The sequence below is a fragment of the Streptomyces sp. NPDC060064 genome, assembly GCF_042736455.1.
Taxonomy (GTDB): Bacteria; Actinomycetota; Actinomycetes; order Streptomycetales; family Streptomycetaceae; genus Streptomyces.
On the sequence record NZ_JBHWWF010000002.1, the window covers coordinates 49,722 to 165,064 of the forward strand.

Annotated in this window: 89 protein-coding genes, 4 pseudogenes and 1 riboswitch (1 of these 94 only partly in view); of the genes and pseudogenes, 53 read left to right on the forward strand and 40 right to left on the reverse strand. The window is 70.5% G+C overall.

Annotation, left to right across the window (positions count from 1 at the left end; translation table 11 throughout):
• Positions 1-136: 136 nt before the first annotated feature.
• The 5 genes from ACFWDI_RS02570 (at position 137) to ACFWDI_RS02590 (ending at position 8,380) form a co-directional block, all read left to right on the forward strand.
• Positions 137-1,006 carry a carbohydrate ABC transporter permease gene (locus tag ACFWDI_RS02570; protein WP_385301220.1) on the forward strand — a complete coding sequence of 290 codons (870 nt, stop codon included), beginning with the start codon at positions 137-139 and terminating at the stop codon, positions 1,004-1,006.
• Complete coding sequence (locus tag ACFWDI_RS02575) at positions 1,003-1,863, forward strand: carbohydrate ABC transporter permease (RefSeq protein WP_385300885.1); 861 nt, start codon at positions 1,003-1,005, stop codon at positions 1,861-1,863. Before ACFWDI_RS02570 ends, ACFWDI_RS02575 begins: the two co-directional genes overlap by 4 nt.
• Positions 1,864-1,917: 54 nt before the next feature.
• Positions 1,918-3,174: a glycosyl hydrolase gene (locus ACFWDI_RS02580; RefSeq protein ID WP_385300886.1), complete on the forward strand. Its 1,257-nt coding sequence runs from the start codon at positions 1,918-1,920 to the stop codon at positions 3,172-3,174.
• A 124-nt stretch (positions 3,175-3,298) separates the two neighbouring features.
• The gene (locus ACFWDI_RS02585; RefSeq protein ID WP_385300887.1) at positions 3,299-5,320 is read left to right on the forward strand and encodes an endo-beta-N-acetylglucosaminidase; all 2,022 of its coding nucleotides are present in this window, start codon (positions 3,299-3,301) and stop codon (positions 5,318-5,320) included.
• 30 nt (positions 5,321-5,350) lie between these two features.
• On the forward strand, positions 5,351-8,380 hold the full coding sequence (locus tag ACFWDI_RS02590) for an alpha-mannosidase (RefSeq protein ID WP_385300888.1): 3,030 nt from the start codon (positions 5,351-5,353) through the stop codon (positions 8,378-8,380).
• Positions 8,381-8,458: 78 nt separating this feature from the next.
• Here ACFWDI_RS02590 and ACFWDI_RS02595 read toward each other — a convergent pair.
• Positions 8,459-8,605 (reverse strand): annotated as a pseudogene (locus ACFWDI_RS02595) (transposase); the annotation flags it as partial.
• A gap of 633 nt (positions 8,606-9,238) precedes the next feature.
• Here ACFWDI_RS02595 and ACFWDI_RS02600 point away from each other — a divergent pair.
• Positions 9,239-9,463: a hypothetical protein gene (locus ACFWDI_RS02600; protein WP_385300889.1), complete on the forward strand. Its 225-nt coding sequence runs from the start codon at positions 9,239-9,241 to the stop codon at positions 9,461-9,463.
• 294 nt (positions 9,464-9,757) lie between these two features.
• Here the strand turns inward: ACFWDI_RS02600 and ACFWDI_RS02605 are convergent, their stop codons facing one another.
• From ACFWDI_RS02605 to ACFWDI_RS02625, 5 genes are all read right to left on the reverse strand, one after another.
• Positions 9,758-13,060 (reverse strand): GH92 family glycosyl hydrolase, encoded by a 3,303-nt coding sequence (locus ACFWDI_RS02605; RefSeq protein ID WP_385300890.1) that lies wholly within the window; start codon positions 13,058-13,060, stop codon positions 9,758-9,760.
• A 199-nt stretch (positions 13,061-13,259) separates the two neighbouring features.
• Positions 13,260-14,450 (reverse strand): beta-N-acetylglucosaminidase domain-containing protein, encoded by a 1,191-nt coding sequence (locus ACFWDI_RS02610; protein WP_385300891.1) that lies wholly within the window; start codon positions 14,448-14,450, stop codon positions 13,260-13,262.
• 393 nt (positions 14,451-14,843) lie between these two features.
• The gene (locus tag ACFWDI_RS02615) at positions 14,844-15,581 is read right to left on the reverse strand and encodes an FAD:protein FMN transferase (RefSeq protein WP_385300892.1); all 738 of its coding nucleotides are present in this window, start codon (positions 15,579-15,581) and stop codon (positions 14,844-14,846) included.
• A gap of 31 nt (positions 15,582-15,612) precedes the next feature.
• The gene (locus tag ACFWDI_RS02620) at positions 15,613-16,059 is read right to left on the reverse strand and encodes an FMN-binding protein (RefSeq protein WP_385300894.1); all 447 of its coding nucleotides are present in this window, start codon (positions 16,057-16,059) and stop codon (positions 15,613-15,615) included.
• Between the two features lie 24 nt (positions 16,060-16,083).
• Positions 16,084-17,448: a ferric reductase-like transmembrane domain-containing protein gene (locus tag ACFWDI_RS02625; protein WP_385300895.1), complete on the reverse strand. Its 1,365-nt coding sequence runs from the start codon at positions 17,446-17,448 to the stop codon at positions 16,084-16,086.
• Positions 17,449-17,638: 190 nt separating this feature from the next.
• On the opposite strand from ACFWDI_RS02625, the gene ACFWDI_RS02630 reads away from it, so the two are divergent.
• Together ACFWDI_RS02630 and ACFWDI_RS02635 are read left to right on the forward strand one after the other, a co-directional pair.
• Positions 17,639-18,454: a response regulator transcription factor gene (locus ACFWDI_RS02630; protein ID WP_385300896.1), complete on the forward strand. Its 816-nt coding sequence runs from the start codon at positions 17,639-17,641 to the stop codon at positions 18,452-18,454.
• Positions 18,451-19,899, forward strand: a complete 1,449-nt coding sequence (locus ACFWDI_RS02635; protein WP_385300897.1) for a sensor histidine kinase — start codon at positions 18,451-18,453, stop codon at positions 19,897-19,899. Before ACFWDI_RS02630 ends, ACFWDI_RS02635 begins: the two co-directional genes overlap by 4 nt.
• Before the next feature lie 103 nt (positions 19,900-20,002).
• On the opposite strand, the gene ACFWDI_RS02640 is transcribed toward ACFWDI_RS02635, so the two are convergent.
• Positions 20,003-21,628 (reverse strand): aminotransferase class I/II-fold pyridoxal phosphate-dependent enzyme, encoded by a 1,626-nt coding sequence (locus tag ACFWDI_RS02640; RefSeq protein ID WP_385300898.1) that lies wholly within the window; start codon positions 21,626-21,628, stop codon positions 20,003-20,005.
• A gap of 73 nt (positions 21,629-21,701) precedes the next feature.
• Here ACFWDI_RS02640 and ACFWDI_RS02645 point away from each other — a divergent pair, with 73 nt between their 5' ends.
• The gene (locus tag ACFWDI_RS02645) at positions 21,702-22,634 is read left to right on the forward strand and encodes a LysR family transcriptional regulator (RefSeq protein ID WP_385300899.1); all 933 of its coding nucleotides are present in this window, start codon (positions 21,702-21,704) and stop codon (positions 22,632-22,634) included.
• A gap of 26 nt (positions 22,635-22,660) precedes the next feature.
• Here ACFWDI_RS02645 and ACFWDI_RS02650 read toward each other — a convergent pair whose 3' ends face one another.
• On the reverse strand, positions 22,661-23,389 hold the full coding sequence (locus tag ACFWDI_RS02650) for a class I SAM-dependent methyltransferase (protein ID WP_385300901.1): 729 nt from the start codon (positions 23,387-23,389) through the stop codon (positions 22,661-22,663).
• Between the two features lie 222 nt (positions 23,390-23,611).
• Here ACFWDI_RS02650 and ACFWDI_RS02655 point away from each other — a divergent pair, with 222 nt between their 5' ends.
• The gene (locus ACFWDI_RS02655) at positions 23,612-24,406 is read left to right on the forward strand and encodes a putative protein N(5)-glutamine methyltransferase (RefSeq protein WP_385300902.1); all 795 of its coding nucleotides are present in this window, start codon (positions 23,612-23,614) and stop codon (positions 24,404-24,406) included.
• A gap of 111 nt (positions 24,407-24,517) precedes the next feature.
• On the opposite strand, the gene ACFWDI_RS02660 is transcribed toward ACFWDI_RS02655, so the two are convergent.
• Positions 24,518-25,087, reverse strand: coding sequence for a PadR family transcriptional regulator (locus ACFWDI_RS02660; RefSeq protein ID WP_385300903.1), 570 nt, complete (start codon positions 25,085-25,087; stop codon positions 24,518-24,520).
• 101 nt (positions 25,088-25,188) lie between these two features.
• On the opposite strand from ACFWDI_RS02660, the gene ACFWDI_RS02665 reads away from it, so the two are divergent.
• Positions 25,189-25,620, forward strand: coding sequence for a nuclear transport factor 2 family protein (locus ACFWDI_RS02665; RefSeq protein WP_362685163.1), 432 nt, complete (start codon positions 25,189-25,191; stop codon positions 25,618-25,620).
• Positions 25,621-25,728: 108 nt separating this feature from the next.
• Here ACFWDI_RS02665 and ACFWDI_RS02670 read toward each other — a convergent pair whose 3' ends face one another.
• On the reverse strand, positions 25,729-25,923 hold the full coding sequence (locus ACFWDI_RS02670; protein WP_327321739.1) for an antitoxin: 195 nt from the start codon (positions 25,921-25,923) through the stop codon (positions 25,729-25,731).
• Positions 25,923-26,174 carry a hypothetical protein gene (locus ACFWDI_RS02675; protein WP_385300904.1) on the reverse strand — a complete coding sequence of 84 codons (252 nt, stop codon included), beginning with the start codon at positions 26,172-26,174 and terminating at the stop codon, positions 25,923-25,925. The genes ACFWDI_RS02670 and ACFWDI_RS02675 overlap by 1 nt, the downstream gene beginning before the upstream one ends.
• A gap of 170 nt (positions 26,175-26,344) precedes the next feature.
• Here ACFWDI_RS02675 and ACFWDI_RS02680 point away from each other — a divergent pair, with 170 nt between their 5' ends.
• From ACFWDI_RS02680 to ACFWDI_RS02695, 4 genes are all read left to right on the forward strand, one after another.
• Positions 26,345-27,301: a hypothetical protein gene (locus ACFWDI_RS02680; RefSeq protein WP_385300905.1), complete on the forward strand. Its 957-nt coding sequence runs from the start codon at positions 26,345-26,347 to the stop codon at positions 27,299-27,301.
• Positions 27,302-27,484: 183 nt separating this feature from the next.
• Positions 27,485-28,936: an amino acid permease gene (locus ACFWDI_RS02685; protein ID WP_385301221.1), complete on the forward strand. Its 1,452-nt coding sequence runs from the start codon at positions 27,485-27,487 to the stop codon at positions 28,934-28,936.
• Positions 28,937-29,015: 79 nt separating this feature from the next.
• On the forward strand, positions 29,016-29,930 hold the full coding sequence (locus ACFWDI_RS02690; RefSeq protein WP_385300906.1) for a GNAT family N-acetyltransferase: 915 nt from the start codon (positions 29,016-29,018) through the stop codon (positions 29,928-29,930).
• Positions 29,931-30,209: 279 nt separating this feature from the next.
• Positions 30,210-30,413 carry a cold-shock protein gene (locus ACFWDI_RS02695; RefSeq protein WP_326647991.1) on the forward strand — a complete coding sequence of 68 codons (204 nt, stop codon included), beginning with the start codon at positions 30,210-30,212 and terminating at the stop codon, positions 30,411-30,413.
• A gap of 140 nt (positions 30,414-30,553) precedes the next feature.
• Here ACFWDI_RS02695 and ACFWDI_RS02700 read toward each other — a convergent pair whose 3' ends face one another.
• Complete coding sequence (locus ACFWDI_RS02700; protein WP_362685153.1) at positions 30,554-31,447, reverse strand: LysR family transcriptional regulator; 894 nt, start codon at positions 31,445-31,447, stop codon at positions 30,554-30,556.
• Between the two features lie 416 nt (positions 31,448-31,863).
• On the opposite strand from ACFWDI_RS02700, the gene ACFWDI_RS02705 reads away from it, so the two are divergent.
• From ACFWDI_RS02705 to ACFWDI_RS02750, 10 genes are read left to right on the forward strand one after another with little or no spacing between them, the layout of a single operon-like run.
• On the forward strand, positions 31,864-38,832 hold the full coding sequence (locus ACFWDI_RS02705) for an SDR family NAD(P)-dependent oxidoreductase (protein ID WP_385301222.1): 6,969 nt from the start codon (positions 31,864-31,866) through the stop codon (positions 38,830-38,832).
• Complete coding sequence (locus tag ACFWDI_RS02710; protein WP_385300907.1) at positions 38,825-43,708, forward strand: beta-ketoacyl synthase N-terminal-like domain-containing protein; 4,884 nt, start codon at positions 38,825-38,827, stop codon at positions 43,706-43,708. Before ACFWDI_RS02705 ends, ACFWDI_RS02710 begins: the two co-directional genes overlap by 8 nt.
• Entirely contained in the window at positions 43,698-44,084 is a 387-nt protein-coding gene (locus tag ACFWDI_RS02715; protein WP_385300908.1) for a phosphopantetheine-binding protein, read from the forward strand. Before ACFWDI_RS02710 ends, ACFWDI_RS02715 begins: the two co-directional genes overlap by 11 nt.
• A 7-nt stretch (positions 44,085-44,091) precedes the next feature.
• Positions 44,092-44,952: an alpha/beta fold hydrolase gene (locus ACFWDI_RS02720; RefSeq protein WP_385300909.1), complete on the forward strand. Its 861-nt coding sequence runs from the start codon at positions 44,092-44,094 to the stop codon at positions 44,950-44,952.
• On the forward strand, positions 44,949-46,115 hold the full coding sequence (locus tag ACFWDI_RS02725) for a glycosyltransferase (protein WP_385300911.1): 1,167 nt from the start codon (positions 44,949-44,951) through the stop codon (positions 46,113-46,115). Before ACFWDI_RS02720 ends, ACFWDI_RS02725 begins: the two co-directional genes overlap by 4 nt.
• Positions 46,112-47,989 carry a class I SAM-dependent methyltransferase gene (locus ACFWDI_RS02730; RefSeq protein WP_385300912.1) on the forward strand — a complete coding sequence of 626 codons (1,878 nt, stop codon included), beginning with the start codon at positions 46,112-46,114 and terminating at the stop codon, positions 47,987-47,989. The genes ACFWDI_RS02725 and ACFWDI_RS02730 overlap by 4 nt, the downstream gene beginning before the upstream one ends.
• A gap of 21 nt (positions 47,990-48,010) precedes the next feature.
• Entirely contained in the window at positions 48,011-48,940 is a 930-nt protein-coding gene (locus tag ACFWDI_RS02735) for a galactokinase (protein WP_385300913.1), read from the forward strand.
• A gap of 23 nt (positions 48,941-48,963) precedes the next feature.
• Positions 48,964-50,157 carry an alkaline phosphatase family protein gene (locus ACFWDI_RS02740; protein ID WP_385300914.1) on the forward strand — a complete coding sequence of 398 codons (1,194 nt, stop codon included), beginning with the start codon at positions 48,964-48,966 and terminating at the stop codon, positions 50,155-50,157.
• A gap of 46 nt (positions 50,158-50,203) precedes the next feature.
• Complete coding sequence (locus tag ACFWDI_RS02745; RefSeq protein ID WP_385300915.1) at positions 50,204-51,475, forward strand: MFS transporter; 1,272 nt, start codon at positions 50,204-50,206, stop codon at positions 51,473-51,475.
• Positions 51,472-52,488, forward strand: a complete 1,017-nt coding sequence (locus ACFWDI_RS02750) for a TolB family protein (protein WP_385300916.1) — start codon at positions 51,472-51,474, stop codon at positions 52,486-52,488. The genes ACFWDI_RS02745 and ACFWDI_RS02750 overlap by 4 nt, the downstream gene beginning before the upstream one ends.
• 25 nt (positions 52,489-52,513) lie before the next feature.
• On the opposite strand, the gene ACFWDI_RS02755 is transcribed toward ACFWDI_RS02750, so the two are convergent.
• The gene (locus ACFWDI_RS02755; RefSeq protein ID WP_385300917.1) at positions 52,514-53,887 is read right to left on the reverse strand and encodes a DUF6777 domain-containing protein; all 1,374 of its coding nucleotides are present in this window, start codon (positions 53,885-53,887) and stop codon (positions 52,514-52,516) included.
• Positions 53,888-54,087: 200 nt separating this feature from the next.
• Between ACFWDI_RS02755 and ACFWDI_RS02760 the strand changes: the two genes are divergently transcribed.
• Positions 54,088-55,371, forward strand: coding sequence for a streptophobe family protein (locus tag ACFWDI_RS02760; protein ID WP_385300918.1), 1,284 nt, complete (start codon positions 54,088-54,090; stop codon positions 55,369-55,371).
• Between the two features lie 13 nt (positions 55,372-55,384).
• On the opposite strand, the gene ACFWDI_RS02765 is transcribed toward ACFWDI_RS02760, so the two are convergent.
• Genes ACFWDI_RS02765 through ACFWDI_RS02775 form a run of 3 tightly spaced genes read right to left on the reverse strand, consistent with a single transcriptional unit; the run spans position 55,385 to position 59,420 of the window.
• The gene (locus tag ACFWDI_RS02765) at positions 55,385-56,389 is read right to left on the reverse strand and encodes a serine/threonine-protein kinase (RefSeq protein ID WP_385300919.1); all 1,005 of its coding nucleotides are present in this window, start codon (positions 56,387-56,389) and stop codon (positions 55,385-55,387) included.
• Positions 56,389-57,051: a hypothetical protein gene (locus ACFWDI_RS02770; protein ID WP_385300920.1), complete on the reverse strand. Its 663-nt coding sequence runs from the start codon at positions 57,049-57,051 to the stop codon at positions 56,389-56,391. The genes ACFWDI_RS02765 and ACFWDI_RS02770 overlap by 1 nt, the downstream gene beginning before the upstream one ends.
• A gap of 11 nt (positions 57,052-57,062) precedes the next feature.
• A complete protein-coding gene (locus tag ACFWDI_RS02775; RefSeq protein WP_385300921.1) occupies positions 57,063-59,420 on the reverse strand; it encodes an FHA domain-containing protein in 2,358 nt (785 codons plus the stop codon).
• Positions 59,421-59,599: 179 nt separating this feature from the next.
• Between ACFWDI_RS02775 and ACFWDI_RS02780 the strand changes: the two genes are divergently transcribed.
• From ACFWDI_RS02780 to ACFWDI_RS02795, 4 genes are all read left to right on the forward strand, one after another.
• Entirely contained in the window at positions 59,600-59,860 is a 261-nt protein-coding gene (locus ACFWDI_RS02780) for a type B 50S ribosomal protein L31 (RefSeq protein ID WP_327321721.1), read from the forward strand.
• Positions 59,861-59,950: 90 nt separating this feature from the next.
• Positions 59,951-60,853, forward strand: coding sequence for an NAD(P)-dependent oxidoreductase (locus ACFWDI_RS02785; RefSeq protein WP_385300922.1), 903 nt, complete (start codon positions 59,951-59,953; stop codon positions 60,851-60,853).
• Positions 60,854-61,019: 166 nt separating this feature from the next.
• Entirely contained in the window at positions 61,020-62,291 is a 1,272-nt protein-coding gene (locus ACFWDI_RS02790; RefSeq protein WP_385300923.1) for a VWA domain-containing protein, read from the forward strand.
• A complete protein-coding gene (locus tag ACFWDI_RS02795; RefSeq protein ID WP_385300924.1) occupies positions 62,291-63,106 on the forward strand; it encodes a hypothetical protein in 816 nt (271 codons plus the stop codon). Before ACFWDI_RS02790 ends, ACFWDI_RS02795 begins: the two co-directional genes overlap by 1 nt.
• 77 nt (positions 63,107-63,183) lie before the next feature.
• Here ACFWDI_RS02795 and ACFWDI_RS02800 read toward each other — a convergent pair whose 3' ends face one another.
• From ACFWDI_RS02800 to ACFWDI_RS02820, 5 genes are all read right to left on the reverse strand, one after another.
• Positions 63,184-64,374: a permease gene (locus tag ACFWDI_RS02800; RefSeq protein WP_385301223.1), complete on the reverse strand. Its 1,191-nt coding sequence runs from the start codon at positions 64,372-64,374 to the stop codon at positions 63,184-63,186.
• 122 nt (positions 64,375-64,496) lie between these two features.
• Entirely contained in the window at positions 64,497-65,396 is a 900-nt protein-coding gene (locus ACFWDI_RS02805) for a hypothetical protein (protein ID WP_385300925.1), read from the reverse strand.
• Positions 65,397-65,522: 126 nt separating this feature from the next.
• On the reverse strand, positions 65,523-65,954 hold the full coding sequence (locus ACFWDI_RS02810) for a hypothetical protein (protein WP_385300926.1): 432 nt from the start codon (positions 65,952-65,954) through the stop codon (positions 65,523-65,525).
• 153 nt (positions 65,955-66,107) lie between these two features.
• Positions 66,108-66,935, reverse strand: coding sequence for a hypothetical protein (locus ACFWDI_RS02815; protein ID WP_385300927.1), 828 nt, complete (start codon positions 66,933-66,935; stop codon positions 66,108-66,110).
• A gap of 160 nt (positions 66,936-67,095) precedes the next feature.
• The gene (locus ACFWDI_RS02820; RefSeq protein ID WP_385300928.1) at positions 67,096-67,896 is read right to left on the reverse strand and encodes a maleylpyruvate isomerase family mycothiol-dependent enzyme; all 801 of its coding nucleotides are present in this window, start codon (positions 67,894-67,896) and stop codon (positions 67,096-67,098) included.
• A gap of 228 nt (positions 67,897-68,124) precedes the next feature.
• Here ACFWDI_RS02820 and ACFWDI_RS02825 point away from each other — a divergent pair, with 228 nt between their 5' ends.
• Both ACFWDI_RS02825 and ACFWDI_RS02830 read left to right on the forward strand, forming a co-directional pair.
• Positions 68,125-68,499 carry a DUF488 domain-containing protein gene (locus ACFWDI_RS02825; RefSeq protein ID WP_385300929.1) on the forward strand — a complete coding sequence of 125 codons (375 nt, stop codon included), beginning with the start codon at positions 68,125-68,127 and terminating at the stop codon, positions 68,497-68,499.
• Positions 68,500-68,764: 265 nt separating this feature from the next.
• A complete protein-coding gene (locus ACFWDI_RS02830; protein ID WP_385300930.1) occupies positions 68,765-69,211 on the forward strand; it encodes an SRPBCC family protein in 447 nt (148 codons plus the stop codon).
• 102 nt (positions 69,212-69,313) lie between these two features.
• Here the strand turns inward: ACFWDI_RS02830 and ACFWDI_RS02835 are convergent.
• The 5 genes and pseudogenes from ACFWDI_RS02835 to ACFWDI_RS02855 all read right to left on the reverse strand — a co-directional run.
• Positions 69,314-69,619: pseudogene (locus ACFWDI_RS02835) on the reverse strand (glycosyl hydrolase-related protein); the annotation flags it as partial.
• Positions 69,620-69,694: 75 nt separating this feature from the next.
• The gene (locus ACFWDI_RS02840) at positions 69,695-71,035 is read right to left on the reverse strand and encodes a 6-phospho-beta-glucosidase (RefSeq protein ID WP_385300931.1); all 1,341 of its coding nucleotides are present in this window, start codon (positions 71,033-71,035) and stop codon (positions 69,695-69,697) included.
• A gap of 36 nt (positions 71,036-71,071) precedes the next feature.
• On the reverse strand, positions 71,072-71,659 hold the full coding sequence (locus ACFWDI_RS02845) for a putative glycolipid-binding domain-containing protein (RefSeq protein WP_385300932.1): 588 nt from the start codon (positions 71,657-71,659) through the stop codon (positions 71,072-71,074).
• A 195-nt stretch (positions 71,660-71,854) separates the two neighbouring features.
• Positions 71,855-72,772, reverse strand: a complete 918-nt coding sequence (locus tag ACFWDI_RS02850; protein ID WP_385300933.1) for a S1 family peptidase — start codon at positions 72,770-72,772, stop codon at positions 71,855-71,857.
• A gap of 775 nt (positions 72,773-73,547) precedes the next feature.
• Positions 73,548-74,504: a LysR family transcriptional regulator gene (locus ACFWDI_RS02855; protein ID WP_385300934.1), complete on the reverse strand. Its 957-nt coding sequence runs from the start codon at positions 74,502-74,504 to the stop codon at positions 73,548-73,550.
• Between the two features lie 109 nt (positions 74,505-74,613).
• Here ACFWDI_RS02855 and ACFWDI_RS02860 point away from each other — a divergent pair, with 109 nt between their 5' ends.
• Both ACFWDI_RS02860 and ACFWDI_RS02865 read left to right on the forward strand, forming a co-directional pair.
• Positions 74,614-75,309 (forward strand): type 1 glutamine amidotransferase domain-containing protein, encoded by a 696-nt coding sequence (locus ACFWDI_RS02860; RefSeq protein WP_385300935.1) that lies wholly within the window; start codon positions 74,614-74,616, stop codon positions 75,307-75,309.
• A 189-nt stretch (positions 75,310-75,498) separates the two neighbouring features.
• Positions 75,499-76,716, forward strand: a complete 1,218-nt coding sequence (locus tag ACFWDI_RS02865; RefSeq protein WP_385300936.1) for a DUF2993 domain-containing protein — start codon at positions 75,499-75,501, stop codon at positions 76,714-76,716.
• A gap of 117 nt (positions 76,717-76,833) precedes the next feature.
• Positions 76,834-76,937, forward strand: a riboswitch (cobalamin riboswitch).
• A 24-nt stretch (positions 76,938-76,961) separates the two neighbouring features.
• Here ACFWDI_RS02865 and meaB read toward each other — a convergent pair.
• The 4 genes from meaB to ACFWDI_RS02885 form a co-directional block, all read right to left on the reverse strand.
• Positions 76,962-78,011: a methylmalonyl Co-A mutase-associated GTPase MeaB gene (gene meaB, locus ACFWDI_RS02870; RefSeq protein ID WP_385300938.1), complete on the reverse strand. Its 1,050-nt coding sequence runs from the start codon at positions 78,009-78,011 to the stop codon at positions 76,962-76,964.
• Positions 78,012-78,024: 13 nt separating this feature from the next.
• Complete coding sequence (scpA, locus tag ACFWDI_RS02875) at positions 78,025-80,232, reverse strand: methylmalonyl-CoA mutase (RefSeq protein ID WP_385300939.1); 2,208 nt, start codon at positions 80,230-80,232, stop codon at positions 78,025-78,027.
• Positions 80,232-82,115, reverse strand: a complete 1,884-nt coding sequence (locus tag ACFWDI_RS02880; protein ID WP_385300940.1) for a methylmalonyl-CoA mutase family protein — start codon at positions 82,113-82,115, stop codon at positions 80,232-80,234. The genes scpA and ACFWDI_RS02880 overlap by 1 nt, the downstream gene beginning before the upstream one ends.
• A gap of 127 nt (positions 82,116-82,242) precedes the next feature.
• Positions 82,243-82,884: a hypothetical protein gene (locus ACFWDI_RS02885; RefSeq protein ID WP_385300941.1), complete on the reverse strand. Its 642-nt coding sequence runs from the start codon at positions 82,882-82,884 to the stop codon at positions 82,243-82,245.
• A 48-nt stretch (positions 82,885-82,932) separates the two neighbouring features.
• Between ACFWDI_RS02885 and ACFWDI_RS02890 the strand changes: the two genes are divergently transcribed.
• The 12 genes and pseudogenes from ACFWDI_RS02890 (at position 82,933) to ACFWDI_RS02945 (ending at position 89,648) form a co-directional block, all read left to right on the forward strand.
• Positions 82,933-83,334: a MerR family transcriptional regulator gene (locus ACFWDI_RS02890; RefSeq protein WP_385300942.1), complete on the forward strand. Its 402-nt coding sequence runs from the start codon at positions 82,933-82,935 to the stop codon at positions 83,332-83,334.
• Positions 83,335-83,409: 75 nt separating this feature from the next.
• Positions 83,410-83,775, forward strand: a complete 366-nt coding sequence (locus ACFWDI_RS02895) for a VOC family protein (protein WP_327321699.1) — start codon at positions 83,410-83,412, stop codon at positions 83,773-83,775.
• 132 nt (positions 83,776-83,907) lie between these two features.
• Positions 83,908-84,542, forward strand: a pseudogene (locus ACFWDI_RS02900) (DUF6629 family protein).
• 138 nt (positions 84,543-84,680) lie between these two features.
• Positions 84,681-84,941, forward strand: coding sequence for a hypothetical protein (locus ACFWDI_RS02905; protein ID WP_327321695.1), 261 nt, complete (start codon positions 84,681-84,683; stop codon positions 84,939-84,941).
• A gap of 9 nt (positions 84,942-84,950) precedes the next feature.
• Positions 84,951-85,091: pseudogene (locus ACFWDI_RS02910) on the forward strand (polysulfide reductase); the annotation flags it as partial.
• 120 nt (positions 85,092-85,211) lie between these two features.
• On the forward strand, positions 85,212-85,388 hold the full coding sequence (locus ACFWDI_RS02915; protein WP_327321694.1) for a hypothetical protein: 177 nt from the start codon (positions 85,212-85,214) through the stop codon (positions 85,386-85,388).
• 2 nt (positions 85,389-85,390) lie between these two features.
• Entirely contained in the window at positions 85,391-85,840 is a 450-nt protein-coding gene (locus ACFWDI_RS02920) for a monovalent cation/H+ antiporter complex subunit F (protein ID WP_327321693.1), read from the forward strand.
• Positions 85,833-86,111 (forward strand): Na(+)/H(+) antiporter subunit B, encoded by a 279-nt coding sequence (locus tag ACFWDI_RS02925; protein ID WP_385300943.1) that lies wholly within the window; start codon positions 85,833-85,835, stop codon positions 86,109-86,111. The genes ACFWDI_RS02920 and ACFWDI_RS02925 overlap by 8 nt, the downstream gene beginning before the upstream one ends.
• Positions 86,108-86,848: an MnhB domain-containing protein gene (locus ACFWDI_RS02930; RefSeq protein ID WP_385300945.1), complete on the forward strand. Its 741-nt coding sequence runs from the start codon at positions 86,108-86,110 to the stop codon at positions 86,846-86,848. Before ACFWDI_RS02925 ends, ACFWDI_RS02930 begins: the two co-directional genes overlap by 4 nt.
• 10 nt (positions 86,849-86,858) lie before the next feature.
• Positions 86,859-87,206, forward strand: coding sequence for a sodium:proton antiporter (locus ACFWDI_RS02935; RefSeq protein ID WP_327321690.1), 348 nt, complete (start codon positions 86,859-86,861; stop codon positions 87,204-87,206).
• Positions 87,203-88,963 carry a complex I subunit 5 family protein gene (locus ACFWDI_RS02940; protein WP_385300946.1) on the forward strand — a complete coding sequence of 587 codons (1,761 nt, stop codon included), beginning with the start codon at positions 87,203-87,205 and terminating at the stop codon, positions 88,961-88,963. The genes ACFWDI_RS02935 and ACFWDI_RS02940 overlap by 4 nt, the downstream gene beginning before the upstream one ends.
• Positions 88,964-89,315: 352 nt before the next feature.
• Complete coding sequence (locus tag ACFWDI_RS02945; RefSeq protein WP_385300947.1) at positions 89,316-89,648, forward strand: hypothetical protein; 333 nt, start codon at positions 89,316-89,318, stop codon at positions 89,646-89,648.
• Here the strand turns inward: ACFWDI_RS02945 and ACFWDI_RS02950 are convergent.
• The 4 genes from ACFWDI_RS02950 to ACFWDI_RS02965 all read right to left on the reverse strand — a co-directional run bounded on the left by ACFWDI_RS02950 (position 89,643) and on the right by ACFWDI_RS02965 (position 96,361).
• The gene (locus ACFWDI_RS02950) at positions 89,643-90,854 is read right to left on the reverse strand and encodes an SGNH/GDSL hydrolase family protein (protein WP_385300948.1); all 1,212 of its coding nucleotides are present in this window, start codon (positions 90,852-90,854) and stop codon (positions 89,643-89,645) included. The genes ACFWDI_RS02945 and ACFWDI_RS02950 overlap by 6 nt on opposite strands.
• Before the next feature lie 11 nt (positions 90,855-90,865).
• Positions 90,866-93,253, reverse strand: coding sequence for a glycoside hydrolase N-terminal domain-containing protein (locus tag ACFWDI_RS02955; RefSeq protein ID WP_385301224.1), 2,388 nt, complete (start codon positions 93,251-93,253; stop codon positions 90,866-90,868).
• Between the two features lie 102 nt (positions 93,254-93,355).
• The gene (locus ACFWDI_RS02960) at positions 93,356-95,167 is read right to left on the reverse strand and encodes an alpha-galactosidase D (protein WP_385300949.1); all 1,812 of its coding nucleotides are present in this window, start codon (positions 95,165-95,167) and stop codon (positions 93,356-93,358) included.
• A 9-nt stretch (positions 95,168-95,176) separates the two neighbouring features.
• Positions 95,177-96,361, reverse strand: a complete 1,185-nt coding sequence (locus ACFWDI_RS02965) for an ROK family protein (RefSeq protein WP_385300950.1) — start codon at positions 96,359-96,361, stop codon at positions 95,177-95,179.
• 339 nt (positions 96,362-96,700) lie between these two features.
• On the opposite strand from ACFWDI_RS02965, the gene ACFWDI_RS02970 reads away from it, so the two are divergent.
• The 7 genes from ACFWDI_RS02970 to ACFWDI_RS03000 all read left to right on the forward strand — a co-directional run bounded on the left by ACFWDI_RS02970 (position 96,701) and on the right by ACFWDI_RS03000 (position 103,593).
• On the forward strand, positions 96,701-98,689 hold the full coding sequence (locus ACFWDI_RS02970; protein WP_385300951.1) for a hypothetical protein: 1,989 nt from the start codon (positions 96,701-96,703) through the stop codon (positions 98,687-98,689).
• Entirely contained in the window at positions 98,686-99,207 is a 522-nt protein-coding gene (locus ACFWDI_RS02975; RefSeq protein WP_385300952.1) for a hypothetical protein, read from the forward strand. The genes ACFWDI_RS02970 and ACFWDI_RS02975 overlap by 4 nt, the downstream gene beginning before the upstream one ends.
• A gap of 216 nt (positions 99,208-99,423) precedes the next feature.
• A complete protein-coding gene (locus tag ACFWDI_RS02980) occupies positions 99,424-100,239 on the forward strand; it encodes a hypothetical protein (RefSeq protein ID WP_385300953.1) in 816 nt (271 codons plus the stop codon).
• A 272-nt stretch (positions 100,240-100,511) separates the two neighbouring features.
• A complete protein-coding gene (locus tag ACFWDI_RS02985) occupies positions 100,512-100,727 on the forward strand; it encodes a DEAD/DEAH box helicase family protein (RefSeq protein ID WP_385300954.1) in 216 nt (71 codons plus the stop codon).
• 435 nt (positions 100,728-101,162) lie between these two features.
• On the forward strand, positions 101,163-101,633 hold the full coding sequence (locus ACFWDI_RS02990; RefSeq protein ID WP_385300955.1) for a tyrosinase family oxidase copper chaperone: 471 nt from the start codon (positions 101,163-101,165) through the stop codon (positions 101,631-101,633).
• A gap of 35 nt (positions 101,634-101,668) precedes the next feature.
• On the forward strand, positions 101,669-102,487 hold the full coding sequence (locus tag ACFWDI_RS02995; protein WP_385300956.1) for a tyrosinase family protein: 819 nt from the start codon (positions 101,669-101,671) through the stop codon (positions 102,485-102,487).
• A gap of 398 nt (positions 102,488-102,885) precedes the next feature.
• Positions 102,886-103,593 carry a transposase gene (locus ACFWDI_RS03000; RefSeq protein ID WP_385300957.1) on the forward strand — a complete coding sequence of 236 codons (708 nt, stop codon included), beginning with the start codon at positions 102,886-102,888 and terminating at the stop codon, positions 103,591-103,593.
• A gap of 38 nt (positions 103,594-103,631) precedes the next feature.
• Here the strand turns inward: ACFWDI_RS03000 and ACFWDI_RS03005 are convergent, their stop codons facing one another.
• From ACFWDI_RS03005 to ACFWDI_RS03030, 6 genes are all read right to left on the reverse strand, one after another.
• A complete protein-coding gene (locus tag ACFWDI_RS03005) occupies positions 103,632-104,564 on the reverse strand; it encodes an ornithine cyclodeaminase family protein (protein WP_385300958.1) in 933 nt (310 codons plus the stop codon).
• 112 nt (positions 104,565-104,676) lie between these two features.
• Positions 104,677-105,561, reverse strand: a complete 885-nt coding sequence (locus ACFWDI_RS03010) for a peptidoglycan-binding protein (RefSeq protein ID WP_385300959.1) — start codon at positions 105,559-105,561, stop codon at positions 104,677-104,679.
• A 26-nt stretch (positions 105,562-105,587) separates the two neighbouring features.
• Positions 105,588-107,171, reverse strand: a complete 1,584-nt coding sequence (locus ACFWDI_RS03015; protein WP_385300960.1) for a DUF6519 domain-containing protein — start codon at positions 107,169-107,171, stop codon at positions 105,588-105,590.
• Positions 107,172-107,231: 60 nt separating this feature from the next.
• Positions 107,232-109,427, reverse strand: coding sequence for a hypothetical protein (locus ACFWDI_RS03020; protein WP_385300961.1), 2,196 nt, complete (start codon positions 109,425-109,427; stop codon positions 107,232-107,234).
• Complete coding sequence (locus ACFWDI_RS03025; RefSeq protein WP_385300962.1) at positions 109,424-113,215, reverse strand: putative baseplate assembly protein; 3,792 nt, start codon at positions 113,213-113,215, stop codon at positions 109,424-109,426. Before ACFWDI_RS03025 ends, ACFWDI_RS03020 begins: the two co-directional genes overlap by 4 nt.
• Positions 113,212-115,343 carry the 3' portion of a putative baseplate assembly protein gene (locus tag ACFWDI_RS03030; protein ID WP_385300963.1) on the reverse strand. It continues 1,036 nt past the right edge of the window, so 2,132 of the gene's 3,168 nt are visible here — the last part of the coding sequence; its start codon lies beyond the right edge, outside the window; the stop codon is at positions 113,212-113,214. Before ACFWDI_RS03030 ends, ACFWDI_RS03025 begins: the two co-directional genes overlap by 4 nt.

Here is a 115,343-nt window from a genome sequence, read left to right on the forward strand (position 1 = left end):
CGGGGGGGGGGGTCTGGGCTGCGCGGCGCCGCCTAACACCCCCCCCCCCCCCCCGGCGCCCACCCCCCCCCCCCCCCCCGGGGGGGGCCCGCCCGGCCGCCCCCCCGGCCCCCCCGCCCCCCGGCCCGCCCGTGGGATCAGGCGCCAACTACCCTCCAGCCCCTGGCTGTTCGCGGCGCCAGGTCTCCTGGTCGTCGGTACCTTCAGCCTGTATCCGTTCCTCAGCACCCTGGTCAACGCTTTCACCGACCGCCGCACCCTGGTCCCCGGTCAGTACGTGGGCCTCGCCAACTTCCGGGAACTGCTCGACGACGAGATGTTCTGGATCGGTCTGCGCAACAGCACCCTGTACGTCCTCGGTGTCGTCCCCGCCCTGGTGGTCCTGCCGCTGCTGCTGGCGATGCTCGTACAGCGGCACATCCCCGGCATCACCTTCTTCCGCTCGGCCTTCTACACCCCGGTCGTCGCCTCCATCGTCGTGGTCGGCCTGATCTGGGTGTGGATGCTCGACGACCGAGGACTGATCAACTCGGTGCTCGAGGCGGTCGGCGTCGGCAAGGTCGGCTTCCTCAGCGACCAGTGGCTGCTGCTCGGCAGTGCGATGGCGGTCACGGTCTGGAAGGGCCTCGGCTACTACATGATCATTTATCTGGCGGCGCTGGCCAATGTCCCGCGCGAGCTGCACGAGGCCGCCGCCGTCGACGGAGCGGGGGCCGTACGCCGCTTCTGCACCGTCACCGTCCCCGCGGTCCGCTCCACCATGGTCCTCGTCGGCGCGCTCTCCTCCGTCGCCTCCTTCAAGGTCTTCTCCGAGGTCTATCTGATGGCAGGTCCCAGCGGCGGCCCGGCAGGCGAGGACACCACGCTCGTGATGCTCGTCCAGCGCGTCGGCACCGGACTGACCGGTCGCGTCGGCTACGCCTCGGCCATCTCGGTGGTCGTCTTCGTCGTCACCGTCGCCCTGATGCTGCTGGTGCTCCGCGCCGACCGCAAGGAGGACGCATGAGCCTCATGAAGATCACGGACGCCGACGGCAGGCGCATCCCCGGCTGGCAGCTCGCACTCCGCTACAGCCTGCTGATCGCCGTACTGGCGCTGACCGTAGGGCCTTTTTTGTGGCAGCTGTCCACCTCGCTCAAGGGCCCGCACGAGGACATCTTCAGCTCACCGCCCACATTCCTGCCGGGCGAGCCGACGCTCGACAACTACGCGCGCGTCTCCCGGACCATCCCGGTCTGGGACTACGCGCTGAACTCGCTGAAGGTCGCCACCGCCAATGTGCTGACCAACTGCATCGGCTCCGCACTGGCAGGCTATGCCCTCGCCCGGATGCGCTACCGCGGACGCAGGGCCGCGACCCTGGTGTTCATCCTCGCGATGCTCGTCCCCGTCGAGGGCATCATCATCGCCCAGTTCACCACCATGCGTGACCTCGGCCTGAACAACACCCTGATCGCCGTACTGCTGCCCGGCTGCATCGCAGCGATGAACGTCCTGCTGATGCGCAATGCCTTCCTGAATCTCCCGCACGAGGTGGAGGAAGCGGCATTCGTCGACGGGGCCACCGCATGGCAGCGATTCCTGCGCATATCCCTGCCCTCGGTCAAGGGCACCCTCGCCGTCGTCGCCATCTTCGCCTTCATGGGCGCCTGGGACGACTTCCTGTGGCCCCTGATCGTGCTCAGCGACCCGGAGAACTTCACCCTGACCATCGGCCTGAACTATCTGCACGGCACCTTCGCCAACGATGAACGCCTCGTCGCGGCGGGCACGGTCATCGCCGTACTCCCGTTGATCGTTCTCTTCGCCTGTCTGCAGCGCTTCTTCTTCCGCGGTGTCGGCGAGGGCGCCGTCAAGGGCTGACCTGCCCGGCTCCGATCCGAGTGCCGCACCACAGAACCAGGACACCCCTTCCCCATGAGCTCTTCCGTGCCGCGCTTCGGCGCCAACTACACGCCCAGCCAGGGCTGGTTCCACCACTGGCTGGACTTCGACCTCGACGCCGTACGCGCCGACCTGGACTCGATCGCCGGCCTCGGCCTCGACCACATCCGGGTCTTCCCGCTCTGGCCGCTCTTCCAGCCCAACCGGACCCTCATCCGCCCGCGCGCCGTCGAACAGCTCGTACAGCTCGCCGACGCGGCGGCCGAACGCGGTCTGGACGTCAACGTCGACGGTCTGCAAGGGCACTTGTCGAGCTTCGACTTCCTGCCCGCATGGACCCGGACCTGGCACCGGCGGAACATGTTCACCGACCCCGATGTCGTATCGGGACAGGCCGAGTACCTGCGTACGCTCGCGGCCGCGCTCGGCGACCGGCCGAACTTCATCGGCATGACCGTCGGCAACGAGATCAACCAGTTCTCCAGCGGCCCGCACCCCGATCCGGACCGCATCTCGGCCGAACGGGCCGGGAGTTGGCTGCGGCGGCTGCTCGACGCCTGTGAGGCCGGGGCGCCCGGAAGGCTCCATCTGCACGCCGAGTACGACGCGGCCTGGTACCAGGACGACCACCCGTTCACCCCCGCCCACTCGGCACGCATCGGCGCCGTGACCGCCGTGCACTCGTGGGTCTTCAACGGCACCGCCCAGCGGCACGGACGTACGGGAGTTGCGACCGAGCACCATGCCGCCTACCTGATCGAGCTCTCCAAAGCCTGGGCTCTCGATCCGCGCCGGCCCGTATGGCTGCAGGAGGTCGGCGCACCCGCGCCGCTCGTCCCGGCCGAGCACGCCGCCCACTTCACCGAGGCGACGGTGGCGAACGCGCTGGACTGCCAGGATGTCTGGGGAGTCACCTGGTGGTGCTCCCACGATGTGTCCCGCTCGCTCGCGGACTTCCCCGAACTCGAATACAGCCTCGGTCTGTTGACCAACGACCGGCAGGTCAAACCGGCCGGCCGCACGATCGCGCGCATCGTCGAGGAGCGGCGGGGGAAGGAACACAGTCCCGCGCCGCGCACCACCGCACTCGTCGTCGACACCGGTGACGAGGAGACGGCGCCCCAGCGATCCACGTGCGCACCCGGTGGCGCCTTCTTCGAGGCCTTCGCCCGGCTCACGATGGAGGGCGTCCGGCCCACGGCCGTCCTCGCGGGCTGCGCGGAGGACAAGGAGCACCTCGCCGCACGAGGCATCACCGAAGTGGTAACCCCGGGGCAGGTCGGCGCATGACCATTCCCCACCCCGCCCCTTCCCGTAACTGGGGCTCCGCCCCAGACCCCGCTCCTCAATCGCCGGAGGGGCTGAACACCAGCCCCTCCGGCGATTGGGGACAGGCCATGAAACGGAGCGCACCATGACCCCCCACCTCAGCCGACGCGCCCTCCTGTTGGCATCGGCGGCGGCAGCTTTGACCCCGGCCCTCGTGCCCGGCATCGCGTCCGCCGCGACGAAGACAACGCCCGGCACGCCGTACGCCTCCTACTGGTACCCCGACTCGTTCCCCTCCGGCACCCCGGGCCAGGGCATCACCTGGCGCAGCCTCAAGGCCTGGCGCGCCGAGGACGACACTGATCTGGTGTTCAACAAGTCGGCCGTGCCGCTCGCCCGGCGGTTCACGCCCACGCCGGTCAACGCCACCGCCCGCAGCGGGCAGGCGCGCGTCCAGTCCCTCGTCTCCTTCGGACCCACCGCCGGCAACCCCTCCCAGGGCGCGGCCACCGCCGACTACTACGCCCTGACCCACTGGTCCTACCTGGACGAGCTGGTCTTCTGGGGCGGCTCGTCGGGGGAGGGTCTGATCCTCGCGCCCAACGCCCCGATCGTGGACGCCGCACACCGCCACGGTGTGCCCGTCCTCGGCAATGTCTTCCTGCCGCCCGTGGCCTACGGCGGCGATCTGCGCTGGACCCGGGACCTCGTCCAGAAGGACTCCTTCGGCAGATTCCCGCTCGCCGAGCGGCTCGTCGCGGTCGCCACGGCGTACGGTTTCGACGGCTGGTTCATCAACGCGGAGACCGGAGGCGGCAACAGCGCACTCGCGGCCGACATGCTCGGCTTCGTGAAGGAGCTGAAGAATCTGGGCGCGCCGAAGGGGCTGCGCGTCTGCTGGTACGACTCGATGACCGTGAACGGTTCGGTGAGCTGGCAGGGCGCGCTGAACGACCGTAACAAGGCGTTCTTCCAGGCCGCCGACTCCATGTTCATCGACTTCCGCTGGTCGCGGTCCTCGCTGGCGTCCTCCGGTCAGGTCGCTCAGCAACCAGGGCGCAGCCGCTATGAGTTGTGGGCGGGAGTCGATGTCGAGGCGAACGGCTGGAACAGGTCCGTCGACTGGGACGCCATCATCCCCGAGAATACGGCGGACATCGTCTCGCTGGGCTTCTACCGGCCCGAGTGGACCCGTAACCACCTGCCCGCGGACCGCACCCCGGCCCAGTTCCACGCCGCCGACGACCGGTTCTGGAGCGGGCAGTCGCTCGACCCGTCGCGGCCCGCCCCCGGCGAGTCCTGGCGTGCTCCCGCGCGCGCCGTCGCCGACCGCTCGACCGTCGACACCGTGCCCTTCGCGACCACCTTCAACACCGGCCACGGACTGCGCTGGTACGAGGGCGGCAAGGTGACGTCGGACGCGCAGTGGAACCATCTCGGCGTTCAGGACCGCCTCCCGTCCCGCCAATGGGTCGTGCGCACGAACGGTCAGCGCCCGTCGGTCGCCCATGACTTCGCCGATGCCTGGCACGGGGGCAGCAGTCTCCTCGTCGACGGCTCGCTCGATGCGCCCACCACGGTGGAGCTGTACGCGACCAGGCTCCCCCTCACCGCGGACACGGTCGTCGAGCTCACCCACCGCGCCGACGCGGGCCGGGTCGGGGTCGAGCTCGCGGTGGCCGTGGCCGAGCCCTCGGGGCCGGGCGCACCCATTCCGTACACCTACCTCCCCGTGGGCACCACGGGCCCGGGCAGCGGCTGGACCACCTCGACCGTGCGGCTGAACAGCCCGACCGGGACCGTGCGCGCGCTCGGTGTCCGACTCACCGCGATCAGCGGACCCGTGAAATGGCGGCTCGGCGCCCTGGCTGTGCGCGACAAGGCCGCACAGTGCCCCGCCGCCCCGGCCGGCCTGAGGATCACCGCCACCACGGGCGGCGACTTGCGCTTCGGATGGCAGGGCGCCCCGGGGGCGGTTCGTCACTACACACTGCACCGCGTCCTGCCCGACGGGAAACGGCGCTTCCTCGGGGCAACCTGCCAGCGAGCATTCTTCGTCCCCGGCCTCAAGCCCGAACAGGGTGAGCGGTCGGCGCGGTTCGAACTGCGCGCGGTCGGGGAGCTCTACACCACATCGGCACCATCGACCGCAGCCCACCCCTGGTAACCACCACCCGAACCCTCGGAGCAGCCCCGCATGCATGACGACCGCAGCCTTGTCGAAGCCCGCCTCAAGCGCGTCCTCGACGAGCGCATCCGCCCCGCCGTGTACCCCGAGTCCGTACCGCTGGAGGTGGCCGTCTGGAACGCGCCGGGCGAACCCGTCCCGGTCGCCGAAGGGCTCGCCGCCTCGCCAGGCCCGATCGCGGTCGGCGACATGTGGGGCGCTCCGTGGGGGACCAGCTGGTTCCGGGTCACCGGGACCGTACCGGCCGCGTGGGCCGGCAAGACCGTGGAAGCGATCCTCGACCTCGGCTTCGACGAGAACATGCCCGGCTTCCAGTGCGAGGGCCTCGTCCACCGCCCCGACGGCACCCCGGTGAAGGGACTCAATCCGCGCAACCAGTGGGTGCGCATCGGCGCGCCCGTCGAAGGCGGCGAGGAAGTGCGCCTCCACATCGAGGCCGCCTCCAACCCTGTGATCCTCGACTACCACCCCTTCCTGCCGACGCAGCTCGGCGACAAGGAGACCGCGGGCACCGACCCGCAGTACACCCTGACCCGCATGGATCTCGCCGTCTTCGACGAGACCGTGTGGGAGCTCGTGCTCGACCTGGAGGTCCTCGGCGAACTGATGCAGGAGCTGCCCGTGGAGGGCGCCCGCCGCTGGGACATCCTGCGGGCCGTGGGCCACGCCCTCGACGCGATCGACCTCCAGGATGTGAACGGCAGTGCTGCCGCGGCCCGTTCCTGCCTCGAGGGAGTCCTCTCCACCCCCGCCGGTCCCTCGGCGCACCGGATCAGCGCGATCGGCCACGCCCATATCGACTCCGCCTGGCTGTGGCCGCTGCGCGAGACGGTACGCAAGGTCGCCCGTACGACGTCCAATATGACGGCGCTCCTCGAGGACGAGCCGGAGTTCATCTTCACCATGTCGCAGGCGCAGCAGTTCGCCTGGATCAAGGAACACCGGCCCGAGGTGTACGCGAAGGTCAAGAGGGCCGTGGCGCAGGGGCGGTTCGTGCCTGCGGGCGGCATGTGGGTCGAGTCCGACACGAACATGCCGGGCTCGGAGGCGATGGCCCGTCAGTTCGTGCACGGCAAGCGGTTCTTCCTGGACGAGTTCGGTATCGAGAACGACGAGGCCTGGCTGCCCGACACCTTCGGCTTCGCGGCTGGACTCCCGCAGATCATCAAGGCGGCCGGTTCCAAGTGGCTGCTGACACAGAAGATCTCGTGGTCGCAGACGAACAAGTTCCCGCACCACACCTTCCAGTGGGAGGGCATCGACGGCACCCGGATCTTCACGCACTTCCCGCCCGTCGACACCTACAACTGCTCGATGAGTGGCAGCGAAATCGCCCACGCGGCGAAGAACTTCAAGGACAAGGGCGTCGCCAGGCACTCCCTCGCACCGACCGGCTGGGGCGACGGAGGTGGCGGCACCACCCGCGAGATGGTCGCCAAGGCGGCCCGGCTGCGCGACCTCGACGGTTCGGCGACCGTCCGGTGGGAGACCCCCACGGAGTTCTTCACCAAGGCCGAGGCCGAATACCCCAACGCGCCCGTCTGGGTCGGCGAGCTCTATCTGGAGCTGCACCGCGCCACGCTCACCAGCCAGGCGAAGACCAAGCAGGGCAATCGCCGCAGCGAACATCTGCTGCGCGAGGCCGAACTATGGGCCGCCACCGCCGCCGTGCGGACCGGATTCCCGTACCCGTACGAGGAGTTGGACCGCATCTGGAAGACGGTGCTGCTGCACCAGTTCCATGACATCCTGCCCGGCTCGTCCATCGCCTGGGTGCACCGGGAGGCCGAGAAGACATACCGGGCCGTCGCCGAGGAGCTCAACGGCATCATCGACGGGGCGCAGCGCGCGCTCGCAGGCGACGGATCCGGAACCCTTGTCTTCAACTCCGCGCCGCACGAGCGGCACGGTGTGGCGGCAGGCGGTGCCGCGGTGGCGGCCGTCGGCGGCAGCGCCCAGCTCTCCCCGCGCGAGGACGGCGGCTTCGTCCTCGACAACGGCCTGCTTCAGGTCGAGATCGACGGACGAGGCCTGGTGACGTCCGCGTACGACATCGGCGCGGAGCGCGAGACGGTGGCCCCCGGCGGGGTGGCGAACCTGCTGCAGATCCACCCCGACTTCCCGAACATGTGGGACGCGTGGGACGTCGACGCGTTCTACCGCAACACCGTCACGGACCTGACGGACGCCGACGAGATCACCCCTGTCGTGACCGGCACATCGGCGGCGGTGCGCGTCGTCCGCGGCTTCGGCGACTCGAAGGTCACCCAGCTGCTGACCCTGCCCGCCGGCGCCAAACGCCTCGACATCGACACCGAGGTCGACTGGCACGAGACGGAGAAGTTCCTCAAGGTGTCCTTCCCGCTGGACATCCATGCCGAGCGGTATGCGTCGGAGACCCAGTTCGGCCATTTCCACCGGGCCACGCACACCAACACCAGCTGGGAGGCGGCCAAGTTCGAGGCCTGCAACCACCGCTTCGTGCATCTGGAGGAGCCCGGCTGGGGCATCGCGCTCGTCAACGACTCGACGTACGGCCATGACGTCACCCGTACCGTCCGCGCAGCCGACTCCGGAACGACGACCACACTCCGCGTCTCGCTGCTGCGGGCCCCGCGCTTTCCCGACCCGGAGACCGACCAGGGCGTGCACCGATTCCGCCATGCCCTCGTGCCCGGCGCGGCGATCGGCGACGCGGTCCGCGAGGGCTTCCGCATCAACCTCCCGGAGCGACGGGTTGCGGGCGACGCGGCGGTGACCCCGCTGGTGACGGTGGACAACGACGCGGTCGTGATCTCCGCGGTGAAGCTGGCGGACGATGCGAGCGGCGATGTCGTCGTACGCCTCTACGAGTCCCGGGGCGGCCGCGCCCGGGTCGGCGTCACCGCCGGATTCGAAGCCGTCGAGGCGGCCGCGACCGACCTGCTGGAGCGACCCTCGGCGGACGCACCGGGGCTGGAACTGGCCGACGGTGCGGTGAAGTTGACCCTCCGCCCCTTCCAGCTGGTCACCCTGCGCCTGACGCGCTCCCGGACCTGACCGGCTGACTCAGAGGACTGAAGCGTGTTGCAGAAGGCTGTGATCTGGCAGGTCAGGGCCTGGTTCCGACTGTTCTGATCATGCGGCCAGGGCGAGGTTGTGCATGTGGGCGACGGCCTGGACCGCGTGGTGGAGACCGTCGCCACGCTGCCGGCAGTCACGGAGGATCTTGTAGTTCTTCATGCGGGCGAAGGCATGTTCCACGCGGGCGCGGACTTTTCGATGCTCCGCATTGTTGCCCGGAGCCGGCTGGGCGGTGGCAACGATCAGCCTCGTATCGGCGTCCGGTCCGTTCGCTGACTCCGAAATGGTCAGCCACCATGCGACCGGTCACGGGGCGGCCATGCCGGGCAGCGAGAACGGCCAGCGTTGCGCGCATGTCCTCGGCGGTCGGCGGGGTAATCAGGGCGTCCGCCTCGCTGTCCGGCGCGCTGTCCTCGAAGTCCTGCCAAAGGTCGGCGTCCGGCCAACGGCTCTCAGCGGACGCAGAACGGGCTACCGGGGGCGCAGGGTCCACGGCCCATCGGCCCAACGACAGGTAGAGCCCCTCCGGCAGCTGAACCTGCCGGAGGGGCTCTCGCGCTGTGGGCTCGAGGTGCCTGTCAGCGGATAGGCCGCTACCGTCGAAAGAGGTGAGGCCGCGATTCAGGACACGTCCCGCGACGCGCTCCCGCAACGGTGGGCGTGCAGCCGGGAGACGTGCGTCCCTCGCTTTCACGCGGCGACCTCGACGACAGCGCCGCATCGGTCTTCGAGCGGCACCATCCAGCCATCGCCGGGCCCCACGCTTCGGCGTGAGGCCGCGGCCATCCCTTTCGTGCTGGGACAGCGCGAGAACGTGGAAGAAAGAGCAGAGCCATGCGAGCACATCGCGCCAAGCGCGCCTTCGCCTGCGTCGCGGCCGGCTTCCTGCTGGCCGGCGGCACCGCAATCGGAGTGGCGGGCACGGCCGCAGCAGCCGCCCCCGCCACGACGACCGTCTCGGTTCCCACGGGCTGCTCGTGGCACAGCGGCTGGTACGACAGTCACCACCACTGGCACAAGGGCTATTGGGACTGCAACTCGAACGGGAACAACCGCTGACCTGCCCGCCGTCCGGGCGAGTGGCCGCTGGTACGACTCATCCCTCAGGCTCTGCCGGGCGTTCAGCGGTCACCAGGGCGTGCGCCGGCCTGTGCATCCAGTAGAGGGTCAGCGGGAACACAGCGTGCAGACCTGCAGACACCCACGTATCGACGCTGGCCAGCGACTCAGAGGTGAGGACCCCGGCCACGGGGGTCGGCGGCTTCGGATGTGGCAGACACAGTGGCGCCTGTCGTCCTCGCACGCAAGAGGTGCAACTCCAATTGCGCTGTGTGCAACGCGAGTTGGGGTCGGTCAGGTCAGCGTGATCGCGTACACCTCGACCCGTGAGTCGTCCGGCAGCGTCACCGAACGCAGTGTCTTCGCGCTGTCCAGCGGTGCCGTGTCGCCGAACAGCCGTACCGACGGGCCGTCGACGCCCTGGCCGTCCTTGATGCGGTGCGGCATGTCGAGGACGACAGTGCTGCCGGACGGCGTCGATCCGGCCCAGTCGCCGATGGTGACCGGCACGTCCGCGGTGGTGCCGTCCGTGTAGCGAACGGTCAGTGTGGTGGCCACAGGACCGTTGTGGGATGCGGCGACCAGGTGCAGTGCGGAGCGGGCGCCGGCGGGCAGCAGCAGCGCCTGGCCGCGTGCCTCGACGAAGTTCGGCGCGGTCCCCGTCGGGTCGGGCGCCCGGTACGGCACGCCGTTCCAGCTGACCGGGCCGGCCTTGGGCAGCAGACCGGCGTCGTAACTCCAGCCGAGGCCGTCGAAGTTGCCCTCGCCCGATCGGTCCTTCGTGGCCGTCCCGTCGTGATTCATGGCACCGGTCAGCTCCACGGGACACTGCTCATTCCCGACGCTCGCGCAGCTCGCCGCGGGCCGCACCTCGACGGTGGCCGTGCGGACGACCGCCGGAATGCCCTTCGCCGCGACCGTGATCCGGACCGGGTACGAGCCGACCGCGGTTGCGGCCGGCACCGTGACCGCGAGCGGGACCGTCGTCTGCACCGGCAGACCGCGGGACTTCACCGCCACCTGTGCGGGCGCCTTCACCGCCCAGCCGGAGGGAGCCTTCGCCGCCACGGACACGCGTACATCGCCCGGCGACTGGGCCAGTACGTCCACCGCGAGATGCGCGGTCTGCTCCGTGTCGCTCGACGGTAGGGCGTCCGAGGCGGGCCGCAGCGAAGCGTCGAGGTGCCGGCGCCCGTCGGCAGCCGCTGCTCCGCCGACCGACGGGGGTTCGGCGTTCCGGCCCGTGCCCCACGCGGACGGTTCGGTGCCCAGCTGGTGGGTCAGCCGCCCGCCGTGCGCGATCGTGTCCCAGCCCAGCCAGGTGGTGCGGATGTCCTTGCCGTTCAGGGCCACCTTCTGGACGTACCTCCGGTCGTCGCTCGCGCCGGGCGCCGTGAGCGTCAGAGTGCCGCCCTGCTTGCGGCCGTACTGTCCGATCCTGATGGTCGCCGACTCGAACTGCGGGCTGGAGAGCGCCAGGAAGTCGGCGCCGCTCATCGTCGGGTACAGACCGAGCGACGAGAAGACGTACCAGGCCGACATCGTGCCCAGATCGTCGTTGCCCGTCATGCCGTCCGGGCCGTTGGTGAAGAGCGTCATCGCAGCCCGTGTGACGGTCGCGGTCTTCGCGGGCGCGCCCGCCCACAGATACATGTACGGGGCGTGCAGATCGGGCTCGTTGTTGGGGTTGTAGGTGGGCTTGCCGTAGTAGTCGTAGGGCTGGGAGATCCAGTCCTTGCGTGCGGTGCCCGCGGGGTCGGTGAGCAGCTTGTCGTGGACGAAGAATGCGTCGAGCCGCTTCTCGGCGGCCTTCCTGCCGCCCATCAACTCCACCAGACCGGCCGGGTCCTGGGGAACCAGCCACTGGTACTGGTGGGCGCCGCCCTCGTGGAACTGGTGGCCCGCCTCGACCGGGTCGTACGGCGTCACCCAGGTGCCCTGTGTCGTACGCGGACGGAACTGGCCGATGGAGGAGTCCCACAGGTTGCGGTACCACCGGCCGCGCGCCGCGAACATCCCGGCGTCGGCCCGGTGACCCAGCCCGCCGGCCATCAGGGCGAGCGAGGCATCCGCGGCCGCGTACTCGAGAGTGGCCGATGCGGGGTGGTTGCAGTCGTTGTCGCCGCCCTTGTCGGCGCAGTCCTGGCCGAGGCCGAGACCCGAGGGGATATAGCCGCGCTCGCGGTAGAAGTCCACGCCCGAGCGGCCGTTGTACGCGGAATCGGCGGGCGGAGTGCTGGTGGCGTTCTTCCTCAGCAGTGCGTACGCCTCCTCCTCGTGGCCGGCCAGCAGGCCCTTCGACCAGGCCTCGACGAGGAACGGAGTCACCGGGTCACCGGTCATGATGTTGGTCTCGCTGTTGGCCAGCGCCCAGCGCGGCAGCCAGCCGCCGTCCTTGCCGATCGCGACGACGGACAGCGCGACATCGCGGGCGACCCCGGGCTCCAGGAGTTCCAGGAGCTGGTTCTGCGGCCGGTAGGTGTCCCACAGCGAAAGATTCTGGTACGGCGTGAAGCCGTCGGCCGTATGGGTCTTCCGGTCGAAGCCGGTGTAGCGGCCGTCCACATCGCCGGCCAGGTTCGGGTGCAGCTGTGCGTGATAGAGCGCGGTGTAGAAGGCGCTCTGCCGGTCCGGCGAACCCCCGCCGATGCCGATGGAGCCGAGCTGCTCCTCCCAAGTGCGGTGCAGGGCGGCACGGGTGGCGTCGAAGTCGTACGAGTCCTTCGTCTCCGCCGCCAGGTTCTTCCGGGCGCCCTCGACTCCGGTGTAGGACAGGCCGACCTTCATCACGACGTCCTTGTCGGCGCTCGCGTCGAAGGCCACCCAGGCGCCGTTGCCACCCTCGCCGGCGGCATCCCGGCTGCCCGGTTTCGGGGTCGAACCGCGCCAGGTGCCCTGGGTCTTGAAAGACCGGTCGAAGGTGGCGGTGAAGTAGACGGTGTGATCGTCCTTGCCGGCGCAGAAGTTGCCCGCGTGTACCCGGCCCTCGACCGTGCGGTCGCCGACGACGTGCACTTCGGAGTCGTACACCTTCTGGTTGGCCTTGCCGGTGTTGAACAGGACGTTGGCGGCGCCGGTGGACGGGAAGGTGTAGCGCTGCCAGCCGGTGCGCCGCGTCGCGGTGAGCTCGGCATTGATGCCGTACGACTTCAGGTTGACCCGGTAGTAGCCGGGCTCGGCCTTCTCGTCGTCGTGCGAGTACACCGAGCGGTAGTCGTCGGGGTTGACCCGGTCGACCGCGCCGGTCGTCGGCATGATCGGCAGCTCGCCCGCGACGCCGCAGCCGACGCCGGAGAGATGTGTCTGGCTGAAGCCGTGGATCTTGTCCTGCTGGTAGTCGTAGCCGCCCTGGCCGCCGGTGTCCGGGCTGACCTGGACCATGCCGAAGGGGGCGCTCGCGCCGGGGAAGGTGTTGCCGAAGTTCTGTGTGCCGACGAACGGGTTGACCAGGCCGGCCGGGTCGGCCGCGGGTGCTGGGGAGGGCGCCGGCGCGGCGACGGCGGTCGCGGTGGCCGGTCCGCTGAGACCGCCGGCCAGCAAGGTGGCGACCACCATCCGGACCGTTCTCGTACGCATCCAGCCGGCTGACCGTCGCATGGGCGTATCCCTTCTTGACAACGTTGTCTGATCGGCCCGGGAAAGATGTCATGGTCGCGCAAAGCCTGTCAACGGCTCGGTCGCGAGCTGTTTTCGGCGACCTGGCAGGCCTCGTATTCGTAGCGCCAACAGCCGAAAGAGCACGCCCGTCCCGGCCGCTGCGCACGCGGCGGCATGCGCGCCGCAGCCCGCCGCAGCGTCACCTTGCCGTCCACTGGACGACGATCCCGGGATCGAGATCCTGCGCGATGCGTCGCGTGTAGTCGGTCCTGGACGTTCCCCAGTACTGGCTCGGCATCATCTGCAGCGGCTCGGCCTCGGGGCGCACCGCGATGAACGCCTTCTGCACGGCGTTGGCCAGGTGCGCCTGGGCGCCGGCGGCGGCCGCCGGTCCTGTGCCGAAAGCCGCCCGGTCCTCGGCGCAGTTCCATCGCTGGTCGTCGATGTCGTCGAAGGCCACGACGAAGCTGCGCACGCCCAGCTCCCACAGCGACTCGAACTTCGCGGTCAGCGCCGCGGCCTCGGACGGCTGCGAGTAGCGGACCGACAAGCCGGGGGAGAGAACGTAGCCGAACGAGACATGGTTCTCCCGGGCCCGCCGCACCAGCTCACCGATCCGGGCGAGTTCGTGCGCCGGGTAGGGCTTGCGCCATTCCGTCCGCCGGTAGGGGTCGTCCTTTGGTGCGTAGACATAGGAGTTCAGCTTGTGCCGGCCGAACCGGTCGAGATCGGCGAGGCGTTGCTGATGCGAGGGTGACGGTCCGTAGAAACCGTCCATCGCCCCGCGCCACCGCAGCGAGGGCCAGTCACGGATCACCACGCCCTGCAGCCGTAAGCCGTGCACCAGCTGACGCAGCGTCTGGGCGGCGTAGTACGTACCGGCGCCGTCCGCGCCGCTCAGCACGATCCGGTCGCGGCCGTCCCTGCCCTCGCCGACCGCGAGCACGTACCCCTCGGCGGCCATGGTCTCGGCGCCCTGCACACCCAGCGCGCGCAGCGCGCCGGCGGTGGCGACGTTCTCCTTGTGCCCGCCCACATGGACGGTGAGCCGGGCGCCGCGTACGGGAGATTGGTCGTCGACCTGATGGATGGTGCGCACTCCGGCGTCGCGCAGCACCTCCCGGACCACGGCGAGTGCGGAGGCGTCGGTCGACGGGCCTTTCACGAGTGTCACGGCCGGTGGAATGCGCACCTCTTCCGGTCGGCTCTTCGCCGACCGGGGCTTCGGGTACACGGGCAGGGGTCCGTTCGCCTCGGCGGCGGAGGCTTCTCCGGCGTCCGCGGCGGTGACGTCGGCCGGGGCCAGCAGGCTCAGCATCAGCGCGACGGCATGAGCGCCGCGGGAACGCCAACTGGGCCGGAGCGCCGTGGGTGTTGATCCGATAGCCATCGCAGAGCCGCCTCCTCGTCGATATCCCGGTAAGGCAGGACTGGACCACTGACTGACATCGTTGTCAAGATTGGCCGACAACGGTGCTGTGCATGCAGATGTGCTTCATGAGCCCGTGTACACGGCGAAAGCGCCGTCTGGCTTGCTCGCGATGGCGGGCGACGGTCGCCTCGGCACCGGCCCTGTTCTGTTCATCCATACCCACGGATTCAGGGACGGCCTCCGAGCACCACGGACTCGTCCGCACGCTACCTCTGCCGGCCGGAGTCGTTCAGCCTGTGACGAAGTGTCACGTCATAGACGTCGTGGATGAGGCAGACGTTCGGGAACTTGCGACCACGGACCCGGATTCGCAGCAGTGGCCGGCGCCGGGAGAGCGGCCTCGAGGTGCCGTCAGCCGTTGGCCGGAACCAGGCCGTGCTCCGCGAAGCCGGGTGTCCACCAGACTCGGGCATCCGCGGTGCACGCGAACGCCTCGATGCCGTCGAGCGTCCGGATCCACTCGCGTGCCTCGTCGCCCATCGCGAACGCGGCGGTGGCCATGGCGTCCACCTCGGTGAGATTCCGTCCGACCAGAGTGATCGAGGCCAGCCCGGTCGCCGGCCGTCCGCTGTGCGGGTCGACGATGTGGTGGCCGCGCTCGGCGCTGCCTGACGTCGCCACCGCCAGGTCACGGCCGGAGACCGCGGTGACGAGCTCGCCGGGCTGAAACGGATGGGCCACACCTATGCTCCATGGCCGACCGGGGCCCGCCTCGCCTCGTGCCTGGATGTCACCACCGCCGTTGACGCAATGGTGCCGGGCCCCCGCCTCGCAGAGAATCTGTGAGGCCCGCTCCACCGCCCAGCCCTTGACCATGGCGGACGGGTCGAGTCGCCCACCGGGAGTGAAGGTGAACCACCCGCCGCTGGCGCGGGCGGCAGCCCGGCACAGATCGAGTACTTCGGCCACCTCGTCGTCGCACTGGCCGACGGTCAGCTCACCGCGCCCGAGGCGGCTGATCTGGCTGTCCGTGCGGAAGGGGGAGAAGACCTCGTCGACCCGGTGGAGCCACGCCACCGCTTCGGTGAGGGCCTGGTGGACAGCCAGGCTCGGCTCGCTCCGGACCACGAAGGAGAACACAGTGCCCATCACATGCTCCACATGACGCATGGCCTCGCCCTCACCCATTGGCCCGGTCCAGCGCGCTCTGCAGTGAGGAAACGTATCCCTCGCTGGTGAAGGTGGCGCCGGACACGGCGTCGATCCGGGCGCTCTGCGCGGCCAGTGCCTCCTGAGTCAGCCGGGCCACGGCGCCGGCGCTGGGGCCGGCTTCGTGCACTCCTTGCAGGACGTCCACCGAGGTCAGCCGGCCCTGGTTCATGGTGATCTCGACCTGTACCGCTCCTCCTTGCCCGGCGTTGACCGTGTCACCGGTGAAGGTGCCTGACGGCCGGCCGGAGTCGGCGGCGCCCGACGGACTGCCACCGGGCGGTGGGCTCGTGGATGTGCCGGCGGAAGACCTGACCGGCGGCGCAGCCGCCACTGCCGGATTCTCCTGCGGTTTCAGCGCAAGTATCAGCACCACACCGGCGACGGTCGCCGTGGTGGCCATGACAGGTCGGCTCATGGATCGGTTCACAGCGGTTCCTCCTCAGAACTCGAACGACTCGTGGTGAATGTGGCGACGCGGAACTCCGGCGTCCCGCAGGGCGTCCTTGGCCGCCGCGGTCATCCCCGGCGGCCCGCACAGATAGACCTCGTGTTCCGCCAGATCCCCGATCGCCCCGCACAACGACTCTGCCGTCAACGGCAGAGCGCCCTCGCCGACGGCGTACAGCACCCGGGTGCCACGGACAGCGGCAATCTCGTCCAGCTCACCGCGCAGCGCCAGGTCCTCCTCGCGGCGGGCGTAGTAGAGCAGCGTCACCTCGCCGTGCAGAGTCTCGAACAGCGCACGCAGCGGTGTTATGCCGACACCGCCTGCGAGCAGGAGAACCTTCGACCTGCTGCGGCGGGCGGCTGTGAAGCCTCCGTACGGCCCTTCGGCCCAGACCCGGGTGCCGGGCCGCAACCGCGCCACCGCACGGCTGTGGCCACCGGCCTCCTTCACCGTGATCCGCAGGTAGCCGGCATCGGGCGGGGCGGACAGTGAGAAGGGATTGGCCGTCCACCACATCCCCGGGGTGAGGAATCGCCAGCGGAAGAACTGGCCGGCCTCCGCGCCGAGCCGGTCCAGGTTCCTGCCGGTGAGGTAGACGGAGACGACACCGGGGGCCTCACGACGGACCTCGGCCACCCGCGGCCGGTGACGCAGCGCCCGCAGCAGCGGGCTGAGCAACCGATACCGCAGCAGCAGCGCCGCCGTCCCGAGGTACAGGGTGTACCAGGCCACCCGGGCCGGACGGTCCGCCACGAAGTCGGCGCCGTTCGACAACTGGTGGAAGAAGGCCAGACAGACCGCGAGATAGGTGCAGAAGTGCAGGTAATACCAGGTCTCGTAGCTCAGGCGGCGCCGCGCCGCGCGTGCTGACACTCCGCCCACCACGACGAACAGAATCAGGCCGATGGTGCCCTTCAGCATGTCGGGGTAACGCAGCACCAATGTGGTCGTCTGGTCCACGACGCCGGTCGTGGAGGTGACGGAGTACCCCCAGATGATCAGCAGCGTATGGGCGAGGGCGAGGCCGACGGTGTATCGCCCGCCGATCGCGTGCCAGCGGGCGAGCCTGTCGGTGCCCACGCCCCGATCGAGGGCCGGAATCCGCGCCATGAGCAGGAGCAGGACGGCGCAGGTGTAGCCGGCCAGGAGTCCGGTGATCCGCCCGGCGCCCGTCAGCCAGCCGTCGACGCCGACGACTGCGGGGGTGTGCCTCCACCACAGGCTGAGTACCGCTGCCGCACCGGAGTAGATCACCACCAGGACCGCAGGGGCGGGCAGCCTCCACCGCCGTCGTTTCGGCGGCGACGCGTGCCGGGGCAGGGACGCGGCCGTACCCGTGTGCTGGACGGTGGTCATCAGGAATCCCCTTCGGCTGGACATCCGGGCGTCGGCCTGGCATTCCGGGGGCGCCAGGGCGGCCCGGGAACCGGTCGGTGGCTCACCCTGGCAGCGGAATTTCTGGGTTTCCTCTGAACGCGGGCCCTCAGCGGTTCAACCGGTGGACTCAGAGGAAACTCAGAGGTTGGGACGTAATACTGCGAGGACCATGGAACTGCCCGACACCCCCGCGACCGACGACTCCCCCACACCGTCTGCACCCGACCTTGCCGACAGACGGACGACCGAGGCCTGTGCCCCCGCACCTGCCGGTCTGCGTCGCCCCAACGGCACTCACGTGCGGGTACTCGTGGTGGACGACGAACCCGATCTGGCCGGCATCCTCTGTGACGTGCTGCGTTCCGAAGGCTGGGAGGTCAGGGCGGCCGGCACCGGCCAGGACGCGCTGGCCACCGCCTCGCAGTTCCGCCCCGACGCGGTGGTGCTGGACGTGATGCTCCCCGACATCAACGGCCTGGAGGTGCTGCGCAGGCTGCGTGCCGCGCTGCCGGAGGTGTGCGTGCTGTTCCTGACCGCGCGAGACGCCGTCGAGGACCGCATTGCCGGGATCACGGCAGGCGGTGACGACTACGTCACCAAACCGTTCAGCTTGGAGGAGGTGCTCGCTCGGCTGCGCGGGCTCCTGCGCCGGGCCGGAATGACCCGTACGACGGACGGAAGCACACTGCTGGCCGTCGGCGACCTGGTGATGGACGAGGACGCCCGCGAGGTGTCGCGCGCCGGACAGGTGGTGGATCTGACGCCCACAGAGTTCGAACTGCTGCGATTCCTCGTACGCAACCCGCGGCGGGTGTTCAGCAAGGCACAAATCCTGGACCGCGTGTGGAGTTACGACTTCGGCGGCCAGGCTCATGTGGTCGAGCTCTACATCAGCTATCTGCGCAAGAAGATCGACGCCGGACGCACCCCCTTGATCCATACCGTGCGCGGCGTCGGCTACGTACTCAAACCGGACGCACGATGAAACGTCTCCCCCTGCCGTCCGCCCGCAGCCTCAGAGCACGGCTCACTCTCGGTCTGGTGGTGCTGCTTGCCCTGAGCTGCCTGGCCGTCGGCGTCGCAACGACCGCCGCTCTGAAAGGGTTTCTCGTGCGTCGGCTCGACCAGCAACTGACGGCGGTCGGCGGCCATTTCCCGGCCAGCCTGGATCCGGCCCGGGTGTCGGAGGCGTCCGCCTCGGGCCCCGATACCCGCGGGCAGTCCGCGGGCACCTTCGGCGCCTGTGTTCTGCGCGGTTCGGTGACCCAGGCCGCAGTGGTGCGCGACCGGACAGAGACCGCGGTGCCGCTGAACGCGTCCGACCGCAAGAATCTGACACACATACCCGCAGACGGCCAGGGCCGCAGCGTCCACCTCTCCGCGCTCGGCGAGTACCGGCTGACGGGAATCCGCGGCCCGGCGGGCGATGTGCTGATCACCGGGCTGCCGCTGCAGCCGGTGGAGGACACCGTACGCCGACTGCAACTGGTCGAGGCGGTGGTGTTCGGCGCGGCCCTGCTCGCCGCCGGGATCGCCGGAGCGCTCGGGGTGCGGCTGTCGCTGCGCCCGCTGCGGCGGGTGGCCGCCACCGCATCCCGGGTCGCCCAGCTCCCGCTCGGCGGCGGCGATGTGGCAATGCCTCAGCGGGTGCCGGACACCGATCCGAGGACCGAGGTGGGCCGGGTCGGCGGGGCGTTCAACCGGATGCTGCAGCACGTCGAGGATTCGCTGGCGCGCAGGCACGCCAGCGAGCAGCGGCTGCGCCGCTTTGCCGCGGACGCCAGTCATGAGCTGCGCACCCCGGTGGCTTCGATCCGCGGCCACGCGGAGCTCGCGCTGCGCAGCCGGGCGTCGGTACCGGGCGAGGTACGCCACGCTCTCGTCCGGATCCAGTGCGAGTCGGTGCGGATGGGCGAGCTGGTGGACGATCTGCTGCTGCTGGCCCGGCTCGACGCCGGACGCCCGCTGGCCGGCGAACCTGTGGACCTGACCCGGCTGGTGCTCGACGCGGTCAGTGACGCTCGCGCCGCTGGACCGGAACACCGGTGGGTCCTGGAGCTGCCGGAGGAACCGGTGGTACTCCGCGGCGACGAGCGGGGGTTGCAGCAGGTGCTGACCAATCTCCTCGCCAATGCCCGCACCCACACACCGGCCGGTACACAGGTCACCCTCCGGCTCGCAGAGCGGGACGGCAACGTGGAACTCGTCGTCCAGGACAACGGGCCCGGCGTGCCCGAAGCGCTGCAGGCCGAGGTCTTCCAACGGTTCGTGCGGACCGATGACGGCCGGGCGAGAAGCGCCGGCGGCACTGGTCTCGGGCTGGCGATCACCCACGCGGTGGCCACCGCGCACGGCGGGCGGGTCGATCTGACCAGCCGCCCCGGCCACACTGCCTTCCGAGTGTGCCTTCCGTGCCGGTTGGAACCGTAGCGTCGCCAAGATGCGCAGGACCCGCTCTTCCCTCGGACCCGGGTCTGGAGGGAGATGAGTTCGACAACCAGATGCCGAACGGACCCGGGTCCGTGACCTGATGTCAGTCCGCGGCGGAGTGCCGGACGGCCCGCGTGGTGGCAGCGGCATCGACGACGCTTGATGGGTCGACGACGCGCATGTGTGAGACGCACGGATCGACCGCGCCGCGTACATGGCCGCTCGGGGCCGACGCGGTCCGCTGCAGGAAACGGACCGTCTCGGCGGTGATGACCTCCCCGGGCAGCACATTGGGGATGCCCGGCGGGTACGCGGCCAGTGTGTCGGCGGAAATGAGACCGACGGCCTTTGCCGCGGGGACCACGCGGGTGGGGCTCATAAAGGCTTCACGGGCGGTGAGCCGGGAGGGTCCGGGCTGCGGCAGTGACAGCCGTAGCCGCTTGCCGGCGCTTCCGAGGCCGGTGGGTCCAGGACTGTCGCCAACTCCGGTGTTTCCCGTGCCGGTGCCTCCGGGGCCGGTGCCTGCAAGAGGTGACGGCAAGGCGTGCAGGGCCTCGATGAACCGGTCGGTGCCGGGGGCCGAACCGGCGCCGACCACCGCGACGATCGCCGAATCGGTGGCCACCTCCACCATGATCCGGTGGTCGCGCGACAGCCGGCGGCGTGCCTCGTGGCCCGGGATACCCCCGGCGCGAGTGTCGATGGCGATCCGCAGCGGATCGGCCGTCACGATGTCGGGGAAGCGTCCGAAGCCGTCGCTGACCACGGCGAACCGGCCGACGGAGCGGATCACTTGGCGTATCTCGTCCGCTGCCTCGACGGAGGCGCCGACGGCGTCGCGGCCTGCCATCAGCGTCATCCGGGCCAGGTCGAGGGAGGCCAGCAGCAGCGCGCTCGAGCTCGTGGACTGCACCAGCCGGAACGCCCGGTCGATCAAGGGCTCGAGCACGTCGGCGAACGGTCCGTGTCCGAGGTGCAGCATCGCGGACTGGGTGAGGCTGCCGGCGAGCTTGTGCGTACTGGAGGTCACCAGGTCGGCGCCCTGCGCGAGCGCGTTGCCGGGTAGGCGCGGATGGAATCCGAAGTGCGCACCCCAGGCCTCGTCCACGATCAGCGGGATGCCCGCGCCATGGGCCACCTCGGCGAGCGCGCGTACGTCGGCGACCGCGCCGAAGTAGCTGGGCGAGACAACATAGGCGGCCGCGGCATCGGGATGCCTGGCGATGGCGGCGGCGAGATTCTCGGCCGTCACACCATGGGCGATGCCCTGCTCCGTGTCGACGGACGGGCGGACGAAGGCGGCCTTCAGCCCGGACAGCACCAACCCGTCGATCACGCTGGAGTGCACGCTGCGCTGGACGACGAGGGTACGTCCCAGGGCCGGGGCCACCAGGGACGCGATGTGGTTGCCCTGCGAGGCGCCGTTCGTCAGGAACCAGGTGCGTCGCGCTCCCCACGCTTCCGCGGCCAGGGCCAGCGCCTCGTCCATGGGGGTGGCCGTACCGAGGTCGAGGCCTTCGAGCAGCGGAGGGAAGTCGAGGCGCAGCGGCTCGGGCCCGAAGGTCCCGGCGAGCGGGCCGAAGCTGTCGGGCTCGGCGGCGTGACCCGGGACGTTGAGGCGGAGCCAGCCCCGGCCGGCGTGGGTCCTGAGGGCCTCGGCAAACGGAGCGCGGCACTGTGCGGACACCGGCGGTGAGAGGTCGGGTACTGCTGTGGTTCTGGTGTTCACGCCGGTCAGCGTGCCAGCGCGAGACCCATAGAGGAATGCTGCAGTTCTCTGGGTATCTCCATAGAATGTCTATATGCTCGAGCTTCGTCACCTCCAGGTACTCAAGGCCATCGCGCAAGAGGGCTCGCTCGCGGGCGCCGCCCGCGCGCTGCACTACGCACAGCCCACCGTCACGCACCATCTGACCGTTCTCGAAGCCCACTTCGACGCTCCGCTGGTGCAGCGCGGGCCCCGCGGCGCCGTACTCACCGAACTCGGCGAGACACTGCTGCCGCATGCGGAAGCGGTCCTTGAACGGCTGCAGCTCGCCGAATGGGAAGTCCGCGGCCTGGCCGAGCGCGGCACCCGCACGCTGCGTATCGGCACTTTTCCCACGGCCGGTGCGCTGCTGCTGCCACCTGCCGTAAAAGCCCTGAACCAGAAGGGGGTTCATATCTCCCTCGCCGAAGGAGAACTGCCCAGCCTGCTGCGCGGACTGCGGTCCCGCGAACTGCAGGCCGCGCTCGTGTTCTCCCAGCCGGGCGACCGACTCGACCTGGACGAGGACTTCGAACTGCACCCGCTGCTGACCGACCCGCTGCTGCTGGTCATGCCCGACAACCACAGATGCGCGGCGCTGGACCGGGTGCCGCTGCAAGAACTGCGCGACGACGACTGGGTCGGTGCAGCGGATCCCCGCGATCCGTGCGACCGCGTCCTGTCCTGGGCCTGCGCGCAGCACGGCTTCGAACCGGTGCATGTGATGCGGACCGACGACTACGCCATGGTGCAGGGCTTCGTCGCGGCCGGCACCGGCGTGGCCCTGGTGCCCCGCCTCGCACTCGGCGCCCCGCGCGACGACCTCGCCGTACGGCCGCTGGAGGGGCCACCGCTGGCCCGCGAGATCAGCGTCGCGATCCTCCGCTCGACCGTCGCACCCAGCGCACAGGAACTGGTGGCCGCGCTCACCCGGCAGGCCGGACACATCACGAGGCAGTGGGAGTCACACGTCAAGGACGCAGGCTGAGCGCGTGGCCCGGTGAAGCCCTGTGCTCACGCTCGGCGCGCGACCACCACAACGCAGCGAGGACTGCCGTCCGGCAGCCGGCCGATCTCCGGCAGTGGCAGCACCTCCACGGCGAACCCTGCCTGCGCCAGTTCGTCCAGCACCTCCGGCAGCCGGAACGTGCGGTAGTACATGATGAAGCGCGGGTGCCACAGCAGATTCCGTACGCGCATTGCCGCGTCGAAGCCCCACAGTGCCCAGTAGTGCCTCGAGCCCACTCGAGGCGGTGCCGGAACGGGAAAGACGAACCGGCCGCCGGGCTTCAGCGCCGCGTGCACCTGCGCGAAGAGCGTGGGTCGTTCGCGGGGCAGAAAGTGACCGAACGCTCCGAAGCTCACGGCCAGGTCGAAGGCCCGCCGGAAGGGGAGTGCGCGGGCGTCGGCCCGCACCCAGTTCACCGGCGCTGCCCCGGGGACATCCGGCAGAGTGGATCTGGCGGTGGCGAGCATGCCCGCGCTGAAGTCGACGCCGGTGACGCGTCCCTGGCACAACTGACGCAGGACACCGACTCCGGCGCCGGTGCCGCAGCAGATGTCGAGTCCGGCCGCGAACGGCCCGAGCGGCCGGACGGCACGTACCACCGCGTCCAGCAGACGATCCGATGTCCGGAACGATGTCTGGTCGAACTTCGGAGCCAGCAGGTCGTAGCCGTGCTCGGTGGACGAGAGCGCCTGCACGGCCAGTTCGCGGAAGGTGGGGCTCGTGGGGGTGAACATCACTGATGAGAATATCTGGGCACGGCGTGTTTGCGCCCGGGCGTCGACCGAACTGCGTGCCGCGGTCCGGCTCGGGTAGTGTTGCCGTCTCCAGCAGGAAACGTACCGAGGAGGTGAGACCCATTACCGCTGTACCAGGCTGGGTGCTCTCATCTCACGGCTGTGCGGTCCGTCAGGCATAGGTGACCGCGGGAGCGCCCATAGGCATCCCGAAAGGCTCGCATGTCGGTTTCACCGTCACTTCTTCCTCTTTCCGTCATCGTCACCAGGCTTCGTGCCGCCGGCTGTGTCTTCGCCGAGGACGAGGCACAGTTGCTCGTCTCCGCGGCACGCGACTCCGATCACCTCGCTGCCATGGTGGAGCGGCGAGTTGTCGGCCTGCCCCTCGAACACGTCCTTGGCTGGGCGGAGTTCTGCGGCCTGCGGATCGCCGTGGACCCCGGCGTCTTCGTACCGCGCCGCCGCACCGAGTTCCTCGTCGGCAGGGCCGCCGCGCTGGCCGGGCCGCGAGCTGTCGTCGTCGACCTGTGCTGCGGCTCGGGCGCGTTGGGCGCGGCGGTGGTCGCCGGCCTGGACCGGGCCGAGCTGCACGCCGCCGACATCGATCCCGCCGCGGTGCGGTGCGCCCGCCGCAATGTCACCGCCGCCGGAGGCCAGGTCTACGAAGGTGACCTCTACGAGCCCCTGCCCGGCCCGCTGCGGGGTCGCGTCGACGTCCTGCTCGCCAATGTGCCCTATGTGCCCACCGAAGAGATCGAGCTGCTCCCCGCGGAGGCCCGTGTCCACGAGGCCCGGGTGGCGCTCGACGGTGGCGCGGACGGGCTCGACGTCCTGCGGCGGGTGACCGCCGCGGCGTCACTCTGGCTGGCGCCGGGCGGCCATCTGCTGTTCGAGACGAGCGAGCGCCAGGCGCCGCGGGCCGTCGAAACCGTCGCCCGTGACGGGCTGATCCCGCAGGTGGTCAGCTCCGAGGAGCTGTACGCCACCGTTGTCATCGGAACCAGGCCTGCTCCCTAGGCGCCCGGTTCCGTACGGGTGGTCGCCGCCGGAAAGCGTTGTCACCGGCGGCGGCCGGCCATCCGGAGCCGGTGACGCGGGCACGCACATGGTCGCGTACTGCGCCGGTGTTCACCGCTCGGCAGGAGTGCTCTGCCTCTTCCGCAGGACGGCCGCGATCCGCAAGCACCAGTCCCGGTTGTCCTGTTCAAAGGCCAGACCGCGCAGGCAGGTCAGGTACGGCCCGATCCGCTCGCCGCGGAGCAGGAACTCCTCCTCGTCCGCGTCGCCGCGCATCTGCCGCAGAAGTTTGCCGAAGAGCTCGACCTTGGCCTGCGCGACAGCGGCTCGCTCCTCGAGCTGTTCGATCACGGGACCGGTGCCGATGCGGTCGGCGGCCTGGACCTTGACCAGCAGGTCGTCGCGGATGAACGAGGGTTTCGACGAGGCTGCCGCGAACTGCTCGAGCTCGGCGAGACCGGCCCGGGTGACCTGGAACAGCCGTTTGTTGGGCCGGGTCTCCTGTACCACCTGCCGTCCCGCGACCAGGCCCTCCTTCTCCAGCTTGGTCAGCTCGGCGTACAGCTGCTGCGGCAGCGCGTGCCAGAAGTTCGCGACGCCGACGTCGAACGCCTTGGCCAGCTGGTATCCGCTGTACTCACCGTCCAGGAGCGCCGCCAGTACGGCGTGCCGCAAGGCCATCGAAGCAGCCCCTTCCCATTCCTTGTCCGTCCCTGCATCATACTCAAGGAACTGACTAGTCATATTCTTGAGTATGAGAAGAATCAGGATCAGGAGGAGTCATGGAGACTGCTGAACGTTTCCGCGCCGCCGTGGAGGCGCGGGATCTCACCGCGCTCGACGAGCTGTTCACCGACGATGTCCGCTTCTACAGCCCCGTGAAGTTCAGGCCCTTCGAGGGCAGGCCGATGGTGCTGGGCCTCTTCGGTGTCCTGCTGCGGACCTTCGAGGACTTCCGCTACATCGGGCAGTTCGACGGCGCGGCCGAGACCAGTACCGACGGTGCGGAGGCTCCGTCGGAGATCCTGCTCTTCAGGGCAGCCGTGAACGGCATGCAGATCCACGGCATCGATCTGCTCCAGTTCGACGAGACGGGCCGGATCAAGGAGTTCACCGTGATGGTCCGCCCGCAGTCCGCGGTCCATGCGTTGAGCGAGGCGGTACTCGCCGGCCTCGTCGCGGACGGCCTCGTCCCCGAGCCCGCCGATCACTGATCGGCTCGCCTTCGCCGCTGCAGCCCGCCTGCCCGTGTCAGCGCTGCCTCCGCCGCCCTCGTACTGAGGGCGGCGGAGGTGAACGTGTGGGGGAGTGGCTCGCCGTGGTCAGGGCTGGGGCGGGTTGTCCCGGTCCCGGTCCGTGCCGAACTGCTCCCTCATCGTGTCCTGGGCGGTGTCGACCTGGCGTCGGTGCTTGCCCTTTGTCTTGTCGTCGACGAAGTCGCCCGTCTTTTCGATGCCCTGGTCGGCCTGAGACTCATGGCCCTTGAGCATGTGCTTGATCTTGTCCATTACGGACATCAGTCATCCTCCTCGCCGCATGGCCCCCACTCCTCCAGGGTCACCGCACGTGGCCCGCTTCGCATCCGCACGGCCCCGCCACCAGGGCGCATCGTTTCCGGCGCCGCGCAGAAGTGGTCGTCGTCGACCTGCGCCGGGGTCGCCTCGTCCTGGAACGCCTCCACCAATGCAGGCGCAGGAGAGGATCCCGCGAGAAAGGCATATGCCAAACCATCCTCCGCGACATGGATCGCATCCGACTTGAATGCCATAGCGCCAATCGATTTGAAGCCAGATATTCCGGGGGATCAGTTTCGAGGCGACTTGATGTTTGAGTAGGGTGTTGACGCTGCCGGTGGATCTGTCGGATCCGGCTGAATTCGGCAGTGGCCGGAAATGTGTGTGTTGTGAGTGGTGTCCTGTGCGGGATTGGGAGGGGATCGTGGCTGCTGGCTCCTTTGAGGGGCAGTACGTGTGGCATCCGGCGGCCGACGATCGCCAGTTGGCGCGAGCATGCATTGATGTGAAGGCCGGCAGGTACCTCGGCGCACACGACGTCCTCAGGGAGGCACGTGGCGATTTCGATGTGCGGGCCCACCGGTCACTGGTGCTGGCTTCCGAGGCTGCCGACTCCGATCTGGCCGAGCGCTGGCTGGCCGAGGAGCCGAGCGCGGAGGCGGCACTGCTGTGGGCGCGCGTGGCGATGCTCCGGGCGTTACGCATGGCGGATGCCGGTGACCGACGGGCGGGCACCCTCGTGGGCATCGCCCAGACGGCGTGTGATCGAGCGGCGCAGATGCTGCCCGAGGACCCGACCCCATGGGTGGCTCAACTGGCCATGGCCCGCCTCCGCCGATACCGCGATCCCGCTCCGCAAGGGCTGCTGACAGCACCGCCGGGCCCTTGGTATCTGTTCTCCCGCATTCTCCGGCTCGACCCCTGGAACCGCGAAGCGCACCACCGTTTCCTGGCCTTCTTCTTCACCCGTCACGGCGGGTCGGCGAGCGCGAGATGGGACGTCGCCTCGTTCCTCAGCCACCGGGCGCCGGCCACCTCGGCCCTTCGGCTGCTCCCGCTGGTGGCGCTCGTCGAGGACTACGACCCGTCCGCTCTGCTGGCTGACAGCACGTGGGAGCAGTCCCAGTGGATCGCCACGGCGACGGGAAGCTACAACCACTGGTTTCCGCAGGTGGCCGACTACCGGTTCACTCCGGTGCTGGACCTGGCGTACCTCGCGCACGCGCTGTACATGGCGAAGCGCGAATTCGAGGCACGGGAAGTCTTCACGGCGATGGGCCCGTATGCCTCTCGCATGCCCTGGAGCGCGTTCGGTGAACCCGCGGAGCAGCTCACCAAAGCGAGACGCTCATGCGGACTGCCGATCCCCAATGCCGCCTGAACCGCCCTGGTGAGTTTACGGACTTCCAGGGTGCACGATGAAATATTCCTTTCAGCGCAATCACCCCCCATCAGCCCTATCAGAAAGGCTGCGATTGTGTCCGAGCGCACATATCTATCTCGCTCGAAAACCCGTCACGACGAAACGTCTGTCACCCTCGATGACGACGCGACGCTGCATGCCATGGGATATCCGCGGAAACTTACCCGCCGATTCCGTGCATTCGACAATTTCGCGATCTCCTTCACGATCATCAACATCATCTCCGGGATCTTTTCCGCATTCGGGTTCGGAATGGGTGCCGGTGGGCCGCGGATTCTCGTCTTCGGCTGGATCGGCGTGTCGATCATGGTGCTGTTCGTCGGTGCGGCCATGGGCGAAATCGCCTCCGCCTACCCGACCAGCGGCGCGTTGTACTTCTCCGCGGGCAAGCTCGCCAAGCGTCATCGCGGCGCATGGTCCTGGTACACGGGCTGGCTGAACTTCGTCGGTCAGGTGGGCGGCACCGCCGCCACCAACTACGCCGCCGCCACCTTCATCCAGGCGTTCATCGCGATGCAGTGGCCCTCCTACGAGGCGACAGCGCAGCAGACGGTCGGCATCGCAGCGGTGATCCTGCTGCTCCAGGCGCTGGCCAATACGTATACGGTGCAGCTCGTCGCCCTGGTGAACCGGATCTCCGTATGGTGGCTGCTGATCGGCATGGTGGTGATCGTCACCTCGCTGATCGTGATACCCACGCACCATCAGCCGGCGTCGTTCATGACCCACTTCGTCAATAACACCGGTTTCAGCAATGGCATGTACGCGGCAATGCTTGGTCTGCTCGTCACCAGCTGGACGTTCACCGGCTTCGACGGCAGCTTCCATATGTCCGAAGAGACCGTGAAGGCAACTGTCAACGCGCCGAAGGGCATTATGCGTGCGATCGCCTACTCGGCGATCACCGGACTGATCCTCATGCTCGCACTGGTGTACGCGATCCGTGATTATGCCGATACGGCGAGTGCGTCAGCGCCGCCGGTGCAGATTCTCGTCGACGCACTCGGCACGGGCACGGCCAAGCTGCTCCTGTTGATCGTGATCGGTGCCATGCTGTTTTGCGGTCTGGCCAACATGACCAGCAATACCCGCCAGATCTTCGCGTTCTCCCGCGACGGGGCGATGCCCGGCTCCCGTTGGTGGCATTCGGTGTCCTCCCGTACGCGCACACCGGTCAAGGCCGTATGGCTCGCCGCGGTCTGCCCCATGGTGCTGGTACTGCCCGGCTGGTGGTCCCACACCGCCTTCACCGCCATCGTGAGCGTCAATGTCGTCGGGCTCTTCCTCGCCTACGGCGTGCCGATCTTCCTCCGGCTGCGACTGGACGACTTCGAGCCCGGCCCGTGGAACCTGGGTCGTTACGGCAAGCTCGTCGCGGGTATCGCCGTGACCTGGATCGTGATCAGTAGTGTGCTGTTCATGCTGCCGCAGGTCTCACCGATCACCGCCGACTCGTTCAACTACGCACCGATCGCACTGGGAGTGGTGCTGCTCATCGCCACCGTGTGGTGGTTCGCCACCGCCCGCCGGCGGTTCCACGGGCCTGTCAGCTACGGCAGCCCCGACGAAGTGGCTGCCATGGACCTGATCTGACCCGCAACGCACCAGTCACAGCACCGGCAGACCGCCCGCGCGGCCGCGCCGGCCCCATCGGAAGGGACGAACAGCAGGTATGCACCCCCTCGGCGAAACCCCTCAGCCGCCCTCCACCAGCGAGGCCCCGACTCCCGCCGCCCCGGGCGCCGACGGACTCACCGTCACCGGCGCCTCGCTGGACGAATGGCATCAGGTGGTTGAGTGGGCCGCCGAGGAAGGGTGGAATCCCGGCCGCGACGACGTGACTTCCTTCCACCCCACCGATCCCGCCGGGTTCTTCATCGGCCGCCTGGGCACCCGGCCGGTCTCGGCGATCTCGATCGTCAACTACTCGGAGCAGTTCGCCTTCCTCGGTTACTACCTGGTCCACCCCGACCACCGCCGTCAGGGGTTGGGCCTGGCCACCTGGCAGGCCGCCTTCCCGCACGCCGGAACCCGAACCATCGGCCTGGACGCCGTACCCGCCCAGACCGCCACCTACCAACGTGCCGGGTTCACCGCCGCCAACGACACCGTCCGCCACGGCGGCCGCCCCGAGCGGTCCGGCACCCCGGCAGCGGGAGCCGTGCCCGTCACCTCGGCCCATCTCGACGCGATCGCCGCCTACGACCGGCAGTGCTTCCCGGCCGAACGGCGCCCCTTCCTCACCCGCTGGCTGACCGCCGACGGCCACACCGCGTACGTATACCTGCGCGACGGCCGGATCGCCGGTTACGGAGTGATCAGGCCCGCCCGTGACGGCCATCGCATCGGCCCCCTCTTCGCCGACACCCCTCAGGGTGCCGAAGCGCTCTTCGACACCCTCATCGGGCACCTCGGCCCGGACGAGGAGGTCTCCATCGACATTCCCGAACCGCAGCAGGCCGCCGGTGCCCTGGCCAAGGCCCGCGGCCTCACACCCCGCTTCCAGACCGTGCGGATGTACACCGGCCACGTCCCTGACACCTGGGTGGCGCGCACCTATGGCGTCACCAGTCTCGAACTGGGATAGCACCGCTTCCGGACGACGGCCGGCGGGTCCCGGTGGGCGCCACACCGGGACCTCGCGCCGCTTTCGTGGGCGGCATCCCGCAACGACTTGATCGTTGTTGTGGCCCTACAGCCACTTGTCCGTGTAGCGTCGCGTTCAGCTGTCATGGTTCCGAAGTACCGGTCGCCCGTGAGCGCGAGTTCACGGGCGTTTTGCTGTTCAGAGTCTCTGAGGGCCAGGGCGATCACCTCCGGATCCCGCACGGTGCGGGAACCGACTACGAGTCCCCTTGGAGGACAAATGGCCAGCGGAACCGTCAAGTGGTTCAACTCGGAAAAGGGCTTCGGCTTCATCGAGCAGGACGGTGGAGGCCCGGACGTCTTCGCCCACTACTCGAACATCGCCACCTCGGGCTTCCGTGAGCTCCAGGAGGGCCAGAAGGTGACGTTCGACGTCACGCAGGGCCAGAAGGGCCCGCAGGCGGAGAACATCCTCCCCGCCTAGTTCAACCGGACGATGCGCCCGCACCCGCGACAGGGTGCGGGCGCATCGTGCCTGCCGCCATGAGCAGAGCCCTCAGGACAGCGCAGGGCCCCTCAGGGCAGGGCAGGGGCCGATACCCGGCGGGCACCGTCCCGGTCGGCTCACCTCGCGGGCTCCCGCACAGGCGCGTTGTGGCGTGCGTGCGAGAGGAAGGCGCGGGCGGCGCGGCTGAGTGGGCCGCGCGGATGCACTATGCCGACGGCGCGCAGCAGCGGCGGAGTGAAGGAACGGACCTCCACGCGGTGGCCGAAGGCCCGTAACACCATGTCCCGGTACCAGATCAGCGAGCCGCGCCCGTCCGTCACGCTGGTCACCCAGGCCAGCCGTTCATCCACTTCCACCACGGTCACGGGGCGCACGCCGAGGCGGCCGAACATCGCCTCGAGCTCCGTGCGCCGGCCTGTGCCCGGGGTCGGCAGCACCATCCGCAGTCCACCCAGCATCCGGAACGGCATCGGGTCGGGCAGCCCTGATCCGGGCGGGGAGATGAGCACGACCTCGCGGTCCTGGAGGTGGTGCGTGGAGAGTTCCTTGTCGACGGGGAGATCGACCAGGCCGAGCTCCGCCGAGCCGTCGATCAGTGCCCGCACGAGCGCCTCGCGGCTGTCGTGCTGGCGGAGGCGTACGTCGATGCCGTGGTGGCTTTCGGTGAAGGACGGCACCAGATCGGCGGCCAGGTCGAGGGAGAGGGTCGGGGTGGCAGCCAGGGTCAGCGTGCCGCGTGAACTGCCCGCGTGCGCCGGACCGATGTCCTCGATCGCCTCCACCGAGTCGAGGACTGTCCGGGCCAGGCGCACGACACGCGAGCCCTCGGGGGTGAGGGTGGCCGCTCTGCCCCTGCGGTCCAGCAGTTCCACACCCAGATCGCGTTCCAAGGACTGGATCGAGCGGGAGAGGGCCGGCTGGGCGATATAGACGGAGCAGGCCGCGGCGGTGATGGAGCGGCAGTCCGCGACGGCTACGAGATAGCGCAGCTGTTGCAGTGTGGGGGTCATGAGCGGACGTTAGCGGCCGGGCCTTGCGGGTGTAAGGGGCACCAGGGGGAACAAGTGTCCATTCGGCCAAGGGAGTTGAGCCGTGGCCGACAGCAGCCCATACCTCTGTGGCATGGGTGGCTGATGTGCGTTGACAGTGCCCGCCTACCGCCGCACCATTCAACGCGGCATGGCGGTTACTGACGGGTTATTCCTCCTGTGACACCCGTACACCCCCGGTACGTCGTCATCCGAGCGTCACGGCTGCGGCCGTGGCCGTGGTGCCGTGCACCCAGCGGCCGTGAAGCAATGCGCCTCTGCTCCCCCGCCCGGCCCTGCTCGGAACCCAAGGAGAGCCCGTGACCTCTCAGCACACCCGGCACTCCCGCCGGGATCTCGTCGTGGTGGTCAGCCCGTTCGAGGAGCCCCGTCCCCGGATGGTCGCGGCCGCGGAACGTGCCGGCGCGCTGGGCCTGCTCGACCTCGGCAGGGACCGCGACCGGGCGCGCAGCGCGCTTGCCGGGCTTCACGGGTCGTACGGAGTGCGGGTGCCGGCCGGATGCCCGCTCACGCCGGACGAACTGCCCGACGCCGTGGACACCGTGCTGCTCACCGAAGCCTGGTGGCGGACCGGAACGGGCGACTGGGCGGCCGGCGGCCGGCGCCGGGTGTGGGCCGAGGTCGTCAGCCCCGCCGAAGCCGCTGCCGCGGTCGCCGCCGGAGCGGCCGGAATCGTCGCCAAAGGACATGAGGCCGGCGGCCGGGTCGGCGAACTGACCACATTCGTACTGCTGCAACGCCTGCTCGCCGATCCGGGGTTGACGGTCCCGGTCCATGCGGCCGGCGGTATCGGGCCCCACACGGCCGCCGCCGCGGTCGCCGGCGGCGCCGCCGGCGTCGTACTCGACACGCAGCTCGCACTCACCACCGAGGGCGCGGACGGTCTGCCCCGCGCGGTCGCGGCCGCGATCCGTGCCATGGACGGCAGCGAAACCACCCTCGTCGCGGGTCACCGTGTCTACACCCGCCCGGATCTCGCACCACCGGAAGGGGACATCGCCGAGGTGCTCGGCGCCGGGGATCTGCACACCCAGCCGCTGCCCATCGGCCAGGACGGGGCGAGCGCCGCCCGGCTCGCCGCGTGCCACCGTACGACCGGCTCTGTCGTGCAGGCCGTACGGGCGGCCATCACCGACCACCTCGAAGCGGCCGTACGGGCCCGTCCGCTCCAGCCGCGCCCCGGCGCAGACCGGTTGCCGGCGGAAGAGCGCGTGACAGAGCGCCCGCCCGGGGGCGAGCGCCCGCCCGGGGACGAGCGTCCGCCCGTGGTCCAAGGACCCATGACCCGGGTCAGCGACCGGCCCGCGTTCGCCTCCGCCGTGGCCGACGCCGGTGGACTGCCCTTTCTCGCCCTGGCCGTGATGGACGGCCGCGAGGTACGCGAACTGCTCACCGAAACCGCCGAGCGCCTGGCCGGCCGGCCCTGGGGCGTCGGACTGCTCGGCTTCGCCCCGGACGAACTGCGCCGCGAACAGCTCGCGGCCGTCGCCGAAGTGCGCCCGCCGTACGCGATCATCGCCGGTGGCCGCCCCGCCCAGGCCGCCCCGCTCGAAGCCGCCGGAACCAGGACCTATCTGCACGTACCCTCACCGGGACTTCTGGAGCAATTCCTCGCCGAGGGAGCACGACGGTTCGTCTTCGAAGGGCTCGAGTGCGGCGGCCACATCGGCCCGCGTGCCGCCTTCCCGCTCTGGGAGGAGCAGATCGAGCGGCTGCTCTCCTGCCCCCACCCCGCAGAACTCGACGTGCTCTTCGCCGGCGGCATCCATGACGAGCGCTCCGCGGCGATGGCCGCTGCCGCCGCCGGGCCGCTGGCCGAGCGCGGCGCCCGGACCGGCGTACTCATGGGCACCGCCTACCTGTTCACCGAGGAGGCCGTCGCCGCCGGTGCCGTACTGCCGGGCTTTCAGCGGGCAGCGCTCGACTGCGACACCACCACACTGCTCCGCACCGCGCCCGGGCACGCGACACGCTGCGCCGCCACACCGTACGCCGATACGTTCACCGCCACCGCGCAGCGGCTGCGGCAGGACGGCGCGAGCCCGAACGAGGTCTGGGAGGAGCTGGAGAAACTCAACCTCGGGCGGCTGCGTATCGCCAGCAAGGGCCTGCGCCACACCGCTGCGGGACCCGTTCCGGTGGACGAGGACGAACAGCGCGGCGAGGGACTGTACATGCTCGGCCAGATCGCCGGCGCACGCACTGACACGACCACGGTCGCCGCCCTGCACGCCCAGGTGACCGATGGCGCGACGGCACTGCTCGCCGAGCGCGCCGAACAGCTCCGGGGTCTTTCGGCCGAGCCCGCTCCGCACGAAGAAGCCCCGCTCGACATCGCGGTCGTCGGCATGGCATGCCGCTACCCCGGCGCCGGCGACCTCGCCGGGTACTGGGCGAACATCGTCGCCGGGACCGACTCCGTGGGCGAAGTGCCCGCCGACCGCTGGGACCCGGCCGCCCACTACGACCCCGACCCGGCACGGGCAGGGGAGCGGACTCCGTCCCGGTGGGGCGGCTTCCTGCCGCCCGCACCGTTCGACGCGCTCAGCCACGGCATCGCCCCGGCCTCGCTCGGCAGCATCGAACCGGTACAGCTGCTCGCCCTCGACGTCTCCGCCCGGGCCCTCGCAGACGCCGGTTACGCCAGGGAGCGGCAGTTCGACCGCTCCCGGACCTCAGTCGTCTTCGGCGCCGAAGCCGGCACCGACCTCGCCGGCGCCTACGGCTTCCGTGCCCTCCACTCCGGCTACCTCGGTGAGCTGCCGCCCGAACTGGACGCCCAACTGCCGCGGCTGACCGAGGACTCCTTCCCAGGAGTCCTCGCGAATGTCATCGCCGGACGCGTCGCGAACCGCCTCGACCTCGGCGGCGCCAACTGCACGATCGACGCCGCCTGCGCCTCCTCGCTCGCCGCCCTCGACCTGGCCTGCAAGCAACTGCGCGACGGCGACAGCGACATGGTGCTGTGCGGCGGCGCCGATGTGCACAACGGCATCAACGACTACCTGATGTTCGCCTCCGTACGCGCACTGTCGCCCACCGGCCGGTGCCGGCCCTTCGACGCGGCCGCCGACGGCATCGCACTCGGCGAGGGAGTCGCCTGCCTCGTCCTCAAACGCCTCGCTGAGGCCGAACGCGACGGCGACCGTATCTACGCCGTCGTCAAGGCCGTTGGCGCATCCAGCGACGGACGCTCGCTCGGCCTCACCGCACCGCGCCCCGAAGGACAGCGGCGCGCCCTGGAACGTGCCTACCGGCGGGCCGGGATCGCGCCCGCCGAGATCGGTCTCGTGGAAGCACACGGCACGGGCACCGTCGTGGGCGACAGCACCGAACTGACCGTCCTCACCGAGGTCTTCGGCGGCGGTGGCGGCCCGGGCTTCTGCTCGCTCGGCTCGGTCAAGTCGCAGCTCGGCCATACGAAGTGTGCGGCGGGCCTGGCCGGGCTCATCAAGGCGGTCCGGGCCGTGCACTCCGGCGTACGGCCGCCGACTCTGCACCTGACCAGCCCCAACCCCGACTGGCGGCCGGACAGCAGCCCCTTCTTCTTCGACACGGAGGCCAGACCGTGGGCCGCGCCCGCCGGACGGCGGCTCGCCGCGGTCAGCGCCTTCGGCTTCGGCGGCACCAACTACCACGCCGTTCTCGCCGGGTACGCGGATGCCGGCGAGCCCGCGCACGGGCTGGACTCCTGGCCCGCCGAGCTGTTCTGCTTCCGCGGCGCCGGCCGCAAGGCCGCGCTGCGCGCCATCGACCGCCTCGCCGCCAGGCTGGAACAGAACGACGCGGCGGGACGTCCCTGGCCGCTGCGCGACCTCGCTGCCGAGGCTGCCGACGCTTCCGCGGGCTCCGGGGGCTCCGCGGATGAGGGCCGGGCCCAGGTCCCCGTCCAGGTCGCGGTCGTCGCCACCAGCCTGGACGACCTGGCCGAAAAGCTGGACCGGGCCCGGGAGTTCGTCTCCGGCGACGGTGTTCACGCAGCCGATGACACGGGCGCCCCCGGCCGGATGGCCTTCCTCTTCCCGGGTCAGGGCAGTCAGCGCCCGGGCATGCTGAGCGATCTCTTCATCGCGTTCCCGCGCCTGCGGACGCTGCTGTACGACGCGGATCCGCGCCGTGTCGCCGCGATGTTCCCGCCCGCCGCCTTCACCTCCGAGGAGCGAGCCGCCCAGCGCGCCGCCGTCACCGACACCCGGACCGCCCAGCCCGCCCTCGGCCTCGCCGGCGCCGCCGCGCATCTGCTGCTCACGTCGCTGGGAGTACGCCCTGACTGCACGGCCGGGCATTCCTACGGCGAACTGGTCGCCCTCTGGGCGGCCGGTGCGTACGACACCGAGACCCTCCTGCGGCTCAGCGACCGCCGTGCCGAGGCGATTCTGGCCGCCGCCGGGGACGACCCCGGAGCGATGGCCGCAGTGCCGTCGGCCCCGGACGGCATACCCGAGCTGCCGGCCGGATGTGTCGTCGCCAACCACAACGCGCCCCGGCAGAGCGTCATATCGGGCCCGACCCCGGCGGTCGAGGCCGCGATTGCCGCGTTGCGCGAGGCGGGTATCGCGGCCGAACGCATCCCGGTGGCCTGCGCCTTCCACAGCGAAGTCGTCGCCGGTGGAGCCGGTGCGCTGGCCGCCGAACTGACCGGCACGGCCGTGACCGCGCCCGCCGTCCCGGTCTGGTCCAACACCACCGCGCGCCCGTACCCCGCCGACCCGGCGGCCGTCCGGGAACTGCTGGCCCGTCAGCTCGCCGAGCCCGTGCGTTTCGTCGAACAGATCGAGGCCATGTACGCGGCCGGTGTGCGCACCTTCGTCGAGGCCGGCCCCGGCCGGGTGCTCACCGGCCTGGTCGGCCGCATCCTGGGCGACCGGCCGCACAACGCCGTCCCCCTCGACGTCCAGGGTGAGAACGGTCTGAACCGCCTGGTCACCGCGCTCGCCGAACTCGCCGTGGCGGGCGTGCCGATCGACCTCGAGCCACTGTTCGCGGGCCGTACGGTGGCGCTGCCCGCCGAGCCGCCGCGGCGCGCCGGATGGCTGGTGGACGGCCATCTCGTACGGACCGCGGACGGCGAGCCCGTGGCGGGCGGGCTGCGCCCGGCCCGGCGGGTGGCGGTGGCCCGTCCGGTGGCGGCGGTGGACCGGCGGGAGGACGCCGTACTGGAGTATCTGCGCGGAGCGCGGGAACTGGTGGCCGCGCAACGGGACGTTCTGCTGGGCTACTTGGGGGTGGGCGGGCCATCGGCAACGCCATCGGCGCTGCCGACCGCGCCGGAGCCCGAGTCGTACGCCACCGTGCCGACCGAGCACTCCGGGCCGACCGAGCACGGGGGGCCGCAGCCCGTGGCCGACCCGGCCGTCACACAGCCCCTGACGCCCAATCAACTCATGGACGCGGTACTGGAGATCGTCCACGTCCGCACCGGCTACCCGCGGGAGATGCTCGACCCCGGCCTCGACCTGGAGGCCGACCTTTCGGTGGACTCCATCAAGCGGGTGGAGATCATCGGTGCGCTCGCCGACCGGATCGGGCTGCCGCAAGGCGCGGACGGCCCGGCGGAATCGGCGGTGGAGGAACTCGCGCGGCTGAAGACCATCAGCGGAATCGTCGACTGGATCGTCGCGCGTGGCACGACCACTGATCCGGCAGTGGATGCGATGACGGATGCGATGACGGATCCGGGGGTGGTCCCGGGCCTGGTCCCGGCCACGGGTGCGGGCCTTGGCGCAGGACGGTCTGCGGGCGGCGACCGGCCCCCGGACGCGGTGCAGGATCCGGCCACGGGCCGGGCGCCGAGCCCGGTCACCGAACAGAGCCCCGCCCGGCCCGCGCGGCTCCTGGTCGAGGTCACGCCCGTGGGTCCGCCCGCGACCCGCGACCCCGCCGACGTACTGCCCGGCCGGCGGTTCGCCGTCGTCGACGACGGACTCGGGGTCGCTGTCGCTCTCGCCGCGGCGCTCGAGGCCCGGGGCGCCGAGGTACGTACCGTCCACCAGGACCGCCTGGCCGACGCCGCAGGATCCGACGCCGACGGTGTCGTGGACCTCAGCGCGCTGCGGCCCGCCCCTGCCCCCGTGCTTCCGGAAGCCTTCGCCGCACTGCGCGAGACCCTGATCGCGGGAACCCGCCGACTGCTGCTCGTCACCGGCTGCGGCGGAGCGTTCGGCCGAACCGCGCAGTCACCGGACGCACCCGACGCACCGGGCTCCCCGGGTTCCGCCGACCCGGACCCGATCCCCGGCGCCGGACTCTACGGATTCGCCCGTACCGCCGCGATCGAATACCCCGGCACCCAGATACGCGCCGTGGACGTCGACCCCAAGGACCGTCCCGAGCGGATCGCCGCACATCTGATCGCCGAACTGTGCGCGCCCGAGGAGCCGGTGGCCGTCGGGTACACCAACGGCACCCGCAACACGCTGCGTACCGTCCCCGCTCCCCTCACCGACACCGCACCGGCGCCACAGCTCCCGTTCGGCCGCGAAGCTGTCGTACTGCTCACCGGCGGAGCCCGCGGCATCACCGCTCGTACGGCCATCGCCCTCGCAGTTGCCACCGGCTGCCACATCGAACTCATCGGCCGCACCCCGCCCCCCGACGCCGCCGAGGACCCGGCCGTCGCCCACGCCCACGACCGGGTCGCGCTGCGCGCGGCTCTCGTCAGTCAGGGCCTGCGCACCCCCGCCGAGATCGAGGCGGCAGCGTCCCGCATCCTGGCCGCACGCGAGATCCGCGCGACCCTCGCCGCCCTCAACGGCGTTGCCGCCTCCGTGCGCTATCACGCGGCCGACGTCACCGACTCCGATGCCGTACGAGCCGTCATGGATGACATACGCACACGTCACGGCCGCCTCGACGGGATCGTGCACGGCGCCGGAACCATCCAGGACAAGCTGCTCAGCGACAAGGACCCGGCCTCCTTCGCGCGGGTGTTCGCCACCAAGGTCGACGGCGCCCGGCACCTCGCCGACGCCGCCGCCGACCACGGCGACGCCCCCGCACCGGCCTTCCTCGCCCTCTTCGGCAGCGTCGCCGGTGTCTTCGGGAACCGCGGTCAGGCCGACTACGCGGCCGCCAACGACGCCCTGGACACACTCGCCGCCACCCCCGCCTGGTCGCGCCGTTTCCCCGGCCGCGTCGTCGCCGTCGACTGGGGCCCCTGGGCGGCCGAGGCCGGCGGAATGGTGACGCCGGAGCTGGAACGGATGTACGCGAGCCGCGGCATCCCGCTCATCGACCCGGCCGAAGGCACGGCCGCGTTCCTCGCCGAGCTGGCGCGCGGCACCGGGGGCCAGGTCGTACTCCTCGCGGAAGAGAGCTCTGTGCCGGGCGAGGCCCGCCGTGGCTGACGCGCGGGGCGGCCCACGCCCGGCCGACGCCGCCATCGTCGGCATGGGCGCCGTCTTCCCCGGCGCCGCCGACCTGGCCGCCTACCGGACCAACCTGTTCGCGGGCACGGACGCCATCACCGACGTACCGCCCGGTCGCTGGGACCCCGAGGTCTACTACGACCCGCACGGCGCCGAAGGAACCGCCCGCAGCGACCGCTTCTACTGCCGGCGCGGCGGTTTCATCGACGGCCTCGCCGCCTTCGACCCGACCCGCTTCGGCATCATGCCCGCCGCCGTGGCCGGGGCAGAGCCCGACCAGCTGCTCGCGCTGCGCGTCATCGCCGAGGCCGTGGCCGATGCCGGAGGCGAGGAGCGGCTGCCCGCCGACCGCTCCAGGATCGGGGTCATCCTCGGCCGCGGCGGGTTCATGGGCGTCGCCACCGCCCGCCTCGACCAGCGCGTGCGCACCGCCCACCAACTCGCGGCGACCCTGCGCGAACTCGCCCCCGAGCTGGGCGAGGACCGGATCACGGCCGTCCGTGAGGCCTTCCAGGCCGGCCTCGGCCCGGAACGGCCGGAGGCATCCATCGGCCTCGTCCCCAGCTTCACCGCCGCGCGTACCGCCAATCGCCTCGACTTCCGCGGCCCCGCCTACACTCTCGACGCCGCCTGTGCCTCCTCCCTGCTGGCCGTCGAGCAGGCGGCCGCCCTGCTGGCGGGCGGCAGCTGCGATCTGGTGGTGGCCGGGGCGGTGCACCACTGCCATATCGCCACCCTGTGGAGCGTCTTCACCCAACTGCGAGCGCTGAGCCCGAGCCAGCACATCCGCCCCTTCGACCGGCGCGCCGACGGCACGCTGCTGTCCGAAGGCACCGGCGTCGTCCTCCTCAAGCGCCTGGCCGACGCCGAACGCGACGGCGACCGCGTCTACGCCGTCGTACGAGGAGTCGGCGTGGCCGGTGACGGCCGGGCGGCGAGCCTGATGAGCCCCTTGGTGGACGGCCAGGTGCGCGCCCTGGCCCAGGCCTGGGCGCGGTCCGGTCTCGACCCGGCCGCGCCCGACGCACTCGGCCTGCTGGAGGCTCACGGCACCGGGACGCCGGTCGGCGACGAGGCCGAACTCGCGACCCTGGCCCGGGTCTTCGGTCCTCCCGCGGCGGGCGTCGAACCGGTCGCGATGGGCTCGGTGAAGTCGATGCTCGGCCACACCATGCAGGCCTCCGGGATGGCCGGGCTGATCAAGGCCGCGCTCGCCGTGCACGACGGGATCCTGCCGCCGACCCTCCATCTCGACGACCCGCACGAGGACTTCGCCCGTACGCGTATGCGCCCGGTGACGGAGGCGGAGCCCTGGGAGCGGGGGAGGGCACCGCGTCGGGCGGGCGTGAATGCGTTCGGCTTCGGCGGGATCAATGCGCATGTGGTGCTGGAGGAGGCGCCCGGGGCCCCGGCGTCGGCTGCCGCCCCCGGACGACGGCGCGACCGGTATGCGGCGCAGCGTGTCGCCGAGCCGGTTTCCCGGGGCCCCGGGAGATCCGGGGGCCGGGCCGGCCAGGAGAGGGTCCCGCCGGCCCCGGACGAGCAGCGCGCACCGGCGGCCGCCTCCGAGGCAGGGGAAGCCACGATGACTCTGCTTGCCGCCGCGTCCTCAGGCGAACTTGCGCGCCTGGTCCAGGAGTTGTCGGCCTCGAGCCAGGTCCCTGCGGCGCCGCGGTCCGACGGCCCCTGCCGCCTCGCCGTCCTCGGACTCACACCCAAGCGCCGGGCTCTTGCAGCGGCGGTCGTCGCCAGAGGGAAGCCGTGGCGCGGCCGCGGCGGCGTCTGGTTCACTCCAAGTCCGCTCCTCGGGCGCGGTGCCGGCCGACTGGCGTTCCTCTTCCCGGGCCTGGAACCGGACTTCACCCCCTGCGTCGACGACGTCGCCGACCGCTTCGGACTGCCGAGACCCGCCCTGACAGGCGGCGGCACGCTGGTGGAACGGGCGGTCGACGCCATAGCCGTCGGACGGCTCTTCGCCCGCGTCCTCCCCGAACTCGGCATCGAGGCGGACCTCCTGGCCGGGCACAGCCTCGGCGAGTGGACCGCCATGGTGGTCGCCGGGATGTACCCGCAGCGCGCCGTCGACACCTTCCTCGACTCGCTGCGGCCGGGCGATCTCGACGTTCCCGATCTGGTGTACGCAGCACTCGGCTGCGGTGCGCGCCAGGCCGCCGACGCGCTGCGCGGGCTGGACCGAGTCGCCGTCAGCCATGACAACTGCCCGCACCAGTCGGTGCTGTGCGGCGAGCCCGGTCCGGTGGCCGAAGCGCTGACCCGGCTGGCCGCCGAGGGTGTGCTCGCCCAGGAGCTGCCCTTTCGATCGGGCTTCCATACGCCGATGTGGGCGCCGTATCTCGACCAGGTGTGCGCCGCGTTCGCCGCGCTGCCACTGCGTCCCCAGACCGTGCCCGTCTGGTCGGCGACCACGGGCACCGCGTATCCGGAGCCCGAGCACGAAGTCCGGGAGGTGGTGCTGCGCCACCTTCTGGAGCCGGTGCGCTTCCGGGAGCTGACGGCGCGGCTGTACGCGGAGGGCGTACGGGCCTTCGTCCAGATGGGTCCTGGCAGCCTCCCCGGTTTCGTCGGGGACACCTTGCACGGCCGGGCGCACCTCGCGGTCTCGGCGGGCGCGGCCCGCGGCGGCAGCGGCCTTGACCAACTGCGGCGGCTGTCTGCGGCGTTGTGGACGGAGGGGCTGAATCCGCGCTGGGAGCGGCTGAGGGAGCACGAGCCGCCTGCGCCCGCAGTGCGGGCCTGGGCGGTTCCCGCGCCGGCTTCTGCTGATGCCGCCCCCGTCCCGCCGGCCGCGCTCGCACCACCCGACAGGCGCACGGCCGACGCGCAGAGCCTCGTACGGCTCGACGGTGCCGCAACCGTCGAGCCGGCGGCGCACGCCGCGCCTGTCGCCTCCGCGCACGGTCTGGTACGGCTCGATCTCGGCTCCCCGCTGGTGAGCATGGGCGGCGCCGTGCCCGCGCTGCACCTGGGCGGTCCGACCCGCCCGACCCGGTCACCCGGCGCCGGTCATCCTGCGCTGCTGTCGGCCCTGGACGCCGTACTGGAGGAGACAGAGGGCGCGGCACGCACCGTTGTCGAAGCCAGCCGGGCAGCGGCCCCCGCCGTGGCACCGAGTGCCCGCCAGTCCTCGGCGGCGTACGCGCCCGGGGTCGCAGCCCCGCCCGCTGTCGGGGTCCCCGCCCCGCCCGCCGCGAGAACCAGCTCTCGGCAGCAAGCCGCACCGGCCGTCTCCCGCGTCCCGGCCGCCCCCGCACCGCCCCCTCCCCACCGCACCCGGCGTCGGCTCTCTCTCGAGACCATGCCGTACGTCCTTGACCACTGCGTCTATCTCCAGCCCGACACCTGGCCCGAGCCCTCCGACCGCTTCCCGGTCGTCCCCATGACCACGCTGCTCGAGCTGGCCGCCGACGCCGCACGCCAATCCGTGCCCGGACGGGTGGTAGCCGGCTTCGACGACGTAAGGGCCCTGCGCTGGCTGCCCGTCGCTCCGCCCGTCGATGCGGACATCACCGCGACACCCGCCACCGACGGCAGCGACCGGGTACGCGTCGAGATAGGCGGGTGCGCGACCGTCACCGTCGTGCTCGCCGACCGGCACACCGCCCGCCCCGCTCCCGACCCCGCCCCACTCACCGGCGAAGGACCACCGCCCGTCAGCGCCGAAGCCCTCTACCGCGACCGATGGATGTTCCACGGGCCCGGCTTCGCCGGTGTGCACGAAGTGACCGCCGTCGCCGAGGACGGTATCCGCGGGCTGCTGCGCGCCCTGCCCGCGCCGGGCGCGCTGCTGGATGCCGCCGGGCAACTGCTCGGGCACTGGATGCAGTTGCGCCTCACCGTCGACCGGCTGGTCTTCCCGGCGTCGCTGGAGCGGGTCCGCCTGTACGGACCAGCACCCCGCGACGGCGAACTCCTGCGCGCCACCGCCCGTATCCGGGCCGTGCGGCCGGGCTCCGTACGGGGCGACGTGGAGCTCACCTCCGCCGACGGCACACTCTGGGCCCGCCTGGAAGGCTGGACGTACCGGCGCTTCGCCGCCGACGAGCGGGTGTGGCCGATGAAGTTCACCCCCGAGATCTGCGGTATCGGCGAGCCTCAGCCCGGCGGCTGGTGCCTGGCGCGGCGCCGCTGGACCGACCCCGCCTCGCAGGAGCTGGTGATGCGGCGCTATCTGGGCGCCGCCGAGCGCGCGGTGTACGAGCAGCGCCCGCCGCGGGCCCGCGCGGCCTGGCTGCTCGGGCGGATCGCCGCGAAGGACGCGGTGCGCCAGCTCCTGTGGGACGACGGCGCGGGGCCGCTCTTCCCCGTGGAGATCCCGGTCGGCAACGACGAACACGGCCGCCCCCGCGCGGAAGGCCCGCTCGCCGCCGGAATCCGGCTCTCCCTGTCCCACAAGGACCGGCTGGCTGTCGCGTACGCCCATCCCGCCCAGGCTGTTGGCATCGACATCGAGGCCGTCACCGACGACCCCGGCGCACTGAGCCGTATCGCGCTCACCTCCGACGAGCGGCGACTCGCCGGGCAACTCGCCGCGCGGGAAGGGTCCGGCCTCGCGCAGGCGCTCACCACACTCTGGTGCGCCAAGGAAGCCGCCGCCAAGGCGGAGGGCACGGGCCTGGGCGGACGTCTGCGGCAGTGGACCGTCACCGACGGATTCACCGGGCTCCGTGTGACCTCTCCCGAGGGCCGTAGCCACACCGTTCGGATCAGCACGGTCCACGACCGGCCGGGCCGGGACGCCCCACCCGAGGTCTTCGTCGTCGCGTGGACCGTCCCGGCCCGCACTCCCGCCCGCTCAGTCACCCCCACCCCGACGGAGGCCAGCCATGGCATCTGACCCCACGGCCGAACGCATACTCGCCGAGATCACCGCCATGCTCGTCGAGACGGTCGGCGACGAGTTCCTCCTCGCGGACGAGGTCACGTTGGAGACCACGTTCAACGAGGACCTGGCGCTGGAGAGCATCGAGTTCGTCGCACTCGCCGAGCTGCTCCAGCAGCGGTACGGCACAGCGGTGGACCTGATCGCGTTCCTGGCCGAGAAGGACATGGAGGAGATCCTGGCCATGACGGTCGGCGACCTCGTGTCCCATATCGCCGACACACCGACGCCGGCTCCCACACCGACGCCGGCTCCCACGCCCACGTCGGCTCCCACGCCCACGCACGCCCCGACGGCCGCTCCCGCTCCGGCCCCGGCCCCCGCCGCCTGAACCCGCCATGGCCGAAGTCCTCGCCAACTCCCTCCGCTTCCACGTCCACCGGCTGCCCGGCGGTGACGTGAGCCGTACAACGGGCACGACCGTCGTCTTCCTCCACGGTCTGGTCGTCGACAACCTCTCCAGCTTCTACGCCACCCTCGCCGTCCCCGCCGCGCGAGCCGGCCACGACGTCGTCCTCTACGACCTGCGCGGCCACGGCCGCACCGATCGACCCCCCACCGGTTACGACATCGGCACCGCCGTACGGGACCTGACCGCCCTGCTCACCGCCCTGGGCCTCGACGAACGCCCCGTACACCTCGTAGGCAACAGCTACGGCGGCACGATCGCGCTGCACACCGCACTCGCGCGCCCCGACCTCGTCGCCGGGCTCATCCTGGTCGAGGCCCCGCTGAACGGTCCCTGGATCGAGAACATGCTCGACACACTGTCCGTCGCAGCCCTCGCCCTCGAAGGCAGCCAGGTGCCGCAGGAACTCTCCTCACTCGGTGCGCGCAAGGCCGCCCGGCTCACCGCCACGGCCGACGAACTCCTCAACCGCACCACCTTGATCGACGACATCGCGGCGAGCCGGCCGTTCACGCCGGCTGACTTCGCCCGGGTGCGCTGCCCGGTGCTGGCCGTCTGCGGCGAGCACTCCGAACTCGTCCCGGGTGCCCGCGAACTGTCCCACCACGCGCCCAACTGCACCGTCCGTATCATCCCGGGCCTGGGCCACGACGTGCTCCAGGGCGGCACCGACGAGCTCCGGCGTGCGGTGCTCGACCGACTGGCCGAAGCCGCAAGGCCGCGCTCTGAAGGCGCCGAGCGCGACCGGCGCTCCGGGTGCTCCGAGCGCGCCCAGGCGGTGGTCGTATGAAGGCCCTGTTCGTCGTCCCGCCGCTCGCCGGGCACATCAACCCCACCGTCGCCGTCGCCGCCGAGCTGTCAGCGCGCGGTCACCGGGTGGCCTGGACGGGCCCCGCCGAAGTGCTGCCCCGACTCCTGCCGACGGGCGCCGCGCTGTTTCCCTCCGGCGACCGCGCCGGGCCCGCGGCCTACGGTTCGCTGCACGCGCACTGGCGCGATCTGCGCGGCGTCGCCGCCCTGCGCTTCCTCTGGGAGGAGGCGCTCATCCCGCTCGCCCACGCGATGCTGCCGGGTGTCGATGCGGCGGTCGACGCGTACGCCCCCGATCTGCTCGTCGTCGACCAGCAGGCCTTCGCAGGCGCGGTGATCGCGCAGCGGCGCGGGCTGCCGTGGGTGACGTCGGCGACGACGTCGGCCGAATTCACCCGGCCCTTCGCCGGCTTCCCCAGAGTGGGGGAGTGGGTGGCGGAGCGGATCGCCGGTCTGCTCGCCGACTCCGGCACACCGGGCGGCTGGGACCCGCGTTACTCGGACCGCCTGGTCCTGGTCTTCTCCACGCTCGAACTGGTCGGCGCGGACGAGCCGTACCCCGGGCACTACGCCTTCGTCGGCCCCGCAATGAGCCCCCGCCCCTCGGACGGCTCGGCCTTTCCGTGGCGGCGGCTCGATCCCGTACGACGGCGGGTCCTGGTATCGCTCGGCACGCTCAACCGCGAGGCCGGCGGCCGCTTCTACGCCGCGGTGCTGCAGGCCGCCGAACGGCTCGCCGACCGTGTGCAGCTGATCCTGGCCGCGCCCAGGGACGTGGTCGGCGAAGTACCGGATCATGTCCTGCTCCTGGAACACGTTCCCCAGCTCCAGCTGTTGCCCCACCTCGACGCCGTCGTCTGCCACGGCGGCCACAACACGGTCTGCGAGGCACTCGCGCACGGCCTGCCCCTGGTCGTCGCCCCGATCCGCGACGACCAGCCGATCGTCGCTCAGCAGGTCGCTGCGGCAGGGGCCGGGATCCGGGTCCGCTTCGGCCGGGCCCGCGCGGACGAACTCCATGCCGCACTCGACGCCGCACTCGACGACCCCGCCCACCGCCGGGCTGCCCGCCGCATCCAGGCCTCGTTCGCCGCGGCCGGCGGTGCCTCGGCCTCGGCCGACCAGTTGGAGAAACTGATATGACGCCGTTCCCGACTGACCTCCCATGGGCCGCTATCGTCGCACTGGCCGGGCTCACCGCGGGCACCGTGCGCGCTCGCCGCAGGCTGCGCGCCGTACCCGTCCTGGAACCGGCCTCCCCCACCCACACCGCACCGACTATGGGCCGCTGGCACCTGATCAGCGCCCGCGGAGTCGAGGTCGACGACGCCACGGTGCGCGCCGCCGTCGCCCACGCCGAACGGACCGGCCTGCAGGTACTCGACCTGGTTCCCGCCCGCCTCGACACGGAACGCGCTCTGAGCCTGCTCCGGATCCTCGACCTCAGCGCCGCCCGCTACAACCGCACGGCCGACGGCCGCGGCGCGGGACACGCCCTGCTGATCGCCGAGGACGTCCGGCGCCGGGCCGGCGTGGAGTGCGACACCGGCCCCGACTCGTGTCCCGGCCCCGCCGAACTGCACACCCTCCTACGGCGGTTGAAGCCGTACGCCCCCGCCGCCACCGGCGTCGCCATCGCCCCCGGCCTGGCCGCGCCGGCTCCCGACCCCGCCCGCCGTGCCGCGGAACTGCGCGCCCAAGGGCTGCCCCCGGGCCTGCTGACCGTTGCTCAACTGGCCGGTCTCGCCCTGCTCGTCCGGGCGGCCGTCGCGGACGGCGGCTGGGGGGCCGCGGCCGCCGCGCTGTACTGGCTGCAGCCCGCCCTGATCCTCGGCGGCCCGCGCACCCCGCTGCGCCCGGCCGACCTGATCCGCGCCACCGCGGCGCGGCCCCTGTACTCGCTCGGCGCCGCTCTGCGTACGGCCTCGAGCGACCGCTCCGGACCGGCCGGAACGTCTCCCGAGCTGGAGGCGCTGCGCCCCGCCTATGCCGCCGAACTCAAGGCCGGAACCGACCGGTTCTTCGAGCCCCGTCGCGACGACTGCCCCTGGTGCGGCTCCACCCGGCTCTCGGTGCGTATCCGCGTACCCGATCTGCTCCAGGGCAAGCCGGGCCGTTTCACCCTCGAACAGTGCGGCGAGTGCGGACACGTCTTCCAGAACCCCCGCCTCTCCCTGGACGGCCTCGACTTCTACTACCGCGACTTCTACGAGGGCCTGGGCGTCGGAGGCGCGGCCCAGGTGTTCGGCACGATGGGCCGCTCGTACCGCGCCCGCGCCGCCATGCTGAAGCCGTTCGGGACGCCCACCGCCTGGCTCGACGTGGGCACCGGGCACGGTCACTTCTGCGACAGCGCGCGCGACATCTGGCCAGGCACCCGCTTCGACGGTCTGGACATGAGCGCCGCCGTACGTGAGGCGGAGGCACGCGGCTGGGTCGGCACCGCCCACCAGGGCCAGTTCCCCGATCTCGCCGCCGGGCTCGTCCACCGCTACGACACCGTCAGCATGTACCACTATCTGGAGCACACCCGCGAGCCGCTCGCCGAACTCGACGCGGCCGCCGCCGTGCTGGCTCCCGGCGGGCACCTGCTCATCGAGCTGCCGGACCCCGAATCACGGCTCGCCCGCCTCCTCGGCCCGCACTGGCTGCCCTGGTTCCAGCCCCAGCACCAGCACCTCATCCCGATCGCCAATCTCCGGCAGGCACTGGCCGACCGCGGATTCACCGTCCTGGCGGAGGAGCACGGCGCGGCCCACCAGTCCTGCGATTTCGTCGGTGCCGTCCTCCTCACCGCGAACCGGCTCGCCCCTCACCCGTACGCCCCCTGGGGACCGGGCACCGCGACCCGCACCCGGCGGGTGGTCCGCACCGTCGTGCACACCGCGGCGCTGCCGTGCTTCGCCGTCGCGGCAGCCCTCGACGGAGTGCGTGCGGCAGTGGCCCGCGCCACCGAAGGGGGCAATGCCTACCGCCTGCTGGCCCGCAGGACGCCGGCGGCTCACGAGACGGGGTGACGGACGGAGATGAGTACGACCATGAGCACGGACACGAGCGCGGCCACGAGCACGGACATGAGCACGGCCACGAGCACGCTGGACATCGCCCGCCGCCACACCGCCGACCCGCTCTTCCGGCTGGTTGCCTATGCCCTCGAATCGGCGCACGAACGCCCCCCGGCCACGGTGTGGAGCGCCCCGCACGCCTTCCATCTGGGCTCGCCCCGCGTCGTCGCCGCGGCCGGCTGGCCCGTGGCAGCGGCCGCGGCCCCGCGCGAGGACGGCCTGGTACGGCTGAGCTCCCTCGCCCACCCCGCGCAGAGCTGCGAACTCCCGCTCACCGGACCGCCATTGTCCCACCCCGACTGGGCCGCCCGCAGCTACGCCCTGCTGCGCGCCATGGCCCGCGCCGGATACGGCCGTGGCGGCATCGACCTGCACATCCACTCCACGCTGACCGCGGCGGCCGGACTCTCGAGCACGGAGCCGCTGGAGTGCGCCGTGGCGCTCGCGGTCGCCGATCTGCACGCCGGCGGCACCGGACCGCGACCGCCGCGCGGCCGACTCGCCGCCCTCGCCCGGGCAGCGGCGCCCGCCGGTGACGAAGCCCTGAGGCAGGCCGTGCTCTTCGCACGCCCCGGCAGGGCTCTGCTGCTCGACAACGGGCGCCGACGGCGTATCCCCTTCGACCCGCCCGAACACGGGGCGAAGCTGATGCTCCTGGTGACACGCGGCGAGGGACCCGGCGCCGCTGACATCCGGCGCGCGCTGGACACCGCTCGGCGCGCAGGTGCACTCGCCGCCTGGCGGCCCGGACGAGAGCCGGGGCGCAGTGCCCTGGTGCTGTTGCCGCAGGACCGGCTGACGACCCTCCGTACCACCGTGGCCGAGGAGTTCCGCAGCCGCGGACGGCCCGTACCCCGCTTCCTGAACATCGCCGTGGCGGGCGCGGCCCGCCGCGAGGAGTGAGAGGAACAAGGAGGAACACCCTCATGGAGCCAAGAGCCCTACCGGAACGGTCATCGCACGGCAGCAGCACCAGCAGGCGGCGCACTGCTGCCGCCGGCATCTTCAGCACGCTCTGTCTGGTCGCCACCCTCGGCGCGGCCGACTCGCATGCCGCAGCGCCGAAGGCGGCCGCCGCGCTGCCCGGTTACGACCACGTCATCGTCGTCGTCTTCGAGAACAAGCAGTACGGCGAGATCATCGGCAGCTCCAACGCGCCCTACATCAACCTGCTCGCGAACGCCGGCGCCAGTCTGACCGGCATGAAGGCGCTGACCCACCCCAGCCAGCCGAACTACTTCAACCTCTTCTCCGGCAGCACCCAGGGCATCACGGGCGACGGCTGCTACACACCGCAGTCCATGAGCGCCGCCAACCTCGGACAGGAACTGATCGCCGCCGGCAAGACCTTCGCCACCTACAACGAGGACCTGCCGAGCGAGGGCTCCACCGCCTGCACGAACGGTCAGTACGCGCAGAAGCACAACCCCTGGTTCGCCTTCAAGAACGTGCCTCTCAACACCGGCAAGACCTGGGCGCAGTTCCCGAAGAGCGACTTCACCCAGCTGCCGCACCTGTCGTTCGTCGTCCCGAACCAGTGCAGTGACATGCACTCCTGCTCGGTCGGCACCGGAGACACATGGGTGAAGAACAACCTCGACGCCTACGCCCAGTGGGCCAAGGCCAACAACAGTCTGCTGGTGCTCACTTGGGACGAGGACAACTACCTCGGCTCCAACCGGATCGCCACAGTCTTCTCCGGGGCCAAGGTCAAGCAGGGCACGTTCAGCGGCGCGTACAACCACTACAACCTGCTGCGCACCTTCGAGGACCTGTTCGGCACCACCCACGCCGGCAACGCGGCGAGCGCGACCCCCGTCACCGAGGTCTTCGGCGACGGCACTCCGCCGCCAGGAGGGGATCTGAGCGTGGCCAACCCCGGTGCGCAGACGTGCAAGTTCAACCAGAGCTGCACCATCCAGATCACCGCGACCGGCGGCAGGACGCCGCTCAAGTACAGCGCCGCCGGACTTCCGTTCGGCCTGTCCATCGACACCTCGACCGGCCGTATCACCGGAAAACCCTGGCAGACCGGCACCGTCCGGATCACCGCCACCGCCACCGACTCCACCGCGGCCTCTGCCGGCGCCACCTTCCCCCTGACCGTCAACTGGTTCTGAGCACCGGTCTTCTGGCGAACCATCAGCGACTGGAAGGGAGACACCCGTGTACCTGTCGGCCGGTCGGGCCGCCGACACCACGGCGGGCGTACGCCGCACCCGGCCGAGCCCGGCGCGCGGTACCGGAGCCCGCCGCGCGGTCGCCGGCAACGTCATCGCACTCGGCGCGGTCAGCCTGGTGACGGATGTCTCGGCCGAGATGGTCACCGCCGTACTGCCGCTCTATCTCGTCGTCGGCCTCGGTATGTCCCCGCTCGCCTTCGGCGCCCTCGACGGCCTCTACCAGGGTGCGACCGTGCTGTCCCGGCTGGTCGGCGGTCACCTCGCCGACCGCGCCCAGCGCCGCAAACTCGTCGCCGGCACCGGCTATGCCCTGTCCGCCTGCTGCAAGCTCGCCCTGCTCGCCGCCACGACACCCTGGGCGGTCGGCGCCGTCCTCGCCGCCGACCGCACGGGCAAGGGGCTTCGCACCGCCCCACGCGACGCGCTGATCTCTCTGTCCTGCCCGCCCGAGGAGCAGGGCAGAGCCTTCGGAGTGCACAGGGCGATGGACACCGCGGGCGCGCTGCTCGGGCCGCTCGCCGCATTCGCCGTGCTGTGGGCCGCGCGCGACGGCTACGACGCGGTGTTCGTGGTCAGCTTCTGCGCCGCCGCGTTCGGTGTGCTGCTCCTTGTGCTCTTCGTGCGGGACGCCTCGACGCGAAGTCCCGCCGCGGTGAACCGAAAGCGACGCGGCCCGAGGTCGCTGCGCACCCTCGCCCGCACCCCCGGCCTGCCGCGGCTGTGTCTGATCGCCGCGCTGCTCGGCGTGGTCACGGTGAGCGACTCGTTCCTCTATCTGCTGCTCCAGCGCCGCCTCGACCTGCCCACTCCGTACTTCCCGCTGCTGCCCGTCGGCGCCGCCGCGGGATTTCTGCTGCTGGCAGTGCCGCTCGGCCGGCTGGCCGACCGGATCGGCCGCCGCGCGGTCTTCCTCGCGGGCCATGGGGCGCTGCTCATCGCGTACGGGCTGCTCCTCGCATCCTGGGCGGGCGGACCGGCCACGGCCGGGTGCGTACTGGTGCTGCTCGGTGTCTTCTACGCGGCAACCGACGGTGTGCTGATGGCCGCCGCGGGCCCGCTGCTGCCGCCGCACCTGAAGGCGAGCGGCCTCGGCCTCGTCCAGACGGCCGGGGCCCTGGCCCGCTTCGTGGGCTCACTGCTCTTCGGCGCGGCCTGGATGTACCTCGGTCCTGAAGGCGCCCTGACCGTGGCTGCCACCGGTCTGGCCGTCGCCATGGCTGTGGCCGTCGTCCTCCACCGAGGGAGTCACCCATGAGCATGCGGGCCAGACTGCTCATCCTTGCCCTCGCCACCGCGGTCCTGGCCTCGGTCGCCGCCGTCGCCACGCTGCGGGCCGCCGACCGCGCGGCCGAGCGCGAGCGGGCCAGGCCCGGCGAACCGGTCGCCCTGACCGGTTCGGTGACCTTGCGTCAGCCCGGTCGGCTCCTCTTCCGCAACCTTGCCTGGGGCCCGCAGCGCGACCACATCTCCTCCGTCCCGCTGACCACACCGGCCGCCCCGCGCACCGCCGCGCCCGGCAACTGCCTGCGCTTCCACGCGGCCGCCGGCACAGGCATCTGTCTCCGAGCCACCGGCGGAGTCATCCCGGGCCACGAAGCCGTGCTCCTCGACGAGCGGTTGCGGCCCATCCGTACGTTTCCGGCGCCCGGCATGCCCACCCGCGCCCGGGTGTCGCCGAGCGGACGACTGGCGGCGTGGACGGTCTTCGTCAGCGGCGATTCCTACGCGGGCGGCGCCTTCTCCACCCGTACCGCCATCTACGACGCCCGTACCGGCACCCTCCACGGCGACCTCGAGAAGTTCACCGTGATCAAGGACGGGCATCGAGACCGGGCCGCCGACCACAACTTCTGGGGCGTCACCTTCGCCGCCGACGACAACCGCTTCTATGCGACCCTCGCCACCGGCGGACATACCCATCTGGTCGAGGGCGACCTGGCTCTGCGTACTCTGCGCACCGTGCGCGAGAACGTCGAGTGCCCCTCGCTCTCCCCGGACGGCACCCGCGTCGCCTTCAAGAAGCGAGTCCCCGGCGCCCCCGCAGCCGCCCCTTGGCGGCTGCATGTGCTGGACTTGCGCACAGGCAGGGAGACTGCGCTCGCCGAGCGGAGAAGCGTCGACGACCAGCCCCTGTGGCTGACCGGCGACACGCTCCTCTACGCACTGCCCGGCGACTTCGGTGCCGACCTCTGGTCGATTCCGGCGGACGGCGGCGGAGCACCCCGGCTGACCGTGAAGTCCGGTACGTCTCCGGCCGTCATCACCTGAGCCGTCCCAGGTCGAGTCCGGTTCCTCAGGACACGGGTGCGTCCGGTTGGAGGGGAGGCTCCGCTGCGGATTCGGGGGGAGGTTCCGGGACGGCGGGAGGCGGTGGCGCAGGCAGTGAGGCGTCCGACGGCGGGGCTTCCTCGGGCGGCGAGTATGCCGGGGGCTCGGAGGACTGCGGCTGCGGGTTCTCCTCTCCCGGGGACGGCGGCGAGGGTGCTGGGGGCTCGGAGGACTCCGGCTGCAGGTTCTGCCTGTCGGGGGACGGCGACGAACTGCCGGGAGAGGGCGATGACTTGCCCGGGGACGGCGACGAACTGCCCGGAGAGGGCGATGACTTGCCCGGGGACGGCGACGACTTGCCCGGGGACGGTGACGACGTGTCCGGGAAGCGTGGCAGCTCGATTCTCGCCGGCGGTGGGGTCCGCTTGTCGTAGCGGCCGTCGGTGTCGCCCCTGTCGCGGGCGAACCAGTCATTTTTGTGCGGGTCGAACACGATGAACACGTTCACCACCGTGACGGAGGGCGCCACGACCACGACGTTCGAGGGCCGGTACGCGGGCCAGGGGTCACCCTTCCGTTGGGGTGTGCCCTTCGTCGGGACCACAGGCCCCAGCGGATTGCCGCAGCCGCAGCGCACCTGCGGCACGCCGCGGGCGTCGACGAGCACGGCCGTACCGGCCTGCAGCACCGCCTGGTAGCTGGTGGAGGCGCCGTTCTTGTAGCCGTGGTTGGTGACCCGGGTGTCCATCCCCAGCTGTACGGGCGTCAATGACCGCAGAAACCCGGGAACGGCGGCGGGCGCGATGCCATGGACCGAGGCGAACGCCCTGTTCTTGGCCGGATCGGCCGTGAGAGAGCTGATCTGCTTCTCCACGTCGCAGCTGGCGACCTTACGGGTCCCGGTGTACAGGCCGGGGGTCGATCCCCGCACGCTGCGGGTGGCGTTGGCCGGGGTCTCGGAGCTGCTCGGCAGTCTGGGGAGCGTCGGTGGAGGGGAGCTCTCCCGCGCCGTCGATTCGGTGTACGGATCGGGCCCGGTCGAGCCGGCGGGCTCGAGGACCACCTCGCCGGCCTTGGCCGACTCGGGACGGGTGAAGACGATGGTCAGCACCACCGCGGCCACGAGCGCGGCGGCGACCGCCGCAATACGTGGCGCGGACCGCCACCAGGGGTGGCCGGGGCCCTCGCCCGGGCCCTTCGCCGGTCCGCCCGGCCCGCCTGTGCCGCCGGGTCCGCCCGCCCCTCCGGGTCCGCCTGTGCCGCCGAAGCCCCCGCCGCTCGGTGGGGGCTCGGGCGGCACCGGACCGGGCGGCGGCGTCGAACCCGGCTGTGACGGGCCCGAGAGTGGGCCGGAGGGAGGTCCGGTGGGGCGTTCGGAGGGTGGTGGTTGGGCACTCACGGGCTCTTCTTCCCAGCGTAGGAATCGTGCAGCGCAGGAAACTCGGCACAGGAATGTCAGTGAATGTCGGAGAAAGTGAAGTACTTTCACTTTCTTCCTTGACCATCACCATTGTGTGCGCCGCACCCGTCCGGCTCGCAAGCTGACGCGGTCGGCCCTCCCAGGGGGCGGAGCGCCGGACCCCTGCTTAGCGTGGCAGCGTGAGCCAGCAGCGATCCAGCGAACGGGCGGATACCAGACGCGCCGCGCACTACTGGCGTGACGCCCTTGCAGCGGTGTTCGCCGGGCTGGCCGTCATGATCGTCACGGCCGCTCTCGGCCTCTGGGCCGCGGGCGCGGCAGGCCTCCCCGGGAACGCGTTTCCGCGGGTCGTCGCGGCCGTCGTCGTGATGGCCGTCGGCGGCTCTGTCGACCTCTCGGGAGACGCCGGGGTGATCGCCGAGACGAAGGCGGACCTCACGGTGATGCCTCTCTCGGTGACCCTCGCCGGGGCCCTGGTCATCGCCACCGGCTTTCTCCGGCCGCTGCGGCACCGAGCCGTCGCCAGTACCCGCGAACTGGCCGGTTGGGCTGCCCGGATGGCGGCGGTGTGGGTGCTCGCGCTCATCGCCCTCGCGGCCCTGGCCCGCCACAGCTTCGCCATCCGGCTCGGGGACCGGACGATCGCGGACATCGGCGAAGTGCTGGACGCATCGCCCGAGGTCGGGTTCCGGGCCGACATCGCCCTCACCCTGGTTTTCGGCCTGCTGTGGCTGGCGGGCCTCCTGGTGCTGGCCCTTCTCGTCTCGCGCAAGGCGCCGCTGCCCGCTCGCCTGGTGCGCTTCCAGGAGTCGGTGCGCCCAGCAGCGTTCGCCATGGTGGCGCTGCTGCTGGCGTACGTCGTGCTGGGACTGGTCGCCGGACTCGTCGTACTGGTCACCCGTGGTCACCCGGCCGAGACGCTCGCCGTGCTCCTCCTCGGACTGCCGAACCTCGTCTGGCTCGCCCTCACGCTCGGCCTCGGCGTTTCCTGGGAGGGGAAGGTGCAAGGCCCTTTCGGGCTGCCGGTGCCGCACGCACTGGACTCGGTACTGCGCACTTCGGACGTCTCCACCCTCAACCTGAGTTCGCTCTCCGAACACGACGGACGGGCCTGGTGGCTGCTGGTCGTGGCCGCGCTCCTGCTGCCGGCCGCCGCGTTCCTCATGGCGGTCCGCTCACCCGCCCGGATGCGGCCCTGGCAGCACGCCGTGCACATGGCGGTGGCGCTCGCCCTCACGGTCCTCACCATCTGCCTCGTCGCCCGGCTCTCGGCCCACTACGGCCTGTCGCTGCTGGGCATCGGAGACGTCGGCGGCGGCCTCGACGGAGAGGTGTTCCTGCGTCCGAACCTGTGGACGGCGCTCGGCCTGGCCGTGGTCTGGGGGCTGGCCGCCGGATTCGTCGGGAGCCTGCTCGCCGCGCGGGTGCACCGTCGCGGAGAAGTGGAGCCGACGGCGAACTGAGGTCCGGACTCGTCTACCCGGGGTAACCGGGGAACACCGGCAGCGCCCAGCGGGGCGGCTGCGGCGGCGGCCCCGGATCGGCGGCCGGCGCACGAAGGTCCACCTCTGTCGGCGGATGGCCCCCTTCCGCGGCGCCCGCCGCTGCCGCGCGCAGCGCGGTCACGAACTGCAGGCACGAGTCGTACCGGTCGTCGGGACTCTTGGCGAGGGCCTTCGCCAGTACGCCGTCGACGGCGGTGGGGAGTTCGTGACGCTGCGCGGTGACGGGCGGCGGCGGATCGTACTGGTGGGCCCACAACAGCGCCATATCGTCGTCGCGTTGGAAGGGCGGTGCTCCGGCCAGTGTCTCGTGGACGACGCATGCGAGGCTGTAGACATCGCACCTGCCGTCCACCGGGAGCCCCGAGATCTGCTCCGGCGCCACATAGTCGAGCGTCCCGACGAACTGGCCCACAGTGGTGAACCCGGTCAGCGACAGCGACTTCTTCGTCAGGCCGAAGTCCGTGAGGTAGACGTGCTCGGGATGGTCGCTGTCCGTGCCCGCCGCGACCAGGATGTTGCCGGGTTTGACGTCCCGGTGCACCAGGTCGTGGTCGTGGGCGGCGTCGAGAGCGGACGCCACCTGAGCGGCGATCCGTCCCGCGTCCGCCAGCGACAGTGGTCCCCTGTCGTCGAGCAGCGCGCGCAGATCCTGTCCGGCGACGTAGCGCATGGCGATGTAGAGGATGCCGTCGGTCTCGCCGGCCTCGAAGACCGGCACGATGTGCGGGTGGTCGATCGCGGCAGCCACCCTCGACTCATGGGTGAAACGCTGCCGGAAGGTGTCGTTGCGGGCGAGTTCGGGAGCGAGCAGTTTGAGCGCGACGGTGCGGTCCAGCCGTAGGTCCTTGGCGCGGTAGACGACGGCCATGCCGCCGCGGCCGATCTCGCTCTCGACCAGGTATCCGGCGATCTGCTTCCCGAGCAGGTCGGAGGGCCGTCCGACCTGCAGGCTCGAGTCGTGCGGGGCGCGGGTCATCAGGCGTCACCGGGCCGGGCGGGCCCCTGCGGGTCGCGGGAGTGGGTGTCGTCGTCCGATCCGACGGGTCGCCCGGGTCCGGGGCCGCCCGCCCGTGCGGGGTTGACGACCTCTGTCGCCGGCGCCGCCTGCCGTTTCGGGTCCGGAACCTTCGCCCGGGAGTCCGTCGTCGTCCCGCCCGGGCCCGGCGAGGCCGCGTATGTGCTGAGCCGCGTCCCGTCGCAGTACACCCACCGCTCGTGCTCCGCCTCGTACAGCCACACCGACTCACCGTCGACGACCATCCCGACCCGCAGCCCCTGCGTACGGTGGCGGAAGGTCTCTCCGTCCGTCTGGCCGGACGTCAGCTCCTCCGCCGCGCGCCGGTACTGGCTCAGGGACTCCTCGACCCGCGCCAGCAGCGGTCGCGGGTCCGCAGTCCTGGCAAGCGGCTGACCGGCCGCCGGCGGCTCATGCGGTACGGCGACCAGCAGCCGGCCGTCGACCCACGCCGACCAGCCGTTCGCGCACAGGATCCGCCCCCAGTCCCCACGCCGGTCGACGAGCCGTACCGGGAGCAGCGGGTCGAGCGGTTCGGTCGGCCGGGACACGTCCGGGGCCTCCCAGGCGGGCAGCCCGCCCTGGGGGACGACATGTGTCGGGCTGAAGTCCTCGAACGTCATGAATCCCGCCTCTACTTCCGCATGATGGCGGGTTCATGTCGGCGCAGCAGTCTCGCGACTGCGTATCCGAAGACGACCGAGAGCACCGCAAGCTTCCCCATGTTCAGCAGCCACACAGACTGGGAGTGCCGGAACAGCGGATCCGCCGTCAGATCGCCCGGGACGATCCGGGTGAGCTCGATGGTCCCTGCCATCGCCCCCAGCGCCCATCTCGAGGGGACCAGCCACGCAAGCTGCTCAATCCCGGGAACTCCGTTGAGTTCCAGCAGCGCGCCGCTGAAGATGACCTGGACAATGGTGAGGAGCACCAGCAGCGGCATGGTGACTTCCTCCTTGCGCACCAGCGAGGAGACGAACAGGCCGAGCATCATCGCGGTGAAGGACAGCAGGGCCACGGCCAGGGTGATCTCCAGCAGAGGCGGCATCAGCACTCCTTCGCCGCCCGGGGCGTTGAGGTCGACGCCGGCCAGACCGACGAGGGTCAGTACGACGGCCTGCAGCACCGTGACGGTGCCCAGCACCACGACCTTGGACATCAGATAGGCGGATCTGGACAGCCCGACGGCCCGCTCCCGCTGATAGATGACCCGTTCCTTGACCAGCTCCCGTACGGCATTGGCGGCCCCGATCAGCACACCGCCCACGCACAGGATGAACAGGGCGTTCAACGCCGTCTCGGCGGTCAGCCGGCTCCCGGCCAGGGCGCGGGTCATCGCGCCCATCACGAACGGCAGCGCAATCATGGTGATCATGAAGGTCCGGTCGGCGCTCAGTACGGCGGCGTACCGCCGCACCAGGGTCCCCAGCTGCGCCCCCCAGCTCCGGGTCCGCGGCGGTGGCGTGACGGCTGCGTTCCCTGCGGGGTGCGGGAGGGGTGGCTGTGCGGTCGAGTTCGCGATGTACTGCTGGTGGAACGGGGACTCGCGGTACTCTCCCGCCCACTCGCGGGAATCATCGTTCTCGAAGGCCTCGAACGCCTCCGGCCAGTGCTCGAAGCCGAAGAAGGCGAGCGCGTCGTCGGGCGGCCCGTAATAGGCGATCTTCCCGCCCGGGGCGAGCACCAGCAGCCGGTCGCACACGTCCAGACTGAGCACGCTGTGGGTGACCACGATGACCGTACGTCCGTCGTCGGCGAGGCCACGGAGCATATGCATGACCGACCGGTCCATGCCGGGGTCGAGCCCGGAGGTCGGCTCGTCGAGGAAGAGCAGCGACGGCTTGGTCAGCAGTTCCAGAGCCACACTCACCCGTTTGCGCTGACCGCCCGACAGACTGTGGATCGGCTGCCCGGCCCGTTGCCCCAGCCCCAGCTCGTCGATGACCTCGGTGACCCTGGCCTGACGTTCGGTCTTCGCGGCGTCATGCGGAAACCGCAGCTCGGCGGCGTATCCGAGGGCCCGCTGGACCGTCAGCTGGGAGTGCAGGATGTCGTCCTGCGGTACGAGACCGATGCGCTGACGCAGCTCCGCGTAGTCGTGGTAGAGGTCGCGGCCGTCGTAGAGGACGGTGCCCTGATCGGCGGGACGGAGCCCGGTCAGGGCGTTGAGGAGCGTCGACTTGCCCGCTCCGCTGGGCCCGATGACGGCGAGCAGGCACTTCTCGCCGACCGGGAAGGAGACATGGTCGAGGAGTGTCTTGCGGCCCCGGTCCACCGTGACCGTCAGGTCCTGGACGCCGAGCGACACCTCACCGGTGTCGACGAATTCCTGCAGCTGGTCGCCGACGAGGCAGAACGCCGAGTGCCCGATACCGACGATGTCGCCGGGGGAGACCTGGGCCCGTTCAATCGGCTGGCCGTTGAGGAAGGTGCCGTTGTGACTGCCGAGATCGACGATCTCGTATGTGCCGCCCGACTGCGCCCGCAGCTCGGCATGCAGGCGTGAGACGGTGAGATCGTCGATGACCAGGTCGTTGTCGGCGCCACGTCCGATGCGTACGGTGCGGACGGGCAGCGGCCGTACGCTGGTCGGCTGCCGGAAGGTGCTGGTGGCGGCCGGCATGGAGACGGCGGACGGACGGAGGGGCGGCTGCGCCGCCGGCGCGGTGGGCGCACGGCCGACGAGTACGGCGCGCGGGCCGTCGGCGGGGTTGCCGAACCGGATGACGCTGCCGGGGCCGACTCCCCACTCGTGGATGCGCTTGCCGTCGGCGTATGTGCCGTTCGTGCTGTGCTCGTCCTCGAGTGTCCAGTGGCCGTCCTTGGGCCGGAGCACCGCATGGTGCCAGGAGACCCGGGCATCGTCGATGACGATGTCGCTCCTGGGGTCGCGCCCGACGTGGTAGTCCCGGCTCGGACTCATCACCGTGGAGCCCGCGTCGGTTTCGATGACGAGCTCGGGCGCAGTCGACGCGACAGGCCGCTCTCCCATGCCCGAATTCTAGCGATTAGCTCTTGTATGTGCCCGGTCGGCGCGGCACACCCCCGGGGCCGGTCGGGCGGACCGGCCCGGCGGGAATGCCGCGGGGGCCCGCCGGGTTACAGGACCAGGCGCCGAAGTGAATGTGACATTCACCCCCACTAGGAGCCCGTACTGAGGAAGGATTACGTATGAAGCCTCGTATCCACCCCGTTTCGCGCCCGGTCGTCTTCCGCGACCGCGCCGCGGACATCGCCTTCCTGACCCGCTCGACCGCCGACTCCGCGCAGCGTGTGGAGTGGCAGGACGGCAACACCTACCCGGTGATCGACGTCGAGGTCTCCTCGGCGAGCCACCCGTTCTACACCGGAAAATCCCGGGTCCTGGATTCGGCCGGCCGTGTGGAGCGCTTCGAGCGCCGCTACGGCACGGCCGCGTCGGCTCGGAGCTGACCGGACCAGCCCGGCGCGGCCGCCTCGTCCCGGGCGGTCGCGTCGGGTACCTATGGGCCAGGCGCATGACGACGGCGAGAGGTGACCCGAGTGGCAACACCGGCAACGCACGATGACGCGGCCCGTCCCACGGTGGCGGTGCTCGGTACCGGCCTCATGGGTGCCGCGATGGCGCGCAACCTGCTCCGCGCGGGCCTGCCCGTCCGGGTGTGGAACCGTACGCGAGCGAAGGCCGAAGCGCTGGTGGCTGAGGGAGCGCTCTGTGCCGCGTCGCCCGTCGACGCCGTCACCGGCGCGGACGTGGTGCTGACCATGCTCAACGACGGAGCACGGGTGCTCGCCGCGATGCGTGAGGCAAGCCCCGGGCTCGCCCCCGGAACGGTCTGGGCCCAGACGGCCACCGTCGGCGACGCCGCCACGGCGGAGCTGGCCGATTTCGCGCGGGAGCAGGGCCTCGTCTTTGTCGACGCTCCGGTTCTCGGTACGAGGCAGCCCGCCGAAGCCGGGGAGTTGCTGGTACTGGCCGCGGGCCCGGACATTGCCCGCGCCGTTCTGACGCCCGTCTTCGAAGCCGTGGGCCGGCACACCACCTGGCTGGACGACGACGGCTCCACCGGGGCTGCCAGCAGACTCAAACTGGTACTGAACAGCTGGGTCGGCGCCCTGACGCATGCCACGGCCGAGGCGATCGCCCTGGCACAGGGGCTCGGTGTCGATCCGCAGTCCTTCCTCGACAGTGTCTCCGGCGGGCCGTTGGACAACGGGTACCTCCGGGTCAAGGCCAAGGCGATCCTCACCGACGACTACACGCCCAGCTTCTCGGTCGACAACGCCCTCAAGGACACCAGGCTCATCGTTGACGCGGGCGAGCGCTCCGGCGTACGGCTGGATGTGGCGCGGGCCGGAGTGGCGCGCTTCGAAAGACTGGTGGACCGGGGCCTGGGCGAGAGCGACATGGCCGCCAGCTATCTCGCCTCCTTCGACGAAGGCTGAGAGCCTGACCGCCCCGGGTCAATTACCTGTACCGCGCCCCGCACACGTACCGCCTCCGCATATCGCCGGCAGCTTCAACCACAATCCGGGCTGTTCTCCCCACACCTACCGGTGGGGAGAACAGCCGGGTTTTGGATCAGCGGGCGATCTTCAATACGATCCGGCGATGATCACAAGAAAACGGCTGGCGGCCGCGTCGTGCGGCCTGCTCGCCGCCCTGGCTGTCGCGCTCTTCCCGGTGGGCGCCGCCGCCGATGAACCGGTGGCGAAGGCTTCCCCCAAGGTCGAGTTGGTGCTCGACGTCAGCGGATCGATGCGGGCGCGCGACATCGACGGCCAGACCCGGATGGCAGCGGCGAAGCAGGCGTTCAACGAGGTACTGGACGCGGTGCCGAAAGAGGTGCAGCTCGGCATACGCACCCTCGGCGCCGACTACGCCGGTGACGACAAGAAGCTCGGCTGCAAGGACACCCGGCCGCTCTACCCGGTAGGCCCGCTCGACCGGACCGAGGCGAAGACCGCCGTGGCGACGCTCGCTCCCACCGGCTGGACGCCGATCGGGCCGGCTCTGTTGGGCGCGGCCGAGGATCTCAAGGGCGGCGACGCCACCCGGCGGATCGTGCTCATCACCGACGGCGAGGACACCTGTGCTCCGCTCGACCCGTGTGTCGTCGCGCGTGACATCGCCGCCAAGGGAATCCACCTCGTCGTCGACACGCTGGGGCTGGTCCCGGATGCCAAGACCCGTGACCAGCTGAGGTGCATCGCCGAGGCCACCGGCGGTACCTACACCTCGGTACAGCACACCGATGAACTCTCCGGCCGCGTCAGCCAATTGGTGGACCGTGCCGCAGCGCCGGTCGTCACCCCGGTGGCGACCGAGGGCGGACAGCAGTGCACGGACGCACCACAGCTCAAGGCGGGCCTCTTCACCGACCGTGAGAAGTTCGGCGAGCACCGCTGGTACCGGGTGGATGTCCTGCCCGGCCAGGAGCTGCGCGCCTCGGTGAGCGTCGCCGCCGACCGGGCGGTCAACAACGACTACGGCGTCATGCTGCGGGCGGTGACCGTACACGGCCGGGAAATCGTCCGCGGCGCGGAGGCGGGCAACGGACGCACCGACATGATCTCGGCCGGTCTGCGCTATCCGAAGGCTCCGCCGGCCGACGCGGACGAGGTCAAACCCGCAGCGGAGACCGTCTGCCTGCAGATCAGCAACTCCTTCTCGGCGCCCCCGTCGGTCAAGACCGCCCCGGGCCTCCCTGTCGAGCTGACCATCGACGTGGTCGACGCGCCCGACGACGCGTCCGACGTGGCCTCCTTCGGTCTCGGCCGGGGCTGGTGGCTCCTCGCCGTCCTGGTGCTCACCGGCCTGGTGGCCGGTCTGCTGTGGGGTTGGGTCTCACGCTGGCGCGTCGCTGTCTGGAGGACCAACTGATGCGTACCGCACACATACTGACGACAGCTCTGCTGGCCGCTGCCGCACTGTTCGGCACGGCGGGCGCGGCCGCCGCGGACGATCCGTCGGCGAGTCCGAGCGAGAGCACGGCCGGCCCGACCGAGGCCGGTACCACCTTCCGTACCGCGACCGCGGTCGAGCAGGGCCAGCGGGCCACGGCCGGCGCGTCCACCGGCGACTACCTGTACTGGGTGTTTCCCGCGGACGCGGGGGAGCGGGCCACGGTGAAGGCCAAGGTCACGCTGCCCGAGTCCACCGGTCGGCACGGAGCCTCGACATGGCAGCTCGACGTGTACGACGGTCTGCACCGTCGCCAGGCCTGTATGTACGGCATGCAGACCCGGGCGGCGGCGAAGGACGCCGCATCGGTCGAGCTGTCCTGCACGCTGCGTACGGTCCGTTCCTGGGCGGAGCCGTGGGCCAACGACCCGCTGCCGGGCAGCTACTACGTACGCCTGACGGTCGTCGATCTTCCTGAGCAGGACCTCGGCCAGCCGGTACGGGCCGAGGTCGAGGCCCAGTCGGCCGACGCCGGCGGCGCGCACGCGGGTGACGGCTCACTCTCCACTCCGCTGGTACCCGGCGCCACGGCCCGGTCGGCGAAGGACGACGAGAACGCACCGAAGCAGGCGGCGGCCTTCGCCGAGCCGGACGGCGGCTGGGCCTCCGGCTGGTGGTCCGACCGCTGGATCTGGACCGTGGCGGGCGGCCTGCTCGGTGCCCTGGCGGGTATCGCCGGCTACTCCCTCACCCGGGGGTCCGGCCGTCCTGCGCGGGTGCCACCGGGCAGCTGAACAACCGGGCGGCCACGGCGCTTCGCCGTGGCCGCTCCTTCATGTGTCACCACCACCGAACGCGTCCGCCGCGCCGGTCAGCGGTGGCCGTCATGCTTCTCGTGGCTCTTGCCGTTGCCTTCGGGGGCATGGCTGTTGCCGGGTGCGCCGCCCATCATGCGCAGCATCGCCATCCCGCCGGTGCGGAAGAACCGCACCAGGAGGGCGGCCGCCAGGAGCAGGAAGGCGATGTTGAGCCACGTGGTGTAGTTCCATGTGATGCCCTCCATGGGGACCTTGGCGTCGGCCTGGTCGGGGATGAGGCCGAGGCCACCGAAGGTGAACTCCACGATGTAGCCGGCGATGACCGTGGCGACGTAAAAGGTGCCCAGCAGGAAGAGGGCCATCTTCGCGCCGTAGTACTTCCGGTAGATGTTGAGGATCGGCAGGATCAGCAGGTCGGCGAAGATGAACGCGACCACGCCGCCGAAGCTGATGCCGCCCTTCCACAGCACGACCGCGAGCGGCACGTTGCCGATCGAGCAGACGAACGAGGCGATGGCGACCAGCGGGCCGATGACCGGCCCCCACAACTTGGCTGCCAGCGGGTGGCCTTCGAAGAAGAACGTGCTCCAGAAGGAGTCCGGCACCCAGGCGGCGATGGCGCCGGCGATGAGCAGGCCGAGCACCAAGTCACGCAGGATCGCCGCCCACTCCATGACGAACACGTGCGCGGTCGAGGTGAAGCCCTCGCCGGACAGCAGTCGCCGGGCGAAGGAGACCTCGCGCTGCACGGACATGTCCATCGCAGCATGGCCCTCCATCGAACCGGCGAGCCCGCGTTCGGCCTGCTCGCGGGCCTGGCGAAGGAGTGTGTCGCGCAGGAACAGCCGGAAGAGCACCGCAAGCACGATGATCATGATGGGGCCGCCGACGAACTCCGCCGCGGTGAACTGCCAGCCCATCAGCAGCGCGAGGATGACGCCGAGTTCGACGACCAGGTTGGTCGACGCGATCTCGAAGGCCATCGCGGCGGTGAAGTTCGCGCCCTTACGGAACAGCGAGCGGGCCAGCGCCACCGCGGCGTAGGAGCACGAGGACGAGGCCGCGCCGAGACCGGCGGCGATGGCCAGAGTACGAGGGCGGTCGTCGCCCAGCAGCGAGACGACGGTGGACTTGCGCACGACCGCCTGGACCACGGCGGACAGGGCGAATCCCAGGATCAGCGCCCAGGTGATCTCCCAGGTCATGGAACCGGCGATCGACAGTGCGTGCAGTACGGCGTGGATCATCCCTGAAGCATTCCTCCGGGAGTGCGTACCCGGGCCCACCGACGCGGGGCATCTGCGAGGTGTCACGCGGGGGTGGGGTTACGGGGCGCCGCCGCGTGGGCGGCGCCCCGCGGGGACGGTCAGCCGACGCGCAGGGTCAGCGCGGCGGTGTGCAGCTTGCCGCCGGTCCGGAATTGCAGGAACAGCCGCCAGTTTCCGGACGTCGGCAGTTCGGCGTGGAAGGACAGCTTTGGACCGCCGTGAGCGCCGTTCACCTTCGTCTCGGGGTGGAGGTGCGCGAACGCGGTGTCTCCCTCGTGGAAGGCAGTCAGGTGGGCGTAGGTGTCCAGGTAGGGCTGCAGGTCGGTGACGGGCTTGCCGCCCTTGGTGATGGTGACCGTGAGCGGGTGCGCCATGCCGGCCATCAGCTCGGCCTTGACGTTGACGGTGTACCCGTCGGCCTCGGTGGCGCCGGCTGCCGCCGGCAACGGGGTCTTCGTCTGCGTGCCGGGGACGGTGAGGGTGCGGCTGAGCACGAAGTCCTTGCCCTTACCGGTCCCGGAGTTCGGGGTGAACGAGGCGAACATGCGCCAGGAACCGCGAGCGAGTGTGGCCAGGTCGGCGGTCCAGGCGCCGTCGGCGGCCATGGTCGGGTGGATGTGCTGGAAGCCTGTCAGGTCCGAGCGGATGGCGTAGAAGTGCATCCGCTTGGTCTGGTCGACCTCGAAATCGGTGACTGGCTTGCCGTCCGGGCCGGTGACGCCGAACCGGTAGCCGGCCTGCTTGCCCGCCGGGAGCGTCGTGTCCCGCGAGGTGAGGCGGTAACCGTCCTTCGCGTCGGCCAGGCCGCTGCCGCCTGCCATGTGGTCCATGCCGGGCATGCCGCTCACCGAGGGCGTCACGCTCGCCGAGGAGGAGGCGGACGGTTTGGCGCCGTGGTCCATGCCGGGCATCGAGGAGTCGCTGGAGGAACCGCAGGCGGCCAGGGTCAGGGCCAGGGCGGCTGCTGCTCCGACCGACGCCAGGGCTGGGCGGCGCACGGCGGAACGGGAAGAACTGAACATCACTGTGGTCTTTCCGGGTGGGCGCACCACGCCGGGTGGCGCGCCAATGTGAGCAGGACTCGCTGCCGGGCCCGTTCATGGCGGGGTTCCGGCGTGGTCCTGTCACGCTCGCGCGATACACACCTGGAGCAGCAGGCTCCGTCCGCCGGTCGGCGGCCCACGCCGCCCCGTCCGGCCGAGGGCCGCAGGCCGACCTGTCAGGGACCACACCGCCGCGAGGGCGATGACGGTCACCAGGCCGGTCATCGGCAGCGGGGTCCGGTCGCGTGCGGGAGTCGAGGCGCAGAGCGCCCCGTGCGTCACCGACGCGTCCGACGCCTGGGCGGCGCCGGGGTGTGCCATGGCCGTCGTGGCCGCGGACGTCATCGAAGCGACGGCATGGTCTTTGTGCATCGGGGCAGGCGCGGACATCGCACCGTGGCAGCCGGCTGTGGTGGTGGCCGGGGCGCCGTGCATGAGGAACAGGCCGAGCAGGACCGCGCAGACCGCCGGCAGCAGGGCGATGCCCGGCCCCCGCGGTCGTCCGCTGTCCACCACTGCCGGTTCCTTCCGACGCTTCATCCCCGCGCGTGCGGCGCGGCCTGCCCCGACGATACCCCGGCCGGGTACCCGGTGCGGGGCCGGGGTGGGCCCGGAACGCAGCCAGGTGCTCCGTGCGCGGCGGCCGTGCGGAACGGCAGCGTCAGGTCACGCCGGACGGGGTCGGGACTCGTACAGCTGCGTGTAGTAGCGGCCGTCGGCCTCCAGTCCGGCGGGGTCGCGGCCGAGGAGGAGTACCTGCTCGATGGCGTTGCGCTGCTCTGCCGGGTCGGAGAACAACCGCTGCGGGTAGGTCTGCGACGGGTCCGTCTCCGTGATCAGGCCGTAGTCGGCCAGGCTCGAGATCACCGGCTGGTACGGGACGGTACGCAGGACGAAAGCGGTTACCCAGATGGGGATGCGCGCACTCTCCAGGAGGGATTCGAAGGTGCGGCGGGAGATGTAGCCAATGCCTCCGGTGACCGTGATCAGTCCGGTGCCTGCGACGGCGCGTCGCAGTTGGGGGCCGGCCGGCCGCTCTTCCAGGTTCTCGGCGTAGGCCTCGTCGAGCAGACCGACCGCCAGGGCGTAGTCGACGGCGCGGTCGGCCGCGTCGAGTCCGATGACCGGGCTCGCGTCCGCGCGGCGCCTTGAGGCGTAGAACTCCTTGTCGCGCTCGATGAGTTCAGCCGGGGTGAGCGCTGCTGCTTCCGCGCCGGTGTAGTGCGCGTACAGCTCGGCCAGCGTGAGGTCATGATTGAGGAGGGCGGCGTTGATGCCGTACGAGCAGCACAGATCGAGGACTGTGACAGGGCCGCCCGTGCCCGACGCCGCGGCCCGGTCAGCACGAGTGCGGCGGAAAATGTCTTGGGCCTGGTGCGGAATCTCGTATTCCAGTGGGGCGAGCCGACGGAAGTAGGCACGAGGATCCGGCTCGTTGTAGATGTCGTCGAACTGGGTCTTGCCCGGTGTGGCGCTGGTCCGGTCTCCGGTCATGGGGGGCACCTCCGCGGGATGGGGACAGGGCTACCGCGTATGAACCTCTATCGGACCTGCTCCATTCGACGGTAGGTCGCACGGCGGGAACCGGCCAGCCGACCGGCTCCCGCCACGGGCCTGCGGCCGCACCTGACCGCAGGCCACAACCGCTTGCTCTTCAGAACTCGGAGTTGCTGAACCAGAGCGTCAGCAAGTCCTCGTTCCCGGAACTCTCGAAGGCATCAGCGCTGCGGTCGAGGCGGCCGTACATGAGCAGCAGCAGATCCGCGGCGGCTCCCTGGACGGTGGCGTCGGCCGATGTGGCTGTCCCGGTGGCCGCGGGGTCGGGCTCGATCCCGAAGCCATCGGGCCGCAGGCGGACCAGCCACTCGCCGTCCCTGTCGGTGCACCGGAAGCGAATGGTCTCTCCGACACCACGCAGATTGGCCACCTTGGGGGCGAAGGACGTGGCGAAAGGCAGATTGACCAAGAACTCGTCCACGCCGTCGGCCGCGAGGTCGCGGTCGATCACGGGCCGCAGGCCGACGGCGAGTTCCGCGTCGGCGCGGTGCACCAGAGTCTCGAACAGCATCCGCCGCACCCAGAACCTGGCATGGCGATCGGCGCCCCACACCCACATCGGGGCATCCGGATCGGTGACGGCGAAGGCGCTCGCGGCCTCCGTCGCACTCGCCGTCAGCCAGTCGGCATAGTCGTCCTCGTCCGCCGGCAGCCGCAGTTCCACATCACGGCTCCGCGGTGGTTCCTGGACGAGCTGACGCAGCAGGACGGAGAACCAGCGCTGCACGCTGCCGGTGTGCCTGATCAGGTCGACGAGCGTCCAGCCCGGGCAGCTGGGCACCGGGGTCGCCGGCTGTGCGCCCTTGACGACCGCCACGAACCTGGCGGTCTCCGCGGCCACGGCGTTGCGGTGGGCTGCAGGGCTGGACGCCCAGCGCGAAGGATCCGGTATGTCCATGGTGCCGTGCTCTCCCGAAGTCTCCGGCCCGGCGACCTGACTGGCCGCGGGCACCTCCACGCAGCCTGTCACAGTGCCGTGTCCAGCCTCCAACGCCGCTCTGCCGTGAGCTCCAGGTCGAGCGCTGCCAGGGGCAAGGTGCGGAGCAGGCCCGTACGGCGGAGCCTGAGAAGGTACGGCGTCAGCGCTGCGGAGCCCGGCCGCCGGCCTTCGCACGAGGGAGGTGAGGTGATGGTGTCCGGTCCGTTCCACGTCCGGCGTGTGTACGATCCGCCGCACCCCGGCGACGGGTGCCGGGTACTGGTGGACCGGCTCTGGCCGCGGGGCGTCTCCAAGGAGCGCGCCGCCGTCGACGAGTGGCTGAAGGACATCGCGCCCTCGGCCGAGCTGCGGCACTGGTACCACGAAGACCGCAGCCGCTACGAGGAGTTCGCCCGGCGCTACACGCGAGAACTGGCCGACTCCGACCACGCCCCGGCCGTCGACCGGGTTCTCGCTCTGTCCGCCGCGCAGGCTGTGACCGTCCTCACCTCGGTCAAGGACATCGAGCGCAGCCATGTCCCGGTACTCCTGGCCCACTTGGCGGGACGGTCCGACCAGTGAGCCCCCAGGCCGGTCTCGGCGAGGCCGAGAGCTGGATGAGACAAGCCGCCGACGCAGGCATCTCCGTCGCGGCCGAGAACTTCACGCTGCTGCGCCGCTCACACCCGATACGTCTCGGGTGGCGCCGCCGCCGTCCGCGAAACCAGAATGGCAGGACACCAGCCTGGCGCGGGCCGCCAGTCGCGAGCCTGCCGGAAGTCTCCCGGGCCGTCCGGGACGATGCCGGCACGCCGCCGCCCGGGCGCGAGCGATCAGCGGAGGAGCCATGGCCGGTCAGTTCGAGGCAACGGTCGAGATCGGCCGCCCCGTCGAGGAGGTCTTCGCCTTCCTCGCCGACGGTGAGAACGATCCCAAGTTCAGCCCCAGGGTGCAGGAGATGGCCAAGGTGACGGCCGGCCCGACCACGGTGGGCACCGTCTACAGGAGCACGGTCAAGGACGCCGGCATGACGACCAAGCGGGAGTTCCGGATCAGTGAGTTCCAGGCGCCCAACAGGATCCGCTGGACCGAGCTCTCGAAGAACCTCGTGACGGCCACCGAGGGCGGCTACGACCTCGAGTCCACCCCACAGGGCAACACCCGTCTGCGCGTCTTCAACAGGCTCGAAGGCCATGGCATCGGCAAGCTCATCGCGGGCCTCGCCCTGAGCGCGGCACGCAAGGACGCCGATGCGTTCGCAGGCCGGATCAAGGCGGCTGTCGAGGCATCCTGAGCCGGCCGTCCGCGATCCGCGGCATGCGGGGCCGTGAACGACCGGGACGGCCTCCGTCCACCGCCCCACGGCGGTGGACACCTCACTCCGGCGGCACGCCCGCTATGCCCGTGAGAGCCGCAGCGTCAGGATCTGGAAGGGGCGCAGCCGCAGCGACACCGCGTCCTTCCCGACAGTCACGGACTCGCCCGGCACCGGACGCTCGAGGAGGTCGGTGACCTTGGCGCCGGCCAGCGGGAAGCCGGTGCGCAGCGTTGCCTTCGCCCGGCTGCCGACGGACTCGTAGAGCCGAACCACCACATCGCCGGACCGGTCGTCGGCCGGTTTCACCGCCTCGATCGTCATGGCCGGGTGGTCACTGCTCACCAGCGGCTCGACATCGCGAGCCGCCCCTGCCACGCGCAGCGGCCGAGGATGCGCTGCTGCAGGACGCGCTCGACGCGCTCCTCGATGCGGCGGCGTTCGTCGTGCATGTGCGGACTCCTACCTCAGATACGCGAGAGCGGGGTGGGCGCTGGTGTAGCCGTCGACGAGTCGGCGGGCGACGGCCACGGAGTCGACGAGGGGGTGCAGGGCGAAGGCCTTGACGGCGGTGGTGCGTGAGCCGCTGTCGGCCGCGGCGAGGATCTCGCGCTCGACGGCCTTGACGGCGGTCACCAGTCCGGTGGCGTGGAGCGGCAGAGGAGCCACGGAGACGGGATGGGCGCCGTTCGCATCCACGAAGCACGGGACCTCGATGACCGCGTCCGTATCGAGCACGGAGAGCGTGGTGCGGTTGCGGACGTTGAGGATCAGGGTGGTGCGCTGGTTGTGTGCGATGGCTCGCATCAGGGCGAGGGCGACCTTCTCGTACCCGCCGGACTCCAGGTCACAGGCGTCGCGCTCGCCGGCTCCGGCCGCCTCGCGGTTGTGTGCCATGTACGTCGCTTCGCGCTCTGCGCGGGTGCGGTCCCAGGTCGCCAGCGCCGGGGCGTCCGGCTGCTTCATCTCCTCGTAGAACCGGGCCTGTTGGTCGTGCAGGAAGGCGCCGCGAGTCTGTTTGGCCTCCTGGTAGGCGCGGACCGCCTCGCGGTTGAAGTAGTAGTAGTGCAGGTATTCGTTGGGGATCGCGCCGAGCGACTGGAGCCAGTCGGCGCCGAAGAGTTTGCCCTCCTCGAACGAGCCGAGCAGTGCGGGATCGGCAAGCAACCGGGGGAGTGCGTCCCGGCCTTCGATGTGCAGCCCGCGGAGCCAGCCGAGGTGGTTGAGGCCGATGTAGTCGATCCAGGCGGTGTCGGGATCGGCCCCCAGCGCCCGGGCGACGCGTCGGCCGAGGCCCACCGGCGAGTCGCAGATGCCGATGACCCGGTCGCCGAGGTGGCGGGACATGGCTTCGGTGACCAGGCCGGCCGGATTGGTGAAGTTGATGACCCAGGCGTCGGGGGCGAGCCGGGCGATACGACGGGCGATGTCCACCGCCACCGGGACGGTACGCAGGCCGTAGGCGATGCCACCCGCGCCGACCGTCTCCTGGCCCAGTACACCCTCGGCGAGCGCGATACGCTCATCGGCCGCACGGCCTTCCAGGCCGCCGACCCGGATCGCGGAGAACACGAAGTCGGCGCCGCGCAGCGCCTCGTCGAGGTCGGTGGTGACGGTGACCTCCGGCGCGTCCGGCACACCCGCCGCCTGGTCGGTCAGCACCCGCGCGATCGCGGCCAGCCGGCCGGCGTCCACGTCGTGCAGCGTGACCTCGGTGATCCGGCCATCGGCGTGATCGCCGAGCAGCGCGCCGTACACCAACGGCAGCCTGAAGCCGCCGCCGCCGAGGATCGTGAGCCTCATACCTCAACCACCTTCACTCCTGTCACCGTCCGGTCGCTATGGCTGCGGCCAGCCCGCGCCGGCTGAAAACCGGTGGGCCAGGCCCGGGTAGTCGACGACCAGCCCTTCCGCGTCGAACTCCACATCGCTGCGGAAGTCGCCCGACGCGAACCGGACGAGCGCACCGCGTTCGGTTCGAGCGAGGTGGGTGTAGGTCTGCTGTGACGCGTGCACCGTCAGGTCCGGCACCGAGACCCGGGCCATCAGGAAATCCTGTCGGCCGGGCGCCAGGTGGAGTCCGTGCCGGAGTACCGGCATGGTGTTGGTGAGCGGACTCAGGCTCAGGTCGCAGTCGAGCGCGCCGTCGACGTCGGGGGCGTGCTTCCCGTTGGTGGTCCACCGGCCGTCATCGTCGTGCCGCAGACGGAGTTCGCGCGAACCGGTGGCGGTCGCGGCGTGCACCCGCAGCTCACGGGTGACGTAGTCGTCCCCTGTTTCGAGGTCGTACGAGATCCAGTACGGATCCGGTCTGGTTCCTACCGCGCGTCCATGGGCCCGTAGGGTCGTGCCGCGGAGTTCGATCCAGGAGGTCTCGTACCCCTGGCTCTCCGTGACTTCCCAGGTGAGGACGTGAGAAGTGACCATGTCCTCACCCTAACCAGCCGGCGGCGGACTCGCCGGAACCGTGACCACGACGAGCCGGTCCCTCGGTTTTCCCGGCCTGCTGGTCATCCGGGTCCGCGTACGGACCGCCCCGGGCACCGGAGTGGCGGTGGTGTCCAGGGCGGTCCTTCCGGGCTGCGCAGGCGTCGGCCTGCGCGTCGCGCTCAGGTCAGCGCATCAGAAAATGCTCACTCCATAGGCGCTCAGCGGCTCGGTGACCGGCTGGAAGAACGTGGTGCCGCCGGAGGAGCAGTCGCCGCTGCCGCCCGAGGTCAGGCCGAGAGCGGTGCTGCCGGAGAACAGCGGGCCGCCGCTGTCGCCGGGCTCTGCGCAGACGTTGGTCTGGATCAGCCCGTAGACGATGTCTCCACCGCCGTAGTTGACGGTCGCGTTGAGAGCGGTGACCGTGCCGCTGTGCAGGCCGGAGGTGCTGCCGCTGCGCTGTACGGACTGACCGACAGAGGCGTTGCCGGCAGCCGTGATGTCACGGTAAGTGCCGTTGTAGAGGTAGACCCTGCCGTCGGCGGCCGACGCACTGGAGTGCCGGATGATGCCGTAGTCGTTGGTCGGGAAGCTGGAACCGGCGGTGGATCCCAGCACCGTGGTGTTGGCGGAGTTGGTGTACCAGGTGCTGCCGATATTGGTGCAGTGGCCCGCAGTGAGGGCGTAGTACGTGCTTCCGCTGCGGACATTGAAGCCGAGCGAGCAGCGTCCGCCGCCGGTGTAGATGGCCTGGCCGCCCGCGATCAGCTTGTTGAACCTGCCGGTGGTGCGCTCGATCTCAAGGGCCCCGGCTCGCGTGCCCGCAGCTTCCTTGATCTTGGCTATCTCGGCGGCGGAGACGGTGCTGTCCGCCGTGACGACGAGCTTGCCCGTGGCCTTGTCCGTGTACCAGGCGGTGCCGGGTACGTCCGCCTGGAGCACGGCGTCGCTCGCCTGGGCGAGCTGGGCGGTGGTGGCCGGTGCGCTGTCGGCCGATTCGGCAACGGCGGTCGGGGCGGCAAGCGCGGAGACGGTGAGCAGACTGGATGCGACGGCGATCAGCCGCGCACGTCTCGCGACGCCGCGGAGGGGGGAGAAGCGCTTGATGTTCACTACATCCTCCGGTGGGGGAATCCAGGGCCCGCTGGGTGGGCGGGCCCGTCAGCACGCCGGGCCGGGGTCATGACGACTGAGTCGCCGTCATGGCCCTGACAACCTGTGCCGGTTGGAATCCTCGGCTCCGGATGGGCTTGCGGCAAGATCGCCTTTCGGCCTCTCTACGCGCGTCCAACGGCGGCAAGTGCGGTACGGGTAGGCGTGGTTCGGGTGCGATCCAAGGCGGTGCGCCCGCCAGGGTCGTGCGGGTGAGCCTGCGGGTGCGCTTTGGGCGACGGAGTAAAGGGCGGGAACCGTTTGCTGAAGTGCAGTCAGCTGACTCCCGGGTCAGGAGTGACGGAGTGCCGCGCCAGGGGCTTGTGGTGCCCGTACCGGAATGCGCCCCGCCGTTTTCGCTGCTCAGCTATGCAGTGAGCCGAAGGGTGCGTCAGTCGGTGCGCTGTGCCGGCCCAGTGCGTCCCTGCGCGCTCCGCTCCACCCGGCGCCGCATTGCAGCAGTGGCTCCCGCACACATGACTCACGCGACGCCGGACCGTCCGGTGGACGGCTTCCGCGTGTGCGATCCCGCTCCGTGACGGCGAAACGCTCCAGCCGATTGCTGCCTTGCCGTCGGCACCGGCCGACGGCGGCTCGTGCCGCGCTTCGATATGCGCGGATCGCCACCGTTCGCCCGACGAGCCGGCGTGTCCGGTTCTCGTCGGGAGGGTGCGTGCCGGATCGTGCTGCGCGTACCTGCTGCGCGTACTGGCCTGAGCGCGCGGTGCAGGACCCCTCACCAGGTGCGGGCCTCGCGCAGCAGACGGTCGCGGACCAGGGCGAGGTGCGGGTTGTCCGAGATGCCGGGGCGCTGGACCAGATAGCCGGTGTTGATCGGCGGGTCGTCGGGCGTCAGCAGCGACACCAGCGTGCCGGTGGCGAGCTCGCCCTCGCAGAGATAGCGGGGGAGCACGGTGATCCCGGCCCCGGCGGCGACCGCCGAGAGCACACCGCGCAGATCAGGGACCGTCACGGCGGCCTGCCCGGTCAGGCGGGTGCCGAAAACATGGCGCCAGTAGCGGCGGGCTATCGGCAGGTCCTCGGCGTAGGTCACGAGAGGGACGCCGCGCAGGGCGGCAGGGCCCTCCGTCGCGACCCTGTCCGGGCCGATCCGCACCGCCCACTGCGGTGAGGCGACCAGGACGAACTCCTCGTCCATCAGCGGTACGGCGGTGAGGGAGCGGCCGCGCGGGCGGATGGTGGAGATCACCAGGTCGTAATGGCCGACGCGCAGGCCGTCGAGCAGTTCGTCGGTGAGACCGGTGCCGACCCGAAGCCGTACACCCTGCTCCACCAGGGGCGCCAGAGCGGGCAGCGCGCGTACGCAGAGGAGCTCGGCGGGTCCGGCCAGATGGACCGGACCGGCGGAGGTCTCCTCCCCGATGTGACCGCGGTCGGCGACGGCGGCGAGGGCGTCCAGCGGGGCGGCGATCTGGGCTGCGAGATCGTCGGCGACCGGGGTGGGGGCAACTCCACGCGGCAGCCGCTCGAAGAGTTCACGGCCCAGGTGCCCCTCCAGGGAGCGGATCTGGGTGGTGACGGTCGGCTGGGACAGACCGAGCAGACGAGCGGCCGCGGTGAACGAGCCGGCCCGGTGTACGGCGAGGAAGGTCCGCAGCAGTGTCAGATCGAGCGGCCTGTCGGAAGCCGGCTCCCGTATTCCCGACAATCCATTGGATTCCCTATGGCTCATGGTGGAAAGCCTATTGGATCCCAATGATCGGGCGGTCTACGTTCGTGGACATCAGCGAGATGACGCGCTGCGCAGGGAAGGCAGGCGTCAGCGGATGGAGAGAAGCGAGATGGCGAAGATCCTGTTTGTGATCACCGGCGTGGACTACTGGACACTGGCCGACGGCACCCGGCACCCGACCGGCTTCTGGGCGGAGGAGGCCGTGGCCCCGTACAAGGTCTTCACCGGGGCGGGGCACGAGGTCGTCGTCGCCACGCCGGGCGGCGTCGTACCCACTGTGGACAAGTCGAGCCTCGCGCCCGAGGTGAACGGCGGCCAGGAGAACGCCGACGCGATCGCCGCCGACCTCGCGTCGATCACCGCTCTGCGGCAGCCGCTCAAGCTGGAGGACGTCGACCTGGCCGACTACGCCGTGGTCTTCTACCCCGGCGGCCACGGCCCGATGGAGGACCTGGCAGTCAACGCCGACTCCGGCAAGCTCCTCACCGCCGCCCTGGACTCCGGCAAGCCCCTCGGTGTGGTCTGCCACGCCCCGGCCGCGCTGCTCGCCGCCAAGCGCGAGGACGGCAGCTCACCGTTCGCCGGCTACCGGCTGACCGGTTTCACCAACGCGGAGGAGACCCAGGCGGGCCTCGCGGACAAGGCGAAGTGGCTGCTGCAGGACCGCCTGGTCGAGATCGGCGTGGACTTCCAGGAGGGCGAGCCGTGGGCCCCGAACCTGGCCGAGGACCGCAACCTGTTCACCGGCCAGAACCCGGCCTCCTCCGCCCCGCTCGCCGCCGAGATCCTCAAGGCGCTGGGCTGACCGCACCATCGGGGCGTCAGAGCCGGCCGTCCACCCGCGCGGACAGCCGGCTCTTCGGTGACGTCTGTCACGCCATCGACCGTGCGTGCGGCGTTGGGCGCCGCGGAGTCGACGGATCTTTGACGCAAACCGTTACGTACGCCCGGTAGGACTTGCGTTCGAGGGTGGCCCGCGTGGTGGGATGAGGCGATGCGACCCCCCACACGCATAGCAGCGCATTCACGAAATCCGTACGAGGAACTCGCTCAACTGTCAGATCCGGAACCTGACTTCAGCGTCTACGACCCGCTCGACCCTCTCGAACTCGGGCTCACCCCTGACCCGGACGACGACGACTGGACGCCGCCCAACCATCGTGGCAAGAGCCGGCTCTCGGCTCTGCCCGCGGTGGTGAAGCTGGCCGCCGCCGTCCTCATATGCACCGTTTGTCTGCTGCTCGCCGACCGTCTCGCCGAGGTGTACGCCCAGAGCAAGGCGGCGGACAAGCTCCAGAAGTCGCTCGGGCTTGCCACCAGGCCGGACGTCGACATCCACGGCTTCCCGTTCCTCACCCAGCTTCTCGACAAGCGGATCGACCAGGTCGACGTCACCGTCCCCGACGTCTCCGCCGATCGGGTCTCACTGGCCGAAGTGCGGGCCACCGCCAAGGACGTACGGATCGTCGGCGACGCGCCGACTTCGATCAAGGGCGCCGTCATCGGCGGACTGGACGGTGAGGTGCTGCTCTCCTTCGACGACCTCAACCGCGAACTGGGTGCCTCGCAGCTCCGCTTCACCGGCAGTGGCGCCGACGGAGTGCGCGTGAACGGTGAACTCGCTGTCGCCGGGCAGGATCTGCGCGTACAGGCATACGCCCGCATCCAGCGCGACAATGAACGGGCTCTCACCACCACTCTCGACGGCATGCAGCTCGACATTCCCGCTGTGGCCACCTACCGGCCGGGCAAGGACCCGGTCCACTCCGGCCTACGGCTGCACCGCGAGGCGGCCGAGCGGATCAGCCGCGAAGGAGCCCGCGTGAAGGCGCTGCTGACAGTGCCCGCGGTGGTGGACCGGCTCGGAGTGTCCAAGAAGCAGATCCGCCAGGCGCTGCGGAGCGAGGAGGAGCTCCACCGCCTCGCCAACGCGCCGAAGTTCATCGAGCGTCTGATGAAGGTCAATCTCGTCGATGTCGTCCTCGACCATCCGCAGCTGCTGCGGAAGGCGGGCATCGACCCCGGACTGGTCGAGGCGCTGCTCGCACTCAAGCCCCCGGAGCTCTCGGAGCGGCTCTCCCTATCGTTCGAACTGCCGGACTCGCTGAAGGAGTTGCGGCTGCAGAACATCACCGTGGAGCGCGATGGCATCAAGGCCCGCGTGAGGGGATCCGGTCTGCGCCTCGGGCAGGGTGCGTCCAGCGGTTCATGACACGTCGATGATGATCCGGCCGTCCGGGATGTGGGCGGGGTGTTCCGTGCAGGGGGCGGCGCCTGGGCTGGGCCCGCAGCTGGTTCGCCCTGTCCGCCGGACAGGCGCGTCGCGAGAGGGAATCCGGTGGGAATCCGGAACTGCCTCGCAGGGGTGAGCGGGAACGACCGCCGTCTTTCGCACTGGCCCCGGCAATGGGTCTGGGGGCAAGCCCCCAGACCCCCGTACAGCCTTCGGCCGTGTCCTCAATCGCCGGACGGGCTGAATTTCAGCCCCTCCGGCGTTTGAGGAGCGGGGTCTGGGGCGGAGCCCCAGTTCTGGAAGGCGTCGAGGATGCGCTCGGCCGCAAGCGTCGCCGTCAACTCACCGTCCCGTACCTGCTGTTCGAGGCCCGGAGCGAGCGTGCGCACCTCGGGATGGTTGCGCAACCGGTCCCGCAGTTCGTCGTGGACCATCGTCCAGGCCCAGTCGATCTGCTGGTCGCGGCGCTTGGCCGTGAGCCGGCCGGTCGAGTCCAGCAGCGCCCGGTGCTGCTCCAGCCGCTCCCAGACCGTGTCGAGACCGCTGCCCTCCCGGGCACTGCAGAAAAGGACCGGGGGAGTCCATGCCGCGTCGGCGGAGTGCATCAGCCGCAGTGCACCGGCGAGTTCACGCGCGGCGGAGCGGGCATCGCGTTCGTGCGGGCCGTCCGCCTTGTTGACCGCGATCACGTCGGCCAGCTCCAGCACACCCTTCTTGATGCCCTGGAGCTGATCTCCGGTACGGGCGAGAGAGAGCAGCAGGAAGGAGTCCACCATGTTGGCCACGGCGGTCTCCGACTGGCCGACGCCGACGGTCTCCACGAGCACCACGTCGTAGCCCGCGGCCTCCATGACGATCATGGTTTCGCGCGTCGCCTTGGCCACGCCGCCCAGCGTGCCCGAGCTGGGGGAGGGGCGTACGAACGCCGCCGGATCCACGGCGAGCCGCTCCATCCGGGTCTTGTCGCCCAGGATGGAGCCGCCGGTACGGGTCGAGGACGGGTCGACGGCAAGCACCGCGACCCGGTGGCCGAGGCCCGTGAGCATCGTGCCGAGCGCGTCGATGAAGGTGGACTTGCCGACACCGGGAACGCCGCTGATCCCCACCCGCCGTGCCGTCCCCGAGAACGGCAGCAGCTCGGTCAGCAGCTGCTGGGCGAGAGCACGGTGATCGGCACGGGTGGACTCGACGAGAGTGATGGCGCGGGCGATGTACGCCCGCGACCCGTCACGTACGCCCTTGACATAGGTGTCGATGTCGATCGAGGGAGGCATCCGGGGCACAGTCTCACAACTCGTGGCCGAGCGAGGCGGCCAGCGTCTTCACCAGGTCCCTGGCAGCGTCCGGGATCACCGTGCCGGGCGGGAAGACGGCGGCCGCTCCGGCCTCGTGGAGCGTCTGGACGTCCTGGGGCGGAATCACCCCGCCCACGACGATCATGATGTCTTCCCGTCCCTCGGCGGCCAGTTGCTCCCGCAGGGCGGGTACCAGCGTGAGATGCCCGGCGGCCAGCGAGGAGACACCCACGATGTGCACATCCGCCTCGACCGCCTGACGGGCCACCTCTTCGGGCGTCTGGAACAGCGGGCCGACATCCACGTCGAAGCCGAGGTCGGCGAAGGCGGTGGCGATCACCTTCTGGCCGCGGTCGTGACCGTCCTGACCCATCTTGGCGACCAGGATGCGCGGTCGGCGTCCCTCCGCCTCCTCGAACTCCTCGACCAGCGTGCGGGTGGCGTCCACTGCCGGGGAGGTGCCGGCTTCGTTTCGGTACACACCGGAGATCGTACGGATCTGGCCCGAATGCCGTCCGTACACCTTCTCCAGAGCGTCGGAGATCTCGCCGACGGTCGCCATGGCCCGCGCCGCGTTCACCGCCAGCGCGAGCAGATTGCCCTCCAGGCCGCCGCCCTGGCTCGCGCCCGCCTCCGCGGAGGCGGTCAGCGCACGCAGCGCGTCCTGGCAGGCGGCCTCGTCGCGCTCGGCGCGCAGCCGCCGGAGCTTCTCGATCTGCTGTGTGCGCACCGAGGAGTTGTCGACCTTGAGCACGTCGATCTGCTCGTCGGTCTCGACCCGGTACTTGTTCACGCCGATGACGGGCTGCCGTCCGGAGTCGATGCGTGCCTGCGTACGGGCCGCGGCCTCCTCGACGCGCAGCTTGGGGATGCCGGCGTCGATGGCCTGCGCCATGCCGCCGGCCGCCTCGACCTCCTCGATGTGCTGCCAGGCGCGGCGGGCGAGGTCGTACGTCAGCTTCTCGATGTAGGCGCTGCCGCCCCAGGGGTCGATGACCCTGGACGTCCCGGACTCCTGCTGCAGCAGCAACTGGGTGTTGCGGGCGATACGCGCGGAGAAGTCGGTGGGCAGGGCCAGCGCCTCGTCCAGGGCGTTGGTGTGCAGCGACTGCGTGTGTCCCTGGGTGGCGGCCATGGCCTCCACACAGGTGCGGGTGACGTTGTTGAAGACGTCCTGGGCCGTCAGCGACCAGCCCGAGGTCTGGCAATGGGTGCGCAACGACAGCGACTTGGCGTTCTGCGGCTCGAACTTCTTCACCAGCTTGGCCCACAGCAGCCGCGCGGCCCGGAGCTTCGCGATCTCCATGAAGAAGTTCATGCCGATCGCCCAGAAGAACGACAGCCGCGGCGCGAAGGCATCCACGTCGAGTCCCGCGCCGATGCCCGCCCGCAGATACTCCATACCGTCGGCGAGGGTGTACGCCAGCTCCAGGTCGGCCGTGGCTCCGGCCTCCTGGATGTGATAGCCGGAGATGGAGATGGAGTTGTAGCGCGGCATCTTCTGCGAGGTGTAGGCGAAGATGTCCGAGATGATCCGCATCGAGGGCCGGGGCGGATAGATATAGGTGTTGCGGACCATGAACTCTTTGAGGATGTCGTTCTGGATGGTCCCGGCCAGCTTCTCGGGCGGTACGCCCTGCTCCTCGGCGGCCACGATGTACAGCGCGAGAACGGGCAGCACGGCGCCGTTCATCGTCATCGACACACTCATCCGGTCCAGCGGAATGCCGTCGAAGAGCTGGCGCATGTCGTAGATCGAGTCGATGGCCACACCGGCCATGCCGACATCGCCCGTCACCCGCGGGTGGTCACTGTCGTAGCCGCGGTGGGTCGGCAGGTCGAAGGCGACCGACAGACCCTTCTGTCCGGCGGCGAGGTTGCGCCGGTAGAAGGCGTTGGACTCCTCGGCGGTGGAGAATCCGGCGTACTGACGGATCGTCCACGGCTGGTTGACGTACATCGTCGGGTATGGGCCGCGCAGATACGGAGCGATACCGGGGTACGTGCCGAGGAAGTCGAGACCGGCCAGGTCTTCCCCGGTGTACAGCGGCTTGACCGGAATACCCTCGGGGGTGTCCCACACCAGGTCGGCGTCGCCCTTGCCGGTGCTCTCCTTGACGGCCGTACGCCACTGGTCCTCGGTGGCCCCGCGCGCGTCGCCGGGCCCGAGCTCGATTCCTGAGAAGTCCGGGATCCCCATCACGCCACTCCGATTTGGTCGAGGACGGAGGTGAGGACGGCGACCGCGTCGCCGCCCGCGACGACGAACTCGTCGACCCCGGCCCGTTCATACGTCTCACGCTGCTCACCCGGACGGCCTGCGAGATACACCCGCAGCGCACCGGCCGACTTGAGCGCTTCGGCCACCGGCCCGGCCTGCTCGGCGTAGAGGGCATCGCTGGAGCAGATGCACGCCACCGCGGCGCCACTGCGGACGAACGCCTCGGCGGCCGAGGCCGCGTCGACGGACACCGGATCGTGGACCGCTTCGATACCGCCCGCCTGGAAGAGGTTGGCGGCGAACGACGCGCGCGCGGTGTGCGCGGCGGCCGGGCCCAGCGCCGCCAGGAAGACCCGCGGCCGGGCGCCGGTGGCGGCGAGGTGCGCGTCCGAGCGGGCGCGCAGCGCTTCGTACGCCTCGTCGCGGCGCACCTTCGGCAGACCGCCGGTCGGCGCGGCCGGCGCGGCGTCGCGCTTCACCGGCGCCTGGGCGAGCAGCGGGAACTCGCTCACACCGGTGACCGGTTCGCGCCGCTTGGCCAGGTTCTTCTTACGGCTCTCCCATGTGGCGCCGAGCCGCTCGGAGACCAGACCGCGGCGCAGCGCGGCCTCCTGGCCGCCGGCACGCTCGATCTCCTGGAACCAGGCCCAGGCCGCCTGCGCGAGTTCGTCGGTGAGCTGCTCCACGTACCAGGAGCCGCCCGCAGGGTCGATGACCCGGCCCACATGCGACTCCTCGAGCAGAATCGTCGAGGTGTTGCGGGCGATCCTGCGGGCGAAGCCGTCCGGCAGTCCGAGTGCGTGGTCGAAGGGCAGTACGGTCACGGCGTCGGCGCCGCCCACGCCCGCGGCGAGCGAGGCTACCGTGGTGCGCAGCATGTTCACCCACGGGTCGCGCCGGGTCATCATCACCGAAGAGGTCACCGCGTGCTGGCGCTGTGCCCCGGCGGCGGGATCGGCCCCGCAGGCCTCGGCGACGCGGGCCCACACCCGGCGGGCGGCACGCAGTTTCGCGATCGTCAGGAACTGGTCGGCGGTGGCCGCGTACCGGAACTCCAGCTGGCCGCAGGCCGCTTCCACGGACAGTCCGGCAGCGGTGAGGTCGCGCAGCAGCGTGACGCCGGTGGCCAGCGAACAGCCCAGCTCCTGCGCGGCCGAGGCGCCGGCCTCGTGGTACGGCAGTGCGTCGACGGTCAGCGCCCGCAGTGCGGGGTACGTGCCATGGCAGAGCCGGCCGAGTTCGGTCGCGGCCGCTGTGAGTGGGGCGATGTCCTCGTACTGCCCGGTGCGCGCGGCATGCCCCAGCGGGTCCGCGCCGAGGTTGCCGAGCGCCGCCTCGGGGGCGACTCCCCGCTCCTCGTACAACCGCAGCAACTCCCGTGCGGCAGCGTCGAATTCGGCTCCGGCATCGAGTACGACGGGAGCCAGGTCGAGATAGACGCCGTCCAGAGCCGCGCCGAGCCCGGAGACCGGCACTCCGGCCGGGCCGACGGCCAGCCACACCGAGCCGACCCCGTTCTCCAGGTCCGCGAGCACGGCTTCGTTCGTACGTACTGGATCGGGCCGGCCATGGCGCTGGCGTACGTCCCAGCCGGAGACCGCACCCCCCTCCGGCCTGCCGCCCCGGGTGAAGGGCGCGAAGCCCGGATATCCGGCACTGTCGGCGCCGTTGCGTGCGGTGTACAGCGGACGGGTGGTGAGCCCGTCCTCGAGTGCCGTGGACAGCACGTCCTCGGCCGCCGTGTCCGGGATGTCCTTGCCAGCCTTGCGCAGCACGCCGGCCACCAGGCCCTGCCACTGCTCGTGGGTTGCATCCGGGAATTCGGCGGCCAGCGAAAACCCGTCGTCGGGGAGGACCGTCATGCTCAGATGTTAGGTCAAGCCCGCAAAGGTGCAGCAGGGGAAAAGGCTGTGACCTTGCACTCTCCGGCCCGCTCTTGATCCGTTGAGTGCGATGCCCTATCCAGGTCTCCGCCCGTGCCGGGCGGTGTCACACTGCTCCAAACCGGGGCCCAAGGGAGCGCCGTACGGCAGGGATCGAGCCCGCCGTCCATCGGATCGACACCAGCAAGCAGCATCCGGCCCGGGTGTACGACTGGGCCGGGTCGCCCGGTCGGCCGCTCCGGAGGGCGTGACCGAATACGTCCGGACGGATGTGCGCGAACCCGAATCGATCCGCGAACCGGCCGAAGCGGTAGTGGGCTTGAGCAGGGTCTCGAACTGATGGAGCCCGGGCTCGTGCCCCGGCGGGGCCGGTTCGCTGGGTGGGGCGACGCGTCGCGGGGAAGGCGTGGCCGCGTACCGCGGAGACCGTGGCCAGGGCGGCGGCGACCAGGGGCAGGGCAGTCCAGGGCAGGGCGCCCGCGCCGGCTCCGGAGCTCTCCAGGACGACGCCGCCCGCCGGTGAACCGGCAACGATGCCGACGTTGTGGACGGTGGCCTGCAGGGAGGTGGCCACGTCCGCGTTCGCGGGGTGCGAGATGTCGACCAGAGCGGTCTGCAGCAGTGTGGGCGCTCCGCCGAAGGCGGCGCCCCACAGGCGACCGCGATCAGCAGGACCGCGGGCGCGTCGCAGCTTCATCACCCGGGTGGTCGGCGATCCGGCGGTCTCTGTCATCGGCGCGGTGGACATGCGCCCATCGGGAAACCTTCACATCAATGTGAAGGCAAGGAGATAGCCATGAAGATCGGCGAACTGTCCCGGCGCACCGGCATCCCGACCAGGATGCTGCGGTACTACGAGGAGCAGGACCTGCTGCATCCCGAGCGGGCCGAGAACGGCTACCGCACATACGACGCGGCGACGGTCTACCGCGTCCAGCAGATCCGTGGCCTTCTCGATTCCGGGCTGACCACAGAGATCATCCGGAGGATCCTGCCCTTTCTCACCAGGCCGGACGAGATCCATGTCCATCCGGAGTGCCTGACGGCGGAGACCGCCGGGCTGCTACGGGGCGAGGTGGAACGGATTCAGCAGCGCATCGACTGTCTGGCCCGTAACCGCGACGCCATCCTCGCCCACCTGGCCGCAGTACAGCCGGCCTCCGCGCCCGGGCCCGACAGGGAGCCCGAGCGGGACTGACCGGCCGGGTGCAGCGGACCGAAGCCCGCCCTACGGTGGGACTCACAGTCTCCGCGCGGATGACGGGAGCCCTTGATGGCCGGTGAGATCTCCTTCTTCGAACTGGGTGTGGGCGATTCCGAACAGGCCCGCACCTTTTACAGCGGCCTGTTCGGCTGGACCTTCGATCCGGGCACGACCGACGGCGGCGGGTATGCGATCCGTACACCCAATGTCCCCGGCGGAGTGCACGGCGGCGACTCGGGCGCCCGCCCGTATCTGTTCTTCAGGGTCGACGGCATGAAGGCCGCGCTGGAACGCGTCCGCGAACTGGGCGGCACGGTCGACGACTTCGACGGCGGGAGCGACGAGGAGACGGTCGCCCGGTTCGGCCGATTCAAGCTGTGCCACGACGACCAGGGCTCGCCCTTCGGACTGCACGAGCCGCCGGCCGGTGCCTAGATCTCGTACGGACGGCCAAAGGTGAGTAGGAGACGGTGCATCCGGTCCGGCGGTGCTTGGGTCGCCGCCAGGCGGCGGGCAACGCGGGATCGTCCATGACGGTGCCCCCACACGTGCCGGGCGGTTGACGCCATGTGCTGGAGTGCAACTGCCGACCTCGTGGTGGGCACCGGCATCGCCGCGATCGGGGTGGCCTGCGTCGCACAGGTGAACCGTGTCCGCGATCTGCCGCTCGCCGCGCTGCCGTTGCTCCTCGGCGCCCACCAGATCATCGAGTCCCTCGTCTGGCGCTCCGGCGGGGGTACGGGCCCGGCGACCGTGACCTGGGCCGTCATCGCGCTGCCTCTGCTTTCGGTAGGGGTGCCGCTCGGCGTGCTGCTCGCCGCGCCGCCGCGCGCCCGTCGCACGCTGGTGATCCCGGTTGTCGTCGGGCTCGCCACCGCCGCCGTCCTCGCGTACCGTCTCGCCACCCGGCACGTGAGCGCGGACATCCGCGGGCACACCCTCGGCTACGTCCTGGACCTGCCGCACTCGCCGCTGATCATCACGGGATATCTCCTGGCCACCGTCGGCTCCCTGCTGCTCGCCGGTGATCCGGTGATCCGGTGCTGCGCCTGCTCGGTCTGCTGGCCGCGGCCGGGGCGGTGGCCTGCGCCGTGCTGTGGCGGCTGGAGTTTGTCTCCACTTGGTGCGCGCTCGCAGCGGTGGCCTCTGTCGTCGTACTCCGCTGGGCACGGCGGCGTCCAGCCGGCCAGGAACCCGGCTGACCAGACGATCATCGTGACCAGGTCACTTATGCCGGTGCAGCTGATTGACCATGTGCCGTTCGGGTACCCGTCGCCGCAGAGAGCGCAGATGCCCCGTACGAAGCTCCTGCCACAGGGCTCCCGCCGAGGAGGACCACCATGACCGACCGCCGACCTGAAGGTCCCGAAGAGACCGGGACGGACCCGGACACGCAGGTGCCGAAGGACCTGCCCGACCAGCAGGCGCATGACGGCGACGACCCGCTGGATCTACCCCGCCCCGATGCGCCGGACGACGGCACGCCCGATCCCGACCCGGGTCTGCCGGATGTGGACCAGACGGGTGCCGGGCCCCGCGGGTCGCCGCGGAGCGGCTCCGTACATCCCGAGCAGCCGGTCCCGGACGAACCCTCCGGGTGAGGTCCGGTCGGCCTCGCCCTGCTCGCCGGCTCTGCCTGCACGCGTTTCGGTGTCTTCGCCGCGGGCATCGCCTCCGCCGAGGATCCGCGGTACACCGTCGGACCTCAGCCGGCGGCCCAGGAGCAGCGCCCGGCGGTACCCGGCCAATGAGGTTTACGCACTTCCGGCCGGGGGACTCGAAGCGTTCGAGCGGCCAGCGTGCCGTCAGGTGGCCGGCGTGTCCACGGTGCTTCGATGGCGGACAGCCGCAGGTTCGGAAGAGGTGAGGGCATGTCGGGCAGGGCCGTGACCGCCGCCGAGCTGGTGGTGTGGTGGGTCGCGCTGTTCGTGCTCTGGCTCATGCTCATCAGCACCATCGACGTACTGGAGCTCGTCGTCGGTACGGCTGCGGCCCTCGTGGGAGCCGTCGCCGCGTGCGCCGCCCGCCGGGCGGTGCAGGACCGGTGAACATGTGGCTGACCGCTGCGGCGGTCCTGCTGGTGTGCGGCGTCGGTCCGGCGGTCCGGGGCGCGGCCGCCGGCCCGATGGGACGCCGAGTCATCGTGCAGAACCTGGCCACCCTGCTGGTCTGCCTCATCGTGCTGCTTCTGGCCCAGGGATACGAGCGGCCGTCGTACGTCGACATCGGACTCGTCCTCGCTCTGCTGGGACCGGCCGGCACGCTGGTGTACGCCCGGCTGCTCGGGCCGGACATCCATGACGACCCGTCATGGAGGCGTGCCACCGACCGGCTTGCAATGATCGCCACACCTCTGGTCGTGCTGCCGTTGTGCGTGGCTGCGGGGCCGGGACGGGCCGCGGTGAAACTGCTCGTCGTCGGAGCGCTCCTGATGGCGGGGAACCGGGTGGCGTCCCGGGCGCTCGGCGGTCCGTCGCCGGAGGCCGCATCGCATGGATGACGTACTGATCGTGATCGCACTGCTGCTCGTGGCGGCGGCCGCCACCACCGCAGTCCTCGTGCGCGATCCGGCCCAGCAGGCGCTGACGCTCTCGCTGCTCGGCCTCACCCTCGCCGTGCTGTTCACCGTCCTGCAGGCCCCCGACGTGGCGATGTCGCAGCTCGCCGTCGGATCGGCGCTGACGCCCTTGCTGGTGTTGCTGTCCGTACACAAGGTACGCAGACGATCCAGGGCCGAGGAGCCCACCGAAAGCAAAGGAGAGAAGCGGTGAGCCGACGGCTGCGCCTGGGCGTGCTGGCCCTGGGCGCGGCAGGAATTGCGGCCCTGCTCGTCGCTGCCTGCTTCCAGCTGCCGGGTTTCGGCGCTGACTCGCATCCCTACGGCGACCGCGCGGTCCGCGCCGCTCTGGCCCGTCGCACGTCGAACGTCATCGCCTCGGTCAACTTCGACCAGCGGGCCTTCGACACCCTCGGCGAGGAGAGCATTCTGTTCGCCGCTGTCCTCGGTACGGTCGTCCTGCTGCGTCAGACGCGTGATGAGCGCCAGGTCGAGCCCGCCCCGGCGCGAGTCGCTCCGTTCGTACGGCGCTACGCGCTCATCCTCCTGCCCGTCACTCTGTTGATCGGGCTGTATGTCGTCGCGCACGGTCAGCTCAGCCCCGGGGGCGGGTTCCAGGGCGGTGTGGTCGCGGCAACGGCCCTCCATCTCCTCTACATCGCGGTGGACTACCGCGCGCTCGAGCGAATCCGCCCGGTCGGTGTGTACGAAGTGGCCGACGCGGCCGGAGAAGGCGCCTATCTGGTGGTGGGCGTGGCGGGGCTGCTCGCCGGGTCGGCGTTTCTCGCCAACACCCTTCTGCCGTACGGGACGTTCAACACGCTCGCGTCGGGAGGGACGGTGCCACTGCTGAACGCGGCCATCGGGATGGAGGTCGCCTGTGCGGTGATCGTGCTGCTCGCCCGCTTCCTCGACCAGGCGGTCGAAATCGAGGAGGAGGACGGGAAGTGAGCCACGAGTGATGTCCGTCCTGCCGTATCTGATCGCTGTGTGGATCTTCCTGGTCGGCTGCTACGGGCTGGCCACCAGCCGGAACCTCATCCATGCCGTCGGCTGTCTCGTCGTCTGCCAGTCCGCCACGTATGTGCTGCTGCTGGCCGTCGGATACCGCGACGGTGGCACTGCACCCGTCCACTCCGACCTCCGGCCGGGGTCCCGGCCGCTCGTGGACCCGGTCGTCCAGGCACTGGCCCTGACCGATGTCGTCGTCGGCGCGACCGTCACCGCGCTGCTGCTCGCCCTCGTCATCCAGGTCGCCAAACGCCACGGCACGCTCAACCCGGACGAGCTCTCCGAGCTGCGCGGATGAACCATCTGCTGCCCATGGTCGTGGCCGTGCCACTGCTCGGCTCGGCGTTGCTGGTCGCCGCCGGACGCCGGCTTCCCCGGCTCGTGGCCGAGGCCACAGGAGCCGCCGTCGCCGCCGCGACAGCAGGCCTGGTGCTCCATCTCCTGTTCTTCTCGTCGGCACCGGCGCCCGAATGGGTCGGGGGCTGGGAGCCACACGACGGACACAGCGTGGGAATCGTGCTGGTCGGCGACCGTACGGCGCTCGGGCTGGCAGCAGCCGTGTCCCTGCTCGTGGTGGCCGTACTGGTCTATTCCTGGCGCTACTTCGCCGAGCCGCCGCAGCGGCACGCCGGCTCATTTCCCGCGCTGGTCCTCCTCTTCCAGTCGGGCATGTGCGGCTTCGTGCTGACCGGGGACCTGTTCAACGCCTTCGTCTTCTTCGAGCTGATGAGCGTCGTGGCGTACGCCCTGACGGGCTACCGCGTGGAGGAGGCCAAGGCCGTCCAGGGCGCTCTCACCTTCGGCATCGTCAACTCCCTGGCCGCCTACGCGACCTTGATGGGCATCGTGCTGTTGTATGCGCGGACGGGCGAGCTCGGGATGCGGCAGATCGGGCATCAGCTCGATGCGCAGGGCGCGCCGGATCTGCTGGTGCTGGCGGCCTTCGTCCTCGTCCTGACCGGAATGCTGGTCAAGGCGGCCGCTGTTCCTTTCCACTTCTGGCTGCCGGATGCCCACGCGGTGGCGCCCACGCCGGTGTGCATGCTGCTCTCAGGCGTGATGGTGGAGCTCGGGGTCTACGGAGTGGCGCGGGTGTACTGGACCGTCTTCAGCGGCACGGGCGGCATCCCCGCGGCCGACGCGGAACGGGCTCTGGTTGTCCTCGGCACGGCTTCAGCGGTCGTCGGCGCGGTCATGTGCTGGAAGCAGCGGCACCTGAAGCGGCTGCTGGCCTATTCGACGGTCGCCCATACGGGACTCTTCCTGACCGGCCTCGGGCTGCTCACGCCGGAAGCGGCGGGCGGCGTTGCCGTGTACGTGCTGGGACACGTGGGCGTGAAGGCGGCGCTGTTCGCCTGCGTGGGCATCCTGCTGGACCGCTACGGGAGTGTCGACGAGCACGAACTGTACGGCCGAGCGGGCGGGTTGCGGCTGGTGGCCGTGATGTTCGTGACGGGAGGCCTGGCGCTCGCAGGTCTGCCTCCGTTCGGTACGGGGCTGGGCAAGGCGGCGACGGAGGAGGCGGCCGGCGGTCTGTTGATCGTGCTCTTCGTCGTGGTGTCGGCGGTGACCGGGGGAGCGGTGCTCCGGGTGGCGGCGCGGGTCTTCGCCGGACTGGGGCCGCGGCCGTCGAAGGACACGACGTACGAAACGAGTGGCGAGCACGAGGAACCCGAGACGAAGGGCAAGCTGGGACGGGTGCCTGACACCATGCTGGCGGTCCCGGCCGTGCTGCTGTGCACCGCTCTCGCGGTCGGCCTTGTGCCGGGAGCGGCCGCCGGAGTGGGCCACGCCGTTGACGAGGCGGTGGCGGGAACGGCCACGGTTACGGTGCACTGGTCCGTGGCCGCTGCGGCGCTGGGGCTGCTTTCGGCGGCTCTGGCGGTGGGCCTCGCCGCGTACGCCGTGCGTCGGCCGGGGCACATGACGTCGCACGACTGGACGGAACCTCTGCGCCGGCTGCACTCAGGACACATCGGCGACTACGTCGCCTGGCTGCTCGCAGGCATGACTCTCGTGGCGGCCCTGGCTCTCCCCGGAGTCCTCACGGGCTGAACGCCGACGTCCTCACGGGCCTCTTTTGGCGTGCACGTTTCGCAGGCGGAGTCGGGCGCACCCGGCTCTGCTGCCACGGCGCGGTCCAAGTAGTTCATTGATGGCAGGCACGGCGCACCCTTCGGCGGCACACTGCTGCCATGGCTGCGAGCGAGTCGCTTGATGTCCTGGTCGCGGCCGCCGGTCCGACCGGGCCGGCGCTCGCGGCCCAGTTGCACGCGTACGGCCTGCCAGAACTGGGACGACACAGGCCGGGCCGGCTGTCCGGCGGCGAACTCCAACGGACCGCGCGACGAGATCACCCCGGCCCGCGGTCACCGTCTCCGATCTCCTGGACGAGCCACTGATCGTCATGCGCTCCGGATACCTCATGCACCGCTACGTCCACCGACTGCTGGACGGCTGCGCCTCCTTCTCGTACTCCACCGACGGCGCCGAAATGGGCAAGCTGATGGTCGCGGAAGGGCTCGGCGCCACCGTGCTGCCGGACTTCAGCGTCATGGACGCCCGCTGGAACGACGCGGCGCGATCACCTACCGGCCGCTCGCGGACGACAGCCCGCGGGTGCTGCTGGTCATCCAGCGCCGACCGTCCGGCGCGGTTCCGCGGGCCGAACAGGATCTGCACGAGGCCTTTGTGGCGCGGGCCGATGAGGTGGCGCTCGCTGCGGCAACTCCCTCTATGAGTACGGGGGAGTTCCTCCGCGCTCACACGCCAGCGCGGACAGATCGACGGAGTCGGCCATGGCCTGCATCCCCTTGTCGTTGGGGTGCAGATGGTCGCCGCCGTCGAAAGTCGGCAGCATCCTCTCGCTGTCGTACGGACTTCTCAGCACCCGGTCGAAGTCGGCCACGGCGTCGAACTCGCCGCCGGTGCGGACGAATGCGTTCATGTCCCTGCGGACGGCTTCCTCGGCAGGGGTCCACTCCGACCAGCCCTTGTACGGCAGGACGGTGGCGCCCACGACGCACTTTCCCGCCGCGTGCGCCCGGCCGATGATCTCGCGGTAGCCCGCGATCAGACCGGCGGCCGTCACGCCGTCATGGGCCTTGATGTCGTTGATGCCTTCGAAGAGGAGCACGGTCCGCACTCCGGCCTGGGAGAGCACATCCCGTTGAAGTCGCCCGACCGCGCTCTGCCCTGCGCCGTCCATCAGGACCTTGTTCCCGGAGATCCCCTCGTTGGCCACGCCCTGGATGCCGCCGCCCGGTGCGGCGTGCAGTCGCCCGGCGAGGTAGTCGGGCCAGCGGCGGTTCTTGTCCGTGGTCGACTGCCAGCCGTCCGTGATCGAGTCCCCGAGAGTGGCCACGGCACCGGTGCCGGGCGCGGCTTCCACGGTGACCGCGTCGAGGTAGAGCCACGACGCGATCCGTTCCGTGTACGCGTCGGCGGTCTCCTCGGCAGCATGATCGCCGCTCGCGGTGTACGAGGTCTGGAGAGCCATGCCGTGCCCGGTCGCCGGGCCGTCGGCGCTCTGCGCGTACAGGCTGATCACCAGATTGCTCTGGGCCTTCACGCTGCCCGGCAGTGGATCGCTGTACCGGGACTCTCCCGCGGCCAGGGTCACGGACCGTGAGCCGGAGAAGGCCAGCTTCCTGTTGCTTCCCGGTACGAGCAGGGCGCCGTTGCTCTGGACGCCGGCATACGCCACGCCCAAGGTCAGCGGGCGGTCGCCGAACGCGTTGGAGACCCGGATGCGCAGCCCGCGCCCGCCGCCGCTTGTGTGGACGACGAGCCGGTAGCTGCGGTCGGACACGGCCTCGCCGAGCCGGTCCGCACTCGCTGCCCAGGTGACCACGGGACGCTGCCCGGCCGCTGCCGCGGCGGGGGAAGTGGCGTTCCCCGGGGCGTACAAGGCCAGGGCGAGCGCCGGTGCGAACACACATGCCATGCGCCGGGCCATCAGCCGAAGTCCCGCAGGGTGAGGGACTTCCCGGGCCGCAGCCTGACGGTGCGCGAGGTGCCACGCCACGACACCGTCGTCGCGTGACCGCCGACGCTGCGGATACGGGCCTGCTCCACCTTGCCGTCCCGCCAGCTCACATCGACAACGAACCCGCCGCGGGCTCCGATCCCGCTGATCGCCCCGGAGCCGGACCAGGCGGCGGGCAGCGCCGGAAGGAGCTCGATGTGTCCGGGACGCGAGTACACCAGCATTTCGATCACGGCGGACGGAGTGCCCAAGTTCGCGTCGATCTGGAAGATTCCGCGCCCCTGCTCGACCTGGTAGATGTCGAAGAGGTTCATGGCGGAGCCGTTGCTGCCACCGGTGGACGGCCGAAGATTGTCGGCGACGAGCTGGTAGGCGTTCTCCGCGTGCTTCAGCCGGGCCCAGCACAGGGCCCGCCAGGCGTTCGCCCAGCCGAAGCTCTCCATCCCACGGGCGGTGAGCAGGGCCGTCGTACCGGCGAGCAGCTCCTTGGACACGGAGTCCGGCCGGATACGGTCGCCGGGGAACAGGCCCATCAGCGGGGACAGATGGCGATGCGTGCTCTCACCGAGGTTGTCGGGCGACATCCACTCCTCGAGCCAGCCGGTCTTCGGGCTGACCTCGGGCAGATACAGCTGGTCCTGCAGGGCGGCGACGGTCTCGCTGTAACGGGCGTCCCTGCTCAGATCGGAGCACGCCTGCCGGTAGTTGGCGAAGAGTGCCCGGACCAGCTCCTGCGCATAGGTGATGCCCTTGGCGTCGAGCGGACCGTGTTCCGGCGACCAGTCGCTGTCGGCGACGAGAACCTGGCGGGTGGCGCCGGTCGCCAGGTCGGTGACGGTGGTGGTCACCAGCCTGGCCTCCCAGAACTCGCAGGCGCCCTTGAGGAGCGGGTAGATCCTCCTCAGATGGGCGGTGTCCTGGGTGTACTCGTAGTGCTCCCACAGGGAGTTGCACAGCCAGGCGTTACCGGCCGGGTGCCACCACCAGCCAAGACCCCCATGGATGTTGCTCGAGATGGCCACGGTCCAGCCGGCGTTCTTTCCGGAGGAGTTGCGGTAGCGGTTGCGGGGGTCGTTGAACAACTCGCGGGTGAGCTTTGTCCACGACGGCAACTGGGCCAGGCAGTAGTCGGTGAGCGTGTCGAAGCAGCGCGAGAGCCCGGTGCGGTCGGCCATCCAGTAGTTCATCTGGATGTTGATGTCGCTGTGGTAGTCGCCCATCCAGTCCGGGTCGTTGCCGTCCAGCCACAGGCCCTGCAGATTGAGCGGCACGCTGTCCCGGGAGCCGCTGATCATCAAGTAGCGGCCGAACTGCACATAGGTGGCCTCAAGCTCCGGGTCCGGATCACCTTGCTGGGTGCGTGACTTCAGCCGCTCCCAGGTGTCCAGGCGCCGCTGCTGCGCCGTCGATTCGCCGAGCGAGATGCTCATACGGTCGAACAGGGCGCGGTAGTCGGCGACATGGGTGTGCAGCAGTGCGGTCGGCGACTGGCGGGCGGCGGTCACCGCCTTCGTACGGGCGAGTGCTGCCGGGTCAAGCCCGGGGCTGCGATAGCCGGTGGCCGCGTCCGGTGCGTAGTTCGTTCCGCCGCTGACCACCACGGTGAGGTCCTTGCACCGGGAGAAGGCGATCCGCGTACCGCGGACGCTGACCGTGCCACTGCCGCTGCGTGCGGTGACGGCCGCTCCGTAGCGCAGACCGTTGCCGAAAGAGTCACCGAACCAGAGCGAGGTGCGCGTCTTGTCCGCCGAAGTGGACTCGCCATGGGTGCCGTCGAGGCTGATCATGCCGGTGTAGCTGCCGCCGCCCCGCTGCGTAAGACGGATGACGATCGCGTCGTCGGGGAAGCTGGAGTAGATCTGGCGCTCGCACGTCGCACCCGCTCTGGTGTATGTGGCGCTGACGAGACCCTGGCTCAGGTCGAGGCCGCGGCGGTAGTCCGAGACGGCCGACAGGTCGTGGTCGGGTATGTCGATCGTCAGGTGCGCGAGCTGGGTGAAGCTGCCGAAGTTCTCACGGGCGTACGGGAATTGGCCGTCCTGGTCCAGGGTGCCGTTGAGCCCGCCGGTCCACAGGGTGGCGTCGGCGAGAAAGAGCAGTTCGTGCGAGGGGTCGTTGCCGACGAGGGCGCCGAGCCGGCCGTTCCCGATCGGAAGGGCCTGCTCGATCATTCTCTTGTCCGAGGCCGGGGCTCCGTACCACATCTGAGTCGTCGACGCCTTCGGCAGCATTGGCGAGGTGACGGGCCGGGCGGGCGCGGCCGAGGCGGTGAAGGCCGGGAGGCCACCGAGCGCGGTGGCCGTTCCGACCGCGGCGGCCAGCGAGATGAATCCGCGGCGGCTGGGCTGCGCAGGCATACAGGCGTGCTGATCGTCCACGGGGCACTCCACGGTGGTCGGGCAGAACGGGGGAGAGGAGGGGGAGCGGGCGGCGGCCGGAGCGTCACCGGCCGCTACCGGTCAGGACCGCTTCGGCACGTCGATCTTGTCGATGTCCGGTGCGTAGCCCGAAGGGCCGCTGTCGAAGGTGACGGTGTTGCTGCCCGCCTTCAAGTAAACGGGGACGCTGATGGCCGCTGCGGCACCCCATCCGCCGCTGGACGGGAAGTCCCAGGTGGCGGCAGGCCTTCCATTGGCGGAGACCTGGATGGAGCGGGGGTCGCCGCTGGTGTAGCCGACGTTGATGAGGTACGTGCCGGCCTTGTCGACCACAACGTCGTTGAAGCGCAGGGCCCCGCCCAGATACAGGCCGCCCACCTTCTTCGCGCCCGAGCACTCGTCGCAGCCGCCGACGGAGGCGTTGCCGCTGAGGGTGTTGGCCGAGTCCTCCGCCTCGTACGCAGTCATGGGCAGCGCCGGCCCGTGCGGGGTGATGGTGAACAGGCGCGATCCATGAGCGGGAAGGGCCTGCGTGATGCTGCTCCTGTGCCGGCCGAGGTTCTCGCGGTTCCACAGATCGCGTACGGAGGCCTGCCCGCTGAAGCCGAAGCTGGACCAGTTCGCCGTCACCGCGGCAGGGGAGTCAGCGAGGTTGAACAGGGCGACCGTGTATGTGCCGTCCGGGTTCTTCGCACCCCAGACCTGTTGCTCGCCCGCCGTCACCGGACGGGCCGGCGGGGACGCCTGCTGGTCGACCTTGAGGACCTCGCGGTTGGTGAGCAGGGAGATGCCGTAGTCGTCGAGACGTGTGAGGTCGTCACCGGTGTACAAGGGGGACTTGGAGATGGCCCACAGCGTCATGTAGCTCTGCCGCTCGGCGTTGGTCAGCCCGTCCATGGCGCCGTTGCCCACGTCGAGGGAGTCCAGGTCGTTGAAGCCGCCGGGCCCTGCGTGCCGGGTCCAGGCCGGGGTGTCGCGCCACCGGTCCTCGACGGAGTTGTCCCACGTCACCAGCGTGTTGCAGTAGCACTCGACGTCGGTGTCTATACGCCAGCCGTTGGAGTGCTTCTTCCAGTCGGCCATGTAGTTGATGTCCAGGGACCAGGAGATCTCGAGATGGATGTCACGTCCGGTGCCGGCCAGCGCCCGCTTCCAGGCCGCGATGTCGGCGCGGTTGTCGTAGTTGTCACCGCTCTTGAAGGACCCGGGCCCGACCCCGTCGACCTTGAGGAAGTCATAACCCCAGTCGGCGAACAACCGCGCCTGTGAGTCGACGTACTTCTGGGCGCACGGCCGGGAGAAGTCGATTTTGTAGGAGCTGTCCCAGCCGTTCGTCGTGCGCAGATCGCTGTACACGATGTCGCCGGTGGTGCAGTCCGCCGCGTTCCGAACCGGGACCTTGCCCTCCCCGTACGCCTCCTTCTCCAGGCCGACGGGAAGGTAGATGCCGGCCTTCAGCCCCTTGGCGTGGATGTGGTCGGCCACCGGCTTCATCCCGCGCGGGAAGCGCTCGGGGTCGGCCTTCTGCCGTCCGTACTGGTCGAACCCGGGCTTCCAGTCCCAGGTCCGCCACCAGCCGGCATCGATGTTGACGTACTCGTAGCCGTACGCCTTGAGCTTTGCGGCCAGGGCGTCCGCCTGCTTGAGGACGTTGGCTTCGGTGAGGTAGCTGTAGTCGCCCGTGGGGTTGAGCCCGGGGTATTTGCTGGACTGCATGCTCCAGCTGCTCCAGCCCATGTACGGCTTCTGGGCAAGGCCGCCTTCCTGGGCGGGAGTTGTGCGTGCGGTGGGAGTGGTCCGTGAGCTTGGTGTGCCCTGCGCGGAGGCTGCGGTCAGGGAGGCGGCGACAGCGAGGGCAACGGCTCCTGCGGTGAGGGCTGCGGGGGACAGCATGGCGTTCTCCTAACAGGGTTCGGATCCGATGAACGTCTGAATCGCGGCGGCCGCGGCCCCGCGGGCCCATTCATCGAACGGCAGCGGATGAGTCGTCACCTCGCACTGCGCGGCGGTGCCGAAGGCGGCGCTGGAGAACGCCTCTCGGACCTGCTCGGCGAACAGGTCGTACGCCGCCAGGCCCTCGCCGGAGATGATCACGCGCTCGGGACCGAGGAGATTGACCACGGCCCCGATGGCCCGGCCGATCGCCTCGCCGGCTCGTGCGTACGCGGCGCGGGCGACGGGATTCCCGCCGTGGGCCAGCTCCAGGGCCTGTGCCGAGTCGGCCACGTCCCGGCCGGTGTCTTCGCGGATACGGCGCACGATCGCGGAGTCCGACGCGATCGCCTCCACACAGCCGGTATTGCCGCAGTGGCACAACGGCCCCTGCGGGTCGATGGAGAGATGGCCGATCTCGCCGGCCACGCCGTGCGAGCCGGAGACCACCCGGCCGTTCACGACGAGTCCGCAGCCGATGCCGGCGCCGACGGTGACCAGTGCGAAGTTCGCGCAGCCCACGCCGCCGCCGAACCACTGCTCGGCGATGGTCAGGGCGCGGACATCGTTGTCCACAGTGACCGGAAGGCCTGTTGCCTCCATTGCCACGTCGGCGAGAGCGATGTCGTGCCAGCCGAGGAAGGGTGAGTACCTGACCACGCCGGCGGCGCGGTCCACATCGCCGGAGACGGCGATGCCCAGTCCCTGGACCTGGACTCCGTAGCCCTCGGCCTCGGCCAGCAACTCCTCCGTCAGCGAGGCGATGAGGTCGAGCACGGCGGCCGGTTCGCTTCGGGTGAGCGGCGCGTGCCGGGCGACGCGGATGCGGCAGCACAGGTCCGTCAGCACCGCGATGACCTCGTCCGCCGTCACCTTGACGCCGAGGAACAGGGCTCTGCCGCCGTCGACTCGCACCGGATTGGCGGGGCGCCCCAGGGCCGGGCGCGCACCGTCGTCCGCCGCATCGGCCGCCTCGACGACGTAGCCCGCCTCCATGAGCGGGCGTACCGCCTTGGTCACCGCGGCCGAGGAGAGCCCGGTACGGCGCGCGAGCTCCACCCTGGTGAGCGGGCCCTGGGACAGCACGGTGGTGAACACCGAGGAGGCGGCCGGGGTGGCCGCCGGGAACGTCTCAACGCGGTACGTCGACGGCATGGCGGGAAACGTAGGTGAGTTAATTTCCTGTGTCAATAAAGGAAACCGAAACCCTGTGAAGTTGTTGGCAGCCTGCCCATCCACCGTCAAATAGACGATTGAGGACTGCGGTTGGCAAGGTGATCGACGACTCCACTCACCTTCGGCGCACCGGATCGCCGAGCTCCTTGCCGCGCCCGGTCAGGTGTGGCTGACGGCTGGTCATATCGCACGGCCACGGTTGTTGGCATCGGCATTCACAACACGCGTCTCGGCGACCCCATGTCGGGTAAGTTCCCTCTGTGCACGGGGAGTTGATCGAATGAACCTGCATGCAATCACGGGAGGCGGGGGAGCGCCGTGGGCGGGAGACTGTACGGTCAGGGGGCGCTGCACGAGAGCTTTGTGCCCAGGCTTGTCGGCCTGCATCAGAGTGGCGGGTACCGGGTCGATTTCGCCTATCCCAGGGGTGCGCCACTCATCCATGTCGTCGGCGGGCGCGGCAGCGGCAAGAGCGCGTTGCTGAAGGCGGTGCACGATGCCTACAACGGGCGGGTTCCGCTGGCCCGCGTGGACCTCGCGGCCCCCGGATTCGGTGAGCCGGGTGTCGCCGGGCTCAGTGACGACGAGGTCCCGAACGCCTCACACATCACCCATCTGCTGTATCTGCTGGCGTACAAACTCGGCCTGGACGTACAGCATTTCGGAAAGCCGATGGCGTTCCCGAGGCTCTCACTCGGCCTTCTGGTGGTGACCGCCTGGCGGCCGCTGAACGGCGACGAGGTGGATGTCCGGCCGCCCGACCTGCGGCGCGCCGAGGCGGATCTGCGGGCCTTCATCATCGCTGAGGACCCGGACGTGAAGCGCCGACGCGAAAGCCTGGGCAGATGGATCGACATCGTCTCCGAGAACCTGCCGCAGGTACTGTCCGGCGTGCCGGGGCTCGACGCCATGGCAGGAATCGTCCTGGACACCGCGCGTACCCAGCTCCTCAAGGGCAGGCCGGACCGGGGCGCGCTCGCATGGTGGGGCGGCCGGCTGCACCGGTCACAGGGATACCAGGGCGATTCACTGCAGCGGCTGTTCCGGTTCGTACGCGGCTTCCGGCGGCTGGACGACCGGCGGCGTACCGCCGAGGAACACCTTGTCGCAGCCTTTCTCGCCGACATCGACGGGAACTACGGGCGCCTGCGCCGGCTCAACAGGCAGCCCCGGCCGCTGATTCTCCTCGACAACGCGCACACCGACGTCGGCCATACGCTTGTCGGGCTGCTCGCATCCGGCGACGTGGCCGGCGAGGGGGACCCCACCCGGCCGGTCGTCATCGCAACATCCCTCGGCAGAGGGGAGCAGTTCGCGCCGCTGAGCGAGGTCGCCGGGGACGCCGCACCGCAAGGACGGCCCCTTGTGCTCCGTATCCCCTCCGTCGAACACGGCCACATCGGCGAGATGCTCAGCGCCGTCGACTACCCCGACCATCTGCCGCGGCTCGTCGCCCGCTACAGCGGGGGCCGCGCGGCCAGTGCCCGTACGCTCGCCGACACCGCCATCCGGCGGGTGCGGGAAGCGGGCGCCATACGCAGCCGTGAGTTGCTGGACGCCGCCACTCCGGAGCTCCTCGACAAGCTGCTGCCGCAGTCCGCGATGCGCGACCGCCTCGTACTGCTGTCGGCCGCGGTCGACGCCGGCACCCGACGCGGGCTGTGGACCTTCGCCCACCCGGAGGACCACTCCGAAGACCTCGTCGCCGCCCGGGTCCGCGAGGCCGACGACTACCGCATCCGCGCCTGCCTGGACGGCGACCGCGCACTCGACCTGCTGCTGCGGCACCGGCTCGCGTCGACCACGTCCCACGAGACGTGGCGGGACACGCATCTGCGCCTGCGTTCGCTCTGCGATCCACGAGGCGATACGTACCTGTACCACACCCTCGCCCTGGGGCGGCTGGACGAAGTCGTGTGCGGGCTCCACCACCGGTTCACCGGCACGTCCCCGGCGCTGTGGCTCGCCGCGCTGAACCTGATCTGCTCCGCACCGCATCCGCGCGAGGGCTACGAACCACCGGACAGCGCCGGCCCGTTCTCCTGCACGGCCTGTGGCAGCGAAGGAGCAGGCCCGCAGCACGACGCGGTCAGCAGCCTCGTCCCCATTCTGTGGCAGCTGTCCGATCCGCTCACCCTGGCGCCGTGCGAGGAGGATCTGACCAGCATCCGTATCGCGCTGGAGACGCTGTACGGCAACAAAGCCGCGAACGGCCCCTACCGCGAGGCATCCGCCGCCTGGCCGGCCCGCCTGAGGGCCGGCGTTCAAGCCCCCGACTTGCCGATCTCGGAAGGGTCCCCGTCATGACGTCCTTCATCAGGAGACTTCCCGGCGGCCCGCTCACCAAGGCAGCTGTCCTCTTGGCGGCACTGGCGATGCTCGGCGGCGCCGCCTGGACCGGTCTGGCGTTTTTCGGCACCGACCCCGGCTGCGGGAAAGGCGTCGAGAAACGCGGATCCGAAGGCACGGAGGAGTGCACCGGAGTGACCGACGGCAGTTATGTGTTCGCCCCCAACCTCAAGGAGGTCAGCGCCCGGATCAAGGCCGAGAACGACAACATCAAGGGCGACTACGTCTCCATCGCCGTCATGCTGCCGATGGCGCCCGTCCAGGCCTTCGAGCAGGACAAGACACTCCACGAGGTGCAGGGCGCCTATCTGGCCCAGTACCGGGCCAACCACGACTCCAACAGCAAGAAGCCCGCGATCCGGCTGCTGCTCGCCAACCCGGGCCGCAGCCACACCCACTGGCGGCCCGTGGCGGAGCAGCTCGGCACCCTCTCCCAGAGCGGAAGCGCGAATCTGCGTGCGTTTTTCGTATTCTAGTACACCACCACCTTTCCGCAGCAGGCCATCGCCTATCTCACCAACGAACGTCATATCCCCGTCGTCGGCGGCCCCACCCCCGCCGACGACTCCGGCAACAGCGCGAAGACCCCCAACGCCTATCGAGGGCTGGCCCGCGTCGTCCCCACCACCAGCGATCAGGCCGCCGCGCTGTCCCACTTCAACAAGGGCATCGATCCCCGGAACACCCTGGTTGTGGAGGACATCCGCACCGGCGACAACTACGTCGACGCCCTCAAGCGCGCTTTCGCCGAGCGGACCAAGGGCTCACCGCGCGCCCCCGAGCAGTACCGGGCGCCGGAGGAGTTCCACGAGGAAGGCGCCACGGCCAACGCCTTCGACCAGATGGTCGACACCATCTGCACCTCGTCCGCCAAGGTCGTCTACTTCGCCGGACGGCCCGTACAGCTGCGGCAGTTCATCAACGAACTCGGCAATCGAGGCTGCACCGAGAAGAAGTACAAGGTCATCACCGGATCCGGTGCCTCCACGCTCTCCTCCGACAAGCGCCTCGAATGGAGCGCCTTCCGCAAGGGTGTGACCCTGCAGTACGCCGCGGTCGCCCACCCCGAGGCCTGGACCGGCCCCGAGGCGCCCGCCACAGGCGGATCCCCGGCCGCCTACCGTACGCTCGCCACGCTCTCAACCAGCCCGGCGGTCGGCAACATCGGCCCGGTGGACCTCATCGACTCCCGCACCATCACCTTCTACGACGCCGGCCTCACCGCGATCACCGCCATCCGGATGCGCGACGACGGCGATCCTGTCATCCCCACGCTGGGACGGATCAGCGACTCCTGGCTGCGGCTGCACGGCATGGGCAAGGTCGACGGCGCGAGCGGCTGGATCTGCCTCGACAACTACGGAAACCCGTTCAACAAGGCAGTCTCCGTGGTCGAGCTGGCCCCGGACGTCCCGGGTCGTATCCGCTTCGTCGGCCTCGCCTGGCCGACCGGCAAACCGACACCCAAGGACTGCACGGCACGCAACGACAGCCTCCCGAAGCCGTAGGGCGTGTTTGAGAAGTCCCACCTGCCCCGCGGCCCCTGGCACGCGCCGCGCAGTCGGGCGGACCCGCTGCACAGACAGCAGGCAGAGCACGGGAGTTGGAGTGGGGACCAAGGCGAGCAAGTGTGGCGAAAGAGGTGAGCGGGGGTGGTGATTTCCAGGAAGCGCCATCACGCCCAGCTGCCGATCAGTGAACCAAGAATCTGCTCGACCGTCAGCCCCCGCGAAGATCACCAAAGGAGTCACGGTGTTGAGGGCTGCGGACTCAGGTGATCATGGCGACCGGATCCGGGAAGACTGGGGTGGCGGCCCGCGGCGCGGAGGAGCTCCGTGCTGCGGGCCGGGTGTTGGTGCTCGTGCCCTCGCTGGATCTGCTCGCCCAGAGCGAGGCCGCGTGGCGCGAGGGCGGCCGCAGCGGCCCGATGATCGGGGTCTCCTCCCTGCGCGGGGAGGCGGCGGGCTTCCCCAACCACCACGGACGTTTCTCATGAATCCCACCTGACCCGCTGTCAACATCCTCCGCATCTCGGGGGGATCCTCAGTACCGCTTCAGGTCGGCGGGCAAGCCCATGCTTTTACCCCGCCGGTGCACCGCTAGCTGTGCAATCCCGTCAAGTTGTCCCGACCGACTCGGCACCGGACGGGACAGTGACAGCTGCAAGATTTCCGCATGCAAGCGATGTGACAGCATGCATTTCTACCCGATCCGGGCGGCTCAGGGGCTGCGCCGGAAGATCTTCGTTTTTGAACGGTGTACTTTCCACCCAATCTTGTCTCGTTCTTGACCGCGTTATTCCTGCGCCCTCTCCCAAGTTCGAGCGCTGCTGTCAGCATGTGGCGGCAGAGGACGGCCCCCGCCCTCTCGCGGCGAAACGTTCCTGCTGTGCGTGTTCGCCGCCTGCAGTCAACGGACGAGAGGAGAGAACGTGCAAGGTCTCACCCGTCGCGACGTTGTTCGAGGGTCGATGGTGGTGGTTGCCGGAGCCGTGCTCGCTGGCCCAGCCGCCGTCGCTACAGCGAATGCAGCACGCTCCGGCACACCCCATGAGCCGCAGACCAATGCCAGCCGTCCACTCGCAGCGAGCGCTGCACAGGTGCTGGAGCCTTTCAACGAGATGTATCTGGGCCGACACATAGAGGGCTGGCCGGCCGACGAGGATCACGGTACCCACGCCGCCCATGGCTCCCACGGGGGCACGCGGCCTTCCGAGGACAGTCAGATATCGATGGGGTTCGTCGTCCGCGTGGACGACGACGATCTGCACATCATGCAGAACGCCGACGGCACCTGGATCAGCGTCATCAACCACTACGAAACGCACCGCACGCCGCGTGATGCCGCCCGCGCCGCAGTGAGGGAGTTACATGGCGCGACGCTGGTGCCGGTCACCGTCTGACAGCGCGTACTAGCCCCCCAGCAAAGGATCGTCGCATGGCAGACCGCAAGAACCAGGCAGATCTGACCGCCACCGAACGCCGGGACTTCGTCGACGCCCTCCTCGAGCTGAAGCGTCAGGGCCGCTACGACGAGTTCATCACCACGCACAACGCCTTCATCATGAGCGACACCGACGACGGCGAACGAACAGGACACCGCTCACCGTCGTTCCTCCCCTGGCACCGCCGGTTCCTGCTGCAGTTCGAGCAGGCACTGCAGAGCATCAATCCCTCCGTCACCCTTCCCTACTGGGACTGGACCGTCGACCGCACACCCCGCAGCTCTCTGTGGGCGGACAACTTCCTCGGCGGCGACGGCCGCACCGGAGACGGCCGGGTCTCCTCCGGCCCCTTCGCCTTCACAAGCGGAAACTGGCCCCTGAACATACGCGTCGACGGCAGGACGTTTCTGCGGCGAGCACTGGGTGTCGGTGTCGGGGAACTGCCCACCAGGGCCGAAGTTGACGCCGTGCTGGCCATGCCCACCTACGACGCCGCCCCGTGGAACAGCAGGTCCAACAGCTTCCGCAACCACGTCGAAGGATGGCGGGGCCCGAACCTCCACAACCGGGTGCACGTTTGGGTCGGCGGCCAGATGACCACCGGAGCCTCGCCGAACGATCCGGTCTTCTGGCTTCACCACTGCTTCATCGACAAACTGTGGGCCGACTGGCAAAGGCTGCACCCGTCCTCCGGATACCTGCCGGCCACCGCCCCGCGCAACGTCATCGGGTTGCGCGACACGATGAAACCGTGGAACGACATCACGCCGCAGGACATGCTCGACCACACCAAGTTCTACACATACCGCTGACCCTGGGGCCGCCTGCCCCGAGGACTCACGCTGCCGTGCCATCGGCGACGGCGCGAGCAGGGTGGCAACAGGAGGGGACGGTCCGCGCACTCTTCTTGAGTGCGCGGACCGAGGTCCACGCACATGCACGAGGGACAGCCGGCGACGCATGGCCGGCAACCGAGAGTCGGATAGCAAGACTCCGTCGGGCCCCAAAGCCCAAGGCCATGACTCTGTTGGTGATGTTGGTGGGTGCTGACAGCTGGTGTGGTGGGTGCTTGGCTGGATGATGGCGGGGTGGTGTCGTCGGTGGGGGTGGTTGCGGTGTCGCTGCGGTCAAGCGGGACACCGCCTGGAGCGGCTACCGCGTCCATCTGACCGAGTCCTGCGACGAACAGCGCCCCGAGCTGGTGGTCCACGTGGCCACGACGCACTCCACCGTGCAGGACGTCGAGATGACCCAGACCATCCACGACGACCTCGCCAAGCGGGCGTTACTGCCCTGCGAGCACGTCGTCGACGCCGGCTACATCACCCCGGCGCACATCGAACGGGCCGCTCGGGTGCACGGCATCACCCTGCTCGGCCCGGTGGTCCCCGACCACAGCCACCGGGCCAAGGCCGGCTCGGGCTTCGCCAAGTCCGCCTTCCCCATCAACTGGGACCACCAGCAGGCCACCTGCCCGCAGGGCGTGGTCAGCCGGGAGTGGAGACCGCTGCGGATCAGCGGACACGACTACATCCAGGTCAAGATCGCCATGGCCGACTGCCTGGCCTGCCCGGTCCGCTCGCAGTGCACCACCTCCGCCACCCGGCCCCGGGCCCTCGCCCTGCTGCCCACCCGCGAACTCCACGAGATCCAGATGCGCAACCGGCTCGACCAGGCCACTGAACAATGGCAGCACCGCTACGCAATCCGTGCTGGCATCGAAGCCACTCTCTCGCAGTACGTCCGCGTCCACGGCCTGCGCCGCTCCCGCTACCGCGGCCTGGTGAAAACCCACGTCCAGCACGTGCTCACCGCGCCGGCCTGCAACATCGCCCGTGTCGCGGACTGGCTCGATGCCGAACCCAGAACGCGACGCCGGGCCACCCGCTTCCGCACCCTGTGCTCAGCCACTGTGTGACCCCGTCAACATCACCAACAGAGTCCACGGCATTGGCCCTAGCCGATGTGCGCCTCGTAGGCGACACCGGCGACGACCAGGTCCTCCCAGGCCATGCCGACGCTCTTGAAGAGCCGGGGGCGGGAGCCTTCGGTCGTGACCGTGCCGCGGGCGAGCTCCGCGAGGCCGACGAGGGAATCGGCTTCCAGCGCTCCGGAGCCGATGGCCAGAATGACGTCGCCCGCCTCGCGCAGTGCCGCGCCCCGCGCCTCGACGACCACCGTCGAGCGGCGCACCGTCTCGTCGTCCACCTCGCGGGCATCAGGTTCGTGGGAGCCGACGGCGACGACGGTCGCGTGCGCGGACAGGGCCGCCCCGTCGAACAGCGGAGTGCGCGCGGTGGTGCAGCAGGCGACCAGATCCGCCTGCGCCACCGCGTCGGCCGTACCCGCTTCCACCACAGGATCCGAATCCCCGTACTGCTGAAGGAAGCCGGCGAGCCGGTCGAGCTCGCGGCCGACCACTGTGATGTGCCGGACCGGGCGGACAGCACACAGCGCCTCGATGTGACTGTGCGCCTGCGGTCCGGTGCCGAAGACGACGAGACGCTCGGCGTCCGGTACGGCGAGGAGATCGGCGGCGGCCGCCGAGACTGCCGCGGTACGGACGGCGGTCAGCGCGACTCCGTCGAGAACGGCCAGCGGGCCGAGCGTCGCTGCGTCCAGCAGCAGGTAGTTGCCCTGGATACGAGGCAGCCCGATGGCGGGGTTCCCCGGCGCCACCGTGGCGATCTTGACGCCGGCGTAGCGGCGGGAGTGCGACGGCATCAGCAGCAGCTGCCCATGCTCGACCGGGACCACGGTGCGGGCGGGATCGGCCTCCGGGTCGAGCCCGTTGCGCAGCGCGTCCTGGAGCGCGGTGATCGCCGCTGCCATGGGCAGGGCCGCACGTACCTCGTCGGCTCCGACGACCACGATCGCGTCCTTGCCCATATGCCCTCCAGCCGGAAGCCGATCATCCTCGCGCGAAACGCTACAGGGCACGCAGCGGCCGGGCGGCCCTCGTCCAAGGAGAGCCGTCCGGCCGGTGTCGTACAGGGCGCGGTCAGACGTTGGGCACCTTGAGTCTGTCCCAGCTCGACTTTCCCGGGATGCCGTCGGCGTCGCTCCCCGAGAAGCCCAGCTTGCGCTGCCATGCGGCGTACGACTTGCGGTCCGCTTCCGACCAGTCCGGGCTCGGGCCCACTTCGTACCGCCCGCAGCCCTCGGCCACCAGTCTCTTTCCCATCGCCGTGATGATGGGACTGTGCCGTCCGGCCTGGAAGAACGCGGCGCCCGGGAACGGCTCGAACGTCGCCGGGGGCTTCGGCGCCGGCGGCTTGGTCGGGCCGCCCGGCTTACCGGCCAGACGCGCCTTGATCCGGCCGCGCATCGAGTCCATCGTGAAGCCGCGCGGGTCGATCTTCCCCGGCTGCCACTCCTTGTGCCCGATCACCGAGCGGTACGTCCAGCCGTGCGCCCGGCAGATCGCGGCCGCCGCCTTCTCGATGGCCTCCAGCTGGGCAGCAGGCCACGGGTCCGTGCCATTGCCGAGGTTGACGCACTCGAAGCCGTAGAAGTAGCGGTTGCCGTCGGTGTTGGCCTCGTTGTCTCCGGGCAGCGCCGTTTCGTTGATCACCGCGCGCAGGACGTCGTCGTCGCCGAGCCCGGCGTGGTTGGCGCGCCCGTTGCCGACCATGTGGATGGTGCCGTCCTTGGCTATCACCCCGTGGCACAGCGGCCCCGGCAGACTCGAGTGGCCGTTGTAGCAGATGTCCACGGAGTTCTGGGTGCCAGAGGTCACGGTGTGATGGATCATCACCCCGTGCATGGGCCCCCACGGACCCTTGTGGTTGCGGTTGTGTGTGCGCCAGCTACGGTGCTCGACGACCTGAAGCCCTTCGTCGCGAAGGGCCTTGAGCAGTTTGTCGGCGGACAGAGGCGTTGCCATCGTGGTGCTCCTTCCCGGTTGGTACGTCAGTTCTCGGGCTGTCCCTCGTCGTCCTGCCCCGCCGTCTGCGCGCCCGAACCGGCCGCCGCAGCAGTCTCGGCAGCCGCGGCCTCCGCCTCGGCCGAGGCCTCCGCCGCCAGCGCCTCCTCGTCCGCGGCCGGGATCACGGCCGCCAGCGGCCCGAACGTCATCCGCAGATCCGCGACCGAACCTTCGCCCAGCACCCAGGCCAACGGCGCGTAGTGCGCCTGAATCCCGGCCGGGGCCTGCAGCAGCGGCCGGCGCGCCGCATCCGTGGGCCACTCGACATTGCCCGTCGCCGTACGCGCCGGAACGGTCCAGAAGTCACCGGGCCGATACGTCCTGCCCGGCTCGAAGTGGATAAGAACCCCGTCCTCCAGCGGCAGCCAGCCGCCCTCCTCGATCCGGACCGCGCCGTTGCGCAGTTTCGATGCGCCCTGCTTCGTACGGCCGGAGCCACTCGTGTGCCGGGACGAACCCGACCGGTGGTCCCAGCGCCGCAGGAACGGGTGGAGTCCGGGGCGCCTGCCGACCGAAGGATCCGGCTCGCCGGAGAGCCGCACCCGGCGGCCCGGCAGGTCGACCTCCTCCACCCGCAGCAGCGGCAGCGGCTCACCACGGCTGGTGTAGGCGGTGTCCACGAACTCGACCAGGTCGCCTACGTTCAGATCGAGCTTGTCGTCACTGCCGAGTGAGGCCAACTCCGCCCATGTACCGTCCAGTTCGTCGACAGGGAAGGTCACCGAGCCGTTCTCCCGGGACCATTTGAAGGTCGCGTCCTTCGCCGCGCCGCCCTCGTGGATCTCCACCCGGTACATCTGGTTCTCCTGGCCCCGGTACCGGGCGTCCGGCTTCACCAGGCACGGGTCCTCGTCCGCGTGCTCGGGACGCTCGCTGCGGGCCGCCATCCGAGCGGTCGGCCCCTGCGCCGCTGCCCACTTCGCGAACGCTGCGCGGACCTGGTCCTTGGTCGCCCCGTCCTCGAGTTCCAGCTGCGAGCCGGCCAGCGGCAGCACCTGCCAGACGACCTTCAGCCGGGCCGCCGTGTCGGGCATCGCGGACCCCAGCGCCACCTCCCGCAGCAGCGGGTCCTCGGCCGCGGTGACCGAGCGCTCCCACACCTTCAGATAGGCGAGATACGGAAACTGGGTCGGCAGCCGGTCACCGGGGCGCTCCGGGTCCCGGTGACCGTCCGGCTGGTCCCAGTACGTCCAGGTGGCCGGCGGCTGTGCCTCGGCGGGCGCGTCCGTGTCGCCATCCTCGGCCGCGTGCCCGTCGTCGACGACCGGCACTCCGGGCTGCGGACGTGCCGCATCCAGCAGGATGCCGTCCACGTAGTAACGGCCGCCGCCGATGGACAGATCGTCAAGTTCCCGGCCGCCGCCCACGAAACCCAGCGCGAAGCCGGTGGCGCCGCGCGGGCCGCCGTGCTGCCCGATCAGGTCGGCAACGGTTGTACGAGCCTGGACCAGCTGGATCGCGGCCTGCTCATTGGCATCCGCGTCCAGCTGTACGCGGCCCTGCTGTGCGATCACCGCCGAGTAGTGCCGGTCCGGCCGGAAGGTGATGCGGGAGATGTCTGCGTGCATGGGAAGGGGTCCCCCTCGGAAGTTCGACAGTCGTCGTTCGGCAGTCGGTGAAAAGTCGTGTCAGGTGACGGGGATGATCCCGGCGTCGGTACCGGCCGGGGTGTACTCGGCGAGCCGGGCCCGCAGGCTGTCCTCGCGCTGCGGCTGGTAGAGATCGTGGAAGGCGCCCATCTCGGAGCCGTCCTCGGCACCGCGCCCGCAGCAGCAACTACCTGAGGGACAACCCCCAGACGTCCGGGTTTGCGCGCAACCCGCGGTCAACTGCCCGTACGCGGGGGTGCCGTACCGCTCACTGGTGAACAGCGGCCGGACCACCTGCGCGTTCTCACGGCCCACCAGATCCGGCAGGCAGCGGTGGCGGCGCGGAGTGCGCGAGAGGGGCGGCACATACGAGAACCGCATACAGCCGATGCCCCGCCGGACGACCTGCATCCGCCCGGTGAAGATGCTGTTCTCGGCGATCTCCACCGCATGGGTGTGGACCTCGCCGATGACGGTGGTGCGGTGCGCGTGCAGCACAGCGTGCGCATGGCGGCAGTCCGGCGCCGACAACGCCGGCAGCTCGTGTCCTGTGGCGTCCAGAATGCTGTCCCGGATGTGGATGGGCAGCGGATCGTGGTTGACCTCGTCGCCGATCACCTCGATGGTGCCGAGGATGCTGCGCTCGATGGACACGCACGCGGTGGTCCGGTCCAGGACCAGGCTCGGCTCCTCGGGGGAGTGCGGCTCGCACTGAGGCTCCAGCGACCAGCCCGGTACGAGCGTGCAGTGCCGCAGCACCACAGCCCCGACCGGCCCGGTGACATTGAGTCCGCGTCCGGTGATCAGCAGACCGTCCAGCACGATGCGCGGCGCGTCACCCTCGCAGTCCTCCTGCGCACGGATATTGAGCGCGTCGGGCCGGTTGCTGTACCAGTCGAGCAGCCGGATCACCGGCCGCGTGCCCTCGGCCGCGCGCACTTCCAGACGGTCGCCGGGATCCAGATCGAAGTCCAGCTGCTCCTGGTAGGCGCCGCTGTGCGTGATCTCGATGATGCCGTCGGGCCCGCAGCGCCCCGCCCGCCGGTCGGTGCGCCAGTCGTTGTACGCGTCCATGATCCGCTGATACGTCTGCCCCGGACCGACCTGATACAGCTTCGCCGCCACCGGCGTCTCACGGTCGCGCGGGTACTCGCCGCCGCCCGTGTCGTCCCCGAACGCGTAGTGGTAGGTGACCCAGACGCCCTGCCGCGGCGCCGAGCGCGAGCCGAAGGCGATGCGGCCCAGCGCCGGGTCGACGGCCACCTGCCCGCGCTTGGGGCGGTAGCGCCAGTCCGTCAGATCCGCCACCACGATGTCCGACAGCGGCACCGGCTCGTCCTGCCCGTCGCGCCAGATCGTGAAGCTCTTGCCGGGCCCGTAGTAGTCCGCGAGCCGGTCGGCGAGCTGCCTGCGCCGGATGTACGCGGGGACATTGTCGATCGTCGCGATGTGGGTCGCCGACGGCTCCGGCACCGGCTTGGTCACCAGCGGCGAGTCATTGCCCAGAATCGAGAAGGTGTAGAGGTTACGGGCCCGGTCGACGCAGTACGCGGGCGCTCCGGTCACGTGATACGGCTTCAGCCGCCATACGAACAGCCCCACCCCGGCCGGGGAGTAGCCGCCCTGCGTACGCGCCGAACCGGCCCGCCGCACATTCACCGTCTGCGCGACCGTACCGAAGGGACCGCCTGCCAGATCCAGCGCCGCCCCTTCCCGCACGTCGACGAGCCGGCCGCGCTCGAGCCGGCGCGCGTTGACGGCCTCCGTCCCCGATCCGTACAGCTTGACCGGCTGCTGGTGGGAGAGGAGCCGGGAGAACTCCACGGCCCGCGAAGGCCACCCGGCGACCTCCTCGGCCAGCTCCTCCAGCAGCGCGGGAGTGCCCTTGCGCCGCCGGTTGGCGACGGTCGCGGCGACATCGCGACGCGGCGCGAGAGCCTCGGCGAGACGGCTGCGCGATTCGTCCCCGTCCTCACCCTGAAGCCCCTTCGCCTGCACGCGTTCGTAGCCCGGCAGCGGTTTGTAGCCGACCAGATCGCCGAGATACGGCAGCACCCAGGGCGCCGCGGTCTCCACGAACCAGTCCTCGTAGTTCTGCTCGACGCCGTCCCGCACCAGGTCGGCCTGCTCGGCGATCACCGCCAGCAGTGCGCGCAGTGGCTCACCGCCATCGGCGTCCCGCAGACGGTGCCACTGCGGGAGCAGCTCCGCGAGCCCGTCCGGTTCCCTGCTCATGCGGTGACCTCCGTGAGAATCAGCGTGTCCGCGACATGCGGTGACAACAGGGCGAGCTGGGCCGGCCGGATGCCTCGGAAGACGCACACCGCCCGTCCCTTCCCGAGCCGCCGGGTATCGGTGATGTCCGGGTTCAGACGCAGCAGTTCGGCGAGCGAAATGCCGTATCCGGCGGCGATCTCGGTGAGCGTCTCGCCGGCCTCGGCGGTGACCCGGTGCACGTCCTCGTCGTACTCGGCGAGCCGGGCCCCGACCGCGGTCCGCGGCTCGGCGAGGGCTTCCGCGAGCCCGGTCAGCCCGTCAGCAGTGACGGACGCCGGCACCCCGGTGAAGACGTCCACGTCGACATAGTCCACACCGGGCACCGAGTGGGCCGTCGCCAGGACGTCGGACAGCAGTGCGGGACGACCCAACTTACGCCGCCCGCTGCCGAATTCACGCAGCAGCGCCTGCCGCAGCCTCGGCTCGACCACCGTCCAGGTGTGGTCGCGGGCGACCTTCACCTTCGCCGCGAGCAGCAGCAGCACCAGCTCGCGTACATCGACCCGGACCGGAAGCCGCGAGTCTCCGTACTCGGCGAGCGAGGAGCGCAGCGCACGCAGCACCTCGGAGTCGTCGGCAATCGCGATGTCGTCCACTCCGGCGACGGTCACATGCAGCATGCGCCGCCTTCCGTCGAATATCTCGCGTGCCGCTGCCCGGCCGATGCCCGCCCGCGAACGAGCGAAGTCCTCGTAGTCCGTGACGGACACGAGCCGGTCGAGCGCGGAGACCGCGAGCGGGATCGTGCGCCGGGTCAGGCCGGGACCGTCGGCGTCCGCACCGCCCGTGGCGGGCTGCGGATTGGTGACCGCGGTGACGCCCAGCGGCCTGGTGATCGCCTGAGTGATGTGCTCCGCCCGGACGTTGGCTGCCTTTCCGGTGCCGAAGCGGTACCGGGCCCGGACGTTCTCGTGTCCGGTGGGCAGCCGCGCGCCGTGCACACCGTCGCCGAAGACCACCGTGGTACGCCCGTCCCCGGCCGTCCCGGAGACATAGACCCGCTCACGCGGTCCGTGTCCGGCCAGGCTGTCCACCGCATGCCACAACAGCCCGTCCACGCGCACCTCCAGGGTCGGAGTCGCCCCCAGCGGGTTGTCGGCAGGCAGCCATGTCAGCGGCGACTGCCAGAGCGTGAACGTCTGGTTGGTCCGGTCGGCGTCGCCGCTGCCGATCGGCTCGTCCCGGCTCTCGCCGTGCGTCGCGGGCACCACATTGCCCTGGATGCGGACCGTGTCACGGCGGTAGCGATAGGCCAGATCCGTGGTGAGCGTCAGCTTCGTATGGACATGGTCGCCGGGCAACTGCGGGTCGAGGTGCTGCTCCACCGAAGCGATCACCGCCAGTTCCGTGCCACGCAGGCCGGCCGTGTTCGGGATGTCGGTGCGCTCGCCCGACACCACCAGATGGCGTCCGGGCCGCAACCCGTCGTACAGCTCGGCCAGTTCGAGCTCATTGCCGTGCACATCCTCGCCCAGCGGCTCGTCGGCCGGGCGCAGCGCCACACCGCCCGCGTGCACGGTGGTGTCACGGATCGCCGAGAGCAGGACGTCGTGCTCGTCGAGCCACGGATCGGCGAGCGTGAGCTCGGTGCCGCGGCCCGTGATGCCGTAGTTGGTGTACGCGGCGGTGCGCACCGAGGTGACCCGGGTGGTCACGAAGGCGAGCTTCCTGTCACCCGGGATCCCGTCCGGATCATCCGCGCCCTTACGGGGGCGCTCGATCGCGACCCAGCTGCCGACGGTGATCCCGTCCTGCACGGAGTCGAGCGGCAGGACACGACGGTTCGCCTGCTCCGGCACGGTCGCAATGCCGACCTCGACATTCGCCGGCTCGGTGCCGACCGTGTACCGCACGGTCACCTCGAACCCGCCGTGGGTGACCTGCTTGTGCTCGCCGGGCGACAGCAGCCAGTTGACCGGTTCGCCGTTGTGCACGGCCACATGCACTCGCCCGTCCTCGGCGGGGCGGGACACGAAGACGGTCCGCTCGGGAAGCCCGGAGAAGAACTGGGCGGTCACACCAGGCTCCTGGGAGTCCGCAGGGCGCCTGGTCAGCCAGCTCAGATCGTGGTCCTGACCCGCACGGGTCTGCAGCGAGACCCGGCCGGGGCCGAGGCCGAACGTGATCCCGCCGGGCAGATTCTCCGACCGCTGCACCGAGTCGCCCGTCTCCGTGTGCTGGAACTCCGCGCGCACCGGCACCCGGCCCGCCGTGTCGTACACGACCCGCATGGTGGTCAGTGCGGAGCCGGTGAGCGGCCAGTCCACCTGCCGGATGACCCGGCCACGCTCGTCCTGTACGGGCTTGAGCGGCGCCGTCGCCCCGAAGGGAGCCGCGGTCACCCGCATCGACTGCAGTTCGCGCAGCAAGGCGGGCACGGCCGGAGCTGCCTGCCGCCACGCCGCGTACAACCCGTCGGCGACCCTGGGATCCAGCGCGGACAGCAGCTGCGCGCCGAGGTCGGAGCCGGGCGCGAAGTACCGGCCCGGATCGTGCGACAGCGCGCGGGCGCCGGACGGCGGCCGTACGACCCGGGTGCGCAGCGCCGGCAGGACGGCGCCGAGCGCCCGCATGGCCGGAGAGTGCGCCACAGCGGCCGATGGGGGAGTCACAGGCTGCGAGGGCTCCAGATCGGCTGCCCGCTCCCTCAGCTCACCGACCACCGCCTCCAACTGCTCGAACCAGGCGGCGACTTCCTCGTACGGAGCGGCGACGGCCTGCGCCTCCGCGAGCCGGTCATGCGGATCGGCAAGCCGCCGGGCGAACTGCGCCGGGGACTTGATCCCGTCCAGATCGGCGCGGAGCGGCGCCAGCACCTGGGCGTCGAACTCCGCGATGATCATGCTGACCGGACGCGGGTTGGGGTTGTCGGGCGTCGCCTCGCCCTCCTCGACCTCCCGTTCGTCCTCGGTGATCCACTCGCGGAGCTCCGCCACCAGCTCGGTCAGCGACGCCGGCGCGGACTGCGGCAGCCCGATGGCCGTCACCTCGTCGTCCCGGTCGATCCGGACACGCGCGACCGGCAGCAACAGCCGCTGCCCGCCCGCCTCTTGGTCCCCGCCGAAGACGAACAGCAGCTTGTCCCCGGTCTGCAGCGAGGTGTCGGTGCCCCAGACGAAGATCTCGGACCGCTTGCGCAGATCGTCGGGCGTGAGCAGGGCAGGCCGGCGCCGACGCACCGCCGGCTCGTTCCACGCCCAGCGGGCGATCAGGTCCTCACTGGTCTCGAAGGCCTGCGACTCCTCGTCGGAGGTGGTGGGCACGCTGTTGCTGCGCGAACCGCGCGGAATCAGCACCGGTACGTCCTCGGCCCGCGGATCCCGGTCCAGCGTGTACGCGAGATGCGTGTCGGCCGCGATACCGGGCCGTGGCCGGTGTCCGACCAGCCGCCCGAGCAGCGCCAGTGAGCGGTGTTCGTTGGCGGTACGCAGATAGCCCTCGTCGGCGATGCGCTCGGAGTGGAAGGTGAGCAGGTCGCCGACGACCGCCCACGAGTCCAGCAGACCGATCGCCGGATCGTCCGGGGTGCGGACGGTCAGCCCGCGCAGCGCCGGATAGGCGGGGGAGGCGAGACGGTCGAGCATGGCCGCCAGGAACGAGCCGTACTCGCCCACCCGGTAGTTCAGGGCAGTTCGGCCTGGAGCCGTGCCGGGAATTCCCGGAGGACGACCCCCGGACCCCCGGTGAGCCTCGGGCGCGTGGCGTTCGTCGTGTCCGGCGCAGCCGCAGCCGCAGGCGCCACTCATCGCGCACCTCCGCCGAGCTCGATGGTCAGCCGGCCGTTCTCGGGCCGGTCCGGGTCGTTGTCGCATCGCGCGATCTCCAGCGGGCCGAGCCGCAGCACGCCTGCCTCCAGTGCCGTGTGGTCGAGTGGGTCCTCGTGGAAAAGCCGGCTCAGCCGGGTCACTCGTACGCTCTCCACGCCCTGTACGCCGGCGGCAGCGGCCACCAGACGGCTGAGCCGCACCGGTCCGCCGAAGCTCAGCGCGTCGGGGTGGAAGAAGCCGATCCGTCCGTCGGACAGCCGCCGGCTGCCCAGCAGCCGGTACAGCTCGGCGAGGATCTGGCCGTGCTGATGGCCGGGCGCGGCGCACACCGCGAGCGCGATGTCCAGCGGCACCGCCCTGGCCGGTCCCACGACCAGGTCGTGCCCGATCCGGCGGTAGCTCTCCAGTGCGTACGACACCGAGTCGAGCAGTTCGGGAGAGGGCTCACCGGACCCCAGCGCGTCGACGGCGACATGCGCCTCCTGCACGCTGCCGGTCCAGCGGATCTCGGCGGCCGCGCGCTGCACGCCAGGGAGCTTCGACGCCAGCGCCGCGTAGTCCTCGGCGGTGACGGCGCGCAGCCGAGTGCGCTTCAGGTCGAGCGGGGCCAACTGGCGTACCTGCTCGACGGGTTCGGGCTCGGTGCCGCCGACTGCGGGCAGCGGATTGCGCACTCCCGCCACCGGCATCGGGTCCCCGGCGTCCGACTCCTGCGGATCGCGGCACAGCACCAGATGGTTGATGGCCTCCGCGCCGACATTGCCCGCCGTGCCGCCGCCGAGGCGGTAGTGCAGCTCCAGCCGGGCGCCGGGGTGCGGGCGCGCGCCGTGCCGTCCGTCGCCGAAGCGCAGCGCGATCCGGCCGTCGTCCTCCAGCTCACCGACGAAGTGCCGCTCCCGCGGACCGCTGCTCAGCAGATCCCGCTTCGGGGTCCACTGCTCGTCGTCGTCCGTCAAGGTCACCGCGGGCAGCGCGGCCCGCGGGTCCTGTACGAGCGCTGCGGCAGGACCGCGCAGCACCGGCTCGTCCGGGTGCAGCCCGGCCGCGTACTCAGGGCCCCAGGTGTGCGCGATCTCCCAGGCGATGCCCGCGTCGAGTACCGCGCCCGCGCGCGCCCGCGCCGACAGTACGTCGAGCCGCCGCAGCTTCGCGGTCAGCAGCCGCTCACTGCGGTGCAGCAACTCGCGCAGCGCGCGCACCGGGTGGCGGCGCAGCTCAAGACGCTCGAGCACCCGCAGCCCGAACAGCACCGTCAGCTCGGCGATCTCCGGCTCGGTGAGCCCGTCGCCATCGCGGGCGCTGCGCCACAGCTCCACCAGACGCTGCCGGACACGGCCCGGGACGGCCGCCAGTCGCGTGGCCTGCCCGGCCGAGACGTGTTGCGGGTCGGGGAACGGCACGGACTGGACCACGGGGGAGCGCTGCAACACCGGCCGGAAGCGCGCCGGGATGCCCGGGTAGACGACCTGCGCCAGCAGCGTCGCCAGCGCCTCGGCCTGCGCATAGGCGGTGCCGGGCACGACCTTCTCGCGCCGTCGGCCCGCGAGTTCCAGGCCGAGACCGGCGCGTTCGGTCGCGTCCTCGCCGACGACGGTGAACAGCTCGCGTATCTGCTCGGCGGTCAGCAGACGGCCCGAACGGGTCTGGTGGAGACGGGTGTTGATCAGATCGGCCGTCTCATTTCCCTCGTCGCGGTCCCAGCAGCCGAAGCCCGACGGATCGCAGGACCCGAGGACGGCCGGCGCGGGCGGCACGGTGACCGTCTCGGGCGCAGAGCCGCAGAAGGTCAGCGACCGGCCGTGGTCGACGAGCGCGACATTGCCGCGCGCCACGCTCACATCCTCGACCGGCTCGCAGTCCGGGCCGCCGCGTGTGGAGAGACAGACCGGGAAGGCGAGCGCATCCTCCTGCGCCCAGCTGACCTCGAGGACGGGCTGGTCCGCCAGCCGGTCCACGGCCGGGGTGACGGAGGTGAGGCGTACGGCCTGGCGGTGGGCCGGGTCGGCGTCGCCAGGCGTACCGGAACGCGCCCCCCGCACCTCCTCGATCAGCAGCAGATCACCGGCCGACAGCCCGAGCGCCCTGACCGTGCACTCCTCGTCCGCCC

Excerpts from the sequence above, each read along its gene's own strand:
- ACFWDI_RS02960 (WP_385300949.1), bottom strand. The coding sequence starts at position 95,167 with ATGCTGTCCCCCGCAGCCCTCACCGCAGGAGCCGTTGCCCTCGCTGTC.
- ACFWDI_RS02830 (WP_385300930.1), top strand. The coding sequence starts at position 68,765 with ATGGCCGGTCAGTTCGAGGCAACGGTCGAGATCGGCCGCCCCGTCGAG.
- ACFWDI_RS03025 (WP_385300962.1), bottom strand. The coding sequence starts at position 113,215 with ATGAGTGGCGCCTGCGGCTGCGGCTGCGCCGGACACGACGAACGCCAC.
- ACFWDI_RS02780 (WP_327321721.1), top strand. The coding sequence starts at position 59,600 with ATGAAGCCTCGTATCCACCCCGTTTCGCGCCCGGTCGTCTTCCGCGAC.
- ACFWDI_RS02865 (WP_385300936.1), top strand. The coding sequence starts at position 75,499 with ATGCGACCCCCCACACGCATAGCAGCGCATTCACGAAATCCGTACGAG.
- ACFWDI_RS02720 (WP_385300909.1), top strand. The coding sequence starts at position 44,092 with ATGGCCGAAGTCCTCGCCAACTCCCTCCGCTTCCACGTCCACCGGCTG.
- ACFWDI_RS02730 (WP_385300912.1), top strand. The coding sequence starts at position 46,112 with ATGACGCCGTTCCCGACTGACCTCCCATGGGCCGCTATCGTCGCACTG.
- ACFWDI_RS02645 (WP_385300899.1), top strand. The coding sequence starts at position 21,702 with ATGCTCGAGCTTCGTCACCTCCAGGTACTCAAGGCCATCGCGCAAGAG.
- ACFWDI_RS02945 (WP_385300947.1), top strand. The coding sequence starts at position 89,316 with ATGCGCTCCGGATACCTCATGCACCGCTACGTCCACCGACTGCTGGAC.
- ACFWDI_RS02725 (WP_385300911.1), top strand. The coding sequence starts at position 44,949 with ATGAAGGCCCTGTTCGTCGTCCCGCCGCTCGCCGGGCACATCAACCCC.
- ACFWDI_RS03010 (WP_385300959.1), bottom strand. The coding sequence starts at position 105,561 with ATGGCAACGCCTCTGTCCGCCGACAAACTGCTCAAGGCCCTTCGCGAC.
- ACFWDI_RS02615 (WP_385300892.1), bottom strand. The coding sequence starts at position 15,581 with ATGGGCACTGTGTTCTCCTTCGTGGTCCGGAGCGAGCCGAGCCTGGCT.
- ACFWDI_RS02955 (WP_385301224.1), bottom strand. The coding sequence starts at position 93,253 with ATGCCTGCGCAGCCCAGCCGCCGCGGATTCATCTCGCTGGCCGCCGCG.
- ACFWDI_RS02950 (WP_385300948.1), bottom strand. The coding sequence starts at position 90,854 with ATGGCATGTGTGTTCGCACCGGCGCTCGCCCTGGCCTTGTACGCCCCG.
- ACFWDI_RS02750 (WP_385300916.1), top strand. The coding sequence starts at position 51,472 with ATGAGCATGCGGGCCAGACTGCTCATCCTTGCCCTCGCCACCGCGGTC.
- ACFWDI_RS02625 (WP_385300895.1), bottom strand. The coding sequence starts at position 17,448 with ATGACCACCGTCCAGCACACGGGTACGGCCGCGTCCCTGCCCCGGCAC.
- ACFWDI_RS02590 (WP_385300888.1), top strand. The coding sequence starts at position 5,351 with ATGCATGACGACCGCAGCCTTGTCGAAGCCCGCCTCAAGCGCGTCCTC.
- ACFWDI_RS03005 (WP_385300958.1), bottom strand. The coding sequence starts at position 104,564 with ATGGGCAAGGACGCGATCGTGGTCGTCGGAGCCGACGAGGTACGTGCG.
- ACFWDI_RS02795 (WP_385300924.1), top strand. The coding sequence starts at position 62,291 with ATGCGTACCGCACACATACTGACGACAGCTCTGCTGGCCGCTGCCGCA.
- ACFWDI_RS02650 (WP_385300901.1), bottom strand. The coding sequence starts at position 23,389 with ATGTTCACCCCCACGAGCCCCACCTTCCGCGAACTGGCCGTGCAGGCG.
- ACFWDI_RS02685 (WP_385301221.1), top strand. The coding sequence starts at position 27,485 with ATGGGATATCCGCGGAAACTTACCCGCCGATTCCGTGCATTCGACAAT.
- ACFWDI_RS02935 (WP_327321690.1), top strand. The coding sequence starts at position 86,859 with ATGTCCGTCCTGCCGTATCTGATCGCTGTGTGGATCTTCCTGGTCGGC.
- ACFWDI_RS02600 (WP_385300889.1), top strand. The coding sequence starts at position 9,239 with ATGCGAGCACATCGCGCCAAGCGCGCCTTCGCCTGCGTCGCGGCCGGC.
- ACFWDI_RS02885 (WP_385300941.1), bottom strand. The coding sequence starts at position 82,884 with ATGTCCACCGCGCCGATGACAGAGACCGCCGGATCGCCGACCACCCGG.
- ACFWDI_RS02815 (WP_385300927.1), bottom strand. The coding sequence starts at position 66,935 with ATGACCGGAGACCGGACCAGCGCCACACCGGGCAAGACCCAGTTCGAC.
- ACFWDI_RS03015 (WP_385300960.1), bottom strand. The coding sequence starts at position 107,171 with ATGCACGCAGACATCTCCCGCATCACCTTCCGGCCGGACCGGCACTAC.
- ACFWDI_RS02895 (WP_327321699.1), top strand. The coding sequence starts at position 83,410 with ATGGCCGGTGAGATCTCCTTCTTCGAACTGGGTGTGGGCGATTCCGAA.
- ACFWDI_RS02975 (WP_385300952.1), top strand. The coding sequence starts at position 98,686 with ATGACGTCCTTCATCAGGAGACTTCCCGGCGGCCCGCTCACCAAGGCA.
- ACFWDI_RS02705 (WP_385301222.1), top strand. The coding sequence starts at position 31,864 with ATGGTCGCGGCCGCGGAACGTGCCGGCGCGCTGGGCCTGCTCGACCTC.
- ACFWDI_RS02775 (WP_385300921.1), bottom strand. The coding sequence starts at position 59,420 with ATGGGAGAGCGGCCTGTCGCGTCGACTGCGCCCGAGCTCGTCATCGAA.
- ACFWDI_RS02890 (WP_385300942.1), top strand. The coding sequence starts at position 82,933 with ATGAAGATCGGCGAACTGTCCCGGCGCACCGGCATCCCGACCAGGATG.
- ACFWDI_RS02735 (WP_385300913.1), top strand. The coding sequence starts at position 48,011 with ATGAGCACGGACACGAGCGCGGCCACGAGCACGGACATGAGCACGGCC.
- ACFWDI_RS02585 (WP_385300887.1), top strand. The coding sequence starts at position 3,299 with ATGACCCCCCACCTCAGCCGACGCGCCCTCCTGTTGGCATCGGCGGCG.
- ACFWDI_RS02765 (WP_385300919.1), bottom strand. The coding sequence starts at position 56,389 with ATGACCCGCGCCCCGCACGACTCGAGCCTGCAGGTCGGACGGCCCTCC.
- ACFWDI_RS02855 (WP_385300934.1), bottom strand. The coding sequence starts at position 74,504 with ATGAGCCATAGGGAATCCAATGGATTGTCGGGAATACGGGAGCCGGCT.
- ACFWDI_RS02715 (WP_385300908.1), top strand. The coding sequence starts at position 43,698 with ATGGCATCTGACCCCACGGCCGAACGCATACTCGCCGAGATCACCGCC.
- ACFWDI_RS02690 (WP_385300906.1), top strand. The coding sequence starts at position 29,016 with ATGCACCCCCTCGGCGAAACCCCTCAGCCGCCCTCCACCAGCGAGGCC.
- ACFWDI_RS02845 (WP_385300932.1), bottom strand. The coding sequence starts at position 71,659 with ATGGTCACTTCTCACGTCCTCACCTGGGAAGTCACGGAGAGCCAGGGG.
- ACFWDI_RS02675 (WP_385300904.1), bottom strand. The coding sequence starts at position 26,174 with ATGGCATTCAAGTCGGATGCGATCCATGTCGCGGAGGATGGTTTGGCA.
- ACFWDI_RS02665 (WP_362685163.1), top strand. The coding sequence starts at position 25,189 with ATGGAGACTGCTGAACGTTTCCGCGCCGCCGTGGAGGCGCGGGATCTC.
- ACFWDI_RS02940 (WP_385300946.1), top strand. The coding sequence starts at position 87,203 with ATGAACCATCTGCTGCCCATGGTCGTGGCCGTGCCACTGCTCGGCTCG.
- ACFWDI_RS02620 (WP_385300894.1), bottom strand. The coding sequence starts at position 16,059 with ATGAGCCGACCTGTCATGGCCACCACGGCGACCGTCGCCGGTGTGGTG.
- ACFWDI_RS02925 (WP_385300943.1), top strand. The coding sequence starts at position 85,833 with ATGGATGACGTACTGATCGTGATCGCACTGCTGCTCGTGGCGGCGGCC.
- ACFWDI_RS02695 (WP_326647991.1), top strand. The coding sequence starts at position 30,210 with ATGGCCAGCGGAACCGTCAAGTGGTTCAACTCGGAAAAGGGCTTCGGC.
- ACFWDI_RS02790 (WP_385300923.1), top strand. The coding sequence starts at position 61,020 with ATGATCACAAGAAAACGGCTGGCGGCCGCGTCGTGCGGCCTGCTCGCC.
- ACFWDI_RS02575 (WP_385300885.1), top strand. The coding sequence starts at position 1,003 with ATGAGCCTCATGAAGATCACGGACGCCGACGGCAGGCGCATCCCCGGC.
- ACFWDI_RS02905 (WP_327321695.1), top strand. The coding sequence starts at position 84,681 with ATGACCGACCGCCGACCTGAAGGTCCCGAAGAGACCGGGACGGACCCG.
- ACFWDI_RS02840 (WP_385300931.1), bottom strand. The coding sequence starts at position 71,035 with ATGAGGCTCACGATCCTCGGCGGCGGCGGCTTCAGGCTGCCGTTGGTG.
- ACFWDI_RS02820 (WP_385300928.1), bottom strand. The coding sequence starts at position 67,896 with ATGGACATACCGGATCCTTCGCGCTGGGCGTCCAGCCCTGCAGCCCAC.
- ACFWDI_RS02630 (WP_385300896.1), top strand. The coding sequence starts at position 17,639 with ATGGAACTGCCCGACACCCCCGCGACCGACGACTCCCCCACACCGTCT.
- ACFWDI_RS02965 (WP_385300950.1), bottom strand. The coding sequence starts at position 96,361 with ATGCCGTCGACGTACCGCGTTGAGACGTTCCCGGCGGCCACCCCGGCC.
- ACFWDI_RS03020 (WP_385300961.1), bottom strand. The coding sequence starts at position 109,427 with ATGAGCAGGGAACCGGACGGGCTCGCGGAGCTGCTCCCGCAGTGGCAC.
- ACFWDI_RS02860 (WP_385300935.1), top strand. The coding sequence starts at position 74,614 with ATGGCGAAGATCCTGTTTGTGATCACCGGCGTGGACTACTGGACACTG.
- ACFWDI_RS02655 (WP_385300902.1), top strand. The coding sequence starts at position 23,612 with ATGTCGGTTTCACCGTCACTTCTTCCTCTTTCCGTCATCGTCACCAGG.
- ACFWDI_RS02610 (WP_385300891.1), bottom strand. The coding sequence starts at position 14,450 with ATGGCTATCGGATCAACACCCACGGCGCTCCGGCCCAGTTGGCGTTCC.
- ACFWDI_RS02995 (WP_385300956.1), top strand. The coding sequence starts at position 101,669 with ATGGCAGACCGCAAGAACCAGGCAGATCTGACCGCCACCGAACGCCGG.
- ACFWDI_RS02605 (WP_385300890.1), bottom strand. The coding sequence starts at position 13,060 with ATGCGACGGTCAGCCGGCTGGATGCGTACGAGAACGGTCCGGATGGTG.
- ACFWDI_RS02580 (WP_385300886.1), top strand. The coding sequence starts at position 1,918 with ATGAGCTCTTCCGTGCCGCGCTTCGGCGCCAACTACACGCCCAGCCAG.
- ACFWDI_RS02740 (WP_385300914.1), top strand. The coding sequence starts at position 48,964 with ATGGAGCCAAGAGCCCTACCGGAACGGTCATCGCACGGCAGCAGCACC.
- meaB (WP_385300938.1), bottom strand. The coding sequence starts at position 78,011 with ATGCCTCCCTCGATCGACATCGACACCTATGTCAAGGGCGTACGTGAC.
- ACFWDI_RS02880 (WP_385300940.1), bottom strand. The coding sequence starts at position 82,115 with ATGACGGTCCTCCCCGACGACGGGTTTTCGCTGGCCGCCGAATTCCCG.
- ACFWDI_RS02770 (WP_385300920.1), bottom strand. The coding sequence starts at position 57,051 with ATGACGTTCGAGGACTTCAGCCCGACACATGTCGTCCCCCAGGGCGGG.
- ACFWDI_RS02635 (WP_385300897.1), top strand. The coding sequence starts at position 18,451 with ATGAAACGTCTCCCCCTGCCGTCCGCCCGCAGCCTCAGAGCACGGCTC.
- ACFWDI_RS02660 (WP_385300903.1), bottom strand. The coding sequence starts at position 25,087 with ATGGCCTTGCGGCACGCCGTACTGGCGGCGCTCCTGGACGGTGAGTAC.
- ACFWDI_RS02915 (WP_327321694.1), top strand. The coding sequence starts at position 85,212 with ATGTCGGGCAGGGCCGTGACCGCCGCCGAGCTGGTGGTGTGGTGGGTC.
- scpA (WP_385300939.1), bottom strand. The coding sequence starts at position 80,232 with ATGGGGATCCCGGACTTCTCAGGAATCGAGCTCGGGCCCGGCGACGCG.
- ACFWDI_RS02985 (WP_385300954.1), top strand. The coding sequence starts at position 100,512 with ATGGCGACCGGATCCGGGAAGACTGGGGTGGCGGCCCGCGGCGCGGAG.
- ACFWDI_RS02700 (WP_362685153.1), bottom strand. The coding sequence starts at position 31,447 with ATGACCCCCACACTGCAACAGCTGCGCTATCTCGTAGCCGTCGCGGAC.
- ACFWDI_RS02670 (WP_327321739.1), bottom strand. The coding sequence starts at position 25,923 with ATGTCCGTAATGGACAAGATCAAGCACATGCTCAAGGGCCATGAGTCT.
- ACFWDI_RS02920 (WP_327321693.1), top strand. The coding sequence starts at position 85,391 with ATGTGGCTGACCGCTGCGGCGGTCCTGCTGGTGTGCGGCGTCGGTCCG.